Annotated in this window: 94 protein-coding genes, 4 tRNA genes and 1 riboswitch (2 of these 99 only partly in view); of the genes, 64 read left to right on the top strand and 34 right to left on the bottom strand. The window is 65.8% G+C overall.

Features of this window, described 5'->3' with window-relative positions; genetic code table 11:
• Nucleotides 1-1,122 carry the 5' portion of an ADP-ribosylglycohydrolase family protein gene (locus tag ASF98_RS00765; protein ID WP_055796168.1) on the bottom strand. Its footprint begins 24 nt before the window's first position, so 1,122 of the gene's 1,146 nt are visible here — the first part of the coding sequence; the start codon lies at nt 1,120-1,122; the stop codon falls past the left edge of the window.
• A 210-nt stretch (nt 1,123-1,332) separates the two neighbouring features.
• On the opposite strand from ASF98_RS00765, the gene ASF98_RS00760 reads away from it, so the two are divergent.
• The 4 genes from ASF98_RS00760 to ASF98_RS00745 all read left to right on the top strand — a co-directional run bounded on the left by ASF98_RS00760 (nt 1,333) and on the right by ASF98_RS00745 (nt 8,231).
• Nucleotides 1,333-2,268: an MIP/aquaporin family protein gene (locus tag ASF98_RS00760; RefSeq protein ID WP_055796165.1), complete on the top strand. Its 936-nt coding sequence runs from the start codon at nt 1,333-1,335 to the stop codon at nt 2,266-2,268.
• Nucleotides 2,269-2,329: 61 nt separating this feature from the next.
• Nucleotides 2,330-3,502, top strand: coding sequence for an exonuclease SbcCD subunit D (locus tag ASF98_RS00755; RefSeq protein ID WP_055796163.1), 1,173 nt, complete (start codon nt 2,330-2,332; stop codon nt 3,500-3,502).
• On the top strand, nt 3,499-6,585 hold the full coding sequence (locus ASF98_RS00750) for an AAA family ATPase (protein WP_055796160.1): 3,087 nt from the start codon (nt 3,499-3,501) through the stop codon (nt 6,583-6,585). The genes ASF98_RS00755 and ASF98_RS00750 overlap by 4 nt, the downstream gene beginning before the upstream one ends.
• A gap of 137 nt (nt 6,586-6,722) precedes the next feature.
• Nucleotides 6,723-8,231 carry a hypothetical protein gene (locus tag ASF98_RS00745; protein WP_055796157.1) on the top strand — a complete coding sequence of 503 codons (1,509 nt, stop codon included), beginning with the start codon at nt 6,723-6,725 and terminating at the stop codon, nt 8,229-8,231.
• An 18-nt stretch (nt 8,232-8,249) separates the two neighbouring features.
• On the opposite strand, the gene ASF98_RS00740 is transcribed toward ASF98_RS00745, so the two are convergent.
• Entirely contained in the window at nt 8,250-8,984 is a 735-nt protein-coding gene (locus ASF98_RS00740) for an IclR family transcriptional regulator (protein ID WP_055797213.1), read from the bottom strand.
• A 158-nt stretch (nt 8,985-9,142) separates the two neighbouring features.
• On the opposite strand from ASF98_RS00740, the gene ASF98_RS00735 reads away from it, so the two are divergent.
• The 3 genes from ASF98_RS00735 (at nt 9,143) to ASF98_RS00725 (ending at nt 12,732) form a co-directional block, all read left to right on the top strand.
• On the top strand, nt 9,143-9,679 hold the full coding sequence (locus ASF98_RS00735) for a flavin reductase family protein (protein ID WP_082506656.1): 537 nt from the start codon (nt 9,143-9,145) through the stop codon (nt 9,677-9,679).
• 57 nt (nt 9,680-9,736) lie between these two features.
• Nucleotides 9,737-11,191, top strand: a complete 1,455-nt coding sequence (hpaB, locus tag ASF98_RS00730; RefSeq protein WP_082506655.1) for a 4-hydroxyphenylacetate 3-monooxygenase, oxygenase component — start codon at nt 9,737-9,739, stop codon at nt 11,189-11,191.
• Nucleotides 11,192-11,397: 206 nt separating this feature from the next.
• Nucleotides 11,398-12,732, top strand: a complete 1,335-nt coding sequence (locus tag ASF98_RS00725) for an MFS transporter (RefSeq protein WP_055796150.1) — start codon at nt 11,398-11,400, stop codon at nt 12,730-12,732.
• A gap of 79 nt (nt 12,733-12,811) precedes the next feature.
• Here the strand turns inward: ASF98_RS00725 and ASF98_RS00720 are convergent, their stop codons facing one another.
• From ASF98_RS00720 to ASF98_RS00700, 5 genes are all read right to left on the bottom strand, one after another.
• On the bottom strand, nt 12,812-13,639 hold the full coding sequence (locus tag ASF98_RS00720) for an alpha/beta fold hydrolase (protein ID WP_055796147.1): 828 nt from the start codon (nt 13,637-13,639) through the stop codon (nt 12,812-12,814).
• A 4-nt stretch (nt 13,640-13,643) separates the two neighbouring features.
• Nucleotides 13,644-13,973, bottom strand: a complete 330-nt coding sequence (locus ASF98_RS00715; protein ID WP_043482513.1) for a biotin/lipoyl-containing protein — start codon at nt 13,971-13,973, stop codon at nt 13,644-13,646.
• Nucleotides 13,966-15,030, bottom strand: coding sequence for an alpha-ketoacid dehydrogenase subunit beta (locus ASF98_RS00710; protein WP_055796145.1), 1,065 nt, complete (start codon nt 15,028-15,030; stop codon nt 13,966-13,968). Before ASF98_RS00710 ends, ASF98_RS00715 begins: the two co-directional genes overlap by 8 nt.
• Nucleotides 15,023-15,979 (bottom strand): thiamine pyrophosphate-dependent enzyme, encoded by a 957-nt coding sequence (locus ASF98_RS00705; protein ID WP_235505584.1) that lies wholly within the window; start codon nt 15,977-15,979, stop codon nt 15,023-15,025. The genes ASF98_RS00710 and ASF98_RS00705 overlap by 8 nt, the downstream gene beginning before the upstream one ends.
• A gap of 255 nt (nt 15,980-16,234) precedes the next feature.
• Entirely contained in the window at nt 16,235-17,620 is a 1,386-nt protein-coding gene (locus ASF98_RS00700; RefSeq protein WP_055796139.1) for an amino acid permease, read from the bottom strand.
• Nucleotides 17,621-17,792: 172 nt separating this feature from the next.
• On the opposite strand from ASF98_RS00700, the gene ASF98_RS00695 reads away from it, so the two are divergent.
• The 6 genes from ASF98_RS00695 (at nt 17,793) to ASF98_RS00670 (ending at nt 24,236) form a co-directional block, all read left to right on the top strand.
• Complete coding sequence (locus tag ASF98_RS00695) at nt 17,793-18,263, top strand: Lrp/AsnC family transcriptional regulator (protein WP_055796136.1); 471 nt, start codon at nt 17,793-17,795, stop codon at nt 18,261-18,263.
• 143 nt (nt 18,264-18,406) lie between these two features.
• On the top strand, nt 18,407-19,117 hold the full coding sequence (locus ASF98_RS00690; protein WP_028272969.1) for an NUDIX hydrolase: 711 nt from the start codon (nt 18,407-18,409) through the stop codon (nt 19,115-19,117).
• Nucleotides 19,114-20,427 carry a quinolinate synthase NadA gene (gene nadA, locus ASF98_RS00685; RefSeq protein ID WP_055796133.1) on the top strand — a complete coding sequence of 438 codons (1,314 nt, stop codon included), beginning with the start codon at nt 19,114-19,116 and terminating at the stop codon, nt 20,425-20,427. Before ASF98_RS00690 ends, nadA begins: the two co-directional genes overlap by 4 nt.
• On the top strand, nt 20,424-22,142 hold the full coding sequence (locus ASF98_RS00680; RefSeq protein ID WP_055796131.1) for an L-aspartate oxidase: 1,719 nt from the start codon (nt 20,424-20,426) through the stop codon (nt 22,140-22,142). Before nadA ends, ASF98_RS00680 begins: the two co-directional genes overlap by 4 nt.
• On the top strand, nt 22,139-23,083 hold the full coding sequence (nadC, locus tag ASF98_RS00675; RefSeq protein ID WP_055796128.1) for a carboxylating nicotinate-nucleotide diphosphorylase: 945 nt from the start codon (nt 22,139-22,141) through the stop codon (nt 23,081-23,083). Before ASF98_RS00680 ends, nadC begins: the two co-directional genes overlap by 4 nt.
• A 7-nt stretch (nt 23,084-23,090) precedes the next feature.
• Nucleotides 23,091-24,236: a cysteine desulfurase family protein gene (locus tag ASF98_RS00670; RefSeq protein ID WP_055796125.1), complete on the top strand. Its 1,146-nt coding sequence runs from the start codon at nt 23,091-23,093 to the stop codon at nt 24,234-24,236.
• A gap of 59 nt (nt 24,237-24,295) precedes the next feature.
• On the opposite strand, the gene ASF98_RS00665 is transcribed toward ASF98_RS00670, so the two are convergent.
• From ASF98_RS00665 to ASF98_RS00655, 3 genes are all read right to left on the bottom strand, one after another.
• Nucleotides 24,296-24,802, bottom strand: coding sequence for a GtrA family protein (locus ASF98_RS00665; protein ID WP_055796122.1), 507 nt, complete (start codon nt 24,800-24,802; stop codon nt 24,296-24,298).
• A gap of 35 nt (nt 24,803-24,837) precedes the next feature.
• Entirely contained in the window at nt 24,838-25,680 is an 843-nt protein-coding gene (locus ASF98_RS00660) for a fumarylacetoacetate hydrolase family protein (protein ID WP_055796120.1), read from the bottom strand.
• A 75-nt stretch (nt 25,681-25,755) separates the two neighbouring features.
• A complete protein-coding gene (locus tag ASF98_RS00655) occupies nt 25,756-26,418 on the bottom strand; it encodes a DUF1684 domain-containing protein (RefSeq protein WP_055796117.1) in 663 nt (220 codons plus the stop codon).
• 98 nt (nt 26,419-26,516) lie between these two features.
• Here ASF98_RS00655 and ASF98_RS00650 point away from each other — a divergent pair, with 98 nt between their 5' ends.
• Nucleotides 26,517-27,344, top strand: coding sequence for a lipase chaperone (locus ASF98_RS00650; RefSeq protein ID WP_055796115.1), 828 nt, complete (start codon nt 26,517-26,519; stop codon nt 27,342-27,344).
• A gap of 75 nt (nt 27,345-27,419) precedes the next feature.
• The gene (locus tag ASF98_RS00645; protein WP_055796113.1) at nt 27,420-28,226 is read left to right on the top strand and encodes a transglutaminase-like domain-containing protein; all 807 of its coding nucleotides are present in this window, start codon (nt 27,420-27,422) and stop codon (nt 28,224-28,226) included.
• Between the two features lie 8 nt (nt 28,227-28,234).
• On the opposite strand, the gene ASF98_RS00640 is transcribed toward ASF98_RS00645, so the two are convergent.
• The 8 genes from ASF98_RS00640 to bcp form a co-directional block, all read right to left on the bottom strand.
• Nucleotides 28,235-28,696, bottom strand: coding sequence for a MarR family winged helix-turn-helix transcriptional regulator (locus tag ASF98_RS00640; RefSeq protein ID WP_055796110.1), 462 nt, complete (start codon nt 28,694-28,696; stop codon nt 28,235-28,237).
• A complete protein-coding gene (locus ASF98_RS00635) occupies nt 28,696-29,820 on the bottom strand; it encodes an LLM class flavin-dependent oxidoreductase (RefSeq protein ID WP_055796106.1) in 1,125 nt (374 codons plus the stop codon). Before ASF98_RS00635 ends, ASF98_RS00640 begins: the two co-directional genes overlap by 1 nt.
• A gap of 190 nt (nt 29,821-30,010) precedes the next feature.
• Entirely contained in the window at nt 30,011-33,244 is a 3,234-nt protein-coding gene (locus tag ASF98_RS00630; protein ID WP_055796103.1) for an efflux RND transporter permease subunit, read from the bottom strand.
• A 69-nt stretch (nt 33,245-33,313) separates the two neighbouring features.
• Nucleotides 33,314-34,819: a malate:quinone oxidoreductase gene (locus ASF98_RS00625; protein WP_055796100.1), complete on the bottom strand. Its 1,506-nt coding sequence runs from the start codon at nt 34,817-34,819 to the stop codon at nt 33,314-33,316.
• Between the two features lie 78 nt (nt 34,820-34,897).
• Nucleotides 34,898-36,574, bottom strand: coding sequence for an ABC transporter substrate-binding protein (locus tag ASF98_RS00620; protein ID WP_200939269.1), 1,677 nt, complete (start codon nt 36,572-36,574; stop codon nt 34,898-34,900).
• Between the two features lie 228 nt (nt 36,575-36,802).
• On the bottom strand, nt 36,803-37,477 hold the full coding sequence (locus ASF98_RS00615) for a fasciclin domain-containing protein (RefSeq protein ID WP_055796097.1): 675 nt from the start codon (nt 37,475-37,477) through the stop codon (nt 36,803-36,805).
• A 250-nt stretch (nt 37,478-37,727) separates the two neighbouring features.
• Nucleotides 37,728-37,809, bottom strand: a tRNA-Leu gene (locus ASF98_RS00610).
• A 141-nt stretch (nt 37,810-37,950) separates the two neighbouring features.
• Nucleotides 37,951-38,421, bottom strand: a complete 471-nt coding sequence (bcp, locus tag ASF98_RS00605) for a thioredoxin-dependent thiol peroxidase (RefSeq protein ID WP_055796094.1) — start codon at nt 38,419-38,421, stop codon at nt 37,951-37,953.
• A 96-nt stretch (nt 38,422-38,517) separates the two neighbouring features.
• Between bcp and ASF98_RS00600 the strand changes: the two genes are divergently transcribed.
• Complete coding sequence (locus ASF98_RS00600; RefSeq protein WP_055796092.1) at nt 38,518-39,000, top strand: MarR family winged helix-turn-helix transcriptional regulator; 483 nt, start codon at nt 38,518-38,520, stop codon at nt 38,998-39,000.
• A gap of 68 nt (nt 39,001-39,068) precedes the next feature.
• Here the strand turns inward: ASF98_RS00600 and ASF98_RS00595 are convergent, their stop codons facing one another.
• The 5 genes from ASF98_RS00595 to ASF98_RS00575 all read right to left on the bottom strand — a co-directional run bounded on the left by ASF98_RS00595 (nt 39,069) and on the right by ASF98_RS00575 (nt 42,549).
• Nucleotides 39,069-39,281, bottom strand: a complete 213-nt coding sequence (locus ASF98_RS00595) for a hypothetical protein (RefSeq protein WP_156372235.1) — start codon at nt 39,279-39,281, stop codon at nt 39,069-39,071.
• Nucleotides 39,282-39,453: 172 nt separating this feature from the next.
• Nucleotides 39,454-39,529 (bottom strand) — tRNA-Lys (locus ASF98_RS00590).
• A 106-nt stretch (nt 39,530-39,635) separates the two neighbouring features.
• A complete protein-coding gene (locus ASF98_RS00585; RefSeq protein WP_055797205.1) occupies nt 39,636-40,769 on the bottom strand; it encodes a PQQ-dependent sugar dehydrogenase in 1,134 nt (377 codons plus the stop codon).
• Between the two features lie 28 nt (nt 40,770-40,797).
• Nucleotides 40,798-41,910, bottom strand: coding sequence for a sunset domain-containing protein (locus ASF98_RS00580; protein ID WP_055796077.1), 1,113 nt, complete (start codon nt 41,908-41,910; stop codon nt 40,798-40,800).
• Between the two features lie 75 nt (nt 41,911-41,985).
• A complete protein-coding gene (locus tag ASF98_RS00575) occupies nt 41,986-42,549 on the bottom strand; it encodes a hypothetical protein (protein WP_082506677.1) in 564 nt (187 codons plus the stop codon).
• A 124-nt stretch (nt 42,550-42,673) separates the two neighbouring features.
• Here ASF98_RS00575 and ASF98_RS00570 point away from each other — a divergent pair, with 124 nt between their 5' ends.
• The 17 genes from ASF98_RS00570 to ASF98_RS00490 all read left to right on the top strand — a co-directional run bounded on the left by ASF98_RS00570 (nt 42,674) and on the right by ASF98_RS00490 (nt 64,887).
• Nucleotides 42,674-43,597 carry a LysR family transcriptional regulator gene (locus ASF98_RS00570; RefSeq protein ID WP_055796071.1) on the top strand — a complete coding sequence of 308 codons (924 nt, stop codon included), beginning with the start codon at nt 42,674-42,676 and terminating at the stop codon, nt 43,595-43,597.
• Between the two features lie 140 nt (nt 43,598-43,737).
• Nucleotides 43,738-45,459 (top strand): dihydroxy-acid dehydratase, encoded by a 1,722-nt coding sequence (ilvD, locus tag ASF98_RS00565; protein ID WP_055796060.1) that lies wholly within the window; start codon nt 43,738-43,740, stop codon nt 45,457-45,459.
• Between the two features lie 371 nt (nt 45,460-45,830).
• Nucleotides 45,831-47,732, top strand: coding sequence for an acetolactate synthase large subunit (locus tag ASF98_RS00560; protein ID WP_055796057.1), 1,902 nt, complete (start codon nt 45,831-45,833; stop codon nt 47,730-47,732).
• Between the two features lie 2 nt (nt 47,733-47,734).
• Nucleotides 47,735-48,247 carry an acetolactate synthase small subunit gene (ilvN, locus tag ASF98_RS00555; protein WP_055796055.1) on the top strand — a complete coding sequence of 171 codons (513 nt, stop codon included), beginning with the start codon at nt 47,735-47,737 and terminating at the stop codon, nt 48,245-48,247.
• 79 nt (nt 48,248-48,326) lie between these two features.
• The gene (gene ilvC, locus ASF98_RS00550) at nt 48,327-49,352 is read left to right on the top strand and encodes a ketol-acid reductoisomerase (RefSeq protein ID WP_028271612.1); all 1,026 of its coding nucleotides are present in this window, start codon (nt 48,327-48,329) and stop codon (nt 49,350-49,352) included.
• Between the two features lie 141 nt (nt 49,353-49,493).
• Nucleotides 49,494-51,083: a phosphoglycerate dehydrogenase gene (gene serA / locus ASF98_RS00545; RefSeq protein ID WP_055796052.1), complete on the top strand. Its 1,590-nt coding sequence runs from the start codon at nt 49,494-49,496 to the stop codon at nt 51,081-51,083.
• Between the two features lie 208 nt (nt 51,084-51,291).
• Nucleotides 51,292-54,087, top strand: coding sequence for an ABC transporter permease (locus ASF98_RS00540; protein ID WP_055796050.1), 2,796 nt, complete (start codon nt 51,292-51,294; stop codon nt 54,085-54,087).
• On the top strand, nt 54,084-54,839 hold the full coding sequence (locus tag ASF98_RS00535) for an ABC transporter ATP-binding protein (protein WP_028271615.1): 756 nt from the start codon (nt 54,084-54,086) through the stop codon (nt 54,837-54,839). Before ASF98_RS00540 ends, ASF98_RS00535 begins: the two co-directional genes overlap by 4 nt.
• A 65-nt stretch (nt 54,840-54,904) precedes the next feature.
• Nucleotides 54,905-56,464, top strand: coding sequence for a methionine--tRNA ligase (gene metG, locus ASF98_RS00530; protein WP_055796046.1), 1,560 nt, complete (start codon nt 54,905-54,907; stop codon nt 56,462-56,464).
• A 415-nt stretch (nt 56,465-56,879) separates the two neighbouring features.
• Nucleotides 56,880-57,608, top strand: coding sequence for a hypothetical protein (locus ASF98_RS23945; RefSeq protein ID WP_156372234.1), 729 nt, complete (start codon nt 56,880-56,882; stop codon nt 57,606-57,608).
• An 88-nt stretch (nt 57,609-57,696) separates the two neighbouring features.
• Nucleotides 57,697-58,506, top strand: a complete 810-nt coding sequence (locus ASF98_RS00520; RefSeq protein WP_055796041.1) for a class F sortase — start codon at nt 57,697-57,699, stop codon at nt 58,504-58,506.
• A gap of 81 nt (nt 58,507-58,587) precedes the next feature.
• A complete protein-coding gene (locus ASF98_RS00515; RefSeq protein ID WP_055796038.1) occupies nt 58,588-59,640 on the top strand; it encodes a 3-isopropylmalate dehydrogenase in 1,053 nt (350 codons plus the stop codon).
• Nucleotides 59,641-59,742: 102 nt separating this feature from the next.
• Nucleotides 59,743-60,855, top strand: a complete 1,113-nt coding sequence (locus ASF98_RS00510) for a branched-chain amino acid aminotransferase (RefSeq protein WP_055796034.1) — start codon at nt 59,743-59,745, stop codon at nt 60,853-60,855.
• Between the two features lie 91 nt (nt 60,856-60,946).
• Complete coding sequence (locus ASF98_RS00505) at nt 60,947-61,729, top strand: MBL fold metallo-hydrolase (protein ID WP_055796031.1); 783 nt, start codon at nt 60,947-60,949, stop codon at nt 61,727-61,729.
• A gap of 85 nt (nt 61,730-61,814) precedes the next feature.
• Nucleotides 61,815-62,591 (top strand): fumarylacetoacetate hydrolase family protein, encoded by a 777-nt coding sequence (locus ASF98_RS00500; RefSeq protein WP_055796027.1) that lies wholly within the window; start codon nt 61,815-61,817, stop codon nt 62,589-62,591.
• A 44-nt stretch (nt 62,592-62,635) separates the two neighbouring features.
• The gene (gltX, locus tag ASF98_RS00495; RefSeq protein ID WP_055796025.1) at nt 62,636-64,150 is read left to right on the top strand and encodes a glutamate--tRNA ligase; all 1,515 of its coding nucleotides are present in this window, start codon (nt 62,636-62,638) and stop codon (nt 64,148-64,150) included.
• Nucleotides 64,150-64,887, top strand: coding sequence for an HAD family hydrolase (locus ASF98_RS00490; RefSeq protein ID WP_055796022.1), 738 nt, complete (start codon nt 64,150-64,152; stop codon nt 64,885-64,887). Before gltX ends, ASF98_RS00490 begins: the two co-directional genes overlap by 1 nt.
• A 47-nt stretch (nt 64,888-64,934) precedes the next feature.
• Here ASF98_RS00490 and ASF98_RS00485 read toward each other — a convergent pair whose 3' ends face one another.
• Nucleotides 64,935-66,329 carry a hypothetical protein gene (locus ASF98_RS00485; protein ID WP_055796019.1) on the bottom strand — a complete coding sequence of 465 codons (1,395 nt, stop codon included), beginning with the start codon at nt 66,327-66,329 and terminating at the stop codon, nt 64,935-64,937.
• Nucleotides 66,330-66,678: 349 nt separating this feature from the next.
• On the opposite strand from ASF98_RS00485, the gene ASF98_RS00480 reads away from it, so the two are divergent.
• From ASF98_RS00480 to ASF98_RS00465, 4 genes are all read left to right on the top strand, one after another.
• Nucleotides 66,679-66,750: transfer RNA gene (locus ASF98_RS00480), tRNA-Gln, on the top strand.
• Nucleotides 66,751-66,878: 128 nt separating this feature from the next.
• A tRNA-Glu gene (locus ASF98_RS00475) sits at nt 66,879-66,954 on the top strand.
• Nucleotides 66,955-67,130: 176 nt separating this feature from the next.
• Entirely contained in the window at nt 67,131-68,912 is a 1,782-nt protein-coding gene (locus tag ASF98_RS00470) for a dynamin family protein (RefSeq protein WP_055796016.1), read from the top strand.
• Nucleotides 68,909-70,528 (top strand): GTPase, encoded by a 1,620-nt coding sequence (locus tag ASF98_RS00465; RefSeq protein WP_055796013.1) that lies wholly within the window; start codon nt 68,909-68,911, stop codon nt 70,526-70,528. The genes ASF98_RS00470 and ASF98_RS00465 overlap by 4 nt, the downstream gene beginning before the upstream one ends.
• On the opposite strand, the gene ASF98_RS00460 is transcribed toward ASF98_RS00465, so the two are convergent.
• On the bottom strand, nt 70,525-71,070 hold the full coding sequence (locus ASF98_RS00460) for a DUF1697 domain-containing protein (RefSeq protein ID WP_055796010.1): 546 nt from the start codon (nt 71,068-71,070) through the stop codon (nt 70,525-70,527). The two genes, ASF98_RS00465 and ASF98_RS00460, sit on opposite strands and share 4 nt — an antisense overlap.
• A gap of 13 nt (nt 71,071-71,083) precedes the next feature.
• Complete coding sequence (locus tag ASF98_RS00455; RefSeq protein ID WP_011692361.1) at nt 71,084-71,803, bottom strand: IclR family transcriptional regulator; 720 nt, start codon at nt 71,801-71,803, stop codon at nt 71,084-71,086.
• Between the two features lie 112 nt (nt 71,804-71,915).
• Between ASF98_RS00455 and leuC the strand changes: the two genes are divergently transcribed.
• The 6 genes from leuC to ASF98_RS00425 all read left to right on the top strand — a co-directional run bounded on the left by leuC (nt 71,916) and on the right by ASF98_RS00425 (nt 78,520).
• Nucleotides 71,916-73,370, top strand: coding sequence for a 3-isopropylmalate dehydratase large subunit (leuC, locus tag ASF98_RS00450; protein ID WP_055797202.1), 1,455 nt, complete (start codon nt 71,916-71,918; stop codon nt 73,368-73,370).
• A 65-nt stretch (nt 73,371-73,435) separates the two neighbouring features.
• Nucleotides 73,436-74,038 (top strand): 3-isopropylmalate dehydratase small subunit, encoded by a 603-nt coding sequence (gene leuD / locus ASF98_RS00445; RefSeq protein WP_055796007.1) that lies wholly within the window; start codon nt 73,436-73,438, stop codon nt 74,036-74,038.
• Between the two features lie 199 nt (nt 74,039-74,237).
• On the top strand, nt 74,238-75,563 hold the full coding sequence (gene murA, locus ASF98_RS00440; RefSeq protein ID WP_028271630.1) for a UDP-N-acetylglucosamine 1-carboxyvinyltransferase: 1,326 nt from the start codon (nt 74,238-74,240) through the stop codon (nt 75,561-75,563).
• Between the two features lie 10 nt (nt 75,564-75,573).
• Nucleotides 75,574-76,320, top strand: coding sequence for a lysophospholipid acyltransferase family protein (locus ASF98_RS00435; protein ID WP_055796003.1), 747 nt, complete (start codon nt 75,574-75,576; stop codon nt 76,318-76,320).
• Complete coding sequence (locus ASF98_RS00430; protein ID WP_055796000.1) at nt 76,317-77,369, top strand: NAD(P)H-dependent glycerol-3-phosphate dehydrogenase; 1,053 nt, start codon at nt 76,317-76,319, stop codon at nt 77,367-77,369. The genes ASF98_RS00435 and ASF98_RS00430 overlap by 4 nt, the downstream gene beginning before the upstream one ends.
• Before the next feature lie 2 nt (nt 77,370-77,371).
• Nucleotides 77,372-78,520 (top strand): D-alanine--D-alanine ligase family protein, encoded by a 1,149-nt coding sequence (locus tag ASF98_RS00425; protein WP_082506652.1) that lies wholly within the window; start codon nt 77,372-77,374, stop codon nt 78,518-78,520.
• A gap of 68 nt (nt 78,521-78,588) precedes the next feature.
• On the opposite strand, the gene ASF98_RS00420 is transcribed toward ASF98_RS00425, so the two are convergent.
• Nucleotides 78,589-79,092, bottom strand: a complete 504-nt coding sequence (locus ASF98_RS00420; protein WP_055795996.1) for a DUF3515 domain-containing protein — start codon at nt 79,090-79,092, stop codon at nt 78,589-78,591.
• A gap of 101 nt (nt 79,093-79,193) precedes the next feature.
• Here ASF98_RS00420 and thiL point away from each other — a divergent pair, with 101 nt between their 5' ends.
• Genes thiL through rsmD form a run of 4 tightly spaced genes read left to right on the top strand, consistent with a single transcriptional unit; the run spans nt 79,194 to nt 84,079 of the window.
• The gene (thiL, locus tag ASF98_RS00415; RefSeq protein ID WP_055795993.1) at nt 79,194-80,234 is read left to right on the top strand and encodes a thiamine-phosphate kinase; all 1,041 of its coding nucleotides are present in this window, start codon (nt 79,194-79,196) and stop codon (nt 80,232-80,234) included.
• Between the two features lie 22 nt (nt 80,235-80,256).
• The gene (locus tag ASF98_RS00410; protein ID WP_055797197.1) at nt 80,257-81,246 is read left to right on the top strand and encodes a DAK2 domain-containing protein; all 990 of its coding nucleotides are present in this window, start codon (nt 80,257-80,259) and stop codon (nt 81,244-81,246) included.
• Nucleotide 81,247: 1 nt separating this feature from the next.
• Complete coding sequence (locus tag ASF98_RS00405; RefSeq protein WP_055795991.1) at nt 81,248-83,461, top strand: ATP-dependent DNA helicase RecG; 2,214 nt, start codon at nt 81,248-81,250, stop codon at nt 83,459-83,461.
• 39 nt (nt 83,462-83,500) lie between these two features.
• Complete coding sequence (rsmD, locus tag ASF98_RS00400) at nt 83,501-84,079, top strand: 16S rRNA (guanine(966)-N(2))-methyltransferase RsmD (RefSeq protein ID WP_055795988.1); 579 nt, start codon at nt 83,501-83,503, stop codon at nt 84,077-84,079.
• Here rsmD and ASF98_RS00395 read toward each other — a convergent pair whose 3' ends face one another.
• Genes ASF98_RS00395 through ASF98_RS00385 form a run of 3 tightly spaced genes read right to left on the bottom strand, consistent with a single transcriptional unit; the run spans nt 84,080 to nt 86,948 of the window.
• Complete coding sequence (locus tag ASF98_RS00395; RefSeq protein ID WP_055795985.1) at nt 84,080-84,865, bottom strand: spermidine synthase; 786 nt, start codon at nt 84,863-84,865, stop codon at nt 84,080-84,082. It lies immediately after the preceding gene.
• A 2-nt stretch (nt 84,866-84,867) separates the two neighbouring features.
• Entirely contained in the window at nt 84,868-86,076 is a 1,209-nt protein-coding gene (locus ASF98_RS00390) for an aminotransferase class I/II-fold pyridoxal phosphate-dependent enzyme (RefSeq protein ID WP_082506651.1), read from the bottom strand.
• On the bottom strand, nt 86,073-86,948 hold the full coding sequence (locus ASF98_RS00385; RefSeq protein ID WP_055795979.1) for an SDR family NAD(P)-dependent oxidoreductase: 876 nt from the start codon (nt 86,946-86,948) through the stop codon (nt 86,073-86,075). The genes ASF98_RS00390 and ASF98_RS00385 overlap by 4 nt, the downstream gene beginning before the upstream one ends.
• A gap of 43 nt (nt 86,949-86,991) precedes the next feature.
• Here ASF98_RS00385 and coaD point away from each other — a divergent pair, with 43 nt between their 5' ends.
• The 8 genes from coaD (at nt 86,992) to ASF98_RS00340 (ending at nt 93,299) form a co-directional block, all read left to right on the top strand.
• Nucleotides 86,992-87,492: a pantetheine-phosphate adenylyltransferase gene (gene coaD / locus ASF98_RS00380; protein WP_055795976.1), complete on the top strand. Its 501-nt coding sequence runs from the start codon at nt 86,992-86,994 to the stop codon at nt 87,490-87,492.
• Between the two features lie 176 nt (nt 87,493-87,668).
• Nucleotides 87,669-88,193 carry a YceD family protein gene (locus tag ASF98_RS23530; protein WP_082506650.1) on the top strand — a complete coding sequence of 175 codons (525 nt, stop codon included), beginning with the start codon at nt 87,669-87,671 and terminating at the stop codon, nt 88,191-88,193.
• Nucleotides 88,194-88,229: 36 nt separating this feature from the next.
• The gene (gene rpmF, locus ASF98_RS00365; RefSeq protein ID WP_009356569.1) at nt 88,230-88,433 is read left to right on the top strand and encodes a 50S ribosomal protein L32; all 204 of its coding nucleotides are present in this window, start codon (nt 88,230-88,232) and stop codon (nt 88,431-88,433) included.
• 18 nt (nt 88,434-88,451) lie between these two features.
• Nucleotides 88,452-89,174, top strand: a complete 723-nt coding sequence (gene rnc, locus ASF98_RS00360; RefSeq protein WP_055795971.1) for a ribonuclease III — start codon at nt 88,452-88,454, stop codon at nt 89,172-89,174.
• Nucleotides 89,175-89,181: 7 nt separating this feature from the next.
• Complete coding sequence (gene mutM / locus ASF98_RS00355) at nt 89,182-90,138, top strand: bifunctional DNA-formamidopyrimidine glycosylase/DNA-(apurinic or apyrimidinic site) lyase (RefSeq protein WP_055795968.1); 957 nt, start codon at nt 89,182-89,184, stop codon at nt 90,136-90,138.
• Between the two features lie 484 nt (nt 90,139-90,622).
• Entirely contained in the window at nt 90,623-90,979 is a 357-nt protein-coding gene (locus ASF98_RS00350) for a hypothetical protein (RefSeq protein WP_156372233.1), read from the top strand.
• Between the two features lie 5 nt (nt 90,980-90,984).
• Entirely contained in the window at nt 90,985-92,274 is a 1,290-nt protein-coding gene (locus ASF98_RS00345) for an MFS transporter (protein ID WP_200939267.1), read from the top strand.
• Entirely contained in the window at nt 92,271-93,299 is a 1,029-nt protein-coding gene (locus ASF98_RS00340; protein ID WP_055795959.1) for a hypothetical protein, read from the top strand. The genes ASF98_RS00345 and ASF98_RS00340 overlap by 4 nt, the downstream gene beginning before the upstream one ends.
• A gap of 144 nt (nt 93,300-93,443) precedes the next feature.
• Here the strand turns inward: ASF98_RS00340 and ASF98_RS00335 are convergent, their stop codons facing one another.
• Nucleotides 93,444-98,216, bottom strand: a complete 4,773-nt coding sequence (locus tag ASF98_RS00335; RefSeq protein WP_055795958.1) for a DUF4082 domain-containing protein — start codon at nt 98,214-98,216, stop codon at nt 93,444-93,446.
• 380 nt (nt 98,217-98,596) lie between these two features.
• Here ASF98_RS00335 and smc point away from each other — a divergent pair, with 380 nt between their 5' ends.
• The gene (gene smc, locus ASF98_RS00330; protein WP_200939266.1) at nt 98,597-102,232 is read left to right on the top strand and encodes a chromosome segregation protein SMC; all 3,636 of its coding nucleotides are present in this window, start codon (nt 98,597-98,599) and stop codon (nt 102,230-102,232) included.
• A 70-nt stretch (nt 102,233-102,302) separates the two neighbouring features.
• Nucleotides 102,303-103,517 (top strand): signal recognition particle-docking protein FtsY, encoded by a 1,215-nt coding sequence (ftsY, locus tag ASF98_RS00325; RefSeq protein ID WP_055795955.1) that lies wholly within the window; start codon nt 102,303-102,305, stop codon nt 103,515-103,517.
• Here ftsY and ASF98_RS00320 read toward each other — a convergent pair.
• Nucleotides 103,514-104,659 (bottom strand): MFS transporter, encoded by a 1,146-nt coding sequence (locus ASF98_RS00320; protein WP_055797188.1) that lies wholly within the window; start codon nt 104,657-104,659, stop codon nt 103,514-103,516. The two genes, ftsY and ASF98_RS00320, sit on opposite strands and share 4 nt — an antisense overlap.
• Nucleotides 104,660-105,013: 354 nt before the next feature.
• Here ASF98_RS00320 and ASF98_RS00315 point away from each other — a divergent pair, with 354 nt between their 5' ends.
• Both ASF98_RS00315 and ASF98_RS00310 read left to right on the top strand, forming a co-directional pair.
• Nucleotides 105,014-106,366 (top strand): ammonium transporter, encoded by a 1,353-nt coding sequence (locus tag ASF98_RS00315; protein ID WP_055795952.1) that lies wholly within the window; start codon nt 105,014-105,016, stop codon nt 106,364-106,366.
• Complete coding sequence (locus ASF98_RS00310; RefSeq protein WP_011692333.1) at nt 106,363-106,701, top strand: P-II family nitrogen regulator; 339 nt, start codon at nt 106,363-106,365, stop codon at nt 106,699-106,701. The genes ASF98_RS00315 and ASF98_RS00310 overlap by 4 nt, the downstream gene beginning before the upstream one ends.
• A 96-nt stretch (nt 106,702-106,797) precedes the next feature.
• Here the strand turns inward: ASF98_RS00310 and ASF98_RS00305 are convergent, their stop codons facing one another.
• Nucleotides 106,798-108,186, bottom strand: a complete 1,389-nt coding sequence (locus tag ASF98_RS00305; protein WP_055795949.1) for a glucose-6-phosphate dehydrogenase — start codon at nt 108,184-108,186, stop codon at nt 106,798-106,800.
• Between the two features lie 151 nt (nt 108,187-108,337).
• On the opposite strand from ASF98_RS00305, the gene ffh reads away from it, so the two are divergent.
• Together ffh and ASF98_RS00295 are read left to right on the top strand one after the other, a co-directional pair.
• Nucleotides 108,338-109,930: a signal recognition particle protein gene (gene ffh, locus ASF98_RS00300; protein ID WP_055795946.1), complete on the top strand. Its 1,593-nt coding sequence runs from the start codon at nt 108,338-108,340 to the stop codon at nt 109,928-109,930.
• Nucleotides 109,931-110,025: 95 nt separating this feature from the next.
• Entirely contained in the window at nt 110,026-110,760 is a 735-nt protein-coding gene (locus ASF98_RS00295) for an alpha/beta fold hydrolase (RefSeq protein ID WP_055795944.1), read from the top strand.
• Here ASF98_RS00295 and thiC read toward each other — a convergent pair.
• Complete coding sequence (thiC, locus tag ASF98_RS00290; RefSeq protein WP_055795941.1) at nt 110,729-112,615, bottom strand: phosphomethylpyrimidine synthase ThiC; 1,887 nt, start codon at nt 112,613-112,615, stop codon at nt 110,729-110,731. The genes ASF98_RS00295 and thiC overlap by 32 nt on opposite strands.
• Nucleotides 112,610-112,717, bottom strand: a riboswitch (TPP riboswitch). It overlaps the preceding gene by 6 nt.
• Nucleotides 112,718-112,801: 84 nt before the next feature.
• Here thiC and ASF98_RS00285 point away from each other — a divergent pair.
• The 3 genes from ASF98_RS00285 to ASF98_RS00275 form a co-directional block, all read left to right on the top strand.
• Nucleotides 112,802-113,890, top strand: a complete 1,089-nt coding sequence (locus ASF98_RS00285; RefSeq protein WP_055795938.1) for an amidohydrolase family protein — start codon at nt 112,802-112,804, stop codon at nt 113,888-113,890.
• 79 nt (nt 113,891-113,969) lie between these two features.
• The gene (locus ASF98_RS00280) at nt 113,970-114,845 is read left to right on the top strand and encodes a VOC family protein (protein ID WP_055795936.1); all 876 of its coding nucleotides are present in this window, start codon (nt 113,970-113,972) and stop codon (nt 114,843-114,845) included.
• A gap of 112 nt (nt 114,846-114,957) precedes the next feature.
• A protein-coding gene (locus ASF98_RS00275; RefSeq protein ID WP_200939265.1) for a hypothetical protein crosses the window boundary here: on the top strand, nt 114,958-115,343 show its 5' portion. It continues 52 nt past the right edge of the window; the window shows 386 of its 438 coding nt (coding positions 1-386); its start codon is at nt 114,958-114,960; the stop codon falls past the right edge of the window.

The raw sequence follows: 115,343 nt of genomic DNA, 5'->3' as shown, positions 1-115,343 counted from the left end.
CTGACCGGCCATACCGCGGATGACCTCCGGGGCTTCCAGCGACTCCAGCCACTCCGCCGGCAGGCACTCCTCACCGTAGAAGGCGCCCAGGATGTTCCCGGCGATGGAGCCGGTGGAGTCACTGTCCCCGCTGTGGTTCACGGCCAGCGCGATGGCTTCACGGAAGTGCGCCTCAATGCCTGCACTGGAAACGGGGCCGGTCGTCTCTTCCGGGGTGTTGCCGGCCATCTCCCGTGCCGGGGCTGTGGCCAGCACCGCGTAAAGCGCGACGGCGAGGGCCTCCTCGGCCACCCAGCCTTCCCCGAGCTCATGGACCAGGTCTTCGGGGCTGAGGCGGCCGGCCGCCGCCGGCTCCTGCCGGGAAACTGCCGCGAGGTGGACGGACCGTTCCAGCCGGTCAAGGAGTGCCGGCTCGGCGTCGTCCCGTCCACGGGCATGGTCGAGCACGTATTCGGCCGCTTCTGTGAGACTCTGGCCACTCATAAGGGCGTGGATCAGGAGGCTGAAAGTACCTGCACTCTGCCGCGCCGAACGGTGGCCGTGGGTCAACGAAGCCGCGTCAGAGCTCAGCTTGTACACCGCCTCCGCCGGGATGTGCGGAATGAGGCCGAACGGAGCCGAGCGCATCACCGTGCCGCATCCCTTCGAATCGGGATTGACCGGGCGGTAGATGGTCCCCATTTCGCCGGAGGCCAGGCCGCTGAGGCAGGCATTTCCGGGCGCACGGCGGTGCTTCAGGGCTGACTGTCCGTCAATCCAGCGCGGCTGCGGGGCTGGAGCCGACGACGGTACCGGCACGCCCTGCGTCGCCAGCCAGCGAAGATAGGCGAGCCATACACAGGCGTTGGCATCGGCGGCTGTGCCATCATTTGCCCACTCCAGTGCCTCGACGAGGCCGTCAACCGTATACAGCGTCATTTGGGTGTCGTCGGAGAAGTGGCTGCCGCCGTCGAGCGCTGAAAAATCCTGAAGTCCCGCCGGACCGAAGCGGCTCCGGATGGTGGAAATATCATCGAATTCCACGGCGTAGCCGAGGGAATCGCCCAAGGCGCCGCCCAGCAGGCAGCCATGGATCCGGGACTGGGGCGTCGGCGCCGTCAGGCGGGAATGTTCAGTGCTCATATGTGTAAATTTACCCCGGGTACGGCATCTGGATTCCCCGGGCGCAGGTACCGCAGTCGCTGCGGCGGCGTGTCGACCGCTAAGCTCGAATCCAGCAAGCGTCCAGACTCAGTTGGCAGAATACGTCGGACAGTACATTGCCGGGCGCACCGCCGCCCGCACGCTCACCGGGATCACCGGCCGCGCATCGAAGCAAAGGATTTCCACACCATGACCGCCCCTGTGCCTGCACGCCCGACCCAAAGTTCCGATTTGCATGCCGCTCCGGAGGCTTTCAAACCGGGCCTTGTGGCACGCCTGTCAGCGGAGGCCTTTGGCACCCTGTTCCTGGTCATCGCCGGCCTGGGCGTTCCACTGTTCACGATTCCGCAGTCAAACCCGCTGTCCGCCTCGCTGGCGGCCGGACTTGCCGTCACCGCGGCCATGCTCGCCTTCGCCTACATTTCCGGTGGCCATTTCAACCCGGCAGTAACCCTGGGCAACGCCATCGCAGGCCGCATCCGGGTGCCGGAAGCCGCGGCGTACCTCGGTGCGCAGCTGGTCGGGGCTGTGGCCGGAGCACTGGCACTGTTCGGAATCCTGCGGACTGTTCCCAAGATCGAAGACACCCGGGCCGCCTTTGACACCGTGACCGCCGGCTTTGGCGAGCATTCCATCATCCAGGCGCCCATGGCCGGCGTCCTGCTCGTGGAGGTCCTGGGCGCCGCCATCCTGGTAGCCGTCTTCCTCGGCACCACGGCTGCACGCAACACCAGCAAGGCGGCCGCGCCCTTCGCTGTGGGCCTCACGCTCGCCGTCCTGCTGCAGCTGGGCCAGGCAGTGGGCAACACGCCGTTCAACCCGGCACGCGCAACCGCCTCGGCCATCTTCAGCAACTCCTGGTCCCTTGAACAGCTGTGGCTCTTCTGGGTGGCGCCGCTGGTGGGCGCCGCCATCGCAGGGCTGGTGTTCCGCGGGTTCGCCGAGGCCCCGGCTGCTGTGCCGGCCCGCGCGCACGATGCCGGCGACGATGCAGACGACGACGAACTGGTCACCAACGACGACGATCTCGACGACGACGATGCCGCCGGCGATACCTCTGACGACGCTGCTGGCTCCGCTGACGACGACGCCCGCGACTTCTTTGACGGCAAGCGCGGACGGTAGTTGTCAGGCCAAGCCGTGTCTGTGCCACAAAACTGTCGGTACCCGCGGATAGCTTAAGAACATGCGGTTATTGCACACTTCCGATTGGCACCTGGGCCGGTCCTTCCACGGCGTCGGCATGCTGGACGCCCAGCAGGATTTCATTGACCAGCTGGTCGAAGTCGTCAGCATGGAGAAAGTGGACGTCGTCCTGATTGCCGGGGATGTCTGCGATCGCGCCCTGCCCGGCGTCGACGTCGTTCGCCTGCTGGATGATGCCCTGGTCCGCCTGACGGACGCGGGAGCGCAGGTGGTCCTCACCAGCGGGAACCACGATTCCGCCATCCGCCTTGGCTTCGCGTCGCGGCTGCTGGAGCGCGGGGGAGTGCACCTGCGTACCCGGCTCGCCGAACTCGATGTGCCGGTGCTGTTTCCGCTGGACCCGGCGGAGGATGGTCCTGTGCTGGCCATTTACGGCATTCCGTGGCTCGAGCCCCGTCTGGTCGCCGAGCACCTGGGCGTTGAGCCCGCCAGCCACTTCGAAGTGACGCGCGCAGCCACAGCGAAGATCCGGTCCGATATGGTCACCCGTGCGAGCGGAAGGACCGTGCATTCCGTCGTGCTGGCCCATACGTTCGCGAGCGGCGGGATCAGCTCGGACAGTGAAAGGGACCTGAGCATCGGCGGAGTCGGGGCCGTCCCCCTGGATCTCTTCGACGGTTTTGGCTACACCGCACTCGGGCACCTGCACGGCAGGCAGACGCTGTCGCCGACCGTGCGCTATTCCGGTTCGCCCCTTGCCTATTCCTTCTCAGAGGCGAAGCACCGGAAAGGCGGCTGGCTGGTCGAAGCGGATGCCACGGGCATCACCGACGTCAGGGAGGTCCAATGGGACGCGCCGCGCGCGCTCGCGGTGCTGCGGGGCACTCTGGACCACCTCCTCACGGCCGAGGAGCACGCCTGGGCCGAGGCCGCGTATTGCCAGATCACACTGACGGACTCCCAGCGCCCCGCCCAGGCCATGGACAAACTTCGTGCCCGCTTTCCGGACACCCTGGTCCTCGGTTTCGAGCCCGAAGGCGCCGCTGCAGCTACCACGACGAGTTACAGCTCCAGGCTCGCCGCGGCGGATGACGATCTGTCCATCTGCTGCGGCTTCCTGGAGCACGTTCGGGGCCGCAGCACCGATGACGCCGAAGCCGCTGTTCTCGGGGAAGCGCTCGAAGCCGTGCGTCTGGGGGAGATGTCACGATGAGGATCCACCGGCTTGAAATCTCCGCCTTCGGCCCCTTCGCCGGCACCGAGCACATCGACTTTGACCGGCTCAGCTCTCACGGACTCTTCCTCCTGAACGGCGCAACCGGTGCCGGCAAGACCAGCGTGCTGGATGCCATCTGCTTTGCCCTGTACGGATCCGTGCCGGGTGCGCGACAGGAAGGAAAACGGCTCCGCAGCGACCACGCTGACGCCGCCGCCGAACCGCGCGTCACCTGCGAGTTTTCCGCCAAAGGCCGGCATTTTGAGGTCTCCAGGATCCCTGCGTGGAACCGGCCCAGCGCCAGGGGCAAAAACGGATTTACGGAGCAGAAAGCCAATACGCTGCTGCGGGAACGCGTTGACGGGCAGTGGATGGAAAAGTCCGGCCGGAACGATGAGGCCGGGGCTGAAATCAGTTCAGTGCTCGGCATGGACCGGGAGCAGTTCACCCGGGTGGTCATGCTGCCCCAGGGCGACTTCGCTGCTTTCCTTCGGTCAAAGCCCTCCGACCGGCTGGAGCTGCTTCAAAGCCTCTTCGGCACGCAGCGGTTTGAGGCTGTCGAGCAGGAACTGGCCCGGCAGGCCGCGGAGGCCCGCACCGAGGTCTCCGGCCTCAACAACCAGTTGGACCTGCTGCTGGCGCAGGCCCGGGCTGAAGCGGCGCCGTCCGAAGAGGATCTGCCGGACGCCTTCCCCGTGCCCGACGACGCCGACCACCTTCTTGCCTGGCTGCAGGACACCGCCGCGGCCAGGGCCGGGATTTTGCAGGCCGAGGCGGACCAGGCGGCGGCAGCGCGCGCCGAGGCTGCCCGGCGCCTCGAGTCCGCGGCCGCGCGTGCCGCCCGCCAGGCAAAACTCGCCGCCGCGGAACTGCGGAAATCGGCCGCCGACGCGGCGGCACCCGAACTCGGTGAAAAGACCCGGCAGCTTGGCCTCCACCGCAGGGCCGAAGTGCTCGGCGGCCAGCTGCAGGCCGTCGACAAAGCAGAGGACGCCGAAGAGCGGGCGGCCGGCGCAATGGCCGCGGCCGCCGCCGAATTGAACGCCGCGGTTCTTCTGGACCCCGAGCTTGCCGCCCTGGCTACCGGCGGGGGCGCCGCCACAAGCCGCCACCCCGCCGGAAGCGAAGACGAACCCTACTTCGAAGCGGCAGTCATGCGCAGCGAACTCAGCCGCCTGCGCTCCCTCCGCGCCGTGCTCGAGGAACGGCTGCCGGATGAGGCCAGGCTGTCCGGGATGGCAGTCCGCAGCACAGAGCTTCGCAGCACCGTGGAGAAGCTGAGGGAGGGGTGGCGCGCCGGCGCCGCGGCCCTTGATGCGCTGCGTGCGGAAATGGCCGGGCTGCTGGCCGGTCTGGCACCCCTTGAGGAGCTCGCTGCCGAAGCCCAGCTGCGGACCAAGGAAGCCGCTGCCGCTGAGGAACTCGTGGCCGTCGTCGGCCGGTATGCCACGGCGGCCCGGTTATGTTTCGGCGTGGACGAACGGCACCGCATTGCCCGGGATGATCAGCAGAACCACCGCCAGCGGTGGCTGGATCTGCGGGAAGAGCGGCTCGCCAACGCCGCTGCGGAGCTCGCTTCCCAGCTCCGGCCGGCCGCGCCCTGCCCGGTGTGCGGCAGCCCGGAGCACCCCTCACCGGCGCCCGCGGCGACGGCCGCGCTGGCCATCGCTGAAGCGGAACAGGCAGCCCAGGAAGCTTGTGAGGCAGCGGAAGCGGTCCTCGCAACGCTGGACAAGGAACTTGCCGAGGCCCGGCAGCAGGTTGCGGTCCTGGCGGCCCAGGGCGGCGACACCGCGGCGGAGGACGCCCGCGCGGAAGCCGCTATGGCCAAGGAACGTGCGCGCGAGGCCGTCCGGGCCGCCGTGGAACTCGTCGCCAGCCGTGAGCGGCTGGCGGAACTGGACGAACAGGTTGCAGCCGCCGAATCGACGCAGGCGGCAACTGATTCCAGCATTGCGACGACGGAGTCCACGCACACGGAGGTCCTCGAACAGGCAGCTGCACTGGAGGCTACGCTGCAGAAGCTGCGTGCCGGCTACCCGACCCTCGGCAGCCGGCTCACCTCGCTGAATCAGTCCACGGCCCTCCTGGAACGAACAGACGCCGCCCGGACCAGCCTCGAACAGGCCATGCTGCGGACCACGGAGGCCCGCCAGGTGCTGGACCAGGCGCTTCCGGAGTCCGGATTCGCCTCCGCAGAGGCGGCCCGGGCCGTCCTCCTGCCGGCCCCTGAAGCGGCCACGCTTGAAGCGGCCATCCGGGCCGGCCAGGATGAAGCAGCCCGCGTCGGCGAACTCTTCGCCGGCGAGGAACTCACACAGGCAGCCCGCGAGCTTGCGGCGGACGGCCCGGTCGAGCCCGGCGTGCTCGAAGAGCTCCGGGCGGAGGATACCGCTGCGGAACAGGCCGCCAGGCAAGCAGTCATCGCGGCCGGGCTCGCGGACAAATCGGTGCAGACCATCTGCCGGATTGCGGGGGACTACACGCGGCTGGCAGCTTCGGGCCAAGGTCCGCGGGAACGCGCGGCGCTGCTCACCGCGGTGGCCGACGCCGCCCGCGGTGCCGGCGACAACTCCTACCGGATGAGCCTGAACAGCTACGTGCTGGCGGCCAGGCTGGAGCAGGTGGCCATCGCCGCCTCGGAGCGGCTGGTCGGAATGAGCGATGGCCGGTACACCCTGCAGCACACGGACGCCAAGGCTGCCCGGGGAGCCAAGTCCGGTCTCGGCCTCGAGGTCGTGGACCAGTGGACCGGGCAGCGCAGGGATACGTCAACGCTTTCCGGTGGTGAATCGTTTATGGCCTCGCTGGCCCTGGCGCTGGGCCTGGCCGACGTAGTGCAGCAGGAGTCCGGCGGGGTCGACATCGAGACGCTCTTCGTGGATGAGGGCTTCGGCAGCCTGGACGAGCAGGCACTGGAACAGGTCATGGATGCCCTCGAAGGGTTGCGGGACGGCGGCCGGGTGGTCGGCCTCGTGAGCCACGTGCCGGAGATGAAGCAGCGCATCAGCACCCAGCTCCAGGTGGTCAAGGGGCGGAACGGGTCCACGCTCCACATTTCCGACGACGCTCCGGCCTGATTCCCTGGCCCGGCGCGGCGGTTTCGAGCTCCACCAGCCGGGACCGGCGTGCCGGGGCCTCGGCTACAATTGAAGGGTTACCGGGTCGCGCGCATCGGGAGGAGGGACGATGCGCATCTTTGAGCGAACCCGGAATAATGACCACTTCAATGTTCTCACAGGCATCCGCCGCAACGTCCCCTGCCACCACCGCACCCGAAGCCTCCGCACCCGAAGCCACTGCGCGCCCCGCACCGCATCCTGAGCAGGACATCCCCCGCCCGCTTTCGAGCCGGGGTGGCCGCTACGCCCGGCTTCCGCTGCTGGCAGGCAAGGGCTTCATCCCGCTGGGTCTCTTCGCCCGCCTTCCCCTGGCCATGCTGACAGTGGGCGCCCTGACCCTGGTTACGGCCGTCACGGGCTCATACGCGGTCGGCGGAGCAGCAGCCGGGGCCGTGGGAATCGGCTCCGCACTGGGAGCGCCGGTGCTCGGGGCCTGGGCCGACCGGCTCGGCCAGCGGTTGGTGCTGCTGGTCGCTGCGGTCTTCAACACCGCCGCCGTGGTGGCCCTGATCCTCACGGCCTACCTCGTTCCGTCCGGCCAGGACCTTGGTGCGGCTGTGCCGGTCCTCGTCGCGGCTTTCGTGGCAGGGGCCAGCTGCCCCCAGGTGGGCCCGCTGGCCCGCGTCCGCTGGATGGCGCTGACCGCCCGGGGCAGCACAGCCAGGAATGCGAAGGACCTGGATGCGGCCTTGTCCTACGAAAGCACCGCCGATGAACTGACCTTCGTCCTCGGCCCCGCGTTGGTGGGCATCCTCGCGAGCCTGATCGCCCCTTGGCTTCCGCTGGCCCTGGCCGCAGCCCTGACGCTCACCCTCGTGCCCGCGTTCGCCGTCCACCGCACCCACCTCGCCGTACCGCTGAGCGTGCGCCGGCGCCGGGGCGCCAGGACGGTCGCAGGCTCAGGAACGGCTGCTTCGGGCACGGATGCCTCCGCCACCGCCGGCCCCGCCACCGCCGGCCCCGCCACCGCCGGCCCCGACGCCGCAGGGTCCGGGCGAACGGGCTCCCGCGCGAACGGCATGGCAGCTGTTGCCCTGCCCTTCCTGGCCATGGTGTGCATGGGGACATTCTTTGGTTCCACCCAGACGGGCCTGAGCTCCTTCTCGGCAAGCTTTGCCACGGCCGAAATTGCCGGGCTGCTCTACGCCGTCATGGGACTGAGTTCGGCCGCGGCAGCCCTGAGCGTTGCCTACTGGCCGCAGCGGTTCACCCTGTCAGCACGCTGGATGGTGAGTGCCATGCTCATGGCCGGCCTGGCGGTGCTCCTGCTGCTGCCTGCTTCGGCGTTCCCCATGGTGCTGGTACTGCTGGTCCTCGGACTGCCCGTGGGCCCGCTGATGGTCACCGTATTCGCTATCGGCGGCCTGGTGGCCCCGGCCGGGCGGCTGGGAACCGTCATGACAGCCCTCGCCAGCGGCATTGTCGCCGGCACGGCACTGGGGTCTTCGGTAGCCGGTCAGCTGGCGCAGCACCAGGGGTATTCCGCCGCGTTCCTCGTGCCGGTCTGCGTCGCAGCGGCGCTGTTCCTGCTGGGGGCGGCCGCCGCCGTCGTCATCCGAAACGGCAAGGCGCGCCGCGGAACCCAGCTGGCCGGCAGCCGCTAACGAATGGCGTGCCGCGCCTTAGAGCAGCTGCTTTTCAATGCGCGCGGCGCTCGAGGTCAGGGCTGCCGCCACTTCAGCCGGGTCCTGGGTTGAGCGGATGTAGACGACGGCGACCGAGGCCGGGCGGCCGCCCGGCACGTTGATGGGGGCTGCCAGCGAGGAAACCCCCGCAATGACTTCATCGTGGCTGGCCGCGTAGCCGCGTTTCCGGGCCTCGGCTGCCTCGGGCCGGTAGGGGATATCCGGCGCCAGCAGGTTCCAGTCGTGCTCCGTGAGTGCAGACTGGATGGCTATCCCCGGGGCGCCGGCGCTTATCGGGTGCCGTGAGCCGGGGTGCTGGACCACGGTGGCCGCCGAGTGCCGGGGCTCCACGGTCACCAGGGTGATGCAGTCCTGGTGGTCCCACACCGCGACGAAGGCCGTCATGTTCAGGGTGTTGGCAAGCTGTGTGAGCTCAGGCAATGCAGCCGACTGCAGGTTGCGGGAAACACCCCGTGCCAGGACGGCCAGGCCCGGGCCGGGCTGGACCTTGCCGGAGTCGTCCCGGACCAGCAGGGAGTGATCCTCCAGCGTGCGCAGGATCCGGTAGGCCACGGAACGATGGACCCCCATCGCGTCGGCAAGTTCAGCGATGGTGAGCGGCTGCCCGGCTTCGGCGAGAATTTCCAGCGCGCGGATCCCGCGCGAGAGGGTCTGCGACGGGGAAGCCTGGGCGGTCGCGGCCTGTGTACCGGCGCCGGCAGTCTGAGTCATGCTGTCCATCCTAGGCCGGGTTCCGTGGCGCTCCACCCGCAGGGTCTTGTGTTGCGCCTCACTTTGAGTTAGCGTTCCATATGGGAACTATATGTTCAACTATAGAACAGTTGGGTCGTCGAGATCGACTATAGAGCAGACAATCCAAGGGATCAATGATGATGTCCACACCACGTCCGGGAGAGGCCCCCGAAGTTGCGGGCAGGACGTCGACGCCGAAGGACCACCGTTTCCGCGGGAGCCTCGGCAGGTTTGCCACAGGCGTCGCGATCGTGACCTTCGACGGCGCCACCAAACGCCACGGCATCACCGTTAACTCGTTTACGTCGGTGTCCATGGAGCCGCCCCTGGCCCTGGTCAGCATTGCCCGTACCGCAAAAGCGCACGATGAGCTTGCCGGCCGTCCGTTCACGGTGAATATTCTGGGTGCCGAACAGCGGTACCTCGCCACGCATTTCGCCGGCCGCCCCGGGCACGAACCCCGGTGGGTGGAGGGTGCCACGGCGCCGCGCCTCGCCGGGGTCCTGGCGTACTTCGAGTGCCGGCCCTGGGCTGCATACGACGGCGGCGACCACACCCTGTATCTCGGCCAGGTGGTGGACTTCGACTACCGCCACGGCGACGCCCTGGCGTTTGCCAACGGCACCTACACCACCATCCCGGACCGGGAGTTGGGCATGGAGGACCTCCTCTAGCCCGGCCCCCGTATCCGAACAACCCGCTGCAGCTCAACGAGGACTGGAGGAAGAACAATGGGTATCCGCACCGGACGGCAGTATCTGGACAAACTCAACGCCATGAAGCCCCATGTGGTGATCGACGGTGAGGTGGTCAGCGAAAAAATTGCTGAGCACCCGGCGTTCCGCAACGTGGCCAGGTCCTACGCGAAGCTCTTCGACATGCAGCACGACCCCGCCCACCAGGAAGCACTGACATACCCCTCGCCCTCGACCGGCGACCTGGTGAACGCGTCCTTCCTGGTCCCCCGGACCATCGAGGATCTGCAGCGCCGGCGCAGGGCCATTTCCACCTGGGCCGAATCCTCCAACGGCTTCCTGGGCCGCTCGGGGGACTATATGAACTCATCCCTGACGGCGCTCAGCACCGCGGAAAAATGGTTCTCGCAGGCCGACCCCAAATTTGGCGAAAACATCCGCAACTACTACGAGTGGGCACGGGAGAACGACGTCCTTGCCACGCACACGCTCATCCCGCCGCAGGTCAACCGCTCCGTCTCGGGCTCCGAACAGATGGGCGGGCAGTTGTCGGCCCACATCGTCGAAGAGCGCGAGGACGGCATTGTGATCAGCGGTGCCCGCATGCTGGCCACGATCGCGCCTATTGCCGACGAACTCCTGGTGTTCCCGTCCACCGTGCTGCGGGGCACCCCGGAGGACGCCCCGTATTCCTATGCGTTCGCCATCCCCAATGATGCTCCGGGCCTGCGGTACCTGTGCCGAACCTCGCTGTACAACGGCGGCAGCAGCCATGACGAGCCCCTGGCCTCGCGCTATGAGGAAATGGATGCGGTGGCCATCTTCGACAGGGTATTCGTGCCGAGCGAACGGATCTTCATGCTCGGCCACCCGGAGCTCTGCAACAGCTTCTACACGGAGACCGGCGCGGGCGCCCTCATGACGCACCAGGTGGTCACCCGGACGATCGCCAAGAGCGAGTTCTTCCTCGGCCTGGCGTCGGAACTGGCCGAGTCCATCGGGATCGACGGTTTCCAGCACATCCAGGAGGACATCGCCGAACTGATCATCGACGTCGAAATCGGCAAGGCGCTGGTCCGCGCGTCGGAAGCTGACGCCAGGCCCAACGAGGCAGGCGTGATGCTTCCCAAATGGACCACGCTGAATGCTGCCAGGAACTGGTACCCCAAAATCGCCCAGCGCTTCCCGCAGATCATCCGGAAGTTCTCCGCCTCCGGGCTGATGGCGCTGCCGGGTGAGGCCGACGTCAACAGCGGGGCCAGGGCGGACATCGACATGTATCTGCAGGGCAAGACGCTCACCGGACCTGAGCGCGTCCGCCTGTTCAAGCTGGCCTTTGATGCCTCCATCTCAGGGTTCGCGGGCCGGCAGTCCCTCTACGAGTACTTCTTCTTCGGTGATCCCGTCCGGATGGCCGGTGCCCTCGTCAACAGTTATGACCGCGAACCGGTCCGGGCCAGGGTCCGCGAATTCCTCACCAGGCCGGACTGACCGTCCTGCCTGCCGGGTCCATGTGGCCGCCGCCCACGAGTCCGGCGCCACGAGTCCGGCGGCACGTTGGACCAAAAGTCCTAGTGCGCTTTGTCACACATTCGAGTATCCTCATACCAACTGACCGTTCGATCGGTAATTCGCTCGGCGTCATTCCAAATTCGGTAGTAGCGCTTTCTGCTACTGCCCACAGCCACGGAGTTCCAATGACCGCAACTTCACACGTCGATTCAGAGGCGGGCCCCAGCAGCAAACATGAGGAACGGAAAGTCCTCGCCGGGACGCTGGTCGGCACCACCATCGAGTGGTACGACTTCTTCATTTTTGCCCAGCTCACAGCAACGCTGCTGTCACCGCTGTTCCTCACCCCGCTGCAGGCCTCGAATCCCGGCCTTGCGCAGATCCTTTCCTTCGCGCTGATCGGCATCAGTTTCCTCTTCCGCCCGCTCGGCGCCGTCATCGCCGGCCACCTGGGCGATCGCCTGGGCCGCAAGGCCATGCTGGTCTTCACCCTCATCATGATGGGTGCCGCCACCGCGCTGATCGGCATGCTGCCGACCTACAACGACATCGGAGTCTGGGCGCCGATCCTGCTGATCCTGCTCCGCATCATCCAGGGCTTCTCCGCCGGCGGTGAATGGGGCGGCGCGGCACTGATGGCCGTGGAGCACGCTCCCAAGAGCAAGCGGGGCCTGTTCGGCGCGTACCCGCAGATCGGCGTTCCCGTCGGGATGATCCTGGCCACGGGCCTGCTGTACTTCCTCAACACCAGCATGTCCAAGGAAGCCTTCGGCGCCTGGGGCTGGCGCGTGCCGTTCCTGCTGTCCATCGTGCTGATCGTGGTGGGCTACCTGATCCGCCGTGCGGTGGCCGAAAGCCCGGTCTTCAAGGAAATGATCGAGCGCAAGGAGAAGGCCAAGGCTCCGCTCGGACAGCTGATCAAGTTCCACAAGAAGTCCGTGCTCTACTCCACGATGATCTTCATCGGCAATAACGCGGCGGGCTACCTGCTGATCGCGTTCTTCATCTCCTACGCCACCAAGACGCTGAAGATGCCGGTCGCCGAGATCCTGCTGGCCACCACCCTGGCTTCATTCGGCTGGCTGATCTTCACGCTCGTGGGCGGCTGGCTCTCTGACAAGATCGGCCGGGTCAAGACGTTCCTGATCGGCTACGGCATCGTGTTCGCCTGGATGATCCCGATGTTTGCCCTGATCGACACGAAGAACATCATGCTGTACGGCCTGGCGCTCTTCGTGCTGACCGTCGGCCTCGGGCTGTCGTACGGCCCGATGTCCGCCATGTATGCCGAAATGTTCCCGGCCAACGTGCGCTACTCGGGCATCTCCATCGGCTACGCGTTCGGTGCGATCCTGGGCGGTGCCTTCGCGGCCACCATCGCGGAGACGCTGATGCAGAGCACCAAGTGGACCGGCTCCATCGGCATCTACATCATGGTCCTGTGCGTTATTTCCGCAGTCGGTGTACTCCTGGCCGGCGAAACCAAGGGCCGCCCGCTGGGCGTCAGCAGCCACCACTAGGAGGCAGGCTGACTGCGCAGCATTCCTGACAAGCGGGCGCGGACCATTACGGTCCGCGCCCGCCGTTGGTGTGCCGGACCTAGACTCCCAGGAACTCCGTTGCCGCCTGCTTGAACGCCCTGCTGGTGATCACATTGCTGTGGTTCCGGCCGGGAATCAGCAGCTGCTCCACGAGCGCCCCTGACCTGGCGCCCAGTTCAGCGAGCTCGGGCATGGTCGCGGCCCGGTCGTCCTTCTCGCCGGCCACAAGCAGCATGGGCATGTGGGGGACGGCTTCGGCCGGATCGAAGGGTTCTCCCTTGATCGCTTCCACGAGCGACAACAGCGCAAAGATATTGTTGCTGGGCAGCCCCTGGGCCATTTTCAGCAGGCCGGCCGTGGACTCGTCCGCGATGGGCGTGCCGTCCGCCAGATAACGTTGCGCGGCCACCAGGTCAAAGGCCGCCAGCGGATCGGCAATGTTTGGGCCGCCGAGCACCAGGCGGTGAACGAGCTCCGGCTGGGTGGCGCCGAATTCCCAGGCGAGCCGGGACCCCAGGGAGTAGCCGACCACGTCGAGCCCGCTGGCGGGGTCGCCGTCCCGCAAGGGGCGGACACCGGCGTCGAACGCCACCTGCAGGAGGTCCGCGCGGATCCGGCTGGGGCTGTACGAATCCATGTCTTCCGGTGCCCCGCTGCGGCCGTGGCCGGGCAGGTCGACGGTGATGACGCGGCGGCCGGCTTCCAGCAGGGCGGCCAGCCAGCCGGTGTCCTGCCAGTTGAGCTTGGTGGAGGAGGAAAACCCGTGGAGCAACAGGACGGGCCGCAGCCCGGTGTCGGCCTCCGGCTCGTGCACCTCCACGTAAAGCTGGGGGTCGGTGCCCTCCACGGTGTGGTGGTGCTGCTCGCCGGTGTGCCTGCCGCTCATGGTGTCAGTCCTCATCAAGTACGGCGCTCAGGCGGACCCGGCGCTTTGGTGCCTCTTCCTTCGGGACCGTGCCCACGATGCCGGCAGTGTTGTCCGGCACCTCAAACACAATCAGGGGCTCGCCGACATTGATCTTGTCACCGGGCCCGCCGTGGATACGCACCACTTTACCTGCCTGCGGACTGGGCAGTTCAACAGCGGATTTGGTGGTTTCCACTTCGACGAGCGGCTGGTTGCGCTCCACCTGATCGCCCGGGGAAACCAGCCACTCCAGCACCGTTGCCTCGATCAGGCCCTCGCCGAGGTCGGGGAGCGGGAAGGAAATTTCAGCCACGTTTGTACTCCAATACTCGCTGGATGCCAAAGAGGATCCGGTCAATGTTCGGGATGTATTCGTCTTCCAGATCGCCCGAGGGATACGGCACGTCGAAGCCGGTGATGCGCTCCACGGGTGCCTTGAGCGTGTCGAAGCAGGCCTGCGTGATGAGCTGGGCAACTTCGGCGCCAAGCCCGGAGGTGAGCGGCGCTTCATGGACGACGACGGCGCGCCGCGTCTTCCGCACGGACGCCGCCAGCGTGGCTTCATCGATGGGCTTCAGCCAGCGCAGATCCAGGACCTCGATGTCGATCCCGTCCTCGGCGGCGAGCTCGGCCACCTGCAGGCAGCGCGCCACCATGGCGCCCCAGGCGACGAGCGTGAGGTGGCGGCCCGCACGCATGACTTTCGCGCCGGTGGGGGAGCCGCCGGTGGGGGAGCCTGCCGGGTCCGGAGAGTCGAAGTCGACCTCGCCTTTTTGCCAGTAGCGGGACTTCGGCTCCATGAAGATCACCGGGTCAGGCCGCGTGGCGGCGTACTTGAGCAGGTGGTATGCCTCGTGCGGGTTCGACGGCGAGACGACCTTCAGGCCCGGTACGTGCGCGAAGAGCGCCTCGAGGCTTTCGCCGTGGTGTTCGGGGGCGCGGATGCCGCCGAAGCTGGGCACGCGCAGGGTGATGGGCATCGGCATCGTGCCGCGGCTGCGGTAGTTCATCCGGGCAATCTGGCAGACGATCTGGTTGACGGCCGGGTAGGCGAAGCCGTCGAACTGGACCTCCGGGATTGGATGGAAGCCGGCCATCGCCAGCCCCACCGACATGCCCAGGATGCCGGACTCGGCGAGCGGGGTATCAAACACCCGGCCGGTGCCGTGCTTCGCCTGGAGGCCGTCGGTAATGCGGAACACGCCGCCGAGCCGGCCGCAGTCCTCACCGAAGACCAGCGCTTTCGGGTTCGCGGCGAGCACCTCGTCCAGGGCACGGTTCAGTGCCTGCTGCATGGACAACTGTTCAACTCCGCGGCGTGCAGTTCCTTCGGCCATGGCGGCCCCGCTTTCAAGGGTGGCATTAGACATGTTCGGACTCCTCGCGCCAGCTGGCGGCCTGGGCCTGCAGTGCAGGGGTGGTTTCCTGGAAGACCAGGTCGAACATTTCGGTGCCGGGGCGGGAACCGAGCGCCTGGATCCCGGCGCGGATGTCGTCCTCCTCGGCTTTGGCGGCTGCCAATGCTTCGGCGAAGAAGGCATCGTCGGCGATACCGTCGGCTAGCAGCTGCTTCCGGAACCGTTCCAGCGGGTCTTCGCCGGCGTCGTCGCGCTCTTCATTGAGCGACCGGTACCTGCCCGGGTCATCGGAGGTGGAGTGCGGGCCGCGGCGGTAGGTCATGGCCTCGATGAGCACCGGGCCATTGCCGGCGCGCGCGTGCGCGAAGGCGCGGCGCGTCGCTTCGGCCACGGCAACGACGTCGTTCCCGTCGATCCTCAGTGCCGGCATGCCGTAGCCCGCCGCGCGGGCGGCGACGGATCCGCCGGCCACCTGGCGTTCCGTGGGGACCGAGATGGCCCAGCCGTTGTTCTGGACGAAAAAGACCACCGGAGCCTTCATGACCGCCGCGAAGTTCATCGCCTCATGGATATCGCCCTGGGACGACGCGCCGTCGCCGAAGTACGTCATGGCCACGCCGTCCGCCTGATCCAGCGTCTGGCCGTGGGCCCAGCCCACGGCGTGGAGCACCGATCCGCCCACCACGGCCTGGATGGGTGCAAGCCGGGACTCGATCGGGTTATAGAGTCCGCCGTGCCACGTGGCCTTGTGTGTGGACATATAGGCCACCATGTCCACACCCATGGCCCGGGCCACGCCCATTTCCCGGTAGGTGGGGAAGACGAAGTCGCGGGTGGTGTCCACGGCGTAGCCGCTTCCCACCTGTGCGGCCTCCTGGCCGAGTTCCGGCGCGTAGCCGGGGATGAGCCCCTGGCGCTGCCAGGCGATCGCCGATGTGTCCAGGTGCCGGACGGCCACCATCAGCGAATACAGTTCGCGAAGCTGCTCGGCGGTCAGGGGTTCAGCATGTGGTCCCGACAGGTGCCCGGCGTCGTTGCCGTTCAAAGGGGAAGGCGAGGTATCCATGCCTGTGACCCTAGTCACGGGCGGAAGGCTGGGCAATCAGCCCACGTTGGACTTGCCAGATTGTGAAAAGCTGCCATGGCTGGAGCTGTATCGCATAGCAATTTGCCTAGTGGAATCGGGAGCGATCCGCTTGGGCTGCTGCCTACGTGCCTACCTTGCTGCGCTCGCCCGGCGGGACGCTGTGACCTTGGCGCCGATCCTGCAGGCCGCGGCAATCGCGGCAACCAGGATGATGGTGCTCACCAGCTGGCGGCTGCTCTCGGGGCTGCTGAAACCGACAGCGAAGATCAGCGCCAGCAGGACCAGTCCGAAGATCGTCAGGCCCGGGAAGCCCTTCATTCGGAGCGGAAGCTCGGTGCCGTCGCGATCCGCCTTGCGGCGCAGGATGAGCTGGGAGATGAGGGCAGAGCCCCAGACCATGAGGCAGGTTGAGCCCACCAGCTGGAATAGCGCCGGGAGGATCTGTTCCGGGAAGAGGAGTTCAAGCACGGCGGCGATGAAGCCGAAGGCCACGGAGACGCCCACGGCAACCATCGGCACCCTGGCCGCATTCAGCTTCGACAGGAAGCGCGGGGCTTCGTCGCGCTGGGCCAGCGAATAGATCATCCGGGACGCACCGTAGAGGTTCGCGTTGAGCGCGGACAGCAGTGCAATGACAGCCACCAGGGTGATGGCCGTGCCGGCTCCCGGAATCCGTGCGGCATCGAGTACGCCGGCGAACGGCGAGGCGAGGGATTCGGAGGTGGCCGGCAGGACAGCGGCAATGACAAACACCGAGCCGATGTAAAACACCAGGATCCGCCACAGCACCGTACGGATCGCCTGGGCCACACTGTGGCGGGGGTTTTCGGTTTCGGCGGCGGCAACGCTGACGATCTCGGTGCCGCCGAAGGCGAAGATCACCACGAACAGCGCAGTGGCAATTCCGCCGAGGCCGGCGGGGGCGAAGTTTCCGGTGATGTTGCCCAGGCCCGGGCTTGGTGCGTCAGGCAGCAGGCCCAGCAGGAGCGCCGTGCCGATCCCCAGGAACATCAGGATTGCGGCCACCTTGAGGATGGCGAACCAGAACTCGAATTCGCCGAAGTTGTTCACGCCGGCCAGGTTGATGGCGGTGAAGAGGGCCATGAACACCAGGGAGAGCACCCAGACGGGAATCACCGGCCACACCGTAAAAAGGAGGCCCGCCGCGCCGAGGGCTTCGGCGGCGATGACCACTACCAGCTGCAGCCACCACAGCCACCCCACGGTTGCGCCGGCAGTCCTGCCCATGGCCTTTTCCGCGTACACCGAGAATGCTCCGCTATTCGGGTTGGCGGCAGCCATTTCGCCCAACGCCCACATGACCAGGATGATCAGCGTGCCGGCCACGAGGTAGGAGATCAGGACGGCCGGCCCCGCGGCCTGGACGCCAGCGCCTGAGCCGAGGAACAGGCCCGCCCCGATGGCGCTGCCCAGCCCCATCATGGTCAGCTGGCGGGGTTTCATGCTGTGGCCGAGCGAAGTGGATGGGCGCTCTGCGGTGGACTTCATCGTCATGCTTGCGAACCTTCTTGTGGTCGGTGGTTGGTCCTTTTGGGACATATTGAATTTACCGTCCCGCGCGGGCCTCCTCGCACAGCTTCCGTGAGAGCATGGTGGCAGTTTGCAGGAGTATCGCCCGCTTGTGCGGCGATTTGTAAACTATTGGGCCGGGCTGAAAGGGAAATCAATGAATGTGGACGCAATGGACGCCAAAATTGTCCGATTCTTCACGGATTCGCCCAGGGCGTCGGTGCTGGAAGCCTCGCGCGTCCTGAAGATCGCCCGCGCCACCGTCCAGTCCCGGCTGGACCGGATGACGGCCGGAGGAGTCATCGGTTCGTGGGTGCCGCAGCCGGACCCCTCCCATTTCGGCTACCCGGTGGTGGCGTTCTGCTCGCTCACCATCAACCAGGACCTGGGGCACGATGCCGTGGTCGAAGCGCTGGCAGGGATTCCTGAACTGATCGAGATCCATACCGTTTCCGGCAGCTCGGACCTGATGGCTCGGATCGCGGCGCGGTCCAACCCCGACCTGCAGCGTGTCCTTGATGCCATGATCGCCACGAAGACCGTGCTGAGGTCCTCGTCCGTGATTGTCCTGAACACACACTTCCAGGGCCGGACGCTGCCGCTGCTCGAAGCGGCAGCTGCAATGTGACCTGAAGCATTTTGTGTAGGGGCCCTGCAGTCGTACCATTAGTTCTAGTCATATTGACTATAACTAACCGGAGTACCCGCGGACGGGTCACCGGTCGAAGCCCAGAGGCACCGTCGCGTGCGAAGAAAGCGGGGTGAACCGCCGTGTATACAAGCTCCGCCAACGTTGCCGAGCGCCAGGCCGCACCGCCGTCGCTCGCCATTTCCACGGTGATCTTCGCCCTCCGTCCCAGCGAGAAATCCGGGCGGCCCACGCTGTGGCTCCCGCTGGTACGCCGCATCCGTGAGCCGTTCAAGGATCTGTGGGCACTGCCCGGAGGCCCGCTGACCCACGCTGAATCCCTTCAGGACGCGGCGTCGCGGAACCTGCGGGAAACCACCGGACTGGCGCCGAACTACCTCGAACAGCTCTACGCCTTCGGCGGCCTGCACCGCTCGCCGTCCCAGCGTGTGGTGTCCATCGTGTACTGGGCGCTGGTCCAGCCGACGGAAGCCGCGCTCGCCGACGAATCAGAGAACGTCAAGTGGTTCCGGGCAGACCGCCTGGGAGACCTGGCCTTCGACCACAACGCGATCGTGGACTATGCCCTCGGGCGCCTGCGCAACAAGCTGGCCTACGGTTCGGTGGCCTACCACCTGCTGGGGGAGTACTTCACCCTGGCCCAGGTCCGGGAGGTCTACGAAGCCGTCCTTGACCGGGAGCTGGATCCCGCGAATTTCCGTCGCCAGCTCAAGTCCACGCCGGAAATCGAAGAAACCGGCGAATACCTGCAGGGCGGAAAACACCGCCCTCCCCGCCTCTACCGCTTTACCGGCCGCCCCGGCCTTGACCCAGATAACAGGAGCACACCATGAGCAGCGTCAACACGGCAATCCAGTTGATCACTCGCGAACAGGCCGCCAGCAGTGCCACAGGCATTGCAACAGCCGCCTCCACCTGCAGCCCGGCACTGGCCCGCGGGCCATGGGATTACGATCTCGCAGAGGCCCTAGCCGGTGTGCCCGCGTACGGCCCGGGTGCTTCCAGCTCGGACGTCGCCCCCGCGGCCACCCCGCGCCAGGGGCAGCTGCCCGAGGAATACAAGAAGGCCAGCGACGCCGAACTGGACACCCGCATCCGGGCGGCCAAAGCCGCACTCGGGGAGAAGGCCGTCATCCTCGGGCACTTCTACCAGCGGGACGAGGTGATTGAGTACGCCGACTTCGTGGGTGACTCCTTCCAGCTGGCCAATGCCGCGCTGACCCGGCCGGACGCCGAGGCCATCATCTTCTGCGGCGTCCACTTCATGGCTGAAACCGCGGACATCCTCTCGCAGCCGGACCAGGCGGTCATCCTGCCAAACCTCGCAGCGGGCTGCTCCATGGCGGACATGGCGGACATCGATTCCGTGACCGAATGCTGGGAGCAGCTGGAGGAGCTTTACGGCACCGAGCCCGACGCCGACGGCCGGGTTCCGGTCATCCCCGTCACCTACATGAACTCCTCCGCGGCGCTCAAGGGCTTCTGCGGCGACCACGGCGGCATCGTCTGCACCTCATCCAACGCCGCCACAGTGCTCGAATGGGCCTTCCAGCGCGGCCAGCGGGTCCTGTTCTTCCCCGACCAGCACCTGGGCCGCAACACTGCCAAGGCCATGGGCGTGCCGATGGATCAGATGCCCATGTGGAACCCGCGCAAGGACCTCGGCGGCAACGACGAGAAGACCCTGCTCGATTCCCGCGTGATCCTCTGGCACGGCTTCTGCTCCGTGCACAAGCGCTTCAACGTGGGGCAGATCGAGAAGGCCCGCGCCGACTTCCCCGGCGTCAACGTGATCGTGCACCCCGAGTGCCCCATGGAGGTGGTGGACGCCGCGGATTCCGCCGGTTCCACTGACTTCATCCGGAAGGCCATCGCCGCCGCCACGGAACCCACGACGTTTGCGATCGGCACCGAGATCAACATGGTCAACCGGCTGGCGGCGGAGTACCCGCAGCACACCATCTTCTGCCTGGACCCGGTCATTTGCCCCTGCTCCACCATGTACCGGATCCACCCCGGTTACCTGGCCTGGGTACTGGAGGCGCTGGTCAACGGCGAAGTCCTCAACCGCATCACCGTGGACGACGACGTTGCCGCTCCGGCACGCGTGGCCCTCGAGCGGATGCTGGCGGCGCGGCCGTGACCAGGCGGCTTGTGGTTGCCGGCAGCGGTATTGCCGGACTCTACGCGGCGCTTCTGGCGGCCGACGCCCAAGATGGCTCTGCGGCGGAAGTGGTCCTGCTCAGCAAGGGGCAGCTGGAGCACAGCAACACCTTTTACGCCCAGGGCGGCGTGTCGGCTGTGCTGGAACCGGGCGAAGCCGCCCCCGGCGACTCCGTGGAGGCCCACGTGGCCGACACGCTGGCCGCAGGGGCGGGCCTGAACAACCTGGAGGCCGTGCGCATCCTCTGCACGGAGGCGGCACAGGACATTGCCGGGCTGCGCCGGTACGGGGTCACCTTCGATGCCGATGCGCAGGGGGACACCGCACTGGGACTGGAAGCTGCCCATTCCGCACCGCGCATCCTGCACGCCGGCGGGGACGCCACCGGCGCCCGCATTGCCCGCGGACTGATCGCCGCGGTCCTGGAACGGGCGGTGTCCGGCCGGCTCCGGCTGGAAACAGGCGCTTTCGTCACGGAACTGACGACGGCGGACGGCCGGGTGACCGGCGTGACTTACCTGCAGAACGGCGAACTCAAGAACCTGGCAGCCACGGGCGTGCTGCTCGCCACCGGCGGTGCCGGAAGGATTTTCGCGCGCACCAGCAATCCCTCGGTGGCCACAGCCGACGGACTGGCGCTGGCCTGGCGTGCAGGCGCCGCAGTGAGCGACCTCGAATTCTTCCAGTTCCACCCCACCACCATGGCGATGACGGAGACGGCAGGCGGCCCGCCGCCGCTTCTGGTGTCCGAAGCAGTCCGCGGCGAGGGCGCGGTGCTGATCGATGCCGACGGCCACCGCTTTATGCCGGACTATCATCCCGACGCCGAACTTGCACCGCGCGACGTCGTCTCCCGCAGCATCGCGCTGCACCTTGCCCGGACCGGGGTGCCGGCGGACAGCCCGGTGTTCCTGGACGCCCGGGGCATTGCTGCCGCCAAGGGCCCGGACTTCCTGGCGCGGCGGTTCCCTACGATCACCGCCGCCACGGCGGCGGCAGGATACGACTGGACGGCCGAACCGCTTCCGGTGTCTCCGGCAGCCCACTACTGGATGGGCGGGGTGGCCACGGACCTGGGCGGACGGACCACCGTCCCGGGACTCTACGCAGCGGGCGAAGTAGCTTGCACCGGCGCTCAGGGCGCCAATCGGCTCGCCAGCAACTCGCTGCTCGAAGGGCTGGTTTTCGGCCGGCGCGCTGTGGAGTCCTTCCTTTCACCTGAACCGTCGGCTGGGGCGCCGTACGACGCTGTTCCTCCGCGTGCTGTCTCGGCCGCTGGCGGCCTCCCCTTGACGCACGCTTCCGGAACACCCTCGAACGACGGCGGGAAGCGCGGCCTTGCGTGCGGGGAAGCGGCCTCAGCGGCGCAGCCCGAAGATGTCGTTATGACTGTGCCGGATCCCGGTCCGTTCTCGCGGGACGCTCTGGGGCGGTTGATGACCGGTGCTGCCGGGGTGCTGCGAACAGGGTCTGAACTCGATGCTGCTGCCGTCCAGTTGGCCGAGTGGGCGGAATCCATCGACGGTACTGACGCGCGCGACCCGCGTCAGTTTGAAGACCGCAACCTGTTGCTGGCCGCCCGGCTGCTCGTGGAGGCCGCCCGGAACCGGACTGCCTCCGTGGGTGCCCACTACCGGGCGGATACGGACCCCGCGGCCGCCCCCTCCCATTCGATGCAAAGGATTTCCTCATGACCACCACCGCCCAGGAAACACTGGCCCGGACGGGCGTTGAGCTCACCGGCAGCCTCCCCGAAGCCGCCGTGCTGGGTGTGCTCAGCGCCGCGCTCGCCGAGGATGCCCCTTACGGTGACATCACCTCGCAGGTCCTGATTCCAGCGCAGGCACGCGCGACGGCGGTGCTGAACGCCCGTGTCCCGGGCGTCCTCAGCGGGGGAGCCGTGTTCGCTGCCGCCATGAAACTCACGGACCCGGACGCCGTCGTCGAGCTGTTGGTGGCGGACGGCGGAAGGTTCGGCGCGGGCACGGCGCTGGCCAGGGTGTCCGGCAACGCCCGGGCAGTCCTGCTTGCCGAGCGCGTGGCCCTGAACCTGGTTCAAAGGATGAGCGCGATCGCGACGAAGACGGCCGAATTCGTGGACCTTGTCCAGGGAACCAAAGCCCGCATCACCGACACGCGGAAGACGACTCCGGGCCTGCGGGTGCTGGAACGCTACGCAGTACGCTGCGGCGGCGGAGCCAACCACCGCTTCAGCCTGTCCGACGCCGTGCTGGCCAAGGACAACCACCTCGCGGTCATCACTGGAGGCGATCCGGCGAAACTCACCGCAGTGCTCAGGTCGGCGAAAGCGCAGCTCGGCCACACCACGCACTTCGAGGTTGAAGTGGACCGGATGGAGCAGGTGGAGCCTGTGCTCGCCGCCGGAGTGGACACGATCATGCTGGACAACTTCACGCTGGAGGAACTGGCCGCCGGTGTGGCGCTCGTGGACGGTCGGGCCCGGGTGGAAGCCAGCGGCAACGTCAACCTCGGTACTGTCGCAGCGATCGCGGCCACTGGTGTGGACGTCATTTCCATCGGCGGCCTCACGCACAGTGTGATCGCCCTCGATCTGGGCCTCGACATTGAACTGCTGGGCGTTGAACTGACTGACGCTGAACTGACGGTGGGCTGAACGGGCCATGATTTTCCTGGACGCCGCAGCAACCACGCCGGTCCGCCGCGAAGTGCTGGAAGCCATGTGGCCATACCTCACCGGCGACTTCGGAAACCCGTCGAGCCACCACTCGCTCGGAGAGTCCGCCGCCACGGCGCTCGCCGGCGCTCGCACGGCCACGGCCAAGTCGCTGAACTGCCGGCCCGCGGAGGTTACCTTCACGTCCGGCGGCACTGAGGCGGACAACTTGGCCGTCAAGGGAATCGCACTTGCGCGACAGGCTGCGGACCAGGCCCTCAACCGCGTGGTGATCAGCGCCGTCGAACATCCCGCGGTGGAAGAATCGGCACGGTACCTCGAACGGTTCCACGGTTTCGCCGTTGATACCGTCCCGGTGGACGGCTACGGGCAAGTGACACCCGCAGCCCTTGCAGCCGTGCTCCGCCGGGAGACGGCGCTGGTCAGCGTGATGTATGCGAACAATGAAGTGGGAACGGTCCAGCCAATCCGGGAACTGGCCGCGCTGTGCCGTGAGAAAGGCATCCCGTTCCACACGGACGCTGTCCAGGCTGCGGGCTGGCTTCCGCTGGACACGAAAATCCTCGGTGTGGACGCCATGAGCATCTCCGGGCACAAGCTGGGTGCACCCAAAGGCAACGGAGCGCTGTTCGTGCGGAGCCGCACCCGGGTTGAACCCCTGCTCCATGGCGGCGGGCAGGAACGCGGCCGCCGCTCCGGAACCGAGAATGTTGCGGGCGCCGTGGCGTTGGCCACCGCACTGGCGCTGGTCCGCCCCGGTCAGGAGCACGTCGAAGCCCTGCGGGACGACTTCATCCGCGAGGTCCTGGCCGGGGTGCCCGGCGCGCATCTGACAGGACACCCTGCCGAGCGGCTGCCCTCGGTGGCTTCCTTCTGCTTCCCGGGGACCAGCGGCGAATCGGTGCTCCTTGAGCTGGAACGGCAAGGCGTGGTGTGCTCCAGCGGGTCCGCCTGCGCCGCCGGATCCGATGCCGCCTCGCCGGTGCTGCTGGCGATGGGCATTCCGTCCGACGTCGCCCAGACCGCCGTCCGCTTCAGCTTTGACGCCTCGGTGACGGCGGCGGAACTGCACGAAGCAGCAGCGGCCGTCCGGCACGCAGTGGACAGCGTGCAGACGCTGGGCATCCGCTAGGGCGCATGCCCGCAGCGCGCGGTCAGGCGCGCTATCCGGGCTGCCGCTGCACGGTGCCGTCAGCGGTGCCGTGCGCGGCGGAAGATCCAGTGCCGCAGCAGCGCAAAGCGCACTGCAGTGGCCGCGAAGCCGGACAACGTGGTGGTCCACAGCTCATCGGACATGCTCGCATCAGGATTGAACCAGTGCAGCACTCCGAGGCTGCCTCCGGTGAGTACCAGCGCAATCACGATGACCACCAGGCCGCTCAGGTGGTCCCTGCCGACTTTGCTACGTCCGGCGATTTTGAACGTGAGCCGCCGGTTCAGGGCCGTGTTCATCACCGAGGTGATGATCAGCGCCGAGGCGTTGGCCAGTTGCGGCCCCAGCCAGGGCCGTAGCAGCGCGTACAGGGCAAGCGAGGTCACCGTGCACACAATCCCTACACCAGTGAAACGGATTAGCTGCCGGACTGCGGGGAATCGCAGGACGCCGCGGTAGTGCTTCGTGGCCGGTGGCCGCCGGACGGCCGTGTCGGAACCGGACTGTTGCGTCAGCGGGACGGCGGTCGCAGCAGGTGATTCCATCGCTCAAGCCTGCCACACCACACCGGCGGATTCGGTCAGGCGGCGGCGTCCCTGACCGGGTTCGTCAGTTCGCCGATCCCTTCCACCCGGCAGGTAACGGTGTCTCCGGGGTGCAGCTGTGCGCTTTCGGCAGGGAATCCGGTGAGGACCAGGTCTCCGGGGTGGAGCGTCATGAAGGACGTCAGATAAACCAGGATTTCGTCCACGCCCCAGCCGAGGTCCGCTGAACTGGCAGCCCTCAGCTCAGTTCCGTTGTGCACGACTCCGATGGAAAGGGCCGCGCTGTCCAGGGCGGTGTCCAGGCCCGTCACGATCCACGGTCCTACCGGTGTGAACGTGTCCTGGCTCTTGGCGCTGATCCACAGGTCGTCCGCTTTCTGCAGGTCCCGGGCTGTGACGTCATTGCCGATAGTGAAGCCGAGGACGGCCTCCCGGGCGTTCTCCAGCGTCAACCCGCGGGCCTTGCGTCCGACGACGACGGTCAGCTCGGCTTCCGGGTCCACATGCCCCACTCCTGCCGCGAGTTCTATGGCATCGCCCGGTCCCACCACGCTGGTGGCTGCCTTGTGGAAGGCCTGCGGAGGAAGGTCCCGGCCCGCCGGGCCCGTGTTGTGCGCCATGCCCAGCACGTTGGCCGGAATGCTTGGCGCCAGGAACGTGAATGCGTCTTCGCCGACAGTGGAGCCGTGGTGCCAGCCTGCCCGCGGGGCAGCCGCCGCGTTCGCCAGTGACCCGGGGAAGGGGCTGTGGATAACAGTCCAGAGCTTTCCCGCTTCGCTGCCGAAATCCGGAGCTTCATTGGCGACGAAGAACTGTTCCAGCTCCGAGGCGGGGGAGTGCGGGCGGACGCGGGCAATGCGGCGGGTCGGTGCGGTCATCACGACATCCTACGTCCCGCCGGGACGTGCCGTCGGAGTGTGTCAGCCGGAGGCCCTGCCCTGCGGCTGGGCCCGTCAGTACAGTTCGCCGACCGGGATCTCCACGGCCAGCCGGTTGGACGGGCCGGCCAGCGGGCAGGCCCAGGCCTCGTTGTAGGCGCAGGAGGGGTTGTAGGCGAAGTTGAAGTCCAGGATGAACTCGGCGTCGGGCCCTGATCCCAGCACGCCGTGGAAGGCGCCCTTGATTGTGTCCAGCAGGTAGCGTCCGGCGCCGTAGCTGCCGCCGGGCTGACCCGCCGTCGCATCCCGGAACGGCACGAAGATGCCGCCGCCGTAACCGTGCAGCTTCCAGACGCCCAGTTGACCCATCTCGGGCAGGTCGAAAGTGCCCAGCCGGACGAACCTGACCAGCCCGTCGGTGCCCGTCTCGACGTTCATTTCCCGGCCGGCTCCCTCTTTCGTCAGGGGCACGTGGAACCTGTAGATGGGGTCGTAGTCAGCTGTCCGGAGGCCGCTGAACGTGGCCTTGGATGCTGCGGTGAGTGCCGACGCCGGGTGCGTGCCGAACATCCTGTCGCGTTCCTGCCGCCAATACGAGTGCGCCTCGGCGGGGCTGTCCACGGCTATCCTTCGGACGTTTTGGTACATGGCAAAGGTCCGGATCCGCCAGTCGGCAATGTCCAGGGCCGAGATGTCCGCCACGCTGTCCTGCTCCGCGTCAAAGTGCTGTTCCGCCATGCCCCCAGCGTAGCCCTCTTTGCGGGCGGGAAACCCCGTGCGTCAACACTCCGCCCGGAACGCGGCGGCTGCACCGGCCGCGCGGCTACTCTTGCCTCATGACAGGGAAGGCAATGGCCCGCAGGGCACGGCTGGGCGCGGCGTTCATCGTGGCGGCCGCGGTGATGTCCGGATGCAGCGGTGACGGCAAGGGACAACCGGCCTGGACGGCGGGCAGCAGCCCGTCCGAGAGCGCGACAGCGGGAGGAACGCCGTCGGCGTCGGCAACAGGCGCAACACCCGGATCCTCCGCCACCGGCGCGCAACCTTCGGCGTCGGGTACGGAATCCGCCTCCGCCGGGGCGACGGCCGCCGCGTGGAAGGTCTTTTCGGATCCCGCCAAGGTCGTGAGTTTTGAACTGCCGCAGGACTGGATCGCACAATCAGTCACGCCGGACCAGGGGACGCTTCCGGGGGCCCTCAAGGTCGAAGTCAAGGACGCCAAGGGGACCTACCTGGCGACGCTGCAGACGGGCCTGCCATCACCGTCCTCCGCTGCCTGCGCGGACGCGGCCAGAAGGCCCTACGTGGTGGTCAGCAGTGTTCCGGTGGACCTGCCGCACCGTGAGGGTGACGGCCTTATCACCCCGCATGTGGTGTTCCGCGTGATCCAGGGATACAAATACTTCGGCTCCTTCGGCATCACCAACGTGGTGGGGGGAGGCGACGGCAAGGCGTGCACCCTGCAAAACGTGGTCCGTGGCCCCGAGGGCAAGGGCGACGTCTCGTTTGGAGACCTGGCCGCGCTCCGGGCATTCGCTGCGGATGAGAAAGTGGCCCCGGCCAAGGCCTTCGACACCCTGGACCAGGCGGCGAAGTACGTCAACGAGGGGTCTGAATTTGCGAATGTCCAGCGGATGCTAATGTCTCTGAAGATCAAAAGTTAGTCCCGCCGCCCGCCCGTAAACCCAACCGGCCGGCACCGGGGACTGTTCTGCCACTACCTCACACCCCGGAGATACATGGAACGCAGCGTGGCCGCCCGCCTCGTCTTCAAGACCGCAGCTGAAACCAAAGTCGCACTGGCGGTTGCCGTCGCAAGGAATGCGGGCTATACGTCGCTCGTGGAAACGTTGTCGGTGACCTCCGGAACGGACCCGGTGCCCGTGACGGAACTGTCCGACCACCACGGCGGCCGCTTCCACTACATGGAGTTCGCAGACCCCACGGAGGTGACCGTGGACTACTCGGCCACCGTTTCCGGGCTGGCCCTTCCGGAAGAGCCAACCCGCATGGAACTCATCCGCTACGTCCGGCCCAGCCGCTACGCGGAGTCCGACCGGCTGCTGCCTACGGCCTACGCGGAATTCGGCGGCCTCCAGGGCGAAGAGCTCCTGCTCGCGGTCCGCAACTGGGTCTTCAGCGAGCTGCGCTACGTCAGCGGTTCCTCCCGGGGGACCGACGGAGCGGTGGAGACGCTCCTGAACCGCCGTGGCGTGTGCCGGGACTTCGCACACCTGGCCATTTCCCTCCTGCGTTCGAAGGACGTCCCGGCCAGGCTCGTGGCGGTCTACGCGCCCGGGCTGAGCCCGATGGATTTCCATGCCGTGGCAGAGGCCTATGTCAACGGTGCCTGGCATGTCATCGACCCCACCGGGCTGGCCCCGCGCGAGAGCATGCTGAGGATCACGGCGGGCCGGGACTCCTCGGACACCGCCTTCCTGTCCACTGTCGGCGGAAGCCTGTCCTTGCGGGAACTTCGGGTCACTGCGGTGGTGGACGGGCAGCTGCCTGTGGAGGACCCCGCCAAACTCGTCGCCCTAACCTGACGCAGGCCTTAGCGCCCTGACAAGGACCCGCGCAGTTTCTCGGTAAGCCGCAGGAGTTCACGCTGTTCGCTGGCGGTAAGTGCGGGGGTGATCAGTGCGGAAATGTCGCGGACATGTTCGCGTCCGATCTGCTTCTGCAGCTCCCGGCCGGCATCTGTCAGCCTCAGGAGGACGCCGCGTCCGTCCTGGGGCGCCGGCATGCGCTCCAGGAGCCCCCGTTTCTCCAGCCTCTCCACAAGCCTGCTGAGGCTGGACTGGCTGAGGAGTACGTTGTCGTTCAGTTCGTTCAAGCGCAGCCAGCCGGAGGGGCAACGCGAGAGGGTGAAGAGGACGTCGTATTCGTTGACGGCCAGCGACTTGAAGGCAGGGCCGGACTGGAGCCTGCGCATCACCGCAACCTGGGCGCGGAACAGCGACTCCCAGGTTTCCGCAGCGAGTCTGACGGGCGACCCGCCTGGCTGGGCGTTCATCAGGCGTCCCGGGCCGTTGGATTGGTCACTGCATCCTCCTGCACCTGGGCGGCCAGCCGGGCTGCCACCCGTCCGGCGTGCGTGGGCGGTTCCGGTACATGGGCGGGCGTGAGGGCGGCGTACTCCTTGCGCAGGACCGGCAGGACCTCTTCGCCGAACAGGTCGAGCTGTTCCAGCACGGTCTTTAGCGGCAGGCCCGCGTGGTCAATCAGGAACAGCTGGCGCTGGTAGTCGCCGAAGTATTCACGGAACGTCAGGGTCTTTTCGATGACTTCCTGCGGGCTGCCGACGGTCAGGGGGGTCTGTGACGTGAAGTCCTCCAGGGAGGGGCCGTGGCCGTAGACCGGGGCATTGTCGAAGTACGGGCGGAACTCCTTGACGGCGTCCTGCGAGTTCTTCCGCATGAAGAATTGTCCGCCGAGGCCCACGATCGCCTGGTCGGCCTTGCCGTGGCCGTAGTGCTCGTAGCGTTCGCGGTAGAGGCCGATCAGCTGCTGGTAGTGCTCCTTGGGCCAGAAGATGTTGTTCGCGAAGAAGCCGTCGCCGTAGTACGCAGCCACTTCCGCGATCTGCGGCGTGCGGATGGAACCGTGCCACACGAAGGGGGCGACGCCGTCGAGCGGGCGGGGGGTGGACGTGAAGTTCTGCAGCGGCGTGCGGTGCTTGCCGGACCAGTTGACGGTGTCCTCGTCCCACAGCTTGCGCAGCAGGCTGTAGTTCTCGATGGCCAGTTCGATGCCGTCCTGGATGTTCTTGCCGAACCAGGGGTAGACCGGTGCCGTGTTGCCGCGGCCCATCACGAGGTCCACGCGTCCATCAGCAAGGTGCTGCAGCATCGCGAAGTCTTCGGCGATCTTCACGGGATCGTTGGTGGTGATCAGTGTGGTCGCCGTGGACAGGATGATGCGTTCTGTCTGCGCCGCGATGTAGGCCAGCGTGGTGGTGGGGGAGGAGGAGAAGAACGGGCGGTTGTGGTGCTCGCCGATGGCGTAGACGTCCATGCCGATCTCTTCGACCTTCTTGGCGATGGCTACGGACGCTTTGATGCGCTCGTGTTCCGTGGGCGTGCGGCCGGTAGTGGGGTCGCTGGTGATGTCACTGACACTGAATACGCCGATCTGCATGATGTGCCTTCCGTTCCTGAACTGTTCGGGTCTGGTTTCAGTGTACCCGAGATACATGCATTTGCATCTATCGGTGGATGTAACGTCTGGCACGCCAGGATATTCCCGCACGGTTAAACAGCAATGCCCGTCCCACCGGGTGGCACGGGCACTGCTGTTGTTCAGGCGCAGAAAGACTTTCAGGAAGCGGCTATTCGGGTTCGCCGGCCGCTGCCCGGCGGCCGGAAACCTTGGGCACCATGCCCGTTGTCCAGTCGCGGAACTCTGCGTCGACGTCGTCCGGCGGACCGAAGTCGGGACGTTCGTGCATTGCGCGGAGCAGGGTCTTCTTCTCCCGGCGCCCTTCCACCAGCCGGTACAGGACTGGTACCAGCACCAGCGTCAGCGCCGTCGAGGAAACCAGACCGCCGATCACCACGATCGCCAGCGGCTGTGAGATGAATCCGCCGCCGCCGGTAAGTCCGAGTGCCATGGGCGTCAGGGCGAAAACGGTGGCCAGGGCGGTCATCAGGATGGGGCGGAGGCGTTGCCGCGCCCCGTGCGTGATGGCATCGGCCACGTTCATTCCGGGGGACTTCGTTCCGGAAAGACCGGTCCGTGGTTGCCGGTACTGGTTGATGAGGTCGATCAGGACGATGGCGTTGGTCACCACGATGCCCACCAGCATCAGCATGCCGATCAGCGAGGGCAGCCCCAGCGGCACCCGGGTCACCAGGAGCAGCGCGATGGCTCCCGTGGCGGCGAACGGGACGGACACCAGCAGGATGAGCGGCTGGATGAGCGATTTGAACGCCGCCACCATGATCACGTAAACGATGGCGATGGCGGCCAGCAGGGCCAGGCCCAGTTGCTGGAAGGACTCTGTCTGCTGGGTGGTGGCGCCGCCGATCTCCGCCGTGACGCCTGCGGGCAGTTCAACCCCCTTGAGCCGGTTCTGCACCTCTGTGCTCACTGCGCCCAGGTTGGCGCCCGACGGCGTCACCGAGACCCGCGCGGTCCGCTGGCCGTTGCTGGCGGTGATGGATACCGGGATGTCCACCTGCTCCACAGAAGCGATGCTTCCCAGCGTGACGGCACCACCAGCGGCCGGGAGCGGGATGTTCCGGACGGCGCTGATGCTGGTAAAGCGGGTGCCCTCGCCGATCTGGACCGGGAAGTCGTTGGTGTCGATCCGCACCGTTCCGGCCGGCAACGGGCTGATGGTGGCGGCCAGGACACCGGCCACCTGCTCCTCGTTCAAGCCCGCCGCGACGGCCTTGGCGCGGTCCACCTTGACCTGGACCACCGGCTGGCTTGCCGCAAGGTTGGTGGCAACCTCGGTGCTGCCGGGTACGCCTTCCATGGCCTTGACCATGGCATCGCTGGCTGCCCTGAGGTCTGCGGAGTTTGCCGCCTTCAAAGTGATGTCCACCGTGGAGGTGGTGCCGAATCCGCCCTGTTGGGAGCCTACGGAGATCTTGCCGGCGTCGCTGATTTTGGCCAGTTCGGTGCGGACGGTTTCCTGGAGCCGGGCCTGGTTGGCCTTCTCCTCGGTGACCACCGTGAACGAGGAGTTGGAGGCGCCGCTGGAGGTCAGGGCAGTGAAACCCGTCTGCGCGTTCCCTGACGTGACCTGGACGTCCTTGATGCCGTCGATGTCCCGCAGTACTTCCTCGACCTTCACGGCGGCCGCGCTGGTGTCCGTGAGGCTGGTTCCGGCCGGCAGGACCTGGCGGACCGTCATACTGTTTTCGCCGGAGCGGCCCAGCAGGTCAGTGGCGAGCAGGGGGGTCATGGCCGCCGTCCCGCCGAGCACCAGGACAGCCGCGATGAGTGTCACCACCGGGTGTTTCTGAGTCTTGTTCAGGACGGGCAGGTAGCCCCGCTGGAGCAGGCTGCGCTGCTCCTTCTCATGGGCCTTGGCGGCGGCTTCCCGGGCGGCCTCTGCGGAAAGCTCGGCTCCCGCGCTGCCGGCCGGCGTCTTGAGGAACCAGTAGGCCAGAACGGGAACGATGGTGAGGGACACCAGGAGTGACGAGAGCAGCGCTATGGTCACCGTCAGGGCGAAGGGCCGGAACAGTTCTCCTGCCAGTTCCCCGACAAAGGCTATTGGGAGGAAGACGGCCACCGTAGTCAGGGTGGATGCCGTGATGGCGCCGGCGACTTCCCGGATGGAAGTGAGGATGGCGGACAGCTTGGTTTCGCCGTAGCTCAGGTGCCGCTTGATGTTCTCGATGACCACAATCGAGTCGTCCACCACGCGTCCGATCGCGATGGTGAGTGCTCCGAGGGTCAGGATGTTCAGCGAGTATCCCGTGGCAGAGAGCCCGATGAAAGTGATGAGCAGCGAGAGCGGGATGGAAACGGCGGTTACCAGCGTGGACCGCACGGACATCAGGAATACCAGGATCACCGCGACGGCAAAGCCGAGGCCCAGGAGGCCCTCCGTGGTGAGGTCCTTGATGGACTTTTCGATGAACGGGGCCTGGTCGAACACCGGGGTGAACTTGGCGTTGGATCCCAGCTCGGCTTCGAGCTGGCTGATGGAATCCTTCACCGCGTGGGAGATCGCCACGGTGTCACCTTCGGGCTTTTTCGTCACGGAGAGGGCAAGCGTTTCCTTGCCGTTGGTCCGGGTTATCGAGGTGCGGGCGTCGTCCTTGATGCTGACATCGGCCACGCTGCCGATGGTGGCGGCGTCCTTGGCGCCACTGAGCGGCAGGGCCTTGACTGCGTCCAGGGAGTCCACGGGGCTGCCGATCTGCAGCGAGAGCGTTTTGCCCTGTTCCTCGATGGTGCCTGCCGGAACCAGAGCCCCGTTGTTTTTCAGGGCGTTGGTGATGGACTGGAGGGTGGCGCCCTTGGCTGCCATGGCATCGGGGCGGGGGAGAATCTGGATGTGCTGGGACGCGCCGCCGGTGACGTCGGCGCCCCTGACGCCGTCGAGCTTCTGAAGACGGGGGACGCTGAGGCGCTGGAGATCGGCGTTCAGCTCACTGAGCGGCTTGTCGGAGGAGACCGCCAGGAAGACAATCGGGAAATCGCTGATGCTGCCGGCAATGGCCTGCGGCTGGACGTCATCGGGCAACCCGCGCTTGGCATTGGAGATGGCACGGTCGATCTGGTTCCGTGCCCGGTCCAGGTTGGAACCGTACGTGAACACCATCGTGATCTGGGAAACGCCCGTGCGGGACGTGGACGACGTCGACTCGAGCCCCTCGACACCGTTAAGCGCGGTCTCGAGGGGCCCGCTCACCTGCTTGTCCACTACTTCCGGCGAGGCCCCGGGCATGGCGGAAATGACCGTGATTTGCGGAAACTCGATGGAGGGAATGAGCTCTTGTTTCAGCGAGGACATGGTGATCACGCCGAACACCGACGCAAAGACGGTGATCAGCGCGATCAGTGCCCTGTTTGCCAGCGAAAGTTTAGCCAGCCGGTACATCTCATGGTCTCCTGGTGGGTTGACGGTCTAGTGGTTGGAGGTGGAACCGGCCGTAACCCGAACAGGGCGTCAGCTGGAAGGCGCGTCCACGGCTTCCAGCTGGAGGGCCTTGGCAGTGTCTGCCTCCAGCTGAGTGGCCAACTCCGGGTTGTCGTTGAGTTTGATGCCGTAGCCGGGCATCATTTCCTTGAGCTTGGACTGCCAGCCCTTGAAGTCCTTCGGGAAGGACTTCTGAAGGAGTTCGATCATGATGGGAACGGCGGTGGATGCTCCCGGGGAAGCCCCCAGCAGCGCACCGATGGAACCGTCCCGCGCCGCGATCACCTCGGTGCCGAACTGCAGGACACCGCCCTTCTTCCGGTCCTTCTTGATGATCTGAACACGCTGGCCGGCGGTGATGAGTTCCCAATCGCCGTCTTTTGCTTCGGGGTAGTACTCGCGCAGGGCCTCGACCTTGTCGCCGTGGCGCTTGGCCACTTCCTTGACCAGGTATGCCGTGAGGTCCATGTTGTCCTTGGCCACGGCCAGCATCGGGATGATGTTGCTCGGGCGGATGGACAGCGGCAGGTCCAGGTACGAACCGTTCTTGAGGAAATTGGTGGAGAACCCGGCGTACGGGCCGAACAGCAGTGAACGCTTGCCGTTGACGTAGCGGGTGTCCAGGTGCGGCACGGACATGGGCGGTGCTCCGACGGAGGCCTGGCCGTAGACCTTGGCGCTGTGCCGGGCGGCGAGGGCCTCATCGGTGCAGCGGAAGAACTGGCCGGAGACCGGGAAGCCGCCGTAGCCCTTGCTCTCCGGAATTCCGGAGGCCTGCAGCAGGTGGAGCGCGCCGCCACCGGCGCCGACGAAGACGAACTTCGCGCGGATGTTGCCGTGCTCGCCGGACTGCTTGTGCTTGAGTGTGAGGTCCCAGCCGCCGCCCGGTGCACGGCGGATGCCGTTGACGTCGTGGCCGTAGTTGATCTCCACACCGTTGTTGCCCAGGTACGTGGTCAGCTCGCGGGTCAGCGCGCCGAAGTCGACGTCGGTCCCTTCGGCCGCGCGGGTGGCGGCGATCCGCTGCTTGGGGTCCCGGCCCTTGACGATCAGCGGAGCCCACTTGGCGATCTGGGCGTGGTCTTCGGAGTACTCCATGGAGCGGAAGAGGGTGTTCGGCTTCAGTGCCTCATACCGTGTCTTCAGGAAGTCCGCGTTGTTGTCCCCGATCACAAAGCTCATGTGCGGGACCGTGTTGATGAAGCCCTTGGGGGAGCCGATCAGGGAGTTGCTGACCAGGTGGGACCAGAACTGGCGGGACAGCTGGAACTGCTCGTTGATGTGCAGCGCCTTGGACGGATCAACCGAGCCGTCTTTGGCTGCGGGAGAGTAGTTAAGCTCACATAGGGCGGCGTGGCCGGTCCCTGCATTGTTCCACGGGCCTGAGCTTTCCAGGCCGGCTTCGTCGAGCCGTTCGAACAGCGAAATGGTCCAGTTCGGTTCGAGCTGCTTGATGAACGCACCCAGGGTGGCGCTCATGATGCCGCCGCCAATCAGGACGACGTCGGCATGTTGGGTCTTGGATATGAAAGTCACAATCAGTCTCCGATAGCAGCGGCTCTGGCTGTCACAGAATATCCCGGGCGCCCCACTAACTGAAATTGGGGCGGTCCGTCAAGGTTTAAGCTCCACCTTTGTGAAAACCTCGATTAATACCGGCGAGGCCGGGTACTTCAACACCCGGTCTGAAAGTGCCAGGGCCGAAATGGGGAAGGCAATGGGGACGGCGGGGACCGTCTCCGCAATCTGGGCGTTGATGGTCTGGTACTGCTTGGTCCGTTCGTCTCCCTCGGGCAAACCGCGGGCGCGCGCAATCTTCGAAAAGACCTGCGGATCCTGGTAGCCGAACTCACCGTTCTTCTCGCCGAACAAAGGCCCCACGAAGTTGTCCGGATCGGAGTAGGAACCGTTCCAGCCGAGCAGGTGCAGGGCGTGGTCGCCCGGAGACTGCACTTTCTGCAGGTACCCGTCCGTCCAGTCCACGGGGACCGGCTTGATGTTCAGGCCGACGGCGGTGAGCTGCCTGCTGAGTTCCGCATAGATCTTCTCGGGTGTCGGAAGGTATGGCCTGGTCACATTCAGGGGGTAGTAGAACTTGAGTTCCTCGCCCTTGTAGCCGGCCTCCTCCAGAAGCGCTTTGGCCTTGGCCGGATCATGGCCCAGCGAAGGGGCGTTGTTGTTGAACCCGCTGAGTTTGGGCGGGACGAACTGGGACGCCTGGGCGGTGTTATCGATGAAGAAGCGGCGGATCAGCGTTTCCTTGTCCACCGCCAACTCGATGGCCTGGCGGACCTTGATGTTCTGCAGGATGGGCACGTCCTGGTTCATTCCGAGGTACATCACGGAGAACGGGTCCCGCTGGATGATTTGCTTCCCGCGCTTGACGAGCTGGTCGAAGTTGCCCACGGTGACGGCGTCATAGCCGTCGATCTTCCCGTCGAGGAGGGCCTGGAGCCGGGACTGCGGATGATCGTAGGTGACGAAGTTGATGGTGCCGATCTGGCCCTTGTCGCCCCAGTAGTCCTTGTTGCTGACCAGTTTGACGCTGGAGTCCGCCCACGCCGCAAAGCTGTAGGGGCCAGTGCCGACGGGATGCAGGGCATAGGCCGAGACCGGCTGGCCGTCGCGGCTCTGGCTGAGGCTGTCCGCTTTCTGCGCCGCCATCGCAGTCGGCGAGGACATCGCGAAGGCCGGGAGCGTCAGGGCCTGGAGGAATCCGGTGAAGGGCTGTGTGAGATCGATCCGGACGTTTCCGGCGGAGAGCGCGGTGCAGCCCTTGTAGATGGACAGCGAGGCCTGGTCGGCGTGGGCCTTGAAGACGCCCTTGAACGACGTGCCCGGGGCCTGCTTCCGCAGGCTTTCCGGGAAGTTGAACCATCGGTTGAAGTTGGTGCAGACGGCCGCCGCATCGAAGGGTGAGCCGTCCTGGAAGGTGACGCCTTCCCGGAGCTTGAAGGTGTAGGCGCGGCCTTCACTTGACTCTGCCCACTCGGTGGCGAGCAGGGGAGTGGGCAGTCCCGTCGTCTGGTCCACTCCGACGAGGCCTTCGAGGACCTGGCGGGTAATCCGGTAGGACTCGACGTCGGAGGCCAAGGCAGGATCGAGTCCCAGCGGCTGGGCAGCGGTGCCGAACGTGAACGTCGCTGTCGGTGCGGCGGATGCCGAGCCGGTCGGAACCGCAGACGACGACGCCGGTGCCGGAGCGGGCGTGCCCGTGCACGAGGCCAGAAGCAGCGACAGGACCCCTGCGCCGATACTGACTGCAATGCGGCGCGATTTACTGCTGGGCACTCGATGATCACCTCTGGACGGCAGGAAGGCCCGCGGACAACGGACCGGTCCCCAGTCTAATTGACCGATCCTGGACACCCGCCGGGTGCGCGCCGGCCGCGCGCCGGGCTGCCGGCCGGCTTGCCTGAGGGCAAAGCGGAGGCCCGCGCCGTTCGGTGCGGGCCTCCGTTTCTCCAGGGTCGGTCCAGGGAGTCAGGCTGGAGCCGGAGCAGGAGCGTGCGGGGTTGCCTACTTCGGCATCAGGACGGAGTCCACCAGGTAGACCGTGGCGTTGGCCGTCTGGACGCCGCCACAGATGACGCTGGCGTCATCGACCTTCAGCGCATCCTTGGTGCCGGTCACGGTGACTGAACCGCCCTGGACAGTTTTGTGGGTGCCCACAATCTTGTCAGGGGTGATCTGGCCCGGAACCACGTGGTAGGTCAGGATCTTGCTCAGGAGTGCGTCGTCGGTCTTGAGCGTTTCGATGGTGGCGGCGTCGATCTTGGCGAACGCGTCATCCACCGGTGCGAAGACCGTGAATTCACTGCCATTGAGCGTGTCCACGAGGTTGACCTTCGGGTTGAGCTTGCCGGACACAGCTGCCGTGAGGGTGGTCAGCAGCGGGTTGTTCGAGGCTGCAACCGCAACAGGATCGAGGGCCATTCCTGATACCGAGCCTGCGCCACTGGGAACCTTTTCCGCGTAACCTGCGCAGCCGGGGCCTACGAGGTTGGCGGCCGGATCCATGGCGGCCGCAGAGCTGGCGGACGGTGACGGAGCCATGCTCGAAGCAGACGGCGTCGAAGCCGGTGCGGAGGAGCTGTTCGCCGTCGTGGCTGAACCGCCACAGGCGGTCAGGCTGAGGAGTGCTGCGGCTGCAACACCTGCGACGGTGAAAGTTGTGCGCTTGAATGACTGCATTTCGATTCTCCTTGTTAGTGCCGATCATTGCCTGCTGCGAACGACTGCGTCGATCACCGCACTGGCTGAATTTCCGACTGCGGGAACCGACCCTTGGTTGGTGTCTCAATGGGTATTCGGCCGCTCGGCAGGAACGGATGGGTGAACGGAGAGAATCTTTTTTTCGAGGTCCCTCCTGGCGCGGGTGCGGCGACGTTAAACGAAGGAATCCCGGACCATGAGGCCCGGGATTCCGAGGATTGTGCAGCTGTGCGCAAGGGGGGACTTGAACCCCCACGCCCGAAGGCACAGGAACCTAAATCCTGCGTGTCTGCCAATTTCACCACTCGCGCGCGGCGCCGTCGTGCGTGTTCTTCCCGCTATTCCTGCGAGAGCAGGAAACGTCCGACGGCGGATTCCAGGCTCCAGTGTACCTGCCGGGGGCGCCTTCCGCTCGATGGGCCCGCGTGCCGTTCATGGCCTGGCGAAAACGACTAAGACAGTCCGAGGTCCCTGCGCAGCTTGGCCACATGGCCGGTGGCCCGTACGTTGTACTGGGCAACGGACACCTTGCCGTCAGGGTCCACCACAATGGTGGACCGGATGAGGCCCTCGTAGGTCCGCCCGTAATTCTTCTTCTCCCCCCAGGCGCCATAGGCCTCAGCCACGGTGTGGTCTTCGTCGGACAGGAGAGGGAAAGTCAGCCCTTCCTTCTCTGCGAACGTGGCGAGCTTGCCGATCGGATCAGGAGAGACGCCGACGACGTCGTAGCCTTCGCGTTGCAGGGAAGCGAGCGTGTCGCGGAAGTCGCACGCTTCCTTGGTGCAGCCCGGCGTCGACGCTGCAGGGTAGAAGTACACGACGGTGTTCCGGCCGCGGTAGTCCTTCAGGCTGACGTCCTTCCCTGCGGAATCCTTCAGCGTAAAGTCCGGTGCCGGAGTGCCGGGGGTGAGTCGTTCAGCCAAGATTTTCTCCTTAGGAATGTTCTGGACATCAAAGCTTAGTAAGTGGGGGAGCGAGGGACGAATCCCACGCTGGCTATACTAAGTTGTATGCCTGATATGGATCGCTGGCCCACAGGGCGCCTCTTGTCCACCGCGGCACGTCTCGTGGAACACTCCTGGAACGAGAAGCTGGGAGCCATCGGGCTCACCCATGCCGGAGTGATCGCCATGGAGGTACTTTCCCTTAATGGACCCATGACACAGGCGCAGCTGGCTCAATTGGTCCGCGTCCAGGCCCAGACCATGGGAAAAACACTCAGCCGGCTCGAGGTGCACGGCCACATCCGGCGCGAGCGCAGCACGTCCGACCGCCGAAGCCACGTGGTGTCCCTGACTGAGCGCGGAGTGGAGGCCGTGGCCGCTGCGGCGGACATGGAGCGAACCGTGCTTGCGGCCGCTTCGATCGACCCGGACATCCTTCGTCAGGAGCTCCAGGCGGTGGTGACAGTCCTGGCCAGCCGTTTTTCCTCGCCGGAGACCAAGGCAATCGTGGCAAGTGCCGAGTCCGGCCTCACCGTGGACGTGAACAGCGCTAACTGATCAGCTGATTCACTACCCCAGGAGCCGGACGGCAATGGCTTCCAGCGACTGAACGTCCCAGCCCTTATTCAGGGGGCCCAATTTGGCTGCAGGACGGCCATTACGCCCATCTCCAACAAGGCCTGCAAAGCCGAGCCGGGGTTTTCGCTGAACTCGAGGCTGCTTTCCATGATCCCCGCGCGTCGACGTCCGTGGAGGGGCAGGGAGGCCGCCATGGCGGCGCCAAGCGCTTCGGCGTCGGCTTCGATCGTGCCCGTCACAGTAAACCGAAAGACAGCCATGGTTAGCCCCTCCCACACCTGATAGTGACGTCACTCTATCCAGTGCGGCGCAGGTTCTCCGATGCTTAAGGTGAATATTTACTAAAGAATTGTGGCCAGGCCTGATGCAGTGTTTTCGGGCAAAGCGAAACCCCGCCTTCACGGCTTGTGGCCTGTGAAGACGGGGTTTCTCTGGTGCACCCCCCGGGACTCGAACCCGGAACCCATTGATTAAGAGTCAATTGCTCTGCCAGTTGAGCTAGAGGTGCAACTGTTGTTTTGGTTCTTCCCGATGGCTTTTGTTTCCCTCGTTCATCTCCGCAACGACATGAAACTCTACACGAGTTTTAGCCCGGTGTGAAATCGGCGCCTGCATCAGTCTCCGGGACCGCCTGGAGGCGCCAAAATCAGCGCGGAATCAGGGTTTTGATTGTTGGTAAGCATCCACAGGGTGCCGTCCGGGGCCAGGGAAACGTCGCGGATGCGCCCGAACTTGGCTGTGAAATGGCTCACAGGATTGCCCGCATTTTCACCAGCGAGCGGGACTGCCCACAACCGTTGGCCCCGCAGCGCTCCGAGATACGCTGTGGAGCCTACGATCTCGAGTCCACTCGGAGACGATTCCGCGGTGGACGGCCAGACGACTTTGGCGTCAATGAAGCCGGGTTTTCCCGGAGCTCCGGTGACCTCGGGCCAGCCATAGTTCCCGCCCGGCTGGATCAGGTTCAGTTCGTCATCCACGTTCGGTCCGAATTCGCTGGACCAGAGCCTGCCCGCGTCATCCCAGTCGAGTCCCTGCACATTGCGGTGGCCGAGGCTGTAGACCGGGTTATCTCCGAACGGGTTGCCGGGCGCCGGCTCGCCCTTTTCCGTGATCCGGAGGATCTTCCCGCCAAGCGCGTTTGGATCCTGGGGCTGGTCGCGGCGCTGGGAGTCTCCGGTTCCCACATAGAGGTTCCCGTCCGGTCCGAAACGGATGCGGCCACCGTTGTGGGTTGAGGCTTTCGGGATGCCAGCGAAAATCGTTTCCGGCGGACCCAGCCCCAGCGCGCCTCCTGGATCACGCTCAGTCAGTGTGAGCCGGGCGATCCGGTTGTCGGACCGGGCTGTGAAATAGGCGAAAAGCGACCGGTCGGAAGCGAAGTGTGGCGACACTGCCAGCCCCAGGAGGCCGCCTTCACCGCCCGGCTCTACTCCGGGGACACTCCCCAGCACAGTTGTCTTCCCGTCCTTGACCGCCTTGAGTGTGGCGCTGTCACGTTCGGAAATAACGGCCGTGCCGTCCGGCAGGAACACCGTGGACCACGGCACGCTCAGTCCCTCCACTGTCCGCAGCACCCGGGGTTCCTGGCCCGCCCTGTTGCTGCCTGTGACTTGACCGGCGTTACCCGTGGGTGGACCGCTGCCGCCACCTGTGCAGGCAACCAACGCCAGCGCCGACACGACGGCGGTGAGAGGTCCCGGGAGGAGCGCAAGTATGGATCTGCGCCCCTCCTTGTCCCGGCTCATGGTGACGGCGGCCCTCCGGTTGCCGGACCTAGTGCCGGCTACGTCGCGGCGCCCGGAAGCCGGCCGCTTCGGCATGGGCGGCTGACTCGAACCAGACCTCCGCTACGGTTTCCTCGTAGGCCGGGCTTGTTTCATCGTGGTAGACCATCTGCTGCGCATTGCCCTTGACCGTGTAGCCGTCGGGTGCGCTGCCATCAGGAGCCGGGGCGGCTGATCCTTCCCCATACGGTTTGTCCGCCGCCAGGTGTCCGGCGGGTTCAGCAGTGTGGCTCGCGGCCCCTTCAGTCGCGGCCGAAGAGGAGGCCGCCTGCATGGTTTCGGCATCCCCCTCGGAAGGGACTCCTGTGTCGTTCGCAACGGCCGGCCCGGTCCCGCCGGCCGGTGGCAGTTCCGCCCCCGCTCCTGACTCCCGGGCTTCTTTATCCCGAACGGCTGTGTCCAGGACGTCTTCCGCTGCGGCGGATTCGGCGCCGGGAAGAGTGGGAGCATGCGGTTCCGTGTACTCGGGGTGATGGACAGGAGCCGTGGTACCCGTCCCGGCGGCCCGGGATTCGCCCGCTGATTCCTTAGCAGGAGCCTCCATGGTGTGCGATTCGGCGTGCGTTTCCGCCGCGTGCGGGGTGCTGGCCGCCTCGGACCACTGCGCCTCCCACTCAGCTTTGTGGGACACGGCTGCCTTCTCGGACACGGCTTCTTTACCGGGTACGGCCGCGTGCTCAGGTTGGGCTGTCACTTCAGGTTCGGCGGTGCCGGCGGGTTTGACAGTCGCGTTTGAGGGAGCCCGGGCGTCCGTGGCCGCTGCGGGCGCCTCCGTCGTGGCTGTTGAGTCTTCGTCCCAGTCGTCCACATCTCCACCGGCGGGTGCGGAAGTTGCCGGTGCGGCTTTGGCTGCCGAGCTGAACCCTGCGGCACCCGGCATTCCGGCGGTGGCGGCCGCGTCTGCCGAAGGTGCTGCGCTGCCTCCGGCCGGTGCTCCGGCAACGGGCCGGGGACTGCCGGCCTGCCCTGACGGTGGAACGGACGCACCGGTATCGGAGAGCGTCGATGGTCCGGTGGTATTTCCTGAACTGTTGCGGTTCAGGAGCCACCACACAACTCCGACGATGACTACGATGACGATGACCCAGATAATCCAGTCCATAGCAGAGCCCTTCTGTCCATAAGGCAAGGTTGCCGTTGCTTGACGTTACGTCGGTGTGATTAGGGCTGTAAAGGTTCAGAGGGGCAGCCCGCGCCGGATGAAGTCGGCCATGAATTCATGGAAGTCCGCGGCGTCGTCGGCCTGTTCGATGCTTCGCGGCCCGCGACCGGACCGCTGGTCCGGTCCTGCGGGCTCCGAAGCCAGCCGCATGCTGTTCTCCACCCCGAAACGGAAGGCTTTCCCCGTGCTTGCGGCCACTTCGTAACCGCCCGGGGAAGACGCGACGGCGGGCAGCCGGAGGGCGTGCGAAAGGTTGGTCATGTTGATCGCCACCGGGACCCCCGCGGCGGCCAGGGATTTTTCATCAAATGGGGCCACGATGATCTCGGCCGGGTGCCAGCGGTAGCCGATAACATAACTCCGCCGGCGCGGAGGAGCCCAGCCACGGGCTGCGGCACCCGTCCCCTCGAAGCTGTTGGAGCCACAGACGAGGTTGTAGTCACCGTAGTTGGGAATCTGGTGATCGAAAACCGCGCGGAGCCTGGTCTTCAGCTCTTCGCTGCTGAGCGGGGGACCGTCGTCAGTGTCGGGTGCGGGGTTGGTCGCGTCCGGGTTGACCGGCACGGGCTTGCTGTTCACAGTGAAGTCCTGATGGTCGACCGGCAGGGTGGCTTGCACGCTACCAGAGCCGGCGCAGGATGCCTTGTCACATCGGGACTGCACGAGGGCTCCGTGCCCGGGCACTGTCCTGTAGCCTCGCATCATGGATTTGAAACGGCTCCGGATTCTCCGTGAACTCTCGGACCGGGGCACAGTCGGCGCCACCGCCGAAGCGATGGAGGTGACGCCGTCGGCCGTATCCCAGCAGCTCAAGACCCTCCAGGACGAACTGGGCGTTGTCCTGGTCGAGAAGTCCGGCAGGGGAGTGCGCCTGACCGAGGCCGGGCGCGCGATGGCGGCAGCCGCGGCGGACGTGTCCACTGCCATGGCCCGCGCTGAGGCCACCATCGACACCTACCGCCAGGGCTGGCAGACGCACGTCAAAGCGGCCTTCTTTCCGAGTGCAGCGGAAATGTTCCTCCCCGGCCTCCTGCACCGCGTCAAGGCGGTGGAAGGACTCCGGTTTGAGGCCTCGTTCGAGGACCCCGGCGTTGCCGGCTTCGCTGCCCTGGCCGCCGACTACGATATCGTCCTGGCCCACAGCGTTGATGGTCCCGATGTTTTCGCCCGGCAGGGGCTGGTGGTGGTTCCGCTGCTGAACGAGCCGCTGGATGTCGCTGTGCCGGCCGGACACGTCCTGGCGGCGAAGTCCTCGCTGACCGCCGGAGACGTGGTGGGATTTCCGTGGATGGGCGTCCCGGAAGGGTTCCCCTTCGACACGGTGCTGCGCCAGATCGAGGTCCAGGCAGGGTCTCCGGCGGTGCGCGCGCAGTTGTTTCCCGACCTTCGCGTCCTGGAAGCGCTTGTGAGTGCCGGACACGGGCTAAGCCTGCTGCCGCGGTATACCGCCTTGCGGAACCAGGAACGCGGCTTCGTCTTGCGCCCGCTGCTCGGAGTGACTGCCCGCCGGAGCATCGTGGCGCTCGCACGCCCGGATGTGGCGGCACGGACCACGATCGCGCAGGTCCTGTCCATGCTGGAGGCCGAAGCTGCGGCGATCAATGCCGCCGGACTCCGTGACGCCTGACACATCCGGGGCAGTTCCGGCCCTCTCGATCTCATTATTCGAGACGAGAGTCCACTATTTGATCGAAATATTCCCGGTTTTCGGCTTAACGGGGCCCTCCGGGTCGTTGGCGTCCCGATCGGAGTCATAGACTTTGACCCATGAGTGAGGACACCCAAACAGCAACCGAGAACAAGATTGACATCAAGCCCCGCAGCCGGGTCGTCACCGACGGGATCCATGCCGCACCCGCGCGCGGTATGTTCCGCGCAGTCGGCATGGGCGATGACGACTTCTCGAAGCCCCAGATCGGCGTCGCGAGTTCCTGGAATGAAATCACTCCCTGCAACCTCTCACTGAACCGACTGGCCCAGGGCGCCAAGGAGGGTGTCCACGCAGGCGGCGGTTTCCCCATGCAGTTCGGCACCATCTCCGTCTCGGACGGCATTTCCATGGGCCACGAGGGCATGCACTTCTCGCTGGTCTCCCGCGAAGTCATTGCCGACTCCGTGGAAACCGTGATGCAGGCCGAGCGCATCGACGGCTCCGTGCTCCTCGCAGGCTGCGACAAGTCCCTGCCGGGAATGCTGATGGCTGCCGCGCGCCTTGACCTCGCCAGTGTGTTCCTCTACGCCGGCTCCATCATGCCGGGCTGGGTCAAGCTGGAAGACGGTTCCGAGAAGGAAGTCACCCTTATTGACGCCTTCGAAGCCGTGGGTGCCTGCGCCGCCGGCAAGATGAGCCTCGGGGACCTGGAGCGCATCGAAAAGGCCATCTGCCCGGGTGAAGGAGCCTGTGGCGGCATGTACACAGCCAACACCATGGCCTGCATCGGCGAAGCCCTGGGCATGTCCCTTCCGGGCTCTGCCGCCCCGCCGTCGGCAGACCGCCGTCGTGATGAGTTCGCCCGCAAGTCCGGCGAAGCAGTGGTCAACCTGCTCCGCCTCGGCATCACGGCCCGCGACATCATGACCAAGAAGGCGTTCGAGAACGCCATAGCCGTGACCATGGCCTTCGGCGGCTCCACCAACGCCGTCCTGCACCTGCTCGCCATCGCCCGTGAAGCCGAAGTCGAACTTACGCTCGACGACTTCAACCGCATCGGCGACAAGATCCCGCACCTCGGTGACCTTAAGCCCTTCGGCCGCTACGTCATGACCGACGTGGACAAGATCGGCGGCGTGCCGGTCATCATGAAGGCCCTGCTCGACGCCGGACTGCTGCACGGCGACTGCCTCACCGTTACCGGCAAGACCCTTGCCGAGAACCTCGAGTCCATCAACCCGCCGGACCTCGACGGCAAGATCCTTCGTGCGCTGGACAACCCGATCCACAAGACCGGCGGCATCACCATCCTGCACGGTTCCATGGCGCCGGAAGGCGCCGTCGTCAAGAGCGCCGGCTTCGACGCCGACGTCTTTGAGGGCACCGCCCGCGTCTTCGAGCGCGAACAGGGCGCCCTGGATGCTCTGGACAACGGCAAGATCAAGGCCGGCGATGTCGTCGTCATCCGCTACGAAGGTCCGAAGGGCGGTCCGGGCATGCGCGAGATGCTCGCCATCACCGGCGCCATCAAGGGCGCGGGCCTCGGCAAGGACGTCCTGCTCCTGACGGACGGCCGCTTCTCCGGCGGGACCACCGGTCTGTGCATCGGCCACGTTGCTCCTGAAGCAGTCGACGGCGGCCCCATCGCCTTCGTCCAGGACGGCGACAAGATCCGTGTCGACATCGCAGCACGTACCTTCGACCTCCTGGTCGACGAGGCCGAGCTGGAATCCCGCAAGATCGGCTGGGAGCCGCTTCCGGCCAAGTTCACCAAGGGCGTGCTCGCCAAGTACGCCAAGCTGGTGCACAGCGCCTCCACCGGCGCATACTGCGGCTAGGCCGGTTCCGGCAGGTTCAACCACCGTCTGGTGGTTGAACCTGCCGAAACCCGGTTCAGCTGACTGATCCCGGGCCGGGGGATCAATCCGTGGACAATGGCGTCCACAATGTGAGACGGGGGTGTGTGTCGTTGACACCCGTCTCACCAGAGGGAAAACTGAACGCATGATCGCATTCGTTACTAGCTGCGCCGCTGCAGAGGCAGTCGTCGTCCTTACCAAGCGCGTGGCTCAATAGCCCGACTGGTAACGAACCGTCACGCGCAAACCCCTCGAAGAGCCTCACGGCTGAGGGGTTTTTTTATTTGTTGCACATATTGAACCCGTCATGAGAAGTACCCGCTAATAAAGATCCACAAAGGAAGAGTCCGATGAGCAAAGGATCGCCGATCAGCCCCTCGCTGATGGCTACAAAGTCCGCTGGAGCCCCCAAGGCTCCGGAACGCGCCGACCGCACGGCTGATGCCGGCGTCGAGCACGCTGCTGCTGTCTCTCCTGTACTCGGACCGAACAACGTCGTACCCCCGACGGTGATGACCGGTTCACAAGCTATTGTCCGCTCGCTCGAAGAACTCGGCGTGGACGATATTTTTGGTTTGCCCGGTGGCGCGATCCTGCCCACCTATGACCCCTTGATGGCCTCCCGCATGAATCACGTGCTGGTCCGTCACGAACAGGGAGCCGGCCACGCCGCGCAAGGCTACGCCATGGTTACCGGGCGGGTGGGCGTTTGCATTGCCACCTCAGGCCCCGGCGCCACCAACCTCGTTACCGCCATCATGGATGCGCATATGGATTCCGTGCCGCTGGTGGCCATCACCGGCCAGGTGTCCAGCGGAGTCATCGGTACCGACGCTTTCCAGGAAGCTGACATCGTGGGCATCACCATGCCGATCACGAAGCACTCGTTCCTGGTGACCAACCCCAATGACATCCCGCATGTCATGGCCGAGGCGTTCCACCTTGCGTCAACGGGCCGGCCCGGCCCCGTCCTGGTGGATGTTGCCAAGGATGCCCAGCAGGGCCAGATGACCTTCTCCTGGCCGCCGAAGATCGACCTTCCCGGCTACCGGCCGGTGGTCCGGGGCCACAACAAGCAGGTTCGCGAAGCGGCGAAGCTGATAGCCGCGGCCAGCAAGCCCGTCCTCTACGTTGGCGGCGGCGTGGTGAAGGCGCATGCTTCGGCGGAACTGCGGGAGCTCGCCGAAATCACCGGCGCGCCTGTGGTCACCACCCTGATGGCCCGCGGTGTGTTCCCGGACTCGCACCCGCAGCATGTCGGCATGCCGGGCATGCACGGCACGGTGTCCGCCGTCACCGCGCTGCAGCAGTCCGACCTCCTCATCACCCTGGGCGCCCGTTTCGATGACCGGGTGACCGGCGTCCTGAAGACCTTCGCGCCGAACGCCAAGGTGATCCACGCGGACATCGATCCCGCCGAGATCTCCAAGAACCGCACGGCGGACGTTCCGATCGTGGGCTCCGTCAAGGAGATCATTCCGGAACTCACCGAGGCGGTGAAGACGCAGTTCGCTGCTTCCGGCAAGCCGGACCTGGAGAACTGGTGGACGTTCCTGAACAACCTGAAGGATACGTATCCCCTGGGCTGGACCGAGCCCGAGGACGGCCTCACCGCGCCGCAGCGCGTCATTGAGCGCATCGGTGCCCTGACCGGTCCCGAAGGGATTTACGTTGCCGGCGTCGGACAGCACCAGATGTGGGCGGCCCAGTTCATCAAGTACGAACGCCCCCACGCCTGGCTGAACTCCGGCGGAGCCGGCACCATGGGCTACGCGGTCCCCGCGGCCATGGGCGCCAAGGTGGGTGCACCGGACCGCGTGGTCTGGGCCATCGACGGCGACGGCTGCTTCCAGATGACCAACCAGGAACTGGCCACCTGTGCCATCAACAAGATCCCCATCAAGGTTGCCATCATCAACAACTCCTCGCTGGGCATGGTGCGCCAGTGGCAGACCCTCTTCTATGAGGGCCGGTACTCGAACACCGACCTCAACACCGGCCACGAGACGGTCCGCATCCCGGACTTCGTGAAACTAGGCGAGGCCTACGGCTGCGCGTCCTTCCGGTGCGAGCGCGCTGAAGATATCGACGCCACCATCCAGAAGGCCCTTGAGATCAATGACCGACCCGTGGTCATCGACTTCGTGGTGAGCCCCGACTCCATGGTGTGGCCGATGGTGCCCGCCGGAGTGAGCAACGACCAGATCCAGGTCGCCCGCAACATGACCCCGGAATGGGAAGAGGAGGACTGATCATGAGCCGCCACACGCTGTCCGTTCTGGTCGAAGACAAACCCGGTGTGCTGACCCGAGTCGCGAGCCTCTTCGCGCGCCGGGCCTTCAACATCAATTCCCTGGCCGTCGGCCCGACGGAAGTTCCGGGCATGTCCCGGATGACCGTCGTCGTCGACGCCGACGGTGACCTGATCGAACAGGTCACCAAGCAGTTGAACAAACTTGTCAACGTGATCAAGATTGTTGAACTGACCTCAGAATCTTCCGTACAGCGAGACCACATCCTGGTCAAGGTACGTGCGGATGCCGCAACACGCCTGCAGGTGACCCAGGCTGCAGACCTGTTCCGCGCTTCAGTGGTCGACGTCTCCACAGACTCGGTGGTCATTGAAGCAACCGGCCACCCCGAAAAGCTCACCGCACTGCTGTCAGTGCTCGAGCCCTTCGGCATCCGCGAAATTGTGCAGTCCGGCACCCTGGCCGTTGGACGGGGATCCCGCTCCATGAGCGACAGGGCTTTGCGCAGCGCTTAGGCGCAGCGCACAGCCCGTGCAGTAACGCATCACCACAGACTATTTACACTCGAGAATCCACTCAAAAGGAGTTACGCAAGTGACTGAAATGTTCTATGACGACGACGCTGATCTGTCCATCATCCAGGGCCGGAAGGTAGCCATCGTCGGCTATGGCTCGCAGGGCCACGCCCACGCTCTGAACCTGCGCGACTCCGGCGTTGAAGTTACCATCGCCCTCAAGGAGGGCTCTGCCTCGATCGCCAAGGCACAGGACGCCGGATTCACGGTCAAGAACGTCGCCGACGCCGCCGAATGGGCCGACGTCATCATGATCCTGGCGCCGGATCAGCACCAGCGCTCGATCTACAACGACTCCATCAAGGACAAGCTGACCCCCGGCAAGGCCCTGGCCTTCGCCCACGGCTTCAACATCCGCTTCGGTTACATCGAGGCACCGGAGGGTGTTGACGTCATCCTGATCGCCCCGAAGGCTCCCGGCCACACCGTGCGCCGCGAATTCGAAGCCGGCCGCGGCATCCCGGACATCATCGCCGTCGAGCAGGACGCCACCGGCGCAGCCTGGGACCTGGCCAAGTCCTACGCCAAGGCCATCGGCGGCACCCGCGCTGGTGTCATCAAGACGACCTTCACCGAAGAAACCGAAACCGACCTCTTCGGCGAGCAGGCAGTCCTGTGCGGCGGTGTTTCCCAGCTGGTCCAGTATGGCTTCGAGACCCTGACCGAGGCCGGCTACCAGCCGCAGATCGCCTACTTCGAGGTACTTCACGAGCTCAAGCTCATCGTTGACCTCATGTGGGAAGGCGGCATCGCCAAGCAGCGCTGGAGCGTTTCTGACACCGCAGAGTACGGCGACTACGTCTCCGGCCCCCGCGTCATCACCCCCGAGGTGAAGGAAAACATGAAGGCTGTCCTCGGCGACATCCAGAACGGCGCGTTTGCCAAGCGCTTCATTGAAGACCAGGACAACGGCGGCGTCGAGTTCAAGGCGCTGCGTGCCAAGGCTGAGCAGCACCCCATCGAGAGCGTCGGCCGCGAACTGCGCGGCCTGTTCTCCTGGCAGCAGCAGGACGAGGACTACGTAGAGGGCTCGGCAGCCCGCTAAGGCTGCCTGCCGCCAGGCCATCGGCCTGGTGCCCTTCACAAGGCAGCAGTGAGGCCGGGTTCACACTTAACAATGTGAGCCCGGCCTTTCCGTCAGCCTAGACTTGATTTATCCCCCGGACTGCAACGCAGAGGATCAGCCGTGTCAAAACCCGTAGTACTGCTCGCCGAAGAACTTTCACCCGCCACAGTCGAGGCCCTCGGCCCGGACTTCGAAATCCGCCAGACAGACGGCTCCGACCGTTCCCAGCTGCTCGCTGCCATCGTGGATGTTGACGCAATCCTGGTCCGCTCTGCCACGCAGGTGGACGCTGAGGCCATCGCTGCGGCCAAGAACCTGAAGGTCATTGCCCGCGCCGGAGTGGGCCTGGACAACGTCGACATCAAGGCCGCCACGCAGGCCGGTGTCATGGTGGTCAACGCCCCGACGTCGAACATCGTCTCTGCCGCTGAACTGACGGTTGGCCACATCCTGAGCCTCGCCCGCCACATTCCGCAGGCCAGTGCCGCGCTCAAGGACGGCGAATGGAAGCGCTCCAAGTACACGGGCATTGAACTTTACGAGAAGAAGATCGGCATCATCGGCCTCGGCCGGATCGGCGCCCTCGTGGCAGCCCGCCTGAAGGGCTTCGACACCAAGATCCTGGCGTACGACCCCTACATCACCTCCGCCCGCGCCGCCCAGCTTGGCGTGCAGCTGGTCACCCTGGACGAGCTGCTGGCACAGTCGGACTTCATCACCATCCACATGCCGAAAACGCCCGAAACGGTGGGCATGCTCGGCGCTGAGGCGTTCAAGAAGATGAAGAAGACCGCCTACGTCATCAACGTCGCCCGTGGCGGCCTGGTGGACGAGGAAGCCCTGCACGCTGCCCTGAAGGACGGCGAGATCGCCGGTGCCGGCGTGGACGTGTTCGTCAAGGAACCCAGCACCGACCTGCCGTTCTTCGAGATGGACAACGTGGTGGTGACCCCCCACCTGGGCGCCTCCACTGACGAAGCCCAGGAAAAGGCCGGCGTCTCCGTGGCCAAGTCGGTGCGGCTCGCCCTGGCCGGCGAACTGGTCCCCGACGCAGTGAACGTTGCCGGCGGTGTCATCGCTCCGGACGTGCGCCCGGGCATCCCGCTGATCGAGAAGCTGGGCCGCATCTTCACCGCACTGACCCACGCATCCCTGACCCAGTTCGACGTCGAAGTTGCCGGCGAGATTTCCTCCCTGGACGTCAAGGTGCTGGAACTGGCCGCGCTCAAGGGCATCTTCGCCGACGTCGTGACCGAACAGGTCTCCTACGTCAACGCCCCGGTCATCGCCGAGCAGCGGGGCATCAACGTCCGCCTGATCACCACGCCGGACACCGAGTCGTACCGCAACCTCCTGACGCTGCGCGGTGCCCTGAGCGATGGCAGCCAGATATCCGTAGCCGGGACACTGACAGGTCCCAAGCAGATCCAGAAGCTCGTGGGCGTCAACGGCTACGAGGTGGAAATTCCCATCAGCGAACACCTGGTGGTGGTTGCCTATGCGGACCGTCCCGGCGTCATCGGCACCATCGGCCACATCCTGGGCATGAACAACATCAACATCGCCGGCATGCAGGTTGCGCGCCAGGCCGAGGGCGGCCAGGTCCTGGCCCTCCTGACCATTGACAGCTCGGTTCCGCAGCAGGTCCTTGACGCGATCAAGGCCGGCATCGGTGCCGAGATGGTGCGGGAAGTCGACCTCGAAGACTGACCTCCCGCCTAATCGGTGAACTTCTCGTGACAGACGTTAACTTCTGCCACGTATGATTGGCCGGTCTGCGTACAATGGCTGGGTCCGATTTTCGGATCCGGCCGGCAGACCGGCCATTATTTTTTGCACACCCGGCAGGGGACGCCTTCACATCCGTTAGATGTGGACGGAGGTGTGCGCTCACGCAATCCAGCTTTCAGGGAGCCCAATGAACGCCGTCCAGAGGTTCATCAGAAGCCGAGTGCTTTTGCTGACCGCGGCCATTTTGATCGTCGCCATGTGCCTGTCCGTCCTCGTCCAGGGCCAGTCACAGGCAGCGCTCAACCGAACAGTCGACCAGAATTCCCGCGGACTTTATGACATCCTGGTCCAGGCCAAGGCAGGTTCCGGCGGCGCACTCATGCAGCCGGAGATCGCCAACGGCCAGGGCGGCATCAGCTTCGAGCAGCTTGATGGCATCAGGAAGCTCACCGGCACCTCAGTGGCGGCCCCCATCAGCCTCGTTTCACGGGTATCGCAGAACCTCGAAGCGCCGCGGCTTGACGCCATGGACTACCTCGGATTCAACGCCGGCCTCGTGGGCACGGCGACCGCAGGGGAGCCCGGCGGAACCGACCCCAGCAAGTGGCCGGCAGCAGAATCGGTCCTCACTGACGAGGCCAAGAAATACCGCATGACGGCCACCGCGGTCAGCTCCGACGGACAGTCGGAACAGACCCTGTTCAAGTCCATGGCCGAAGGTTCCCTCGGCAAGGCCAAGCTCGTGGAAGAGCAGACCGCCGGCGGCAAGAGCATCCGCATCGCGGGCGCCGACGGGGAAACGGGCATCAAGTTCCCGGCTCCCGCGGGCGGCTCCGAACACAACCTGTTCAACCTGTCGGTGTCCCTGCCGCTGGCGCCACAGGTGACAGAGTCCGTCGTCGCCGTCGACCCCGTGTCCGAACGTGCCCTTCTGGGCACCGCCGGCGACTTCCTTGCTCCGCTCGAAAAGGCGCCGCCGGCAGACGCCCGGAACGCCGGGGCCATAGGCCGCCACTTCGAAAGCCTGTTCACCACGGGAATCAGCATGCAGGAGCTTGAAGAGGGGCCTGACTTCCTCGGCGTCAAGCTCAAGTACTGGGCACCCCTGATGACCCAGTACCAGCAGGCCAAGCGCGCAGGGCAGCTCACCGCTGATTCCCAGGCGATCCCGCTGATCGTCCGCTCCGGCACCTCCCTCGACCTCAAGTACTCGGTCAAGATCGAGGAAATCGACGGCTCCGGAAATGTGGTCAAGGACGTGGGCACGGTGACTCGTTCGCTGGACAAGGACTACCTTCCGTTCGTTTCCAAGTCGCCGTTCGCCCTGTCCTGGCCGGGCTCGCAGGACTACTCCCAGCTGCTGGGGAACACCGGCAACTTCAGCCAGGGCCTCTACAACCCGGCAACGTGGAGCACCGACTTCGCGTCCGCCCCCAAATACACCGACGGTGCCACCGCCGGCAACGGCGCCGTGGACAAGACCGCCACACCGGGGGAGTGGGTGACCGTCAACCGCCTTCCGGAGAAGGGTGCGGGCGGAGCGCCCGTCGACCAGACCCAGCGCGAGCCTGTTGACGAACGTTCCTACCGCGACAGCCTGGAGACCGGCACCAAGGTCGCCGCGCCGCTGGCCATGGTCTACGGCACGTTCGACGCCGAGAAGGTCAAGGAAGCCGCCGGGGACATCAACCGGCTGCCCCTGGGCGGCTACGATCCGTCGCCCCTCACCCTGACCGAGGACGCCCAAGGCAAGAAGGTGGAGAACACCGAACTCAAGCCGTCACTGAGCGCCACGGGACTGGTCAGCCAGTCTGCCGGTGCAATTACCGACTACTACGGCCTCGCCGCCGCCCGGGGATACGAACAGAACGCTTCGGTCATCGACGCCGTCCGCGTCAAGGCCAAGGCGCCGGGCAGCTGGAAGGAGTCCCAGCCGGAGGTCGAGAAACTCGCGGACGAAATCCGCGACATGGGCCTCGAAGCCACGGTTGTGGCCGGCTCGGCGCGTGAAGACGCCAACATTTTCGTTCCCGGATACTCCAAGGACGGCGCCGGCAAGGAATCCGCGCTGGGCACCGTCACCCAGTCGTGGGTCCGCCAGGATGCGGCCGACGCCGTGTCCGGTTCCCTGACCGGAACCAACGTGACGCTGCTGTTCCTCACCCTGTGCGGTGCCGCGTTGCTGACCGGCGCCTCCACCGTCAGCTACATCCGCCAACGCCGCCGCGAAGCCGGCACCCTGCGGGCCATGGGGTGGACCCAGAACAGGATCCGCAGCTGGGTTCTCGCCGAGTTCGGCGTCGGAGCGGCCATGCTGGCGATTGCCGGCATAATCCTGAGCCTGGTCAGCTGGAACCTCGCAACGGTCATCGTTTCCGCCTCAGTGCTGGTGCTCTACGCCGCCGCCGCCTACTTCGCGGCACGGCAGCTGAGGCACCGTGACGAAATCGACCAGGAGCCGCAGCACGACGAGCGGCTGATCGCCGTCGACTCCCCGCTCACGTTCGCCAACCGCCAGTTGAGCACCAACAAATTCAACACGATCTCGCTGGCCGTGGCAGTCGGGGTTTTCGGTGCCGCCGTTGGTGGCCTGATCGCCCTGCTGATCGACATCCCGAGAGCCGCCGGCGCCAGTGCCCTCAGCGGACTGGCTGCTGCCAGCGTGGCGCTGCCCAGCATCGTCCTGGCGCTCTCCGGAGTAGCTGTGGGGCTGGTGCTGACCCTTGTCACCGGACGGTTCGAGCTCCAGGCCAAGCGGCAGTACCTCGGCACCCTCGAAGCCATGGGCTGGAACCCGGACATGCTGGGCCAGGTCCGGCTGTTCGAAAACGCACTCGTGGGCACGGTGGCCCTGCCGCTCGGCGTGGTCGGCGCCCTCGGCATCGGCCTCCTGCTCGCCCCCTATGCTGCGCTCTGGGCCGCCCTGGCCGGACTCGTGGCTGTACTTTGCTGGATTCCAATTGCAACGAAAGTGGTCCAATGAACAACGACCTGAATCTCGACCGGATTCCCCAGGATGACGCCGGGGACGGCTCGCTCCAGACCCGTGCAAACACCATCCTGAAGGCCGCAGACCACGGGACCCCGCTGGAGCTGAGCAACATCACCATCCGCTACGGTGGCCAGAAGGGCGGAGCCGACGCCGTCAACGTCGTCGAAGGCTTCGACCTGACCCTCCACGCCGGAGAAATGCACTGCGTCGCCGGCCGAAGCGGTTCCGGCAAGACCAGTATCCTGACCGTCGGCGCCGGCCTTACCCTGCCGACGTCGGGCCGTGTGTACTGGGAGGGCCAGTCCCTCGAGAGCATGGGCGACGACGAAATCGCCGACCGCCGGCGGGCACTGATCGGCTACGTCGACCAGGGCGGTGCGCTGATTGACGGCATGAGCGCACTGGAGAACGTACTGCTGCCGGCCGTGCCGGACGGCGAAGTGGACCAGCGCCGCGACATGGCAAAGGACCTCCTGGACCTTGTCGGCCTGGGGCGTCGCATGCGCCACCGTCCGGCCCAGCTGTCCGGCGGTGAGCGGCAGCGCGTGGCGATCGCACGTGCCCTGATCCTGGGCACCCGCGTCCTCGTAGTCGACGAACCGACGGCCAGCCTGGACCGTACCTCGGCCAACCGCATCATCAGCATCCTGAAGGACACCACGTCCGACGGAATTGCCGTGCTGGTGGCGTCACATGACCACGAACTTGTCCGGCTCAGCGATACCCTGACCGAACTGATCTAGATTTAGGGGTAGCGCTCAACCAGCTCCCGGCCCGCACCGCTTCCGAAAAAAGGTAACTTCCCAGAGTGTCGTCTTCAGCCCAGACCCCGTTCTACATCACCACCGCCATTACGTACCCCAACGGCGTGCCGCACATCGGCCATGCCTACGAGTACATTGCCACCGACGCAATGGCCCGGTTCAAGCGCCTGGACGGCTACGACGTTTTCTTCCTGACCGGCACGGACGAGCACGGCATGAAGATCGCGCAGACGGCCGAAAAGGAAGGCATTACGCCCAAGGAGCTGGTGGATCGGAACGCCGAAATCTACAAAGCCGCCCACTCCGCCCTGGGAATCTCGTACGACCGCTTCATCCGCACCACGGACGAGGACCACTACGCCGCTTCCCAGGCCATCTGGAAGAAGATGGAGGCCAACGGGGACATCTACCTGTCCAAGTACGAGGGCTGGTACTCGGTCCGCGACGAGGCGTATTACGTTGAAGACGAGACCGTCGTCAAGGAAGACGGCCTCCGCTACTCACGCGAGACGGACACCGAGCTGACCTGGACGGCCGAGGAAAGCTACTTCTTCCGGCTCTCCGCCTACCAGGACAAGCTGCTGGCACTGTACGAGGCACACCCGGAATTCGGTGCCCCGCAGTCCCGCTTCAACGAGGTCATCAGCTTCGTCAAGCGGGGGCTGGACGACCTCTCCATCAGCCGCACCACGTTCGACTGGGGCGTTCCCGTGCCCGGCAATGACAAGCATGTCATGTACGTGTGGGTCGACGCGCTGACCAACTACCTGACCGGCGTGGGTTACCCGGACGTCGACTCGGAGTCGTTCCAGAAGTACTGGCCCGCCGACGTCCACGTGATCGGCAAGGACATTTCCCGGTTCCATGCCATTTACTGGCCGGCGTTCCTGATGAGCGCCGGACTGGAACTGCCCAAGCGGGTCATGATCCACGGCTTCCTGAACAACAACGGCGTCAAGATGTCCAAGTCGCTGGGCAACGTGGTGGCTCCGTCGGATTTCGTGGCACAGTACGGCCTGGACCAGGTGCGCTTCTTCTTCCTCCGCGAGGTGCCCTTCGGCGCCGACGGGAGCTACAGCCACGAGGCCATCGTCGGCAGGATGAACTCCGACCTCGCCAACAACTTCGGGAACCTGGCACAGCGCTCACTGTCGATGGTCGCCAAGAACTGCGAGGGCCGGGTCCCGGTCCCCGGCGTCTTCACTGCAGAGGATGCCGCGCTGCTGGCGCAGGCCAACGGACTGCTGGACGCCGCCCGGGCCGCGTTCGAGAAGCAGGAATTCAGCCGCGCCCTGGAAGCGATCTGGGGCGTCCTTGGCGACACCAACGCGTACTTCGCCGAGCAGGCGCCATGGGTGCTGCGGAAGACCGACGTCGAGCGCATGAACACGGTGCTGTACGTGACCGTTGAGGTGCTCAGGATCGTTGCGATCCTGGTCCAGCCGGTCATGCCGACCGCGTCCGCCGCACTGCTGGAAACCCTCGGCCAGCCCGACGGCGACGCCCGCCTGTTCGCGGCGGTCGCCGCGCCGCTCGTTCCCGGCACGGAGCTCCCTGCACCGGCCCCGATCTTCCCGAAGTACGAGGAGCCGGCCGAAGCGTAGTCCCGCCCGACGCCCTGGCGTCCCGCCATAATTCCCCCGACGCTCCCTCACTTGCCGCAGCAGGTGGGGGAGCGCTCTCATGCCCGCTGATACGCCGGAGCGAGGTTCGGGCCGGGGCAGCAAGCGCCCAAGTTTCCAAGTAGTCCGCCGTATGCGTGCGAGTGAATATTTTCACGAAGCAGGTAATTGGTACCTGTGCCTGTTTGAGTAAACGCGTACCTGTTACTCGGGTTTAACCGGAGCGGCAAACCTAGCCTGAAAAGGCAAGCGAACTGATGACACTGTCTGGGGAGTAACTGTCGCCTTCACTTCGCTGTTTGAGGTCTCACACAGGTTTTGTTTTTACTGGTCTCGAAGACGGTTACTCCGCACAGTCTGGTCAGTTCGAATCGGATTTGGTATGGAGGGACCGAACATGAAACGGACAATAGCCACTCTGGGGGTGGTGGGCCTCGGCGTTATGGGGGCCACAGTGGCGGCCTACGCCGCGCCACCGGCTTCCAGCGACGGAAACAGCATTATCATCTGCCACGCCAAGGGCGGATCCGGGAGCTACACAGCGGTAGAGGTCAGTGTCAACGGGCTTTCGGGACACAGCGGGCACGCTGACGACGTTGTCCCGCAGAACAATGGCGACACTCTGCCGGGCGGCCAGAACCTGACACCGGCGAATCTCGCACTCCTCGCCCAGGGCTGCGCGGGCGGGGGTGTCGTGCCGACAACTCCACCGCCGCCTCCGCCCACGGACGAACCAACGGATGAGCCGACGGACGAACCAACGGACGAACCAACGGACGAACCGACGGATGAGCCGACGGTCACCCCGACGGTCACCCCGACGGATACGCCGACTGATACGTCGACGACTCCTGCGGTTGTCACAGTGGTAGTGCCGCCGGCAACCACACCGGCGGCCGTCACGCCGGCTCCCGCTGCAGTGACCCCGGTTGCGTCAACGCCCCAGGGGGCTGCCGCAGCATCCGTTCCGGCAGCTAGCAATACGGGCTACAACGTCCAGACGGCCGTGGGCAGCTCCCCTGGCGGAGTCCCCGCCTGGCTGACCATCCTGACCGGCCTCTTTACCGCGGCAGGTGCCTGGGTGCTCGTCAAGAGCGGCCTGCGGTCCCGCGGCGCAAGCAGCTAGGACTGTAAACCCCGGGGCGGGTGCCGTGAACTTACGGCACCCGCCCTCCGGTTGTGCATCACCTTCCCAAAATCTTCAGGAGCCCAGCATGGTCTGTCACGTCCGGTACCGGCATAGGCATCCCGCCCGTATCCGCAGCCTGGTTCTTAACACCCGGGACCTCCTGGTGCTGGCCTTCTGCGTCGCGGGGATTCTCGGTGCCTGGCTGGCCTACGGTGTGACCGGATCCGGCAACCACGGAGCAACTGCGGCCGGGGAACCGGCGGCAATAGTCCTGTCCGGGCGCTTGCCGGATCCGCTGGCGCAGGCCACGATGCCTGCCGCCGGAGCGCAGGCCGCGGAATCCGTTGCAAAGACGGATCCTGTTGCGTTGCACGCCGTACCGTTGCCTGCCGAGCCGTTGGCCGCAGGCGGTGCAGCCCCGGCGGCACCGCCTGCTCCTTCCTATCCCGCGGCGGCGGCACCGCAGCGCATCATCTACCCGGCTGCCGGCATGGACGTTGTGGTGCACCCCCTGGAACCGGAGTCGGTCGACGCCGCAAGCCACAGCATCGTGCCACCGGAGACGATGGATGGCTACTGGCTCGCGAACCTCGGGACGCCCGGCGCTGGCTCCGTGAACACCAGCTATGTCATCGGCCACAGCTGGGAGGGGCTTGACGCGCCGTTCAACCACTTGAGTTCCGCCGCCGCGGCCGGGGACGAGCTGACAGTTGCCACGTCCACCGGCGCCATCACCTACAGGGTGGACTCCGTGACCACTTACACGAAGGCCACCCTGAAGGACAGCCCCATCTGGGCGGTGGTTCCCAACCGGTTGGTCCTTATCAGCTGCTACACGGAGGATCCGTGGGGTAAGAACGTTGCCGTCGTCGCCTCGCCCCTGCCAGGCCGCTGATACGCACCGTCCAGCAATCCTGGCTGTTCGAATATTGAGACGACTTGACCATCATGTGGATAGCTTGGTTACGCTGAAACGATGAGCGCACCCACGATTAATCTTGCTGTGATTCCCGGCGACGGCATCGGCCCCGAAGTCATCGCCGAAGCGTTGAAAGTGTTGGAGAAGGTTGTAGCCGCCGAAGGCGTCACGCTGGACCAGACCCACTACAAGCTGGGAGCCCAGCATTGGCTTGAGACAGGCGAGACCCTTCCGGAGGAAGTACTCAGCGATCTCCGCACCCACGATGCCATCCTCTTCGGCGCCGTCGGTGCAGCCCCCGGTGACACCCGGATCCCTTCCGGCATCATCGAACGGGAGATGCTGCTGAAGCTTCGCTTCAGCCTGGACCACTTCGTCAACCTGCGCCCGTCACGCCTCTTCGGCACGGTCGGCAGCCCGCTGGCCAATCCCGGCGACATCGATTTCATCGTGGTCCGCGAAGGCACCGAGGGTCCGTATGTAGGCAACGGCGGCACCCTGCGTGCCGGGACCAAGCACGAGGTTGCCACCGAGGTTTCGCTGAACACGGCCCACGGCGTGGAACGGGTTGTCCGGGACGCGTTCCGCAGGGCCAGCGAACGCCCGCGCAAGCACGTCACCCTTGTCCACAAACACAATGTCCTGGTTTACGCCGGCCATTTGTGGAAGCGGACAGTCGAAGCGGTGGCGCAGGAATTCCCGGACGTCACCCACGACTACCTGCACATCGATGCTGCCACCATCTTCATGGTCACCGACCCCGCACGCTTCGACGTCATCGTCACGGACAACCTCTTCGGTGACATCATCACCGACCTCGCCGCTGCCGTCACCGGCGGTATTGGCCTCGCGGCCTCGGGCAACATCAACATGGAACGCACCGCTCCGTCCATGTTTGAACCCGTGCACGGATCTGCCCCTGATATCGCCGGTCAGCAAAAGGCCGATCCAACGGCGGCAATCCTGTCGGCGGCCCTGCTTCTGGACCACCTCGGCTATGCGGAGGCAGCGAAGAAGATCGAAGCGGCAGTCATTGCCGACGTCGAAACCCGGGATGGCCGGGAGCGCACCACCAGCGCGATCGGTGACGCAATCGCCGCCGCCGTTTAGGGCCACGCATCGGGCGTAAGCTAGTTTCGAATCACCAATAATGCTGCCGTGGTCCGACGCTGAACCACGTTCACACACCAGGCAGCCGACCGTGGAGGAACCATGACTCAGACTGCCCATGGCGTCGAATTCACCCATCAGCCGTCGGTAACCCCGAAGTCTGCTGAAGAGCGAGCAGCCATCCTGGCGAACCCGGGATTCGGCAACTATTTCACCGACCACACTGCGATTGTCGACTACAGCGTCGACGAGAACGGCAAGGGCGGCTGGCATGACGCGCGCATTGAGGCATACGGTCCCATCTCGCTTGACCCGTCGGCGGCGGTGCTGCACTACGGCCAGGAGATCTTCGAGGGTCTCAAGGCCTACCGCCACGTCGACGGCTCGGTCTGGACGTTCCGCCCGGAGGCCAACGCCGCCCGGCTGAACAAGTCCGCCCGCAGGCTGGCGCTGCCGGAGCTGCCGGAAGAGTATTTCCTCGGCGCCATCCGCGAACTCGTGCAGGCCGACCGCGAGTGGGTTCCCGCCGGGGACGGCGAGGCGCTCTACTTGCGCCCGTTCATGATCGCCACGGAAGCGTTCCTGGGTGTCCGCGCGGCCAGGGAAGTCTCGTTCCGCGTGATTGCATCACCGGCCGGAAACTACTTCGGCGGCGAGCTGAAGCCGGTGTCGATCTGGATCTCCCGGGAGTATGCCCGGGCTGGCCGCGGCGGCACCGGTGCAGCCAAGTGCGGCGGCAACTACGCAGCCTCCCTCATCGCCCAGCAGGAGGCCGAGGCCCACGGCTGCAAGCAGGTCCTCTTCCTGGACCAGTTCAATGACAACGCCGTGGAAGAACTCGGCGGCATGAACGTTTTCTTCGTGATGAAGGACGGCTCGCTGGTCACCCCCGCCCTGACCGGGACCATCCTGGAAGGCGTCACCCGGATGTCCGTCATGCAGGTGGCCAAGGACATGGGCCGCACCGTCACCGAGCGCAAGATCACCCTGGACGAATGGCGGGACGGCGTCGCCTCGGGCGAGATCACCGAGGTCTTCGCCTGCGGGACTGCCGCTGTCATCACGCCCATCGGAGTGCTCAAGGACGCCACCGAGTTCATCGGCTCCGAGGATGCGAAGGCCGGGGAGACCACCATGGCCATCCGCGAGCAGCTTCTCGGCATCCAGACGGGCACGGTCGAGGACACCCACGGCTGGCTGACGCGCCTCGCCTGAGTTTCCCCATTTTCCTGACGCACGACGCCGGGTGGGCCGTAAGCATTACGGCCCACCCGGCGTCGTGCGTTAACAGTGCGAAGATGGGTGGGTGAATCCCGAATCCTTTCCGTCGATTCTTCCGGCCAGCGACCTGACGCGGTTCCGGCTAGCACCCAACCCCGGACCCATGAGCCTTGACGGGACCAATTCATACCTGCTGGGCGGCCCCGATGCGGGCGGCACCGTGGTGGTGGACCCCGGGCCGCTGGACGAACAGCACCTGCGGGAACTGGCCGGGGCAGGGAGGGTGGAGCTCATTCTCATCACGCACCGTCATGCCGACCACACCGCGGCGGCGGCGCGCTTCCACGAGCTCACCGGGGCGCCAGTGCGCGCAGCAGATGCACGGCACTGTCACGGCGGGATTCCCCTGGCTGACGGGGAAACCATCCTCGCGGCGGGGGTTGAGATACGTGTGATTGCCACGCCCGGCCACACCTCGGACTCGCTCTGTTTTCATCTGCCCGCTGACGGCCGGCACGGATCGGTGCTGACCGGCGACACAGTTCTGGGCCGCGGCACCACGGTGCTGGACTTCCCCGATGGCAAACTGGGCGACTATCTGGCAACCCTCGACAGGCTTGAGGGCATTGGCCCGGCCACCGTGCTGCCCGGTCACGGAGCCGTGCTCCCGGCGCTCGATGAAGTTGTCCGTGCCTACCGGAACCACCGGCACGAACGGCTCGCGCAGATCCGGGCTGCCCTGGCGGACCTTGGTCCATCTGCGGGAGTGGGCGAAATCACTGATGCCGTCTATGCGGATATCGACCCCGCCGTCCGTGCGGCCGCTGAAAACTCCGTGGCCGCCCAGCTGGAGTTCCTCCGCAGCTGAGCACCGGGACGCCGGGCTCCGGCGCGGTGCTGGCGCGGCAGTGCCCGCGGCGGGACGCCCGAGCGGAGACTGTACGCTAGGAACCATGCGTATCGCCCGTTTTGTAGCTGATTCTGATCCCCTCTACGGTGTTGTTGAAGGCGAGCCCGGCAGTGAGGTAGTCACTGTTATCAAGGGCGACCCCTTCTTTCACGGCGTGGAACGAACCACAATAAAGCACAAGCTGGAGGACGTTCGCCTCCTCGCGCCGATCATTCCGCGCAGCAAAGTGGTGGGCGTGGGCCGCAACTTCGTCGAGCATGCCGCGGAACTGGGCAACGAGGTCCCCAAGCAGCCGCTGCTGTTCCTGAAGCCGAACACCTCGGTGATCGGCCCCAACGATCCCATCGTGCTGCCCGAATTCTCCGAGGAAGTCTCTTTCGAGGCCGAGCTGTGCGTCGTCATCGGCCGCATCTGCAAGGACGTGCCCGAGGACCGCGTGGATGACGTCATCTTCGGCTACACCTGCGGCAACGACCTCACCGCCCGCGACGTCCAGAAGACGGACCTGCAGTGGGCACGGGCCAAGGGCTTTGACACTTCGGCGCCGCTGGGCCCGTGGATCGAAACCGAGCTGGACACCGAGGACCTCCGGATCCAGGGCCGGCTCAATGGGGAACTGCGCCAGGACGGCAGCACGAGCCAGATGATCCGGGGCGTCCGCGAGCTCGTCTCGGTGGTCTCCCAGGCCTTCACGCTGCTTCCCGGCGACGTGATTATGACCGGTACGCCCGCTGGTGTGGGCGTGGTTGCGGCCGGCGACCGCTTTGAGGTGGAGATCGAAGGCATCGGCCGGCTCTCCAACCCGATCGTCCGGCGCTAGCGGCGAGGCCCGGCCTCCGGGCAGGCGGTAAAGTTGGAGTCACTATGACTACTCCTTCTGTGTCCAACGCCGTCTCCAGTCCTGCCGTCACCGCCGAAACCCCGGTCCGGGTGCGGTTCTGCCCGTCGCCCACGGGCACGCCGCACGTCGGCCTGATCCGCACGGCGCTGTTTAACTGGGCATATGCCCGGCATACCCAGGGAACCTTTGTCTTCCGCATTGAGGACACGGACGCGGCGCGGGACTCGGAAGAGAGCTACGAGCAGTTGCTCGAGGCCCTGAAGTGGTTGGGCATCTCGTGGGAAGAGGGCGTGGAAACAGGCGGACCGCACGAGCCGTACCGCCAGTCACAGCGCCTGGATCTCTACAAGGACGTCGTGGCCAAGCTGCTGGAAGCCGGCTACGCCTACGAGTGCTACTCCTCGCCGGATGAAGTTGAAGCGCGCCACCGTGCCGCCGGCCGCGACCCCAAGCTCGGCTACGACAACTTCGACCGTGAACTGACCGAGGAGCAGCTTGCCGCGTTCAAGGCGGAAGGCCGCGAACCGGTGCTCCGTGTCCGCATGCCCGATGAGGACGTCACCTTCACCGACATGGTCCGCGGCGAAATTACCTTCAAGGCCGGAAGCATCCCGGACTACGTGATTGTCCGCGCCGACGGCTCCCCGCTGTACACCCTGGTGAACCCGGTGGATGACGCGCTCATGGGGATCACCCACGTCCTGCGCGGCGAGGACCTGCTGTCCTCCACCCCCCGCCAGGTGGTGCTGATCCGCGCGCTGATGGACATCGGCGTCGCAAACTACATGCCGGTGTTCGGCCACCTTCCCTACGTGATGGGCGAGGGCAACAAGAAGCTGTCCAAGCGTGATCCGCAGTCCAACCTGTTCCTGCTCCGGGACCGCGGATTCATCCCCGAGGGCCTGCTCAACTACCTCTCCCTGCTGGGCTGGAGCCTGTCCGCCGACGAAGACATTTTCACGGTGGAACAGCTCATCGAGCACTTCGACGTCCACGACGTACTGGCCAACCCGGCACGCTTTGACATCAAGAAGGCCGAAGCGATCAACGGCACGCACATCCGGATGCTGGAAGCGAACGACTTCAGGGGCCGTCTCGTTCCTTACCTCCGCGCAGCCGGCCTCGTGGGGGAGAGCCTTACGGCCCGCGAAGAGGAGATCCTTGCTGAGGCAGCACCTCTGATCCAGGAGCGCATCGCCCTGCTGGGCGAGGCTCCCGAGATGATTTCCTTCCTGTTCAAGAACGATGACGCCATCGACGTTGCGGACGACGCCCGCAAGGGACTGCCGGAAAACCTCACCGAGGTGCTGGACGCGGCAATCGCAGCCCTCGACGCCGTGGCTGACTGGAACGCCGAGAGCATCCAGGCCGCGCTGAAGCAGGCGCTCGTGGAAGGCCTGGGCGTGAAGCCGAGGCTGGCCTTCGGCCCGGTCCGGACGGCCATTTCCGGGCGCCGGATTTCACCGCCGCTCTTTGAGTCAATGGTGATCCTGGGCAAGGCATCCTCGTTGGCCCGCCTGCACGCTTTCCGCGGCTGATGACTGCACTGCGTGGCGACGGCGGCCGTGTGCTGCACACGGGCTTCGGCGTCATCCGGGGCGTGCTGTTCGATATTGACGACACCCTCGTGGACCTCGAATACGCCATGACCACGGCGCTGCGTGATGTCAGCGAGCATCTCCTGCCCGGCCTGGACCAGGCCGGGTGGGAGAAATTCGGGCGGATCTTCACGCACGAAACCACACATTTCTATGACCGCTACCTGGCCGGGGAGCTGACTTTCAACGAGCAGCGGCTCCTCCGCGGGCGGGCCGCCCTGGGACATTTCGGGGTGGAACTGGAAGAGGGGGAGGAATCCCACGCGTGGGTTACGTCCTACGCCGCCCTGCAGCACGGCTATGTCCGTGCCTTTGAAGACGTGGCCCCTGTGCTGGACGCCCTCGACGCCGCAGGAATTCCCTACGGAGCGGTGAGCAACAACGTGCACGATTACCAGCGGGTGAAGCTGGATACTGCGGGGCTTCAACGGATCAGGGTGCTGGTGGGCACGGACACCGTGGGCGTGCCCAAACCGGATCCGGCCATCTACCTCGAGGGCGTACGCCTCCTTGGCAGCAGCGCCGCTGAAACACTCTATGTGGGAGACAACCGCCTGCTGGACGCGGAAGGTTCGACGGCGGCCGGCCTGCTGGGCGTATGGCTGAACCGCAGCGGTGAAACGGAGTCTGTTTTTGCCGGCCACCAGGTGGGGTCGCTCGTCGAGTTGCTGGGATAGCCCCCTGCCGGTGGCCCCGCCCGGTCCGGGCGGGGCCACTGGCATGATCACACCGGTTCGCCGGCTTTCCGCCGGTTGCGCAAGGCGGCATACGCGCCCACTGAACCAAGCCCCAGGACGCCGACCATGCCGACGGCCGTAACCGCGTCGGGCTGCCCCACCATGTCGGATGGTGAGACCGCGGCCGCACTTGAGTAGAGCGTTTCCGTCCCGGCCGCCACCTTCGCGTTCCCCTCCGCGAGCTTGCCCGACCCGGTGGCCAGCTGCGTGGAACCGGAGGCCAGCTTGGTGTTGCCTTCCGAGAGCTGCGCTGCTCCGACGGCAAGGGCCTCCGAACCACCCAGCAGGCCGGGGTTCGCGGGATCTGCCGGGTCGCCCTTGATGCCGGCATTCAAGGTCCCGGTTCCAGCGGCCAGCCGGGCCGAACCTTCGGTCATGCTTGCGGCGGCCTTGAGCAGGCCCGGACGATCCGGGTTCCCGGGTACGCCGTCCATGCCCACCCTGATCTTGGCGGTCCCGTCCGCGAGGAGCCGGGTGCCAAGGACAACACCGGGGTTTTCCGGATCCTGGCTGTTGAGTTTGCCGCTTAGGGTGGTAAAGCCGGCGGTCAGCTTGCCGGCCCCGGCCTGCAGTTCCGCGGTGCCTTCGTGGAGCCGTGAGGCGCCGGACTGCAGCTGGGTGGCGCCGGCGTCCAGCTTGTGGGCACCTGCGGTGATCTTCGCGATCTTGTCCCTGACGACCGAAAGCGGCACGAGTCCCTGTACGGGATCGTTCGCGGCGGCCTGCAGCAGCTCCAGCGCCTGCGCAAGGGCAGCGGTGCCCGTGCCCGTTTCCGGGTTGCCGTTGGCCCCGCGGTAGCCCTTGAGCTGGTCTGTTCCGGCAGCAAGCTGGCCGGCGCCGGCTTCCAGCTTGGATGCACCGGCGCTGAGCCGGGTCGCGCCGTCGGCGAGGTTATTCTCCGCGGTCCCGGATGCAGTGGGCGTCAGCGCTGCGGAGAGCTGTACCGCGCCGGCAGCCAGTTTGCCGGCACCGTCATCGACCTTGTACACCCCCGGGGCGAGCTTCGTCGTGACGTCCGTCTCGATCTTCACCGCACCGGCCGCAAGTTTCTCGGCTCCGGCCTGGAGTTGGTCCGCACCGGGGGCCAGCCGATCGGTGATGCCGGCGCGGACCTTCTGCGCCCCGGCGGCTAGCCTGCCGGCCCCGGTGTCTGCCAGCGTGGCGCCGGCGGCGAGCTTCCCGGCGCCGTCCTTGAGCTGATCGGCGCCTGCGGAGGCCTGGCCGGCTCCGTCCTTGAGCCTCGATGATCCTTCGGTGATGCGGCCGGTGACCACGGTGTAGAAACCCAGCAAGGCAATGAGGAGCAAGGCAAGGAGCGCTATGGCGATCTGTTGGCCGCGCGTGCGGGAGTTCGGGGGAGCAATGGCACGACTCTGTGGCACGGTTGGTTCCTCTCGACGGTCCTGGCGGAAACGTGTGTGGCCCCCCGGAAGTGTCCAGCCGTGATGCAGCTAACATTCTGAATTGACCGCAGAACTGCCGGTCAGGCTGGCTTCGGGGAGTTGGTTACTCTGCGGTAACTTACCGAGCGTAAACTTGTTTGCCCCGGAATGGCAAGGATTTTCTCGCGGGTCGACCCGAAGGGTGCGCCATCACAGGGGTCCGGGTGTGCGGCGGGAGGGGAGTCGGACCCCGATTTGTGCCATCCAAAACTCTCGGGTAAAGTAATTACTCGTGCTGAGGCGCTGAGAGCGAAGGTTTAGGCCTGAAAGTCCAGCCCGAAAGTTCCATTGGGATATGGTGTAATTGGCAACACTACGGTTTCTGGTACCGTCATTCTAGGTTCGAGTCCTGGTATCCCAGCTCTGAGAAAGTTGCATTTTGATGCGGCAGATCAGGGGTTTCAAGCGGTTTATCCGATTTGAAACGCTGGCTTTGTGTGTGAAATAATCACTGAGCCTGATGGCAGAAATGTCATCTGGAAAGTACGCGGCCCCATCGTATAGCGGCCTAGTACGCTGCCCTCTCACGGCGGTAACGCGGGTTCGAATCCCGCTGGGGTCACCACTGAAACGGTCCCGGGCAACAGCCCGGGGCCGTTTTTATGCGCCCGGATACTTTCCCTGCTATTCCCCGCCGAATGGTCCTTTCCCCTGGAACCGCGAGGGGGATATGACCGCCTGGAGGGGACTTCCCGGGGCGATGCCCAAGCCGGACCAGCGCTGAACTGGCATGATGAAGCTGTGACGTCACCATCTGAGAGTTCGCCCCCGGGACCTGCCGCGCAAAACACGCGGGCGGCCGCGGCCGTGGAACTGCTCGAAGCTGTGCGCACGGACCTTGGCGCGGCCCGGCTGCCGCTTGCACTGCCCGGCGCGGACGCTGCCCGCCTCGATATCAGGAACGCGCTGGCACAGCTGGACGACTACATCCTCCCGCGCTTCCGCAGCCTGGACGCCCCGCTGCTGGCGGTGGTTGGCGGATCCACCGGTGCCGGCAAATCCACGCTGGTCAATGCCCTCGTGGGCCACCCGGTCACGAGGGCGGGCGCCATCCGGCCGACCACCAGGCAGCCGATCCTGCTTCACCACCCGGCGGACGCAGCCTGGTTCGAGGACCAGCGGGTTCTGCCGAGCCTGAGCCGCATCAGGGGCACGGTAGTGGACACGCTGTTGCCCGCCAACCGGGCCGGAGCCGCGCCGGACGCCGCATCAATATCGTCCCTGGTGCTGGTGGGGCACCCCGCCGTGCCGGAAGGAATCGCACTCCTGGATGCTCCGGACGTCGACTCCGTCTCGGATGACAACCGGAAGCTGGCGGGCCAGCTGCTCGCCGCCGCCGATCTCTGGTTATTCGTCACAACCGCGAACCGCTATGCCGACGCCGTGCCCTGGAAGCTGCTCCTGGACGCTGCCTCCAGGGACATCATGGTGGCAGTGGTCCTGGACCGCGTGCCTCCGGCGGCCGAGGCGGAAGTCAGCACGGACCTGAGGATGATGCTGCAGCGGGAGGGCCTGGGCGCGGCTCGCCTGTTCATTATTCCGGAGGTCACCCTTGACGGCCTCGGAATGCTGCCCGACGGGGCCGTGGAGCCCCTGGCACGCTGGGTGCGCGAACTGGCAGCGGACTCCGCCGGGAGGGCGGACATCGCCCGCCGGACACTGAACGGCACGGTTCGTGCGCTCAGCGGCCGCGTTGCCGCGCTGGCGCAGGCTTCGCTGGAACAGCAGCAATCGCGGGATGTCCTGGCCAAGGATGCCGGCACGGCTTACCAGGATGCTGTGGCCCGGATTCTGGACGCCACACGGGACGGCGCCCTCCTGCGGGGCGAAGTCCTTGCCCGGTGGCAGGACTTTGTGGGCACCGGGGAGTTCTTCCGCGTCCTGGAGCAGAACATCGGGCGCATGCGCGACCGCTTGGGTGCGTTCTTCCGCGGTGAGCCGACCCCGGCGGTCAAGGTCGAAACTGCCATTGAGACCGGACTGCAGGCGGTCATCATTGACGAAGCCGCCACTGCGGCTGAGGACGCTGACCAACGCTGGCGCTCGGACCCCGCGGGACGCCAACTGCTGGGCACCGACGACCTTTCCGGCACCGGCGCCGGTTTCCCGGAGAAGGTTGCCGCGGAGATCCGCGCCTGGCAGGGAGCCCTCATGGAGCTCATCCGCACGGAAGGCCAGGGCAAGCGGACCCAGGCCCGGTGGCTCTCCTTCGGGGTCAACGGACTCGGGGCCGCCCTGATGGTCGTCGTTTTCTCCATGACGGCCGGCCTCACCGGACTGGAGATCGGTGTGGCGGGCGGTACCGCCGTCGTCGGTCAACGGCTCCTGGAGGCAGTCTTTGGCGAGGATGCCGTGAGGCGGCTCGCGAAGACTGCGCGGGAGGACCTGAACGCGAGGTGCCACAAGCTGCTGCAGGCCGAACAGCGGCGTTTCCTCGACCGCCTGGACTTCACCACGGGCGTTTCGCCGGAAGTCCTCTCGGGCCACGCCCGCGCCCTTCAGCGGCTGGCCGAGTCAGCATGAGCCGGCACAGCGGGACCAGGGAGGCCTCCCGGCTGGGCTCCCGCCTGGAAGCCCTCAACGACGCACGGGAGCTCGCCGGCGGCGTAGTGCCGGACGAGGCCCTGGACGAAGTGCTCCAGGTGCTCGAGCGAGCCAGTTCCCGCCGTTCGCTGTCCTCGGACCACACGGTGGTGGGCTTCTTCGGCGCGACGGGCAGCGGTAAATCGTCGCTCTTCAACGCGGTCAGCGGCGCGGAAATCGCGACGGCGGCGGCCCGCCGCCCCACGACGTCGGAACCGCTGGCGGGTGTCTGGGGAGCGGAAGGCAGTGAGCCGCTGCTGGACTGGCTTGGCGTCAGCAGCCGGCACCACTCCGCAGCGGTGCCGGGGTTCGCCGACGAATCCACCGGCCTGGTCCTGCTGGACCTGCCCGATTTCGACTCAACCAAGGCCGCCAACCGGGAAATCGTCCAGCGGATGGTGGGATTGGTCGACGTCCTGGTGTGGGTGCTGGACCCCCAGAAATATGCGGACGCCGCTGTGCACAACGACTTCCTGACGCCGCTGGCTTCGCACGGAGCGGTCACGCTGGTGGTACTCAACCAGATCGACCGGCTTCCGCCCGCGGATGTCGAGCCGGTCCTGGAGTCCCTCAAAGCCATCCTTGCCCGGGACGGACTGGGCAAGGTCCGGATCCTCGGCGTCTCAGCGCTGACGGGCGCGGGAGTGGACAAGGTGCGGGCAGCTATCCGCCACGTCGTGGTGCAACGGCAGGCGTTGTCGCAGCGGCTGGCCGCGGATGTTTCCAAGGCCTCGGCGCAGCTTGCTGAGGCATCCGGGGCGGGAGAGGCCGCCGGTGTCACAGCCGGCACCCGGTCGCAACTGGCGGATGAGCTCGCGGCTGCCGCCAACGTCCAGCTGGTGGTGGACGCTGTGTCGCGGTCCTACCGGCAGGAAGCCACCCGACGCACCGGCTGGCCGCTGACCCGTTGGCTGGTCCGGTTCCGGCCCGATCCGCTGCGGCGGCTGAACCTGCGCCGGGAGGGAGCCGATTCCGAAGTCAACAGGACGTCGCTGCCGCCGGCGGGGGCTCCGGAACGTGCCAGGACGGACGCGGCCGTACGGGAATTCGCGGATGCAGCCAGTGCCGGGGCCCCGGGGCCCTGGCGGGCTGCCATCCGCAGTGCGGCGCGTGAAGGCCGTGACCGGTTGCCTGACGCGCTGGACCAGGCCATTGCCGGCACCGAGCTGATGGCCGGACGGAAATCGTGGTGGTGGGGACTGTTCAACGTCATCCAGTGGCTGGCCCTCGTCACGGCCCTGGGCGGCCTGGGCTGGCTTGGCATCCTGGCCGGCCTGGCGTATCTCCAGCTCCCGGTTCCTGAGGTTCCCCGGGTGGAAGGGTGGCCTGTTCCCACACTGATGATCGCCGGGGGAGTGGTGCTTGGCATTGTGCTGGCCCTCGCCGGGAAGTTTGCGGCGGCCGCCGCTGCCGGGCTGCGGGCCGCCGCGGCCGGGAAGAAGCTCAGGGCGGCCGTGGCTGCCGTCGCGGACAGGCTGGTGGTTGAGCCGGTTGAGGTGGAGGTCAGCAGGCTGAAGTCCTTCAACGCCGCGCTGAAATCCGCCCGCCGCGACTAGCGGGCTTCCAATGCCTGCGTGGCGTCGCGCACCTTGATCATGGTGCGAAGGTTGCGTGTGGTGGTTGTGGATTTGTAGCGGGCCTTGGATGACAGCTTGCTGAAGGGGCTGTCCAGGGTGCCGCCCGCGGGAGCCAGCCAAGCCATCGCCTCCGGCCCCAGGCGGTGCTGCTGCGTACCGTCCAGCCGGGAACCGGACTCGAACAGCTCGTCCAGAACGGCCGTGTCCGAACTCAGCGTGACGTAGGTGTGCGTCGTCTTGTCCTCGGCCGGGTACGGGCACGCCTCGACGAGCGCGGCAACCCGGTCCGCGGTCAGCACCACCACCCAGGCGTCGTAGCCAAAGGCCTCACGGAGGCAGGCTTCGACGTCTTTCTTGACCGCCGCAGCGCCGAGATCGCTGGCCAGCACCACGTTGCCGCTGGCCAGCAGTGTTTTCACGCCCGCAAAGCCCTGGTCCTCCAGCGCACTGCGGAGGTCCGCCATTTTGATGTTGATGCCGCCCACGTTGATGCCGCGGAGGAAAACCGCATAGCTGTTCATGGGCACAGCCTACTTAGTCGTTGTTCTTGCGGAGCGCCTCGGTCAGCACCCGTGCGGCGTTGCAGACGACTTCTGCGTGCAGCCGGCCGGGCTGGCGGGTCAGGCGCTCGATCGGGCCGGAAATGGAGACGGCGGCAATCACGCGTCCGGACGGTCCCCTGACCGGCGCCGAGACCGAGGCGACCCCCGGCTCGCGTTCGCCGAGGCTCTGGCCCCAGCCCCGACGTCGTACGCCTGCCAGGACGGTGGGCGTGAAACGCGCTGCCTGCAGTCCTTCGAGCAGCCGGTCGTGGTCTTCCCAGGCCAGCAGCACCTGGGCGGCGGAGCCGGCCTTCATGGAGAGCTGTGTACCCACCGGGATGGTGTCGCGGAGCCCGATGGGGCGTTCGGCCGACGCGACACACACGCGCCAGTCGCCCTGCCGGCGGAAGATCTGGGCGCTTTCGCCGGTGGCGTCGCGCAGCTGCATCAGGACCGGTCCCGCGGAGGCGATCAGCCGGTCCTCGCCGGCGGCGGAGGCGAGCTCCACGAGGCGGCTTCCCAGGACGAAGCGGCCCTGGATGTCACGGCTGACAAGCCGGTGGTGGACCAGCGCCAGGGCAAGCCTGTGTACGGTCGGCCGGGCCAGCCCGGTGGCGGCTACCAGCTGCGCCAGAGTGGTGGGACCGGCCTCAAGTGCGTCAAGCACATGGGCCGCTTTATCGATGACACCGACTCCACTAGAATTGTCCATGTAATGATATTGCCGTCTCAATATCTGAGATGCAAATCATTTGGCTGGCGTATTACGCGGGCGTGCTGGTTCAGTGGATGTAAACAGCCAACAGCAGTGAAGGGAGATGGCCATGGCAAAGACATTGGCCGAGAAAGTCTGGGACGCGCACGTGGTGCGCAAAGGCGACGGCGAAGGTGCCAACGCCCAGCCGGACCTTCTCTACATCGACCTCCACCTGGTGCACGAAGTGACGTCGCCGCAGGCCTTCGAAGGACTCCGCCTGGCGGGCCGCCCGTTGCGCCGCCCGGACCTCACCATCGCCACCGAGGACCACAACACCCCCACGCTGGACATCGACAAGCCTATCGCCGATCTCACCAGCCGGACGCAGATCCAGACCCTCCGCAACAACTGCCAGGAGTTCGGCGTCCGCCTGCACTCGCTCGGCGATGCCGAGCAGGGCATCGTTCACGTGGTCGGTCCCCAGCTTGGCCTCACCCAGCCCGGCATGACCGTGGTCTGCGGCGACTCGCACACGTCCACGCACGGTGCCTTCGGCGCGTTGGCCATGGGCATCGGCACCTCCGAGGTGGAGCACGTCATGGCCACCCAGACGCTGTCCCTGAAGCCGTTCAAGACCATGGCCATCAATGTGGAGGGCACCCTGCGCCCCGGCGTTTCGGCGAAGGACATCATCCTTGCCGTCATCGCGAAGATCGGCACCGGCGGCGGGCAGGGCTATGTGCTTGAGTACCGCGGCTCGGCGATCCGTGCGCTGTCCATGGAAGCCCGGATGACCATCTGCAACATGTCCATCGAAGCCGGCGCCCGCGCAGGCCTGGTTGCTCCGGATCAGACCACGTACGACTACATGTATGGACGCCCGCACGCGCCGCAGGGCGCGGACTGGGACGCCGCCGTCGAATACTGGAACACGCTCCGCTCCGAGGATGACGCAACGTTCGACGTCGAGGTGGACCTTGACGCCGACACCCTTGAGCCGTTCGTGACCTGGGGGACGAACCCCGGCCAGGGCGTTTCGCTGTCCTCCAAGGTGCCGTCGCCGGAGGACTTCGGCGATGAAAACGCCAAGGCCGCGGCCGAACGCGCATTGCAGTACATGGGGCTGGAAGCCGGCACCCCGATGAAGGAGATCCGGGTGGACACGGTCTTCCTGGGTTCCTGCACCAACTCCCGGATGGAGGACCTGCGGGCGGCGGCGGACATCGTCCGGGGCCGCACCAAGGATCCGAACATCCGGATGCTCGTTGTTCCCGGCTCGGCGCGGGTGCGGCTCGAGGCAGAAGCGGAGGGCCTGGATAAGGTCTTCAAGGATTTCGGTGCCGAATGGCGCTTCGCCGGCTGCTCCATGTGCCTGGGCATGAACCCGGACCAGCTGGAGCCGGGCGAACGCTGCGCCTCCACATCCAACCGCAACTTCGAAGGACGCCAGGGCAAGGGCGGCCGAACGCACCTCGTCTCACCGGTGGTCGCCGCGGCCACGGCAGTACGCGGCACGCTCAGCTCGCCGTCGGACCTGGACCCCGCTCCGGAGTCCGCCGCCGTCCGCAGCAGCGCCGCCTAGATAACGCCGACCAGTTCACGCCGTTTAGACGACGCCCAGACCCACCCAGCACCGAAGGATCCGCCATGGAAAAGTTCAGCACCCACACCGGGATCGGCGTACCGCTGCGCCAGAGCAACGTGGACACCGACCAGATCATCCCCGCCGTATACCTCAAGCGCATTACCCGCACCGGCTTCGAAGACGCACTCTTCGCCGCCTGGCGCAAGGACCCGGCCTTCATCCTCAACCAGGCACCGTTCAACGCCGGCTCCGTGCTCGTAGCCGGGCCCGACTTCGGCACCGGATCCTCCCGTGAGCACGCTGTGTGGGCCCTGAAGGACTACGGCTTCAAGACGGTCCTATCCTCCCGGTTCGCCGATATCTTCCGCGGCAACTCCGGCAAGCAGGGCCTCCTGGCCGCTGAACTCGCCCAGGATGACATTGAGCTCATCTGGAAGGTGCTGGAGAACGCCCCGGGCACCGAAGTGACCGTGGACCTCGTCTCCAAGACCGTGATGTGCGGCAATGTGGTGGCACCGTTCGAGATTGACGACTACACGCGCTGGCGCCTCCTGGAGGGCCTGGACGACATCGGGCTGACCCTCCAGCACGAGGAAGACATCACGGCCTACGAGGCCACAAGGCCCGCGTTCAAGCCGAAGACGCTGCCCGCACGGCTGTCCTAGGGGGCGGTCTCCGGGATCCCCGCCGCACCCCCGCCTGGTACACCCTGCACCCTTACCCGGTCCGCGTTGCCCCCGATTCAGGCCCCCTCTGAACTGTCGGGAAAATCGCGCCGTATTTCAGATCGGTAACGCTAGCTCCTATGCTTAGCTGGAGCCTTTGTAAGGATTTGGGGGCGAGTAGTCGTGAGGAAACCGGTATATGAGTAGTGTTTTGACAATCCGCGGAGGCGTCCCGCTAACTGGACGCGTCACCGTTCGCGGGGCCAAGAATCTTGTCCCCAAGGCCATGGTGGCCGCCCTGCTGGGCAACGAGCCGTCCGTGCTGCGCAACGTCCCTGAAATCAAGGACGTCGAGGTTGTCACCAGCCTGCTCCAGCTCCATGGCGTCACGGTCGAAAAGGACCCGGTTACCGGTGATCTGACCCTGGATCCGAAGGGTGCCAAGACCGCATCGAGCACCGCCATCGATGCCCACGCCGGCGACTCCAGGATTCCCATCCTGTTGTGCGGCCCGCTGATCCACGCCATCGGGGAAGCGTTCATTCCCGACCTTGGCGGCTGCAAAATCGGCGACCGCCCCATCGATTACCACCTGAACGTGCTGCGCCAGTTCGGGGCCGTCGTGGAAAAGCGTCCGGGCGGCATCCACATTTCCGCGCCCAAGGGACTCCAGGGCGCCAAGATCTCGCTGCCGTACCCGTCGGTGGGGGCCACCGAGCAGGTTCTGCTCAGCGCCACTCGCGCCGAGGGCATCACGGAGCTTTCCGGCGCCGCCACGGAACCGGAAATCATCGATCTCATTGCCGTGCTGCAGAAGATGGGCGCCATCATCAGCGTCCAGACAGACCGCACCATCCGGATCGAAGGCGTGAAGGATCTCGGTGGCTACAACCACCGCGCCCTCTCGGACCGGAACGAATCCGCGTCCTGGGCATCGGCGGCACTCGTGACGCGCGGAGATATCTTCGTGGAGGGGGCCTCCCAGCGCGACATGATGACGTTCCTGAACACCTACCGCAAGGTGGGCGGCGGCATGGACATCGGTGAGGACGGCATCCGTTTCTACCACCGGGGCGGCAAGCTGAACCCGCTCGTCCTGGAAACGGACGTCCATCCTGGCTTCATGACGGACTGGCAGCAGCCCCTCGTGGTTGCCCTGACCCAGGCCGAGGGCGTGTCCATCGTCCACGAAACCGTCTACGAGAACCGTTTCGGATTCACCGACGCTCTCATCCGGATGGGGGCCAACATCCAGGTGCACCGGGAATGCCTCGGCAGCGTGCCGTGCCGTTTCGGCCAGCGCAACTTCCTGCACTCCGCCGTCATCTCGGGACCCACGCAGCTCAAAGGCACCGACATCGATGTCCCGGACCTCCGGGGCGGCTTCAGCCACCTCATCGCCGCACTGGCCGCCACGGGTACGTCCCGGGTGACCGGAATAGACATCATCAACCGCGGTTACGAGCGCTTCACGGAGAAGCTCGCCGGGCTGGGCGCCGATTTCGACATCACTTCAGCCAAGTAACGGGGACCCAGTGAAGGAAACGGCCAAGAGCCGCATCACCTTTGTCATCGTCGCCGGGATCGTCAGGCCCGTGATGAACCTGCTGATGAACAAGAAGTGGGAAGGGCTGGAAAAACTCCCGGCGGGCGGCTTCATCGCCGCCCCCAACCACTGCACTGAGATCGACCCGCTGGTCATCGGCCACATGCTGTACAACCAGAAGCGGATGCCGCACTTCCTTGCCAAGGGCGGCCTGTTTAAGGTGCCGGTCCTCGGAGCGGTGCTGCGGGCCACCAAACAGATCCCGGTGGAACGCTCGACGGCGGGCGCCAACCGTTCGCTGAACGTCGCCAGGGAAGTGGTGGACGAAGGCGGGGCCATCATCATCTACCCCGAAGGAACACTGACCCGGGATCCGGAGCTGTGGCCGATGAAGGGGCACACCGGTGCCGCCAGGATGGCGCTCGAAAGCGGAATTCCCGTGGTTCCCATGGCGCACTGGGGAGCCCATCAGGTGTTCCCGCGCTATGCGAAGCGGTTCCATCTGTTTCCCCGACGGACCTCACGCGTCATCGTGGGCGACCCCGTGGACCTCAGCGCCTTTGAGGGCCGGCCGCTGGACAAAGCCACGCTGACGGCCGCCACCGGCGTCATCATGGAAGCCATCACCGGGCTCCTGGCAACCTTGCGATCGGAACAGCCTCCCGCTGAGCGGTGGGATCCCGCCGCCCACAACCAGAGCAAACATGGGCGCAACATCGATCGGGGCGGCAAATGACCCCTGAACAGGCCGCAGCGGGCTCAGCCATGTCGGTCGCTGTCCTCGGAGCAGGGTCCTGGGGCACCACCTTTGCCAAGATCCTTGCCGATGCAGCAACGGCATCCGGCGTCCGGCGGAGCATACGGCTCTGGGGGCGCCGCGCCGAGGTTGTTGAGCAGATCAACACCCTGCACCGGAACCCGCAGTACCTTAAGGACATTGACCTCCCGCACAGCATCACGGCTTCCACCGACGTTGCGGAGGTGCTCTCCGGCGCCGACCTGGTGGTGCTGGCGGTTCCAGCCCAGTCGCTGCGGCTGCAGCTCCGTGAGTGGCGGCGCCTGATATCCCCGGATGCCTACGTGGTTTCCCTGATGAAAGGCCTCGAACTCAGTTCGGATGCCCGCATGAGCGAGGTCATCTGCGAGGAACTGGGTATCAAAGCCGACAGGATCGCCGTGGTGTCCGGACCGAACCTGGCCATGGAAATCGCCCGCGAGGAACCCACCGCCTCGGTGGTGGCCTGTTCCGACGCAGAGGTGGCCTCCTGGATCGCCCGCAGCTGCACCGCACCGTATTTCCGGCCGTACACCACCACCGACGTCGTCGGCGTTGAAATCGGCGGCATCGTGAAGAACGTGATCGCCCTGGCGGTCGGTATCTGCGAAGGCAAAAGGATGGGGGACAACACCAAAGCCTCGGTCATTACCCGCGGGCTTGCAGAGACCTCCAGGCTTGCCCTGGCGCTGGGGGGAGAAGCGCAAACCATGGCCGGCCTGGCCGGCCTCGGCGACCTCGTCGCCACCTGCTCCTCACCGCTGTCCCGGAACCACACGGCCGGACGCCTGCTGGGCAAGGGCCTGACGCTGGAACAGGTCACCGCCGAAATGACCCAGACAGCCGAAGGGATCAAGTCCGGGCAGGCCGTGCATGAACTTGCCGGAAAGCTGGGCGTCGAGATGCCCATCACCGCGGCAGTGGTTGCCGTGCTGGCCGGAAAATTGTCCGTTGACGAACTGGGACCGCTGCTGCTGGCCCGGGACCTGAAATCTGAAGGCGACTACTGACTGTGTCGGAAGAACAAGTGAACAAGAACACCGGCCCCGGCCACACCAAACCCCGCGTCGCCGTTTTGTTTGGCGGCCGCTCCAGCGAGCACGCCGTCAGCTGCGTCACGGCCGCCGGCGTTCTCGGGGCCATCGATTACGACAAGTACGATGTCATCCCCATCGGCATCGCCAAGACCGGCCAGTGGGTCCTCGCCCCGGGGGACACCCGGCAGTGGTCCCTTTCGGCCTCCTCACTTCCCGAGGTGGCGCCGTCGGCCCGGACAGTAACGCTTGCTGAGATCGGCGGAGAACACCAGCTCATCGTGGCTTCCCCGAACGAAGTGCCGCAGGAACTCGGCACCGTGGACGTTGTCTTCCCGCTGCTCCACGGACCGTTCGGCGAGGACGGCACCATCCAGGGCCTGCTGGAACTGTCGGATACCCGCTACGTGGGCGCCGGCGTGCTGGCCTCCGCCGTCGGCATGGACAAGCACTACATGAAGGTGGTATTCGAAGCCGCCGGCCTGCAGGTGGGGCCCTACATTGCCGTGACCGACCGCCAGTGGATCACGGACCCCGAATCCGTCCGCAAACGCGTTGACCTGCTGGGGTACCCCGTATTCGTCAAGCCGGCACGGGCAGGGTCTTCCATGGGCATCTCCAAGGTTGATTCACTGGAGGGCCTGGATGCGGCCATCGAGGCGGCCCGTGAGCATGACCTCAAACTCGTGATCGAGGCCGGAATCGTGGGCCGCGAAATCGAATGCGCTGTCCTCGAAGGGCGCGGCACCGATGCCCCGCGCACGTCCATGCCCGGAGAGATCGCCGTGGCACCGGGGGAGCACGAGTTCTATGACTTCAACGCAAAATACGTGGAGGACGACGCCGCGTCGCTCAGCTGCCCGGCAGACCTCCCCGACGAGGCGATCGCCCGGGTCCGCGAGCTTGCCGCCGCTGCGTTCGACGCTGTCGGGGCCGAAGGGCTGAGCCGGGTGGACTTCTTCTACACTCCCGACGGTGAGCTGATCATCAATGAGATCAACACCATGCCTGGCTTCACGCCGAAAAGCATGTACCCGCAGATGTGGGCCGCCTCCGGGCTGGGCTACGCGGAACTCATCGACGAACTGATCTACCTGGCGCTGAACCGGAAGACCGGCCTGCGCTAGCCGCCGCCGTCGCGGCGGGCGGGTCCGGCCGGGGACGCGGGGGCCCGGTGGTCGATCCTGTCGAGACGCTACTGCCCGGTGGGCAGGTCCTGCAGCTCTTCCTGGCCCACGCAGTTCCGGGTGGCCTTGATCTTCCCGGCAGCGGCCGAGAGCTCCGCCAGCACGGTCGCGGAACTGATCTGGTCGGGGTCCATGAGGATCTCCGTGGCCGGTTCGCGGCCGAAGGTGGTCAGCGTCCACACGGGGTCGCCTTCCTTGATGACCCAGTCGATGCCGTTCACACTGACGCAGCGGTCGGTGGTGGGGCCGGGAACATTGACCCCGCAGCGGAGGATGACCCTGGACGGATCGCCCCACGCGGCGGTTGCCTGGCTGTTGGTCTTCCGCAGACCCGCATCTCCCATGGTGTCCGGAAGGGCCACCATCATGGGAGCGCAGGCCGGGTTGGCCGCATCCTTGGCCGGCGCCACATCCACCACGGGTGCGCATCCGCTGAGGGCCAACACCACTGCCGCCGCCGTTGCGGGCAGGCGGAGCGAACGGAGGGAAACCGGGGTGCGGGGCTGGTGCATTGTTTAAGCCTATCCCGGTCCGGGCGGCCGGCCGGACGGGCCGGGGAGGGCGGCACCCGGCTCAGGAACCGGATGTCGGTCCCGGACTGTAGCGTAGTGGTGTGCCTGAATCTCACCTCACCGTCGCCGGACTTTCCGAATCCGAACTCCTTGCCAGGATCTTCCCGCGCCTGAACAATCTGCACCCGAACGGCGGAGCCGCTGAGGGCTCGGCGCTTCTACTGGGACCTGGTGATGACGCCGCCATCGTGGCAGCCCCGGATGGCCGGACCGTGGTCAGCATCGACACCCAGGTCCAGGACCAGGACTTCCGGCTGGTCTGGCGCAACGGATACCGGACCACTGGCTTCGACGTCGGCTGGAAGGCTGCGGCGCAAAACCTCAGCGACATCAATGCCATGGGCGCGCAGTCCACGGCCATGGTGGTGAGCCTGACCCTGCCGCCGGAGACGCCCGTTTCCTGGGTCGAGGATTTTGCCGACGGGCTTTCCCATGCCATCCGTGACCTCGGCGCCGACGGATGTTCGGTGGCCGGCGGTGACCTCGGGCGTGGCCGCGAACTCGCGGTCACGGTGGCCATCCTGGGCACCCTGGCCGGGCAGCAGCCTGTTCTGCGCTCGGGCGCCCGCCCGGGCCATACCGTCGCCCTGGCCGGAACGGTGGGGCACGCGGCAGCCGGGCTTGCCCTGCTTGAATCCGGGCCGGCCGTTGACCTGCTTAGTCCGGCGCTGCGAACCGTTATGGACAGGCAGTGCCGGCCGCTACCGCCGCTGGCGGCCGGGCCGGCTGCACTGGCTTCGGGCGCCTCGGCCATGATGGACATTTCCGACGGACTGGTACGCGACGGCAGCCGCCTGGCCGCCGCCAGCGGCGTCGTCCTGAACCTCGATCCGGCCGCACTGAAGCTGCTCACGGAGCCTCTGGCCGGCGCCGCGGACGCGGTGGACGGGGACCCCATGGCCTGGGTGCTGGGCGGCGGAGAAGATCATGGGCTCCTTGCCACATTCCCCGCGGACGTACAGCTGCCTCCGGGTTTCGCTGCGATAGGCTCAGTAGAAGCCCTTGCACCAACGGAAAGCACTGGCGTGAAGATAGCGGGCCGGCCCGCGGACACTGTGGGATGGGATCACTTTGCAGACTAAGATTGCCGCCAACGCGCAAGCGATGAAGCGGTGGTTGGGCAAGGCCGAAACAGCGCTCGGAAACCACAGCGACCGCCTCAACGCCATCAACATTTTTCCCGTGGCCGACGGCGACACCGGCACCAACCTGTACCTGACCGTCCGTGCCGCCGCGCAGGCCCTGAACAGCCCCGCAACATCACCTGACACCGAACTTGCGCAGCAGCCCGGGAGGACACCGGGCCAGCAGGACGTCGGGGCCGTGCTTGCACGGGCAGGCCAGGCCGCCATGGAACAGGCCCGCGGCAATTCGGGAACCCTGTTCTCGGTGTTCCTGTGCGCCGCCGCGGAGCCGTTGGCCGGCCATACCCGGCTGAGTTCGCCACTGCTGGCAGCCGCACTCAACCGCGCCCAGATCCGGGCCTGGTCCGCCTTGAGCGATCCCGTTCCGGGAACCATGCTCTCGGTCATGGAGGCGGCTGCGCGCGCTGCCGCCGGGGTGGATGCCGACCAGAACGGCGACGACAGCAACCACGCCCTGGGCCTTGCCCTCGATGCAGCGGTTGAGGCAGCCCTCGAAGCGGTCGTCCGGACCGAAGACCAGTTGGCTGCCCTGCACGAGGCCCATGTCGTGGACGCCGGAGGGGTCGGAATGCTCCTCATCCTCGACTGCCTGCGCTCGGCGGTGCTCGGCGAGGAACTTCAAAGTGAAATGCTGGACGGCCTCCACGGTTACGACGTCCAGGATCCGCACATCCATGCGGACATGCCCGACGACGACGGCGTGGAAGTCATGTGCACCATCAGCCTTTCGCCGCTGGACGCCGCAACACTGCGCCAGCGGCTGGATGAAATGGGTGATTCGGTGATCATGAGCCAGGTGGGCGGTGCCATGGACGCCGACGGAAAATACCGCTGGCGGGTGCACGTCCACGTCCCGGCCCCGGAACCGGCCGTGGCACTGATCGGCTCCCTCGGGGAACCCACGGACATCTCTGTCAGCCAGCTCGCACTGCCCCGGGACCCCGACTGACATGAACGCTGAGCTGGAACTGGGCCTGGAACGCCGGATCGGCAAACGTTCCGCAGCCGTCATTGAGAAACACCTCGGAATCACCACGGTCGGCGGCCTGCTCAACTACTTTCCGCGCCGTTACCTCAGCCGGGGTGAGCTGACGCCCATCAGCGAGGTCCCGCTGGATGAAGAGGTCACCCTGATCGCGCGCGTTGTGTCCAGCAGCACGCGCGCCATGCGGGCGCGCCGCGGCACCCTGACGGACGTCGTGATCACGGATGACGCCGGCACCCTGAAGGTGAGCTTCTTCAACGGTTACCGCGCCAAAGCGGAGCTGCTCCCGGGCCGGCGGGCCCTGTTCTCGGGCAAAGTCACCCGGTACGCCGGCAGCCTGAGCCTCACGAACCCTGACTTCCAGCTGCTCGATGAGGATCCTGACACTCCGGGCATGGATCCGGAGAAGCTCGCCGCCATGCCCATCCCGATCTATCCGGCAACAGCCAAACTCACCAGCTGGTCCATCCAGAAAGTGATCTCAACGCTTCTGGACACGGTCGACCTGGAACTCCTGGACGACCCCCTGCCGGCGGAAGTCTCGTCACGGGAAAAGTTCCTGCCGGCTGCCGAAGCCTACCGGCTCATCCACACGCCGGAAGTGCCGGGGGACTGGCAACGCGCCCGGGACCGGTTCCGGTACCAGGAAGCCCTCGTACTGCAGTCCGCCCTTGCCCGGCGCCGCGCCCAGCTGGCGGCCGAAGAGGCCACGGCCCGGCGGCCGGTTGCAGGCGCAATTCTGACGGCGTTCGACCGCCAGTTGCCGTTCACCCTCACCGCAGGCCAGTCCGCCGTCGGCAAGACCCTCGCGGAGGAGCTCTCGCAGGACAGCCCCATGAACCGGCTCCTCCAGGGCGAGGTGGGCTCAGGCAAGACCATCGTTGCCCTGCGCGCCATGCTCCAGGTGGTTGACGCCGGCGGGCAGGCCGCGCTACTGGCGCCTACCGAAGTCCTGGCCGCGCAGCACTTCGAATCCATCCGCCGGACGCTCGGTCCGCTGTCCAGGGACGGACTCCTGGGCGGGTCCGGGCCCGACGCCGTGCAGGTGACGCTGCTCACCGGATCCATGCCCACCGCTGCCCGCAAGCAGGCCATGCTGGACGCGGCCTCGGGCACGGCCGGGATCGTGATCGGAACGCATGCGCTGCTGAGTGACAATGTCTCGTTCTACGACCTCGGGCTGATTGTCGTTGATGAGCAGCACCGTTTCGGTGTGGAGCAGCGCGACGCCCTCCGTGCGAAGGCCAGCAAACCGCCCCACCTGCTGGTGATGACTGCCACGCCTATTCCGAGGACCGTGGCCATGACCGTGTTCGGCGACCTCGAAACATCGGTGCTGGACGAACTGCCGGCGGGCCGCGCCCCCATTTCAACGCACGTGGTTGGACTCGCCGAAAATCCCGGCTGGGCCGGCCGTATCTGGTCCCGGTCCCGGGAAGAGATCGACGCCGGCCACCAGGTCTACGTGGTGTGTCCCAAGATCGGAGAAGACGACGACGGCGACTTCAGCCCCGGGGAAGCGGAACCGACGGCCGCCGACCTGGAAGGGGACGGACCTGCCCGCGAGCTCGCGTCCGTCACGGCCGTCGTCGAACACCTCCAGGACGAACCTGCGCTGGCCGGCGTTTCGCTGGCACCGCTGCACGGCAGGCAGGATCCGGTCCTGAAGTCCGCAACCATGGCGTCCTTCACGGCGAATGAAACCAAACTGCTGGTGTCCACCACCGTGATCGAGGTGGGCGTTGACGTCCACAACGCCACGCTGATGGTGATCCTGGACGCGGACAGGTTCGGCATATCGCAGCTGCACCAGCTTCGCGGACGGGTGGGCCGCGGCGGTTTGCCCGGCACCTGCCTCCTGGTGACCACCCTGGAACCCGGCCACCCCAGCCGCCGCCGGCTGGACGCCGTGGCAGCCACCACCGATGGCTTCGAGCTGTCGCAGGAGGACTTGAAGCTGCGCCGTGAAGGGGACATCCTCGGGGCCTCGCAGTCCGGCGGACGCTCTGCGCTGAAACTGCTGCGCGTACTGGAACATGAGGACATCATTGCGAAGGCGCGCCAGGACGCGCAGCAGATCGTGGCCTCGGATCCGGCGCTGGCGGACCATTCCGCACTTGCGGAGGCAATCGAAGAGTACTTGAACCCTGAAAAGGAGGCGTTCCTTGAGCGTGGCTAGGAGAGGACGCACAGCTGCAGGCGACATGGGGGCACGCGCATGAGCCGTATCATCGCGGGCACCGGCGGGGGAATGCCGCTGGTCAGCGTGCCCGGGTCCATGACCCGTCCCACCACCGACCGAGTCAAGGAAGCACTCTTCTCACGGCTTGAGGCCTTCAACGTGGTGGCGGGCGCCCGCGTGCTCGACCTCTATGCGGGATCCGGCGCGCTGGGCGTGGAAAGCGCCAGCCGCGGGGCGGAGACTGTTGACCTCGTGGAGTTCGACGGCAAGGCCAGCGAGGTCTGCCAGCGCAACGCAGACCTTATTAACGGGTCCGTGGGCCGCAAGGCGGTGTCGGTCCACCGGTCCCGGGTGGAATCCTTCCTGGAACGGACCGTGCCGGGAACCCTGTGGGACCTTGTGTTCCTTGACCCGCCGTATCCGTTGGACGAGCCCGCCATGGCCGCTGTGCTGGCGGAGCTGTCACCTTACCTGGCGGAGGCCGCCGTCGTAGTTGTGGAGCGCTCGTCCCGCAGCCCGGAACCGGGGTGGCCGGCGTCTTTGGAACGGTTTGCCGAGAAGAAGTACGGCGAGACCAAGCTGTGGTTTGCCGAACCCGTGGGCGGCGGCAGCTGACTAGTCTGAGATCGTATCGAGGTCCACGCCGGCCAGCACCGTCCCTGGGTGCGGGCCGCGCGCCGTCAGCTCCCCGGTCCATCCCGCCGGCCACGGACCCTGCGTGCCTGTGAGGATGATGTTGCCGGGATGCCGCCCGGCGAACATCCCGGACTCGGCGAACGCAGCCACCCCGCCCATGACCTGCCGCAACGCTGCCACCTGGCTCCGGACCAGCGTCAGCCCGGGCTCATCACCCACGTTGACGATCAGCACGCCCCGTGGCGTCAGCCGGGCCGCCGCTTCCGCGTAGAACCCGGCGCAGGCAATGTGCGCCGGCGCCTCCGGGCCGGAGAAGATATCCAGGATCACGACGTCGAAACGCAGCTCAGCCGGGAGCTCCGCCAGTGCGTCCCGGGCGTCGCCGATCAGCGTGTGCAGCACCGTTCCGTCCGGCATCGGCAACTGCTGCAGGACGAAGTCCAGCAGCTCCCGCTCGAGCTCCACGGCGTACTGCAGGGACCCCGGTCGGGTCGCCTGGATGTAGCGGGCCAGCGTCAGCGCCCCGGCGCCAAGGTGCAGGGCGCTCACGGGCTCGCCCGCAGGTGCAGCCAGGTCCACGACGTGTCCGATCCGGCGGAGGTATTCGTAGAATATTTCGCCCGGTTCGGCGAGATTCACGTGGGACTGCTCCGCGCCGCCGATACTCAGCACAAAGGATCCCTCCGTAAAGGTGTCCGGTTCGATGGTCGCGTGCTGGCCGGTGGTCCGGAGGAAGCGTGACCCTGCTGCGGGCCGCGGAGGCATGGTCAGAGCCTGTCGCGGAGCGTAGCGAGCCTCGATGCGGCCTCTTCAAGGACCTCGGTCTTTTTACAGAAGGCAAAACGGAGCAGGCTGCGGGTCCGTTCGGCACCCGCGGCGTGGCAGAAGACGGGCACCGGGATTGCAGCGACGCCCACCAGGTCCGGAAGCCTCCGGGCCAGGTCGACGGAATCGGAGATCCCCAGCGGGGCTGTGTCCACATTCACGAAATACGTTCCCTGCGGGGTGAACACGTCCAGGCCGGCAGCCCTGAGCCCGTCGCTGAGGATGTCCCGCTTCCGCCTGAGGGTCTCGGAGATTCCGGTGTAGAAATCGTCCGGAAGGGCCAGCCCCACGGCGATGGCGTTCTGGAACGGCGTGCCGGAGCTGTAGCTCAGGAACTGCTTCACGGTCCTGATGGCCGACACGAGGTGTTCGGGTCCGCTCAGCCAGCCGATCTTCCAGCCGGTAAAGGAGAACGTCTTGCCTGCCGAGGAAATGGTGATGGTCCGGCCGGCAGCGCCTGGCAGCGTAGCCACAGGGATGTGCTGTACACCGAACGTCAGGTGCTCGTACACCTCATCGGTGATGATCACGGCATTGTGCCTGGCAGCAAGTTCGACGACGCGCTGCAGCACCTTGCGCGGAAAAACGGCGCCGGTGGGGTTGTGCGGATTGTTGATGAGCACAACCTTGGTGCGGCTGCTGAAGGCCGCTTCCAGGGCAGCCATGTCCGGCATGAAATCGGGAGCCAGCAGTGGAGCCGTCACGTGCGTGGCTCCTGCCAGCCCGATCATCGCGCCGTAGGAGTCATAGAAGGGTTCGAACGTGAGCACTTCGTCACCGTGCTCCACCAGGGCCAGCAGCGAGGCCGCGATGGCTTCGGTGGCGCCGGTGGTAACAATGACTTCAGTTTCCGGGTCCGGGGCCAGTCCATAGAACCGCTGCTGGTGTGCCGAAATGGCCTCCCGGAGGGAAAGGATTCCCTTGCCCGGCGCGTACTGGTTGGCGCCCGAGCTGATCGCCGCCTGGGCGGCCGCCTTGATTTCCGCCGGGCCGTCCTCATCGGGGAAGCCCTGGCCAAGGTTGATGGCGCCGGTCCGGACCGCGAGGGTGGTCATCTCCTCGAAGATCGTGACACCAAGGGTGCCGTCGGCTGCCAGCAGGTTGGCTCCCGACGCTGCCCGCTGCCACGGTGCCGGAACTGTTGTGCTCACTGTTTGCCTGCCTGTCGGTTGGTGACGGAGTTCTCTGCCCGTCCGGTGAATTTTTCCATGCCCGCGTAGATCCGGAAGATTCGTCCGCCGATGAAGTCCCATGCGCGGACCGGGAGAATCCCCCGAAGGACCTTGCCAAGATTGGCCGTCGCCGGAGCGATCAGGAGCGGGCGTCCCGCGGCCATCGCCCGCCACGACCGCCGGACCGCGTCATCGGGAGTCATGAGCGGCGTGAGCAACGGACCCCGGGCGCCGGCGAACATTCCGGTGGAAATGTAGCTCGGACAGAACGTTGTGACCCGGAGATGCCGATAGCCCTCCTGCTCCAGTTCGATCCGCAGTGAGTCGCTCCAGCCCACCATGGCCCACTTGGAAGCTGCATACACGCTCATCCGCGGGTTTGACACTGTTCCGGCGGCAGAGGCGACGTTCAAAATCCGGCGGGGGCGCGCGCCGTCGGCCATCATGCCCGGCAGGAACGCCAAGGTGACGTACATCGGCGCCAGAGCGTTGACCTCCATGGTCAACGCGATGTCCGGGGCGGGCCGGTGCTCCCAGAACAGGGCACCGCGCACGATTCCGGCGTTATTCACCAGCAGCGTCAGTGGGCCGTCCGCCGTGCATTCGCTTGCGGCCGCGGCAATGGCGTCACGGTCCGCAAGATCCACTTGCCGGGCCACGGCACGAGAGCCGAGGGCCGTGACTTCGCCGGCAACGCGTTCCAGTCCGACGCCGTCCACATCCCACAGGATCACCACTGCGGCGCCTTCCCGGGCGGCACGGAGGGCGTGCAGCCGGCCCATGCCCATGGCGGCTCCGGTGACAAGAACTACGCCCCCTGCAACGGTGAAGGGAATGTTCGACTCGGGCATCCAGTCATGTTATCCCGCTCCGTCCATGAGGTAGGTTCGGAACATGAGACGCGCCGTTTGCCCAGGCTCCTTCGACCCGATCCACAATGGCCACTTGGAAGTCATCGCCAGGGCCGCCGGCCTCTTTGACGAAGTGATTGTGGCGGTGTCCACCAACTATGCCAAGAAGTACCGTTTCACCCTGGAGGAGCGGATCGACATGGCGCGCGAGACCCTTGCGTCGCTCCGCGGCATCGTGGTGGAGCCTGTGGGGGAGGGCCTGCTCGCGGAATATTGCAGGCAGCGGGGAGTGTCCGCCATTGTGAAGGGCCTGCGTTCTTCCTCAGACTTTGACTATGAGCTCCCGATGGCCACCATGAACCGTCAACTCAGCGGCGTGGAAACAGTCTTCCTTCCCACCGAGGGCCACTACCTCCACTTGTCATCCACGCTAATCAAGGAAGTCTTTACGCTGGGCGGAAGTGTGTCCGACTACGTGCCGAGGTCGGTGCTGAAGCGGCTGCTTGCGGGCGAGTCGTCGCCGGACCAGCCCCGCAGAGGGTAGGCTTGATCGGTACGCAACGGCCCCGGCCGGATTCGCGACCCATTCCTTTGTTTGTCCCGCGGTGCTGAACTGTGTGGCTTTCGCCCGGTTTGAGTCCATCCGGAAGATCAGGCTAAAATAGTACGTCGGTCATATGTTCAACAGGAGTTCTCATTAAACGAGATGCTAGTTCGCCCTTGGCGTTCGACGTCAAGGACCTCGGACGCAGTCCGGGGAGCATGCGGACGCTGACGGAACATGTACCCGCACCAAGTGACCTTGGTGTGGCCCTCATTGGCGTGCAGGAAGGCTCGGATGTCGAGTTGGATCTGCGACTGGAGGCCGTACACGAAGGAATCCTGGTATCAGGAACCGTTCACGTCGAAGTAACCGGCGAGTGCGGCCGATGCCTGGATCCCCTTGCGTATGACCTCGAGGTCAATGTGCAAGAACTTTTCTTCTACGAGGACGCCCAGTTCTCCGCTGAAGAAGACGAAGAAGAGCAATATCGAATCGAGCACGATTTAATCGATCTTGAGCCGGTGTTGCGGGACGCAGTTGTAACCATGCTGCCGTTCCAGCCGGTGTGCCGGGAAGACTGCCAGGGCCTTTGCTCCGAATGCGGAGTACGCCTGGAAGACGAGCCGGGGCATCACCACGAGGTCGTAGATCCTCGCTGGGCTGCCCTAGCTGATCTGGCTAAGCCTGACCGGCAAAATTGATTTGTAAGTGTTTTTCTAGAGAGAAATGAGTTAGCCGTGGCTGTCCCGAAGCGGAAAATGTCTCGCTCGAATACCCGCGCCCGCCGCTCCCAGTGGAAGGCAACCGCCCCCCACCTGGTGAAGACCGTTGAGAACGGCCAGGTTACCTACAGCCTGCCGCACCAGGCAAAGGTCGTTACCGACTCGGCTGGCACTGCGCTGTTCCTTGAGTACAAGGGCCGCAAGGTCGCGGACGTCTAATCGGCCCACTGGCTGAACATGACGTCTTCAACTGAAGAGCTTTTGAAGCGTCTCGGTGTCTCTATTGACGCCGGGACGCTTCGTCTTGCTCTGACACATCGCTCCTATGCCTACGAAAACGGCGGCATACCCACCAATGAGCGCCTCGAGTTCCTGGGCGACTCCATTCTGGGCTTTTCCGTGACCGATGCCCTGTATCGGGACAACCCTGCACTGCCTGAGGGTGACCTTGCCAAGCGGCGTTCTGCCGTGGTGAGCACCAGGGCGCTTGCAGGAATCGGCCGCAGCCTGGGCATCGGCGACTACATCTACCTCGGACAGGGCGAAAAGCTCACCGACGGCAAGAACAAGGCGTCCATCCTCGCCGACACCATGGAAGCGCTCATTGGCGCCACCTACGTGTCCAACGACATCGAGACGGCCCGTCAACTGGTCATGCGGCTGATCGGTCCGCTGCTTCAGGATGCCGCGGCGCTCGGCGCAGGCACCGACTGGAAGACCAGCATCCAGGAGCTCGCAGCCAGCCGCCAGCTGGGCAGCATCTACTACGCGGTGGAGGGTTCAGGCCCGGACCACGCGCGGACGTTCGTAGCGGTGCTCCGGATCGGCGGGACCGATTACGGGCAGGGTGCCGGACGCTCCAAGAAGGAAGCCGAGCAGGAAGCCGCAGCCGATGCCTGGCGGAAGCTGTCGACTGCGGGCCCGGCAAACGTTCCGGCGGAATCCGAAGCCGGCCTCTAGGTTCTTCGTGCCCGAACTGCCGGAAGTCGAAGTTGTCCGCCGCGGCCTGGTGAGCTGGGTCCGCGGCAGGACCATCACCTCCGTTGACATCCTGGATCCGCGTTCCATCCGCCGGCATGCACTCGGCGCCGAGGACTTCGCGGGCAATCTTGAGGGCGCCCGGGTCCTGGATGTGGTGCGCCGCGGAAAGTTCCTCTGGCTCCCCCTGGAGGAGTCGGTAACAGCGCCGTCGGGCACCGACCGGCCTGCCGTCGCCCTGATGGCGCACCTGGGAATGAGCGGCCAGCTGCTGATGCAGGATTCCGGCGTGCCGGACGAAAAGCACCTGAAGATCCGTCTGCGGCTGAGCCCTGTTGACGGCATGCCGGAACAGCTCAGGTTCGTGGATCAACGCATTTTTGGGGGCCTGTTCGTGACGTCGCTGGTTCCCACGGCCGACGGCGGACCCGGCGGCCTGGGTGAGGTGCCCGCGCCGTACATTGCCGAGGAAGCCGCTCACATTGCCCGGGATCCCCTGGACCCGCACTTTTCCTTCGATTCCTTTTACCGGCGCTTGCGGAACCGGAAGACGGGGTTGAAGCGGGCGCTCCTGGACCAAGGGCTGGTTTCCGGCATCGGCAACATCTACGCAGATGAGGCGCTGTGGCGCGCCCGCCTCCACTACGCCCGACCCACCGATACGCTCCGCCGCGGCGATGCCCTAAGGGTTCTTGACGCCGCGCGCGAGGTCATGCTGGATGCGCTGGCGGCGGGCGGGACCAGCTTCGACTCCCTCTACGTCAACGTCAACGGCGCCTCGGGATACTTTGACCGGTCCCTTAACGCCTACGGTAGGGAAAATCAGGAGTGCAAGCGCTGCGCAGCTGCAGGAATAGTGAGCCTCATGAAGCGCGAACAATTCATGAACCGGTCCTCCTACACCTGCCCCGTCTGCCAGCCGCGGCCCCGCAACGGCCGGTGGTAGGCCGGAAAAGCAGGTAGCGCCACTCTATCGAAGCTGTCTGTCCCGGTGTCAGACTGTGCCCAAGGCGGCCGAGGCTGCCGGAATCGCAGGCGCGTTGGTCTTCAACGCCTGAACGGGAGGCGGGGGCCCAATGTTAGCGAAGAGGCTTGTCATCGTGGGGGTGAGTGTCGCAGCAGCGCTTGGTGGTGCCGCTGTTGCCTTCGATCAGCTGGCGGGACCCCCGGACGCAAGTTCGTCGGCTCAGTCAAGCACCGTCACTCCGGCCCCGGCCGGCACGGAAGCCTTGCCGGTGCCAGGAGGCCCGCACGCAGGGGCAACCGCCGCGCCAGGAGCGGCGACAGACAGCGGGAACGGTCAGTCTCCCGGAACAGGTGATTCAACGGGAAGCCCCGCACCGGCCTCCGGGTTGCAGGAAGTTCTTCCCCCTATTGCAGCGGCACCCACTGGCCTTCCGGTGCCGTCCCCGCCGGCGGCACTGGTCAGCATGCCGCTACCGCCAACAGCCTCGGCCCAAGGGAAGATCGTGGCCGGCTTCCCCGCGGATTCCCTCCGCTTCCCTGACGGAACGGTTGTCGTATCCACGGGTGTGTCCGCGGCTGACACGGTGCTGCAGGTGACGGCGGATGCCATATCGACGGTCGGCCAGGACTCGGTGGTGGGCCATTTTCAGCAGCAGCTCGGAAAACTCAACTTCTGGTCCGAGCCTGCGCCTGCAGCGGAGGGACAACGGGCGGTCCGTTTTGTCAGGGGCGCCGATTCGGTGACCCTGACGACGTCAGCGACGGGCACGGGCAGTACCCGTTTCATGTTGTTCGGCAACCTTCACACGACGGCGGGGTAGCGGCCATGTATATCTCGGTCTCGGATCGGAACGGCGGCAAGAAGGATGCGCTGCCGGCAAGCAACGATCCCGCGGTGCCCCAGCGGGCGTTTCGGCTGTCCCCCGTCATCCTCTGGCTGGGCGTCGTCAGCATGTTCACCGATGTCTCCTCAGAATCGGTATCCGCTGTCCTTCCGCTCTACATCACCGGATTTCTCGGCCTGTCCGCCATTGCGTTCGGGATTCTTGATGGAATCAACCAAGGGGCCAGTGCGATTGTCAGGATAGCTGCAGGCTGGGCCGCGGACCGCAGCGGACATCCAAAACGGATTGCACTCGCCGGTTACGGCCTATCGATGGTGGCCAGGATCGGTTTCCTTTTCGCTGGCGGTTTCTGGGCGTTGACGGCGATCGTTACCGGTGACCGGATCGGCAAGGGGATCCGTACGGCACCGCGCGACGCGCTGATCACGGTGTCCGCCCAGCCCGAATACCTGGCGCGCCACTTCGGCGTCCACCGGATGCTGGACAACATCGGTGCCGCGAGTGGACCGCTACTGGCATTCTTCATCCTCATGCTGATCCCCGATGGCTATGGCACCCTCTTCGTCGTCTCCCTTGCCTTCGCCGTGATCGGAGTCGCCGCGCTCGCCCTGCTGGTACCCAACCTGAAAACCGGAAACCCGGCGGGACCGACGCCGGAACGGCGGCCGGGCCCGGTGTTCGTCTTCCGCTGGAGCCTCTTGCGGGAGCCTGGACTTGGCAGGCTGCTCGTCGCCTCGGGACTGCTCGGACTGCTGACCGTGGGCGACGGATTCATCTACCTCGTCCTGCAGGACCGGGACTCTTTCGCCGTGCAGTGGTTTCCGCTCCTGTACGTGGGCACGAACGTCGTGTTTCTCATCCTGGCAATCCCGCTTGGCAAGTTGGCGGACCGCTGGGGGAAGGCGAAAGTCTTCGTGGCGGGGCATGTGGCCCTACTTCTTTGCTATCTCCTCGCTGCTGCGCCCTTTGGCGGATTCGGTCCCACACTGGCCTGCCTGGTATTACTCGGAGCCTTCTATGCTGCAACCGATGGGGTGCTCGCCGCCCTGGCGAGCCAGCTCACTCCGCCGGAAAAGCTGGCCACGGGCATCGGCGCAGCCCAGACCGTTGTGGCCCTGAGCCGGATGGCCGCTTCGGCCGGATTTGGCGTCCTGTGGTTCGCACTTGGTCCGTCCACGGCCATGGTGGTGGTGGGCAGCTGCCTGGCCGTCGCCGTACCGGCCTCCATGCTGATCATGCGGGCGGGCACGCACCAAAGGCAAACAGCTTGAACCCCGCAGGCGGCAGGAAACGCTGGATCATCCTCCTGGCAATTACAGTGGTGGTCCTTACCGCTGCCGGTTCCTATGCTGCCATCGCCTTCCAGCGCTTCCAGGACAGCCGCTCGGCAGCGTCCGCCGTCAGCGTGGCCTCGGGGGGCGCACTTCCGGAGGCCCCATTTGTCCTGTTCCGCAACACGGCCGCGGGACAGGGGTACGGCATGGCCGGCACCGTTCCCTTGTCGGCACCCGCCGGCCAGCGGTCTCTGGCCTCCGAGGCCTGCGACCGGGTCTACGGCACCGCCCGGAACCTCGTCTGCCTGAAGACAAACCGCGGGCTCGTCACCAACTTCGAGGCAGTCCTGCTGGACCGGCAATGGCAGCCGACCGGCCGGTGGGCCATGCCGGGGATACCCAGCCGTACGCGGATGAGCGCTGATGGTTCACTGGTATCCACCACGGTGTTTGTCTCCGGCCACTCCTACAGCGCTTCCGGCTTTTCGACGGATACGTCCATCAGCCGGACTGACGGGGGCGCCGGAACCGGGAGCCTGGAAGGCTTCGCCCTCCTGGCCAACGGCTCGCGGGTGACGGCAGCGGACCGGAATATCTGGGGCGTGACCTTCGTCCCCGGGGATGCTGACGCGTTCTATGCTACTGCGGCGTCGTCAGGGCGCATCTGGCTCGTCAAAGGAAGCATTTCGGCCAGGACGCTTACCGCTGTCCACGACGGCGTTGAATGCCCCTCGGTTTCGCCGGACGGTACTCGCGTTGCATACAAAAAGAACACCGCTACGGCCTTGGCCGCACACTGGAAGGTCGCCATCCTGGACCTGGCAAGCGGAGCCGAAACGGTTCTGTCCGAGCCCCGCAGCGTGGACGATCAGATCGAATGGCTCGATAACGGAACACTGCTCTACGGACTGCCCCGCGATGGCGCCGAAGGCGACAGCGATATCTGGCAGATCAGGACCGATCCTTCTGCCCAGGCCTCGCTCTACTTAGAGCACGCCTGGTCGCCGTCCGTCGTACGCTAAGTCCCAGGGCCCATCTGCCCCCGCAGTACCGGCCAACGGGGCTCCTCCGAAATTGGGCCCAAGGGGTTCCCTCGCGGGTACAGCAGAGGGCCCCTCGACGTTGTGGCCGAGGGGCCCTCTGGTGTCACGTCTTCTGGTTCCGGCCTACTTCGGGGCGAAGACAACGTCCACGAAGTAGTTGGTCGAATTGCTCGACTGGTTGGGCACCGCCGTTCCCGAACCAAAACGGTACAGCCCGTTGTTGTTGGCCCTGGCCGTCAGCGCACCGCTTGTCCACGCCTTGGAAAAGAAGTTCGGCGTATAGGAGTAGCGGCCCGCCGGGGCGTTGTAGGACACGATGTAGTTCGTGCCCACTGTCAGCGCTATGGGGGTCGGCAGCGTTGCGGTCTGCCAGCCGCTGGCCGTTTCGTTCGTAAACGTCACCTTGGCCAGCCGTACGCCCGACGTCGTCCAGAGCGAGCCTGTGTGCGTGCCCGTGTTGTTTGTCCCTTTGTAGAAGCGGATGGCCGTGACAGATCCCGCAACGGAGGACTTGAAGACCACGCCGAGTTCCACTGCCCGAACATCCGTTGACGCTGCGATCTGCGGCAGCAGGGACGCGAACAGGGATTGTGCGGGGGGCGGAGGAGTGAGCGTGGTGAACTGCCACGAGGTGGGTGCCAGCGCTGCTCCTGCCAGCGAGACGAAGTTCACGGCGCTCGCCGTGATGACGGTATTGGCGGGCAGCTGTTGTGCCGGTGTGAAGGTCACCGTGCGGCCGTCCGCGGACAGCGCTGACGCCCCGGCAATGCTGGTTCCTCCGGCGGCCAGGGTGAGTGAGGCGCCCGGCTGTACGGCCGAGGACACCGTGAGGCTTGGCTGGACGTTGAGCGCCACCGCGGTGGCATTCGGGGCCGGCGACTGTGCAGTCACGGTCAAAGGCGTGGGCGGAGGCGGAGGCGCCACCCCCGACGTCTGGAAGACCAGGTCCACAAGGTAGCTGGAGCTCGACGTCGAACCCGGGAAGTCGCCGCTGTACGAGAACCCGCCGGAGTCCGCGGCCGTCCGCAACGGTCCGCTGGTAAACCCGGTGGTGAATCCGCCGGGTGTTGCCGAATACGTGCCCGTCGGCGACTTGTAGGCTGCCACGTACTCGGTGTCAGCTGCGATCGCCACGGGCTGGCTGAAGGTTGCCGTTTGCCAGCCGGCACTGGACTCGGCCGTGAATGTCACGGTCGCGAGCTGCTGGCCCGTGATGCTGAAGAGGCTTCCAGTGTGGGTTCCTGTGTTGCCGGCGGACTTGTAGAAGCGGATGCCGGTGACCTGTCCGCTGGTGGAGCTGGCGAACCGTACGCCAAGGGCCAGCGGGGCTCCGTCCTTAACTTCCAGAACGGTCGGGGTCACCGTGTCCTGGTAAAGGGTGCAGGGGCAGACTCCATCGGTCCGTGGGAGCGGCACCGTGGTGAAGGTCCAGGTTCCGCCGGCGCTGAGCGGCTGGTTTGTTGTGGAGGTGGCCGTCAGGTTCGCCGTGTAGCTGGTGGCCGCCGCAAGTTCTGCAGACGGCGTGAACGTCACCTTGCCCGTCGCCGGGTCATAATTCGTGGTCCCGGGGATGTTTGTGCCCCCGGGGCCGGTCAGTGTGAACTGGACACTCGCTGCGGTTGCCGGCTTGGAGAACGTCGCGCTAACCGCCGTGTTCAGCGCAACACTGGACGAACCCGGAAGCGGGGTTTGGGCGCCCGCCACAAATGCTGGCTCCGGATATTGAACCACGACATCCACCAGATAGCTGGCAGTGGAGCCGACATTCGGAAAGTCGTTGCTGTAGGAATAGGCGCCCGCATCGGAGTTCGCCCGCAGGTTACCCACGGTCAGTCCCGGTCCGAAGCCGTTCACCGTCGCCGAGTAGGTACCCGTCGAGGTCTTGTAGGCCATGACGTATTCGGTGTTGGCGGACATCCCGACCGGCTGGTTGAAGTACGCCGTCTGCCAGCCCGCAGTGCTTTCATTGGCGAACGTAACTGTTGCCAGTTGCTGCCCTGCGGTCGTGAACAGAGTACCGGTATGGGTTCCGGTATTGCCTGCTGACTTGTAAAAGCGGATGCCCGTGACGGTGCCATCAGCTGTGCTGGAGAAACGGATGCCGAGGGTTAGCGGCACGCCGTCCCTAATCTCCTGGATTCCGGGGAGGACCGAGTCATCGTAGAAGCTGCACGGGCAGCTTCCTGGAGACGGCGGCGAGACCACTGTGGTAAAGGACCATGTTCCGCCGGCCGTCAGGGACCCGCCGGTGGCGGCAGTGCCGCTGAGCGTCACAGTGTAAGTGGTTGCCAGCGCGAGGGGAGCGCCCGGGGTGAACGTCACCTTGCGTGTGGTTGAGTCGTAGCCGGTTGTGCCTGCAACAGTGGTGCCGTCGGCTGCCTTGAGCGTCAACTGCACGCTCGACGCCGTCACCGGCTTGGAGAAGACGGCCCCGACCGTCGTGGCCTGCGGGACACTGGATGAACCGCCCAGCGGCCAATGCCCCGAGGCCGTCAGCGGAGTGTTGTCCACTGTGTCAAAGACGGCGTCAACGAAGTAGTTGCCGTTGCCAAAGCTGGTTTGCGGGAAAGCATCGGGACCGCCATAGACGCCGGCGGCTTCGCTGCCGAAGCCTCCCGCTACCGTAAGCGGAGGCTCAGTGAAGCCGAAGCTGGCCCATTGGTAATCCTTGATGGAGTAGTGGCCTTTGGGTGCAGTGTAGGACACCGTGTATTTCTGCCCTGCCGTGACTGCCACTGGCTGGCTGAACAGGACCTTCTGCCAGCCGGATGCGGTCTCCGATGTGAACGTGGCTGTCGCAAGCCGTTGACCGGCCGAATTCCAAAGGGTCCCGGCATGGGTGCCGGTATTTCCGGTGCTCTTGTAGAAACGGACTCCGGTGACAAAGCCGTCCACGGTCGGCGTGATCTTCATGCCGAGCTCGTAGGCGCCGCCGTCCTGGGAGTCCGGCACTGCGGGAACCTGCTGGCCGAACACTGTGTAGGGGCCACTGAGCTGCAGGTTCCGCGTCGCCTCTGTGCCGATGTTGGCGCTGTCATCCACGGCACGCACTTTGATGCTGGCCGTGTTGAGTCCCTTCTGGATGTACGTGTAGGTCCAGTTTTGTTTCCCTTGGGCCGGATGCCAGGTGCCCCCGCCGTCCGTGGAGACTTCGACGCCGGCTACGATGCCGCCGGTGTCGCTGGCGGTGCCGGAAACTGTGACACTGCTGCCGTGTGCAATGGTGGCACCATCGGCGGGGGAGGAGATGGACGCTGTTGGTGCTGCCGTATCACTGCTGGCAGATGCCGCGGCTAACGCAACATCACGCGTCCCGGGCTGGGCGCCCATGTCCGCCAGCAGGTTGATCTGGGCCTGCTGCATCCGCGGGTCTGCGGCCGCGCCACTGCCGTCGTGCTCCTGGTCGAGGCCCCAGGTCCACTGCACGGTGCCTGCGGAAAAGACCAATGCTCCGCTCGCCGCCTTGTACAGCGTTGTGTTGTGAGTGGTCGTTCCTGGCTTCACCGTGTTGCCATAATCCTGGAGGTACTGGTCCGTCGGGCCGGTCGTCGTCGACAACCTGATCAGCCCGGCGGGCCTGAACCCGTTGTCCAGGTCCTCGTTGGATTCATAGCCAACTGTGTGGGGTGCCAGTTGTGCTGTGGCTCCCGTGGCGAGCGAGGCGAGCGACGTATTCCGCCAGAGACGGGACTTTCCTTCAGCGGCGCTGACGGTAACGGGGAGATCAGTGAAGTTGGACATGTACAGGGTGCCGGTCAGTCCGTTCTCCGGCAGGCCGCCTCCATTGGCCCTGGAGGCGAACCGGGGATCGCGCCACGTTCCGGTCCACTCAGTGCTTGGATCAATCTTGCCGTTGGACCAAGTCTCCTTGTAGGACGTGATGGTCCGGAACGCTGCTCCGTCAACCTGGGAGGGTTCGTAGCGCGTCCGCCAGTACATCTCATTACCGGACAGGAACTGCAGGTTCACCCCGGCATCGCGCGCGGCCTCCACATTGGCCCGCTGCGGACCGGACCAGTATTCGTCGTGACCCACGGAAAGGAATACTTTGTGGTTGAGGAGCTGCGCGCCGTTCCGGTGGGTGTCAACGCCGCTGATATAGCTGACGTCGTAGCCGTTTTTCTCCAGAAAGCGCACCAGGGGGTACTCATTGCCAAAGTAAAAGTCCCGGCCAGACGACTCACCTCTGGTGGCAAAGGGCCGGTTGTAGCTGATCTTGTAGGCCCTGCCGTTGACCGCGCCCTGGTAGAAATCAGCCCCGCCATAGGTGTTATAGGCCTGCCACGTAGTATCGGACGTCTGGAAGACCACATCCGAGTGACTGCCGTCCGATCGGACGATGAACGTGATATGGCTTGAAGACCCGTTATCCGGGCGCTTCAGCAGGGCAACATACACGCCGGAAACGGCCGTGGCAGGGACCTGCCAGGTGGCAGACACGGCCCACGTTCCGCAATCGTATAGTTCGGTGGCCACGTCCGAGCGGCACTGCGGCTGTGATTGCCGGAAGGCGAGGGGTGTGACGTCCGCGATCTTTCGGGCGCCGAGGCCTTGGTACCAGCCGGTCCGATAGATGGCGATCGTGTAGTTGGACGCGTTGGTATCAATCTTGAAGTTGATCGGCTGCCCGGCGTTGACACTGATATCGGTGGAGAATCCCTGGATGTCCGAATCACCGGCGCCTGTGATGTCCCACTCGGATGGAGGGCTTCCCGGCTTGGAGTTTTCACATGCTATGGCGTTCACAACAGGGGCGCAGGGATCCGCCGCATACGCGAAAGGCAGGAGCGCGGCCGGTGCCGCAGCTGGCAGAAGCGCGGCCACCATGGCCAATGACAGCAGGAAGACAACCTGCTTGAAGGCTTTAATGGTGCGATCGACTGAGGATACGGACATGTGAACTCCTGGAGTGAGTGCGCAGTTGCGGATCAGGCGGTGCTCAATGCACTGCCCTGCATGCCGCCCCCCGGCGCAGCCAAACCAAGATATTCAGTTGTCGTCCATCAGAAGTTGCGTCGATAACGCCCCTCACTGCATCATGGCCAGTCCAGCTTCGCTGGATCCTGCCAAGTCGATCCGGTGTGAGACCACCGGGTCGAGCAGCGTCAAGCAACCTCTAGCCGTGAGTCTAAGGGCACGCGGGGACGCGAGGCAAGGGTCTCATTGCATGAACATGCCCAAATCCGGGCTTTGTCGGTGCCACGCAGTAGATTTAGGGCAGGAACACCCAGCTTCAGCCACGCAGAACATCAGCCACTCAGGAGATCCGAAACACCTTGCACCTCAAGAGCCTGACCGTCCGCGGATTCAAATCGTTCGCGTCAGCCACGACGTTCGACTTTGAGCCGGGCGTCACTGCAGTGGTCGGTCCGAACGGCTCCGGTAAATCCAATGTTGTGGATGCTTTGTCCTGGGTCATGGGCGAACAGGGTGCCAAAACACTGCGCGGCGGCAAAATGGAGGACGTCATTTTCGCGGGTACGTCCGGCCGGCCGCCCCTGGGCCGGGCACACGTCTCGTTGACGATCGACAACACGGACGGTGCGCTGCCGATCGAGTACAGCGAAGTGACGATCTCTCGGACGCTGTTCCGCACCGGCGGGTCCGAGTACGCCATCAACGGTGCAGGCTGCCGTCTCCTCGACATTCAGGAACTCCTGTCGGATTCAGGCCTCGGCCGGGAAATGCACGTGATCGTTGGGCAGGGGCAGCTGGACAAGGTCCTGCACGCCACCCCGGAGGACCGGCGCGGCTTCATCGAAGAGGCGGCAGGGATCCTCAAACACCGCCGGCGCAAGGAAAAGACGGTCCGGAAACTGGAGGCGATGCAGGCGAACCTGCAGAGACTGGGTGACCTCACCAGTGAAATCCGGCGGCAGCTGACCCCCCTTGGCAAGCAGGCGGAAGTGGCCCGCCGCGCCCAAAGCGTCCAGTTTGAAGTGCGGGACGCCCGTGCAAGGCTTCTGGCGGACGACCTTGTGCAGTTGCGGTCGGTCCTGGCCCAGGAGGTTGCCGATGAATCCGCGCTGAGGGCGCGCCGGGCCATTGTGGAGCAAGGCCTCGAAAACGGTCGTCAGCGGCAGTCGGCGCTGGAACGGCAGGCGGCCGAGGCAACCCCCAAGCTCAACGCTGCGCGGGACACCTGGTACCAGCTATCCGCGGGCCGGGAAAGGTTCCGCTCCCTCCGGTCGCTTGCGGAGGAACGCCGCCGGCTGCTGGGCGCCGCGGACGAGACCCCGGACTCGGGACGGGATCCGGAACAGCTTGAAAGAAATGCCGCCCGCGTCCGCGAGGAACAAGCCGCCTTGGAAGACGGGATCCTGCAAAAGCGCACTGCGCTGGAAGCCGCGACGGCAGCCAAACAGGACGCCGAGAGTGCGGCAAGTGCCGAAGACAAACGGCTGGCTGCGGTGCTCCGTGCCGCTGCCGACCGCCGGGAGGGGCTGGCAAAACTGGCCGGCCAGGTCGGTGCAGCACGGTCACGCGTTGAGGCTGCACAAGCCGAACTTGGCCGGCTCCGGGATTCGCAGGCTGCCGGTGACGAACGCCGACGCCGCGCCCAGAGCGAGTTCACGGCGCTGGAATCGCAGGTCGCCGGCGTCGAGGACGGCGAGGAATCCCTGGACGCCGATTACGAGGATGCCAGCGCTTCCCTGGATGAAATCCTGGCGGACATTGAAGCGCTGAAGTCAGCCGAGCGCGACGCGGAACGGGAACGCGATTCGCTCCTCGCCAGGCGCGAGGCACTGCAGCTCGGGCTCAACCGCAAGGACGGGTCCGGCCGCGTCGCCGACTCGGGATTGCCCGGCGTCATTGGGTCCCTGGCGTCGATGCTCTCCGTCGAATCCGGTTATGAAGCGGCCGTCGCCGCTGCACTGGGTAACTGCTCTGACGCAGTCGTCGTCCGGGACGCCGGTACCGCCGTCGAAGCGCTGCAACTGCTTAAGGACGACGACGCCGGACTCGCCTCGCTGCTGCTGGCGGCCCCGGCGGGGCAGGACGACCCGGAGGCGATGCCTGCCGTGCCCGCGGTGCCGGCCCGACGTCCCCTCGCCCCGAGTGCCCGATGGGCTGCGGACCTGGTCAGTGCATCTGACGCCGGCGGTGCCGCGGCGGACCCGCTGCTGGACACCCTGCTGCGCAGCTTGCTGGATGCCACTGTGGTTGTTGACGGCCTTGAAGCGGCGTCGGAGCTTATCCGCGAGCAGCCAGGGCTGACCGTTGCAACGCGGGCGGGCGACGTCTTCACAGCCTTAACCGTCCGGGGCGGCTCGGCGAGTGCACCGTCCCTGCTGGAAGTGCAGGCCGCCGTCGATGACACCGAAACGAGGCTCGCCGCGGTTGGCGCCGATCTCGAACGGAACCGTTTTGCGCTGGCCTCGGCCTCGGCGCGAAAGGCCGATGCCCAGGAACGCGCAGACGCCGCCTTGGACCGTCTCCACGAATCAGATGCCCGGCTGGCGGCCGTGGCCGAACGGCTGGGCCATCTGAACTCGGTGCTCCGGAGCGCAGTGGGGGAGAGCGAAAGGCTCGGCGCGTCGCTGGCAAGGGCCGAGGCAAACATTGTGGCCGAGCAGGAGGCACTCGAAGCTGCGACCGCCCGACTCGACGCAGCCCAGCAGGCCCCCGCGGATGAGGAGCCCTCGGCCGAGCTCCGTGACGAGCTGGCGCTGGCGGCGTCGGCGGCACGGTCTGCCGAGATGGAGGCCAGGCTTTCGCTCCGGAGCGCCGAGGAACAACTCACCGCCACCCGCAACCGGGCCCTTTCATTGGAACGTGCCGCGGTGGCCGAGCGACGGGCGCGGGAAGAAGCGGCGCGGCGTGCCCGCCGCCGCAGGCTCCAGGCTCGCCGCGCTGCGGCTGTTTCGGCTGCGGCGGAGCAGGCCATCGGGTTCATGGACGTCTCCGTGGATCTCGCCCTCCGCGCCCGGGACCTGGCAGAGGAAGAACGGGAGCTCAGGGATCGCGAACTTGTGGAGGTACGTTCGCAGAACGACGCCCTCAGCCGCGAGCTGGCGGAACTGACGGATTCGGTGCACCGCGACGAGCTTGCCCGCACCCAGCAGCGGCTGCGGATCGAGGCCCTCGAGCTGCGCTCGGTTGAGGAGCTCGGCTTGTCGCCGGACCAGCTGGTGGCGGACTACGGTCCGGACCAGCCGGTGCCGGTGCCCGCCGAAGGGTCCGGCGACAAGTGGGCGGCCCTCCGCGCGGCGGTGGACGAGGACGGCAGACCGATCCCCGAAGGCAAACCCTTCGTCCGCGGCGAGCAGGAAAAACGGCTCCGCAAAGCCGAGCGGGACCTCTCGTCCCTGGGCCGGGTGAATCCGCTGGCACTGGAGGAGTTCGCCGCCCTGGAGGAACGGCACCAGTTCCTCAGCAGCCAGCTCGAGGACCTCAAATCCAGCCGCAAGGATCTGCTGGACATCATCAAGGAAGTGGATGACCGTGTCCAGAAGGTGTTCGCCGAAGCGTTCGCGGACACCTCGGCGCAGTTCGTCCGCGTATTTGCCCGGCTCTTTCCTGGCGGCGAAGGCCGGCTCGTCCTGACCGACCCGTCAGACATGCTCACCACGGGCATTGAGGTGGAGGCACGGCCGGCCGGCAAGAAGATCAAACGGCTCTCCCTGCTGTCCGGGGGCGAGCGTTCACTGACCGCAGTGGCCCTGCTCGTGGCCATCTTCAAGGCGCGCCCGTCGCCGTTCTATGTGATGGACGAAGTGGAGGCTGCCTTGGACGACACCAACCTGGGCAGGCTCATCACGATCTTCGAAGAACTCCGTGAGTCCAGCCAGCTGATCGTCATCACGCACCAGAAGCGGACCATGGAGGTTGCCGACGCGCTGTACGGCGTCACCATGCGGGGCGACGGGGTGTCAACGGTCATCAGCCAGCGCCTCGGCGCCGAAGTTTAGCCGGACTCCGTGCCCGGCCGGCGTCGTGTGAGTCTCCGGCAGCGTCCCGCGATTGTGAGAAGCTAGGGGTGTGAATGACATCCTCCCCATTATCCTTGCCATCCTCGCTGCCCTGGTGGTCGTTGGCGGACTGATCCCGGTCCTCCTGAAGACCCGCCGGAACATCACGAAGTACCCGGGCACCCGCGACGCCAACGATCCCGTCGAACCCGTGCGCGGCGCGGGCGGAACGCTGGTGGAGGACCGCCCGGCGGCGACAACCGAGCGCAAGGCGCCCGGCGCCGTCGACCTCGAAGGACTGGAACCGGCCGAGGTCCCGGACGACGCCGCGGGGCTTGAAACCATTGCCGTCGAAACCCCGCTGCCGGTTGCGGGACGGCTGACCCGGCTCCGCGAACGCCTTGTCAGGTCCAACAACATCCTCGGCAAGGGCCTGCTCGCGCTCCTGTCCAGCGACAAGATTGACGAAGACGTCTGGGACGAAGTCGAAGAAACGCTCCTGCTGGCGGATCTTGGCACCGCACCGACCATGGAGCTGGTTGACGCGCTCCGGGAACGCGTCAAAGTGCTGGGAACACGGACCCCCGAGCAGGTCAAGGCCCTGCTACGCGAAGAATTGATCAAGCTCGTGGACCCGACCATGGACCGCAGCCTCCGCACCGAACGCCACGCCGACAAGCCCTCCGTCATGATGGTGGTCGGTGTCAACGGCGTGGGTAAGACCACCACCGTGGGCAAGCTCGCGCGCGTCCTCGTGGCGGAAGACAAGGACGTCCTGCTGGGCGCTGCGGACACGTTCCGTGCCGCAGCCGCCGAACAGCTCGCCACATGGGGCCAGCGGGTCGGCGTTCCCACCGTGAAGTCCGACGTCGACGGCGCCGATCCCGCCTCAGTCGCCTATGAAGCGGTCAAGGCGGGCATCGACCAGGAGGTCGACGTCGTGATGATCGACACCGCCGGCCGGCTCCAGAACAAAGTCGGCCTGATGGACGAACTCGGCAAGGTCAAGCGCGTCATCGAGAAGTTGGCCGAAGTGGACGAGGTCCTTCTGGTGCTGGATGCCACCACCGGACAGAACGGCCTGAACCAGGCCCGCGTGTTTTCGGAGGTAGTCAACATCACCGGCATCGTGCTGACCAAACTGGACGGCACCGCCAAGGGCGGCATCGTGGTGGCAATCCAGAAGACGCTCGGGGTTCCGGTCAAGCTGATCGGGCTGGGCGAAGGGGCGGACGACCTCGCCCCGTTCGACGCCGAGAGCTTCGTGGACGCGCTGCTGAACTAGGCAGGCCGGTGGACGGTCTCCCGCGCGAAGAGCCAGCCGGCCGCAGCCACGATCAGCACGCCACCGGTCACGCCGAAGGCCCAGCCGTACCCTAGCCGGTCCGCGAGGAGCCCGGCGAGGACGGGGCCGACGATGGCGCCCGCGTCGGACATCATCTGGAAGACCGCCAGCACGCGGCCGCCGGAGCGCCCGTTGCCGATCACGTCGGCAATGGCGGCCTGCTGGGCCGGACCCAGCAGGCCGGAACCTATTCCGGCGACGGCGGAGGCCGCCAGGAACCAGGTCATGTCGTGGGTCAGTCCGATTCCAGCCGTCGCCACGCCCGTCAGGACCAGGCCGGCAATCATCATCGGCTTGCGTCCCAGGCTGTCGGCAAGTTTCCCGGAAACTGTCAGTGCCGCGGCGTTGCCGCCGGCAAAGACGGCCAGCGCCCAGCCCGCAGCAGCAGGCCCTGCACCCAGTGCCGCCACGGCGAAAAGCGGCACCGTGGCCATGCGCACACCGAACGTCGCCCAGCCGTTGGCGAAGCTGGAGAACAGTCCTGCACGGTAGGCGCTGTCCTGCATCGCCTCGCCCAGCCCCATCGCCGGCTCGGTGCTGCGGTCCTTCCGTGACTTCCCTGGCACATGGCTGAGTTGGGTCTGGACCACCAGTGCCGCCAGGACCAGCGCGGCCGCGTAGGCCAGGAACGGGATGCGCAGGCCGAATCCGGCGAGCAATCCGCCAACGATGGGGCCGCAGACGTTGCCGATGAGGAAAGCGGAAGCGTAGGCGCCGGAAACCCGGCCGCGGCTCTCCGGCGGTGCCAGCCGTACCACCAGGGCCATGGACGCGACCGTGAACATTACCGAGCCCGCGCCGCCCAGTCCCCGGAAAATGAGCAACTGCCAATAGTCCTGGGCGAACGCGCATGCCGCAGTTGAGACGGCCACGATCAACAGGCCGGCCACATAGACGGGACGTTCGCCCAGCTTCACGATCAGCGCACCGCCGGCAGGTGCGAACAGCAGCCGCATGAAGGCAAAAATGCTCACGATGACGGCGGCGGCAGTGGCCCCGACGTCGAACGTGGTGGCAAATTGGGGCAACACGGGCGCCACCAGCCCGAAACCAAGCGCAATCAGGAAGGCTGCGACCAGCATCACCTTAATATCGCGCGGGAGGCGTGTGCCGGGAGGCTGTGCTGCGGGGCCGGGTTGGCCTGATTGGCCGCCATTCCGGCCGGGCAAGGCCTTACCGGGGCGGAAACGTTCGTTCATGGTGCCGTTGTCCTTGCGGGGTGCTGTGAGGTGCGTTTGGGACTGATGAAACATAACCGTAACAAGTGGGATATGCACCATTTACTTCCGGGAGGTTCTTGTAACAACCCGGACATCTAATTCCTCCGCCGGCGAAACACAGCCCGGCAAAAATCGTCTTAGAACGCAAACAGGCGTTGGGCATGCGGAGAACTCCGCGGGATCAACAAAGCATCTAGGCAAGGGAGGACGTGCACCATGGAACTTACCGCAGGTCACGTATGGCTTATGGTTGCGGCGGCACTTGTGCTGTTCATGACACCAGGGCTGGCATTTTTCTACGGCGGCATGACACGTGCGAAGGCCGCGCTGAACATGATGATGATGAGCTTCATCTCCATCGGCATGGTCGGCGTGGTGTGGGTGCTCTGGGGCGCATCGATGAGCTCCGGCGAAGGCTTCATGCAGATCGTCGGCAACCCGTTCGCAACGTTCGGACTTGAGGGAATCACCACCCCGGACGGACTCATCAAGGTCGGCTACGCAGCAACCTTCGCCATCATTACGGTGGCACTGATCAGCGGCGCCATCGCGGACCGCGCAAAGTTCGGCGCATGGACAGTGTTCGTCCCGGTCTGGGTCACGCTGGTTTACTGCCCGATCGCCTACATGGTCTGGGGCGGAGGACTCTTCGGGCCTGAAGGCGCAGTCGGCAAGGCTCTCGGTCCTGCCATTGACTTCGCCGGTGGCACCGTGGTGCACATCAATGCCGGTGTGGCCGCACTCATTCTCGTTCTGATCATCGGCAACCGCAGGGGCTTCGGCAAGGACCCGAACCACCGCCCGCACAACATCCCGTTCGTGATGCTCGGTGCGGCGATCCTGTGGTTCGGCTGGTTCGGCTTCAACGGCGGCGCAGCAACCACGGCGGAACAGGGCGGACTGATCTGGGTCAACACCCTCGCCGCACCGGCAGCTGCCATGCTCGGCTGGCTCATCACCGAACGCATCCGCGACGGCCACCCCACGTCACTGGGCGCAGCCTCCGGCGTTGTCGCCGGCCTGGTCGCCATCACCCCGGCTTGTGCCAACGTCAGCCCGATCGGCGCGCTGGGCCTCGGCGTTGTTGCCGGTGTGGCCTCCGCCCTGGCAGTCGGCCTGAAGTTCCGCTGGGGCTTCGATGACTCGCTGGATGTTGTCGGCGTCCACCTCGTCTCAGGCGTTATCGGCACCGTGGCACTCGGCTTCATCGCCCTCCCGGTTGAAGGCGTCGGCGGCGGCCTCTTCTACGGCGGCGGACTGACCCAGCTGTGGGCCCAGCTCGCAGCGGCAGGCATTGCCATCGCCTACTCGGCCATCCTGACGACCGTGATCGCCCTGGCCATCCACAAGACCATGGGCTTCCGCGTCTCCCAGGAGCAGGAAGTTGTGGGCGTGGACCTCAGCCTGCACGCCGAGACTGCCTACGAATTCGGCGTCGGCGGACACGGCGGGAGCTTCCAGCCGCTGCATGAACTGATTACCGGCAAGCAGGGCGAGGAGTCCGCTCCGGTAGCCGAAGACGGCAAGAAGACTGACGCAGCAACAGGTAAGGAAAGTGTGGGGGCATGAAACTGATCACAGCAATCGTCCGGCCGGAAAAGCTCGACTCCATCCGGGAGGGGCTCGAATCCTATGGCGTGCAGGGCCTTACGGTCAGCGCCGCCAGCGGGTACGGCAGGCAGCGCGGTTACACCGAGGTGTACCGCGGGGCTGAGTACAACGTGGACCTGCTTCCCAAGATCCGCGTTGAAGTCCTGGCCACGGACGAACAGGCTGACGACATCCTGGATGTCATCATCGCCAGCTCCAACACGGGCCGTGCCGGCGACGGCAAGGTCTGGACGGTGGACGTCTTTGAAGCTGTAAGGGTACGAACGGGAGAACGCGGCTCGGCCGCTATCTAGCCGACCGCAAGCCCAATGAGCTTTGCGTAAAGCGGGCCCGGCACCTGAAAAGGTGCCGGGCCCGCTTTACGTTCGGAACAGCTACGTTCGGAGCTCTTAGGCCGGCCAGCCCTCGGGACCGGAGGTCCCGGCTGCGTATTCCTCCAGCGGAACACTGCCGCGTTCCCACGCCTTGATCACCGGCTCAATGATCCGCCAGCAGTCTTCGGCGGTGTCCGCCCGCACGGACAGCAGCGGATCGCCGGTGAGGACGCCCTCGAGCACTTCACCGTAAGGGAGGAGGTCGGAAGCGCTGAGTTCGGCGTTGAGCGTTACCCGGTCGAGGCTCAGGACATTGCCGGGGCCGTTCACGTCGACGTCGAACTGCAGGGTGTCGGGGCCGAACCCGATGCGGAGCTGATTGGGCGAGTCGACGCCGGTGAATCCTGCTGGCAGGTGCGGCACAGGCTTAAAGGTGACAACTGCTTCCTTGCGTTTTGCCCCGAGCGCCTTGCCGGACCGGAGGATGAAGGGGACACCCTGCCACCGCCAGTTGTCGATGCCCACCTGCACCTCCGCCAGTGTCTCGGTGTTCCTGGCCGCTTCCACGCCTGCTTCCTTGGTGTAGTCCGGGACTTTCCGCCCGGCGATGGAGCCTGCGGTGTACCGGGCACGGCGCGTGTTTGAGCGGTAAGGGGCCTTGATGCTGCTGGCGCGCAGGAGTGTGGCCACAGCGTCCCGGAGGTCGCGCTCATCGACGGTGGCCGGCGGCTCGATTGCCATCAGCGCCATGATCTGCAGCAGGTGGCTCTGGATCATGTCACGCAGCGCGCCTGCGCCGTCGTAGTATCGGGCGCGGCCCTCCAGTGCGAGGTCCTCATCAAAGATGATCTCCACCTTCTCGATGTATTCTCGGTTCCAGACCGGCTCCAGGAAGGTGTTGGCAAAGCGAAGTCCGAGGATGTTGAGTACCGTTGCCTTGCCCAGGAAGTGGTCCACCCGGTGGATGTGGTCCTCCGGGACCAACGCCGCCAGGGTCACGTTGAGGTGCCGGGCCGAATCCTCACTGGATCCGAACGGCTTTTCCATCACCAGGCGGGTGCCGGCGGGCACGTCCTCCGGGGCCAGCACTTCGCATGCTTTTTGGCTGACGTGGGGCGGAAGGGCGAAGTACACGGCCACCGGAGCTTCGAGGCCGGACAGCAGTGAGGCAAGTCCGCCACCGGCGGTCACGTCAAGCTGGTGATACGAGGTTGACCCCGCTATCCGCTTGAGTTCGCGCTTGCCCGCGGCGTCCGCCTGGGAGTTCGAGTCGGCGAAAGAGGTCTCGACACGCTCCAGCCATTGCTCCTGGGTCCAGGGATCCGAACCTGCCCCGACGAGCGTCAGCCCGTCCGCGCGGCCCCTGGCGGCCAGCCGTGCGAGCCCCGGCAGGAGCAGCCGGCCGGTAAGATCCCCTGACGCACCAAGGATGAGCAGGGTTTTTACAGTTGTTTGGGTGGCCATCCTGCCAGCATGCCATCTTGAAGGCCTGTCTTGGTACCCTAGATAGTCGAGTCCCGTTGTCGAGGCAGTTGGTCCAGGCCAACAACAGTCACGACTCTGGCGAGCCGCACCGGCCGCCAGCTGTAGATCCACTGAAAGAAGTGCACGGCGCGTGTTCAATTCACTCTCTGACCGGTTGACAGCAACCTTCAAGAATCTCCGCGGCAAGGGCCGCCTCACCGAGGCGGACGTTGACGCCACGGTCCGCGAGATCCGGCGGGCCCTCCTGGACGCCGACGTTGCTGTGCCAGTGGTCCGCGAGTTCACGGGCCGGGTGCGCGAGCGTTCCCTGGGTGCCGAGGTCTCCGGTGCGTTGAACCCCAGCCAGCAGATCGTCAAGATCGTCAACGAGGAACTCGTTGAGATCCTGGGCGGCGAGACCCGTCGCATCCGCCTGGCCAAGACCGGCCCCACCATCATCATGCTCGCGGGCCTTCAGGGCGCCGGCAAGACGACCCTCGCCGGCAAACTCTCCAAGTGGCTGAAGTCCCAGGGCCACAGCCCCATGCTGGTGGCCTGCGACCTCCAGCGGCCCAACGCCGTCACCCAGCTGCAGGTTGTCGGCCAGCGCGCCGGAGTTCCCGTCTTCGCCCCGCACCCGGGCGCCACGTCCACCGAACTGGACCATCCTGCGGGCGACCCCGTGGCGGTTGCCCGCGCCGGTGTCGAGGAAGCGCGCCAGAAGCTTCACGACGTCGTCATCGTTGACACCGCCGGACGGCTTGGTGTGGACGCCGACATGATGGAGCAGGCGCGCCAGATCCGCCGCGCCATCGTGCCGAATGAAGTGCTCTTCGTCATCGACTCCATGATCGGCCAGGACGCCGTCAACACGGCGCTCGCCTTCGATGAGGGTGTCAACTTCACCGGCATCGTTCTCTCAAAGCTCGACGGCGACGCCCGCGGCGGTGCCGCCCTGTCCGTTGCGTCAGTCACCGGTAAGCCGGTCATGTTCGCCTCCACCGGCGAAGGCGTTGACGACTTTGAGCTGTTCCACCCGGACCGCATGGCGTCCCGCATCCTCGACATGGGCGACGTCCTCACCCTCATCGAGCAGGCGGAAAAGTCCTGGGACAAGGACGAAGCGGCGCGGATGGCGAAGAAGTTCGCCGACCAGGAAGACTTCACCCTCGACGACTTCCTCGCCCAAATGCAGCAGATCCGCAACATGGGCTCGATGAAGAAAATGCTCATGATGATGCCGGGTGCGCAGAATATCCGCCAGCAGCTGGAGCAGTTCGACGAGCGCGAAATTGACCGTGTGGAAGCGATCGTCCGTTCCATGACGCCGCACGAGCGCGTTGCCCCCAAGATCATCAACGGATCACGCCGGGCCCGCATCGCCAAGGGCTCAGGCATGCACGTGTCGGACGTCAACGGCCTGCTGGAGCGGTTTGCCCAGGCCCAGAAGATGATGAAGAAAATGGCAGCCGGCGGCGGAATGCCCGGCATGCCAGGGATGCCAGGCATGGGCGGCGGCGCCGGAGGTGCCCGCAAGGGCGCCAAGAATGCGCCCAAGAAGAAGGCCAAGTCGGGAAACCCTGCCAAGGCCGCGCAGGAGCTTCGCGAAGCGGAGGCCCGGCGCGCCAACGCCGGCAAGGCACTTCCCACCGGCGCCGCCTTCGGCCAGCAGGGAGCAGATTTCGATCCGTCCCAGCTCAACCTGCCCAAGGGTTTCGACAAGTTCCTCGGCGGGAGCAAGTAGTTACCGGCAAGGCAGTTTTCCACACCGGCAACTTGATTGTCGGCGGGTTCAATGTCGCCCGCTGAATTATCCGGCCATTGCCATAGGGTTGGGGCATGTTTAAGCAGCGCGTAGTGTTCGTCCACGGTTCGGGGGCCTTCGGGTCCGCCGCGTGGCCCAAGCAGCACGGCATGGCACTGGCCTACGACGCTTTGTTCCTGCGCCGCTTCGGCTTTGACCCGGTGGCGGAACCTCTTGAGTCGGACTTCCAGGCCGATACCCGGATTGTGCTGGCCGCTTTGGCGGATGAAGGGCGTGGCGCTGCCGGCGGTCATGTGGTGGCCCATTCCCAGGGCGCCATTGCGGCGATGATGGCGGCCGTGGAGCGCCCTGACCTGGTGCACTCCCTCACCCTCGTGGAGCCCGCATGTCTGTCGCTGACCGCCGAACTGCCCGCGACGGCGGCGCACCGGGCCCTGATGCAGCCCCTTTTTGATGTGCGGCACCAGCTGGGCGACGACGATTTCCAGCGGGAGTTCGTCCGGCGCGCTTTTTCCGTTCACAGTGACGGCCCGGCCACACCGGAATCGCTCAACACCGCCCGCAGGCTCCGGCTGCAGGCGCCTCCGTGGGAGGCGCCGCTGCAGATCGTCCCGGGAGTCCCCACGCTCGTGCTCACCGGCGGCTGGGAGCCGCTGTACGAGGAGATTGCCGGGTACCTGCGCGAAACCGGTGCCCTGCACCGCGTTGCGGCGGGCGGGCACCGGCCTCAGGACTCCGTGGAGGGAGACCGGGTTATCCGGTCATTTATCGCAGAGGTCAGCCGGCGTCAGCACTCGCAGGCGTCTTAGCGGCGCCTTCGCCCGCCGCTGCACTGTGCGAGCCCGGCAATTCCTGGCGGGGAAGCTGCAGCTCCGGAAGGTAGACCTTGCCGCCGGCTGCCAGGAATTCGTTGCTCTTCTCGCGCATTCCGGCCGCCATCTCGGCAAGCGCTGCCTGGGCTTCGGCTGAACCGTATTCGTCCCGGATGTCCTGGCTGATTCGCATGGAGCAGAACTTGGGCCCGCACATTGAGCAGAAATGCGCAGTCTTCGCCGGTTCCGCGGGCAGCGTCTCGTCATGGAAGGCTTCAGCCGTGACAGGGTCCAGAGACAGGGCAAACTGGTCCCGCCACCGGAATTCGAACCGTGCCTTGGACAGGGCGTCGTCACGTTCATGTGCCCCCGGGTGGCCCTTGGCGAGGTCGGCGGCGTGGGCGGCGATCTTGTAGGTGATCACGCCGGTCTTCACGTCGTCCTTGTTCGGCAGCCCCAGGTGTTCCTTGGGTGTGACGTAACAGAGCATGGCCGTGCCGTAGCGGGCGATTTCCGTGGCGCCGATGGCGGAGGTGATGTGGTCATAGCCCGGGGCTATGTCCGTGACCAGCGGCCCCAGGGTGTAGAAGGGAGCTCCCTTGCAGAGTTCCTGCTGGCGCTCCACGTTTTCCCTGACAAGGTGGAACGGCACATGCCCCGGGCCTTCCACCATCACCTGGACATCGAATTCCCAGGCACGCTGCGTCAGCTCAGCCAAAGTATCCAGCTCGGCGAACTGGGCGGCGTCGTTCGCGTCGGCCGTCGCGCCGGGCCGCAGCCCGTCGCCGAGCGAGAACGCAACGTCGTACTTGGCGAAGATCTCGCACAGCTCGTCGAAGTGCGTGTAGAGGAAGTTCTCCTGGTGGTGGGCCAGGCACCACCCTGCCATGATGGATCCGCCGCGGGAGACGATGCCGGTGACGCGGTTGGCCGTCAGCGGTACGTAGCGCAGCAGGACTCCGGCGTGGATGGTCATGTAGTCCACACCCTGCTCGCACTGCTCGATCACGGTGTCGCGGAAAATTTCCCACGTCAGTTTGTTGGCCTCGCCGTTGACCTTCTCCAGGGCCTGGTAGATGGGCACGGTGCCGATCGGCACCGGCGAGTTGCGGATGATCCATTCCCGGGTGGTGTGGATGTCGTCCCCGGTGGACAGGTCCATCACCGTGTCGGCACCCCACTGGGTGGCCCACTGCAGCTTGTCGACCTCCTCGGCGATGGAGCTGGTGACAGCCGAGTTGCCGATGTTGGCATTGATCTTCACAAGGAAGGCCTTACCGATGATCATCGGCTCGGACTCCGGGTGGTTGATGTTGTTGGGGATGATGGCGCGGCCCGCGGCAACTTCGCTGCGCACCAGCTCAACATCGCAGTTTTCCCGCAGTGCGACGAACTGCATTTCGGGAGTCACCACGCCCTTCCTGGCGTAATGCATCTGCGTGACGGTCCGTCCCGCGACAGCGCGGCGGGGCACCGGCTGCGCGCCCTTCCACTCCGCGGAGGCAGCGCCTCGGCGCACGGCCGACTTCCCGTCGTCGAGGAGGTTCCGTTCCCTGCCGCTGTACGGCTCGGTGTCCGCCCTGGATTCAATCCACCGGGTCCTGAACGGTTCCAGTCCCACCACGGGATCGCTGCCGGGCCCCGCTGTCCGGTAGACCCGGAACGGCGGGTTGGCCGCGCCGCCCGGCGAGTCCTCCAAGGCAATCTCGGTCACCGGCACCCGGATCCCGGTGGCTTCGTCGGCGATGAAGGCCAGTGAATGGGACTTCAGGGACTGCGTTTCATGAGTGCCCGCCTGGCCGGCGGTGGATCCATTTTGGGCAGGGGACAGCTGTGTTTCTGGTGTATTCACGGAATACTCACTTCCTTCGCCGGCATTACCCGGACAGGTTCAACGGTCGCAGGCCGCGTCAGCCCGATCTCAGCCCCTGCAGGGGCACCCGTGTGGTCGTAGACGAAGCTACCACAGGCCCGGGCAGCGTCCACGTCACACGACGTTCACATCCAACGACCGGAACCGGCGGTCTAGGCTTGAGGCATGCGTGGAATCATCGAATTCACCGGAACGGTGCTGACCGCTCCAGACCAGGAACGGGACGGCCTCTGGGCCGTGGACGGCAGGCTGACGTTCAGTCGGCCGGCGGGTCCGCCGGATGTGGTGCTGGATGGCTGGGTGCTTCCGGGCCTCGTGGACGCACACTGTCACATCGGTCTTGGACCTGACGGCGATGTGTCCGAGTCCATCGCCGAGGAGCAGGCCGTCACGGACCTGATGGCCGGCACGCTGCTGGTCCGCGACGCGGGAGCGGTACATGACACGCGCTGGATCCAGCAGCGTCCGGAGCTGCCGCGGATCATCCGGGCGGGACGCCACATTGCCAGGACCCGCCGCTATCTGCGGGGATTCGCCGTCGAAGTTGAGCCGGACGGACTGGTCGAGGCGGTGCGCAAGCAGGCGCTCGCGGGTGACGGCTGGGTCAAGATCGTGGGGGACTGGATCGACCGCGACGCCGGTGACCTTTCGGCGTCGTTCCCCGCCGCCGTGGTCCGGGATGCTGTCCGCGCCGCCCACGATGAAGGTGCCCGGGTGACGGCGCACTGTTTCGCCGAGGACACGCTGGATGACATGCTCGACGCCGGCATCGACTGCATCGAACACGGCACCGGACTCCTGCCACGGCACATACCCCGCTTCGTGGAACAACGCGTCCCGATTGTTCCCACGCTGATCAATATTGCGACGTTCCCGGACATCGCGGCCCGGGCGGAAGCAAAGTTTCCGGTTTACGCAGCACACATGCGCGCCTTGTGGCAGCGGCGGAACGAGCGGATTGTGGAAGCTTTCGAGGCGGGCGTCCCGATCTACGCCGGGACAGACGCGGGCAGCGTCATCGGCCACGGCCGGATAGTGGATGAGATCCATGCGCTCCACACCGCCGGCCTGCCGGCGGCGGCGGCGCTCGACGCGGCGTCGTGGGGCGCCCGGAAGTGGCTGGGAGCGGACGGTATCGCCGAGGGTGCCAGCGCCGACGTCGTACTGTGCCAACAGGACCCCAGGATCAATCCGGAAACGCTGCGGAACCTCACGCACATCATTCTTCGCGGTCGGCAGCTCCACCAGGAATAAATTGAAGGTTCAAGTAATTTAACTCTATGTAAGCGTCACCGGAGGACCGGAGGCGGAGTTTCGGGAGTTTGGAGTTGCCATGACCACAGAATCCAGCAGCAAGGACCTGCTGCCGGCGGATCTCGCCATGGGCACGGTGATGCTCAAGGTGGGGGACATGAAGCTGATGACCGACTACTACCAGCGCGCGCTCGGGCTGGAGGTCGTGGCTGAGCAGGATGGCGGCGTGTACCTTGGCCGGCGCGGAACGCCCCTGGTCCATCTCGCACCCGCCCCCGGGCTCAACCTTCCGGCCCGGGGTGAAGCCGGACTGTTCCACACGGCCCTGCTCTTCGAGGACAGGCCGGCGCTCGCTGCCACGGTGGCTTCAGCGGCCCGGTATGAGCCGCGGCTGTTCACCGGGAGCGCCGACCACCTCGTCAGCGAGGCTTTCTACTTCAGCGACCCCGAGGGCAACGGCATCGAGCTGTACTGGGACCGTCCCCGTAGCGACTGGTCCTGGGAGGGGACCAATGTGGTCATGGACAGCCTTGCCCTCCCGCCGCAGCGGTTCCTGCAAGAATTCCTGACCGAGGAAGCGGTAAGCGGGCAGCGTGAGTCGCATGCCGGCGTCGGGCACGTCCACCTTCAGGTGGGCGACGTCCAGTCGGCCCATGACTTCTACGTGGGCACCCTTGGTTTCGAGAAAACCGCCGGATGGCACGGGCAGGCCCTGTTCGTCTCCGCCGGCGGCTACCACCATCACATGGCAATGAACGTCTGGAACAGCCGCGGCGCAGGGCCCCGTAAGGACACCCTTGGCCTGGGCGAAGTCCTGATCGAAGTGCCGGGAACGGACGACGTCGGCGCGCTCGCCGACCGTTTGCGGGTTGCCGGTGCGGCGTCCCACCACACGGGAGCGGAGCTGCGTTTCGAGGATCCGTGGCGCAACCGGATCCGCGTCGCCGTCCGCTGAGGCGTCGCTGACCTGCGCGTCCTTCTGCGTTAGGCTGATTCCGGAAGTCCGGGGCAGCTGCGAAGGTGCCCGACGGGACCATTGCAGCGCCGACGGAATGAGGATGATTTCCATGGGTTTCACTGAAATCTTTGTTTCCACCCACGATGAGGCGCTCAAGCGCGCGGGGGCACTTGAGGGCGGCGGGCCCGCGGCTCCGGACTCGCTGCGGATTCCGGACATCAGCGATTTCGAGATTGAGCAGCTCGGCGACCTGGCAGGAGCGGCCGTGCACGCGGCGGGCGCGGACTATGAACTCGCCATGGTGGACGTGGCCAGCGATTCCCTCCTGGGCGTACCGGCTGCGATGGTCCGGGCGCTCGCGGAACTCCTCAGTTACGAGACCGAGGGCGAGGGCAACGTTCTGGAGGATGTTGCCGCCAGGTGGGCGGCCGAGGAGGACATGCCTTTCGGCTCCGACGAGGCCCTCGGCTATGTCCAGCGGCTTGCGCAGATGGC

The sequence above is a fragment of the Arthrobacter sp. Leaf337 genome, assembly GCF_001423745.1.
In the GTDB taxonomy this organism is placed as follows: domain Bacteria; phylum Actinomycetota; class Actinomycetes; order Actinomycetales; family Micrococcaceae; genus Arthrobacter.
The sequence above is the reverse complement of the archived record's forward strand: the minus strand, read 5'-3'. Positions and strand labels throughout refer to the sequence as shown.

Coding starts and splice junctions, on each gene's coding strand:
- ASF98_RS00460 (WP_055796010.1), bottom strand. CDS start 71,070: ATGAACAGCTATGCGGTTTTCCTCCGCGGCATCAACGTGGGCGGCATC.
- ASF98_RS00350 (WP_156372233.1), top strand. CDS start 90,623: ATGCCGCTACCGCCAACAGCCTCGGCCCAAGGGAAGATCGTGGCCGGC.
- hpaB (WP_082506655.1), top strand. CDS start 9,737: ATGGGTATCCGCACCGGACGGCAGTATCTGGACAAACTCAACGCCATG.
- leuC (WP_055797202.1), top strand. CDS start 71,916: ATGGCAAAGACATTGGCCGAGAAAGTCTGGGACGCGCACGTGGTGCGC.
- nadA (WP_055796133.1), top strand. CDS start 19,114: ATGAGCAGCGTCAACACGGCAATCCAGTTGATCACTCGCGAACAGGCC.
- ASF98_RS00585 (WP_055797205.1), bottom strand. CDS start 40,769: ATGAGCCGGGACAAGGAGGGGCGCAGATCCATACTTGCGCTCCTCCCG.
- rnc (WP_055795971.1), top strand. CDS start 88,452: ATGACGTCTTCAACTGAAGAGCTTTTGAAGCGTCTCGGTGTCTCTATT.
- ASF98_RS00635 (WP_055796106.1), bottom strand. CDS start 29,820: ATGCAGATCGGCGTATTCAGTGTCAGTGACATCACCAGCGACCCCACT.
- leuD (WP_055796007.1), top strand. CDS start 73,436: ATGGAAAAGTTCAGCACCCACACCGGGATCGGCGTACCGCTGCGCCAG.
- ASF98_RS00510 (WP_055796034.1), top strand. CDS start 59,743: ATGACTCAGACTGCCCATGGCGTCGAATTCACCCATCAGCCGTCGGTA.
- ASF98_RS00500 (WP_055796027.1), top strand. CDS start 61,815: ATGCGTATCGCCCGTTTTGTAGCTGATTCTGATCCCCTCTACGGTGTT.
- ASF98_RS00310 (WP_011692333.1), top strand. CDS start 106,363: ATGAAACTGATCACAGCAATCGTCCGGCCGGAAAAGCTCGACTCCATC.
- ASF98_RS00655 (WP_055796117.1), bottom strand. CDS start 26,418: ATGGCGGAACAGCACTTTGACGCGGAGCAGGACAGCGTGGCGGACATC.
- ASF98_RS00630 (WP_055796103.1), bottom strand. CDS start 33,244: ATGTACCGGCTGGCTAAACTTTCGCTGGCAAACAGGGCACTGATCGCG.
- ASF98_RS00305 (WP_055795949.1), bottom strand. CDS start 108,186: ATGGCCACCCAAACAACTGTAAAAACCCTGCTCATCCTTGGTGCGTCA.
- ASF98_RS00725 (WP_055796150.1), top strand. CDS start 11,398: ATGACCGCAACTTCACACGTCGATTCAGAGGCGGGCCCCAGCAGCAAA.
- ASF98_RS00710 (WP_055796145.1), bottom strand. CDS start 15,030: ATGTCTAATGCCACCCTTGAAAGCGGGGCCGCCATGGCCGAAGGAACT.
- ASF98_RS00405 (WP_055795991.1), top strand. CDS start 81,248: ATGAACGCTGAGCTGGAACTGGGCCTGGAACGCCGGATCGGCAAACGT.
- ASF98_RS00660 (WP_055796120.1), bottom strand. CDS start 25,680: ATGACCGCACCGACCCGCCGCATTGCCCGCGTCCGCCCGCACTCCCCC.
- ASF98_RS00430 (WP_055796000.1), top strand. CDS start 76,317: ATGACCCCTGAACAGGCCGCAGCGGGCTCAGCCATGTCGGTCGCTGTC.
- ASF98_RS00595 (WP_156372235.1), bottom strand. CDS start 39,281: ATGGCTGTCTTTCGGTTTACTGTGACGGGCACGATCGAAGCCGACGCC.
- ASF98_RS00515 (WP_055796038.1), top strand. CDS start 58,588: ATGAGCGCACCCACGATTAATCTTGCTGTGATTCCCGGCGACGGCATC.
- ASF98_RS00700 (WP_055796139.1), bottom strand. CDS start 17,620: ATGACGATGAAGTCCACCGCAGAGCGCCCATCCACTTCGCTCGGCCAC.
- ASF98_RS00695 (WP_055796136.1), top strand. CDS start 17,793: ATGAATGTGGACGCAATGGACGCCAAAATTGTCCGATTCTTCACGGAT.
- coaD (WP_055795976.1), top strand. CDS start 86,992: ATGAGACGCGCCGTTTGCCCAGGCTCCTTCGACCCGATCCACAATGGC.
- ASF98_RS00670 (WP_055796125.1), top strand. CDS start 23,091: ATGATTTTCCTGGACGCCGCAGCAACCACGCCGGTCCGCCGCGAAGTG.
- ASF98_RS00750 (WP_055796160.1), top strand. CDS start 3,499: ATGAGGATCCACCGGCTTGAAATCTCCGCCTTCGGCCCCTTCGCCGGC.
- ASF98_RS00705 (WP_235505584.1), bottom strand. CDS start 15,979: ATGGTGGCCGTCCGGCACCTGGACACATCGGCGATCGCCTGGCAGCGC.
- ASF98_RS00315 (WP_055795952.1), top strand. CDS start 105,014: ATGGAACTTACCGCAGGTCACGTATGGCTTATGGTTGCGGCGGCACTT.
- ASF98_RS00455 (WP_011692361.1), bottom strand. CDS start 71,803: ATGGACAATTCTAGTGGAGTCGGTGTCATCGATAAAGCGGCCCATGTG.
- ASF98_RS00665 (WP_055796122.1), bottom strand. CDS start 24,802: ATGGAATCACCTGCTGCGACCGCCGTCCCGCTGACGCAACAGTCCGGT.
- ilvN (WP_055796055.1), top strand. CDS start 47,735: ATGAGCCGCCACACGCTGTCCGTTCTGGTCGAAGACAAACCCGGTGTG.
- nadC (WP_055796128.1), top strand. CDS start 22,139: ATGACCACCACCGCCCAGGAAACACTGGCCCGGACGGGCGTTGAGCTC.
- ASF98_RS00295 (WP_055795944.1), top strand. CDS start 110,026: ATGTTTAAGCAGCGCGTAGTGTTCGTCCACGGTTCGGGGGCCTTCGGG.
- ASF98_RS23945 (WP_156372234.1), top strand. CDS start 56,880: ATGAAACGGACAATAGCCACTCTGGGGGTGGTGGGCCTCGGCGTTATG.
- ASF98_RS00540 (WP_055796050.1), top strand. CDS start 51,292: ATGAACGCCGTCCAGAGGTTCATCAGAAGCCGAGTGCTTTTGCTGACC.
- ASF98_RS00345 (WP_200939267.1), top strand. CDS start 90,985: ATGTATATCTCGGTCTCGGATCGGAACGGCGGCAAGAAGGATGCGCTG.
- ASF98_RS00465 (WP_055796013.1), top strand. CDS start 68,909: ATGAGCCGGCACAGCGGGACCAGGGAGGCCTCCCGGCTGGGCTCCCGC.
- ASF98_RS00600 (WP_055796092.1), top strand. CDS start 38,518: ATGGATCGCTGGCCCACAGGGCGCCTCTTGTCCACCGCGGCACGTCTC.
- ASF98_RS00280 (WP_055795936.1), top strand. CDS start 113,970: ATGACCACAGAATCCAGCAGCAAGGACCTGCTGCCGGCGGATCTCGCC.
- ASF98_RS00420 (WP_055795996.1), bottom strand. CDS start 79,092: ATGCACCAGCCCCGCACCCCGGTTTCCCTCCGTTCGCTCCGCCTGCCC.
- ASF98_RS00650 (WP_055796115.1), top strand. CDS start 26,517: ATGACAGGGAAGGCAATGGCCCGCAGGGCACGGCTGGGCGCGGCGTTC.
- ASF98_RS00410 (WP_055797197.1), top strand. CDS start 80,257: ATGAAGCGGTGGTTGGGCAAGGCCGAAACAGCGCTCGGAAACCACAGC.
- ASF98_RS00755 (WP_055796163.1), top strand. CDS start 2,330: ATGCGGTTATTGCACACTTCCGATTGGCACCTGGGCCGGTCCTTCCAC.
- ASF98_RS00740 (WP_055797213.1), bottom strand. CDS start 8,984: ATGACTCAGACTGCCGGCGCCGGTACACAGGCCGCGACCGCCCAGGCT.
- ASF98_RS00395 (WP_055795985.1), bottom strand. CDS start 84,865: ATGCCTCCGCGGCCCGCAGCAGGGTCACGCTTCCTCCGGACCACCGGC.
- ASF98_RS00335 (WP_055795958.1), bottom strand. CDS start 98,216: ATGTCCGTATCCTCAGTCGATCGCACCATTAAAGCCTTCAAGCAGGTT.
- ASF98_RS00645 (WP_055796113.1), top strand. CDS start 27,420: ATGGAACGCAGCGTGGCCGCCCGCCTCGTCTTCAAGACCGCAGCTGAA.
- ASF98_RS00640 (WP_055796110.1), bottom strand. CDS start 28,696: ATGAACGCCCAGCCAGGCGGGTCGCCCGTCAGACTCGCTGCGGAAACC.
- ASF98_RS00285 (WP_055795938.1), top strand. CDS start 112,802: ATGCGTGGAATCATCGAATTCACCGGAACGGTGCTGACCGCTCCAGAC.
- ASF98_RS00735 (WP_082506656.1), top strand. CDS start 9,143: ATGATGTCCACACCACGTCCGGGAGAGGCCCCCGAAGTTGCGGGCAGG.
- ASF98_RS00570 (WP_055796071.1), top strand. CDS start 42,674: ATGGATTTGAAACGGCTCCGGATTCTCCGTGAACTCTCGGACCGGGGC.
- murA (WP_028271630.1), top strand. CDS start 74,238: ATGAGTAGTGTTTTGACAATCCGCGGAGGCGTCCCGCTAACTGGACGC.
- ASF98_RS00745 (WP_055796157.1), top strand. CDS start 6,723: ATGACCACTTCAATGTTCTCACAGGCATCCGCCGCAACGTCCCCTGCC.
- ilvD (WP_055796060.1), top strand. CDS start 43,738: ATGAGTGAGGACACCCAAACAGCAACCGAGAACAAGATTGACATCAAG.
- ASF98_RS00720 (WP_055796147.1), bottom strand. CDS start 13,639: ATGAGCGGCAGGCACACCGGCGAGCAGCACCACCACACCGTGGAGGGC.
- ASF98_RS00490 (WP_055796022.1), top strand. CDS start 64,150: ATGACTGCACTGCGTGGCGACGGCGGCCGTGTGCTGCACACGGGCTTC.
- ASF98_RS00520 (WP_055796041.1), top strand. CDS start 57,697: ATGGTCTGTCACGTCCGGTACCGGCATAGGCATCCCGCCCGTATCCGC.
- ASF98_RS00615 (WP_055796097.1), bottom strand. CDS start 37,477: ATGCAGTCATTCAAGCGCACAACTTTCACCGTCGCAGGTGTTGCAGCC.
- rsmD (WP_055795988.1), top strand. CDS start 83,501: ATGAGCCGTATCATCGCGGGCACCGGCGGGGGAATGCCGCTGGTCAGC.
- ASF98_RS00385 (WP_055795979.1), bottom strand. CDS start 86,948: ATGCCCGAGTCGAACATTCCCTTCACCGTTGCAGGGGGCGTAGTTCTT.
- ASF98_RS00320 (WP_055797188.1), bottom strand. CDS start 104,659: ATGCTGGTCGCAGCCTTCCTGATTGCGCTTGGTTTCGGGCTGGTGGCG.
- ASF98_RS00580 (WP_055796077.1), bottom strand. CDS start 41,910: ATGGACTGGATTATCTGGGTCATCGTCATCGTAGTCATCGTCGGAGTT.
- ASF98_RS00760 (WP_055796165.1), top strand. CDS start 1,333: ATGACCGCCCCTGTGCCTGCACGCCCGACCCAAAGTTCCGATTTGCAT.
- ASF98_RS00535 (WP_028271615.1), top strand. CDS start 54,084: ATGAACAACGACCTGAATCTCGACCGGATTCCCCAGGATGACGCCGGG.
- gltX (WP_055796025.1), top strand. CDS start 62,636: ATGACTACTCCTTCTGTGTCCAACGCCGTCTCCAGTCCTGCCGTCACC.
- ASF98_RS00560 (WP_055796057.1), top strand. CDS start 45,831: ATGAGCAAAGGATCGCCGATCAGCCCCTCGCTGATGGCTACAAAGTCC.